This window comes from Bacillus sp. GBSW19 (genome assembly GCF_002998655.1).
Lineage (GTDB): Bacteria > Bacillota > Bacilli > Bacillales > Bacillaceae > Bacillus.
Genome location: NZ_PVRF01000001.1, coordinates 172,782 through 288,124, shown reverse-complemented (window position 1 = coordinate 288,124; position 115,343 = coordinate 172,782). Strand labels below are relative to the sequence as shown.

Below are 115,343 nucleotides of genomic sequence, written 5' to 3'. Positions count from 1 at the left end.
TGCCATGTCAACGTCACGAATACGAGATTCAGCAGCCGTTAAGTTTTCACCAGAAGCACCAAGGTTGTTGATTGTGTGCTCTAGACGGTTTTGAACTGCACCAAGTTTAGAACGTTGTGCAGAAACTTGTTTAATAGCTCCATCAACGATTGCTAACTGATCATCAAATCCACCATCGTCATCAGCTGCAATTGTTTCAAATTTAGATACATCGATATCTTTAACAGACTTACCTGTCTCAACTGCACCATCGTTGTCTGTAACGCCTAAAGCAGCAGCGCTCATATCTTGAATGTTTACCTTAATTTGTTGTGTAGCATTTGCACCAATTTGGAATACTAAAGCATCGCCATCAGTTGCTGGTGTACCTGTACTTGGATCATCTGGATCTGTCGGCGGAACTTCTGGTGTGCCTACTCCATTAAACGTACCATTTAATAATTTTTTTCCGTTAAACTCAGTACGATTAGAAATACCATCGACCTCTTCAACAAGCGCTGTGATCTCATCTTTAATTGCAGCTAAGTCTTCACCTTGCTGTGTACCAGTATTTCCAGCTTGAACGACTAGTTCACGAACACGTTGAAGGATGGAGTGAGTTTCAGTCAATGCACCTTCAGCTGTTTGGATAAGAGAGATACCGTCTTGGGCGTTTTTAGAAGCCATTTCTAATCCGCGGATTTGTCCACGCATTTTTTCAGAGATTGCTAGACCTGCTGCGTCATCTCCTGCACGGTTAATTTTAAGACCAGAAGATAGTTTCTCCATGTTCTTTTGGCTCGCACCGTTGTTTGCTGATAAACGGTTTAATGTGTTAAGTGCTGCGATATTGTGGTTAATTCTCATTTCCTATTACCTCCGTGTAATTTTTTTTAGAGAGCTTATCTGTAAAGTCCATTTGGATGAGAAGCTCTTCCTTAGAATTTTCGATTTCTAAGGCATGTGTATAGTAGTAACGCAGAGCACCTTTTGGCTCTCTTACTTTACTACCGTATGTAACATCAGTTATGGCAATATTCATGAAACCTCCTTCTATTCATTCAAAATGATTAGTCTTGTCACTTTTACGAGACTAGATACCCGCCATAACAATGAGTATTATGTTACCTACTATAGACTGAACTTCCATATATTTTAGTTTGTGGAAATTGTTAATTTCACAAATTAGACACATTTAACAAGAAGAAATATCTCGTCCATGTTGTCATATTGGCTTATGTTAAGCTTGTGAAAAAACCACATTGATGTATAATACAATTAATGTATGATACATGAATTGTAGGAGGTTGACCTTTTGAAAAGAGAAGATGCCTTAAAACTAAGAACAGATATTAAGAAAATGATTATATTAACTGGGGTTTTCGAATCTCAAAATTTGCCGAATGGACCATTTGAAAAACCTCTACCAACTTCTCAAATGATGGCGTTAGAGGAACTAGAGGTGGAAAGATTAACTGTTTGGCAACTATCCAATAAACTTAGACTAGATACTTCAACTGTAAGTAGATTGGTAGATAAGTTAGTAAAAAAGGGACTTGTTTATCGTGAAGTAAATGAAAAAAATAGAAGAGAACTTTTTCTGCACCTCACAGAAAAGGGTCACATTACTGTTAATCGCTTAAGAGAACAATCCCTTACATTTTATCAACGTATCCTCAATAATTTATCAGAATCAGAACAAAAAATAGTTGTGGATGGTTTTGAATTATTTATTGATTCTATTTCTAAGTCTTTTGATTAGAGTGAGGTAAATCATAACCTTTGGAGGATAAAATGAGTTTGGATTTTGAACGTCCTATTATTGAACTAAAAGAGAAATTTGATGAATTAAAGAAAATGATGAAAGAAAATAATGTAGATTTATCGTCAGAAATTCATTTATTAGAAAAACGTTTAAATAAAATGCAAGATGAAATTTATTCTAATCTTACAGCTTTTCAACGAGTTCAAATTGCAAGGCTACGTAACCGGCCCACGACATTGGATTATATACCTTTATTGTTTACAAACTTTTTCGAACTTCATGGTGATCGATTATATGGTGATGATAAAGCAATGATAGGTGGTATTGCAAAATTTAAAGGAATGCCCGTTACGGTTATTGGTCATCAAAGAGGTAGAAGTACAAAGGAAAATATAGAAAGAAATTTTGGAATGGCTCATCCAGAAGGATATAGAAAAGCGCTAAGACTGATGAAACAAGCTGATAAATTTAATCGCCCTATTATTACATTTATTGATACAATAGGCGCCTATCCAGGGAAAGGGTCTGAAGAACGTGGAATTTCTGAAGCGATAGCTCGAAATCTATTTGAAATGGCTACGCTTAAAGTGCCAATTGTTTGTATTGTAATTGGAGAGGCATCAAGTGGTGGAGCTCTTGGCATTAGTGTCGGTAACCATATCCATATGTTAGAGTATTCATGGTACTCGGTAATTTCGCCAGAAGGAGCAGCATCTATCCTATGGAAAGACGCTAAGTATGCTCCAGAAGCTGCTGAACATATGAAAATTTCAGCAAAAGATTTAAAACAGTTAGGAATGATTGATGAAATCATTCCTGAAATGAAAGGTGGAGCACAAAATGATATCAAATCACAGGCACAAATGATTGAATCTGTGATCGAATCATCTCTAAAAAAATTGACACCATTATCCTCAGAAGAGCTTATCCAACAGCGATATGAAAAGTATAGACAAATAGAAAATATTTAAAGTCCGTATTACATTTAGGAGGGTTCTTACAAGATAGTTCTAAATATTTTGTAAGTAACCTCTTAAACTGAATATGCTGATACTATTAAAAGATGTGTGATCGGTATGAAAAAGGATTTCTTCCATCAATACTTTTTCTGAAGGTCCTCAAATAATTCCTCATAAAAAAACAGACCCTGCATGGTCTGTTTTCATTTTGCCTATATGTTTTGAGATTCTCCATCTCTCAGTCGCCGAGCCATATCTAAAGCAAAATAAGTCAAAATGCCATCGCATCCGGCGCGTTTGAACGACATTAATGATTCTTCAATTACAACATTTGCATCAAGCCAACCATTCTGAATAGCTGCCATCAACATTGAATATTCTCCACTGAAGAAAGAATTTTGTCCATTCCTTACCTAATTTCCATAAAAAACTTAATATTATATTTATTATCACATCCAAGGATTTACAAAGCACCGAAAAGAAACTGAAAAAAGCTCCTGTAAAGGAGCCTTGTGATAGTTATCGATTTAATATGGAACTTGTTTATAAAAGTACATCATTGAAAATTATTTATAATTGTACTTAATGCTTTCTTTAGTACAACCTTATCATCATTTGACAAGTTTTGAAGCGCTGTCTCGTTCAGTTCAATTGTTGCTGCTTCAACTTGATCTCTAATGACTAAAGATTTTTGAGTAGCCTCTACTAAAATATTTCTTCGATTGTTTGGATCTATTGTGCGTTCAATTAAGTCAGCTTTTTGCATTTTATCTAAAATTCCAGAAACTGTTGAGGCTTCTAAATATACAAGTTCTCCAATTTGTTTAGGAGATAACTGACCCTCTCTCCACAGACAGTTCAACACACCATATTGAGCGGGTGTCAAATCACATTCCTCTAAAAGTTTACTAAAGTACTTGAACACTTTATTTTGACTAACACTTAGTAAAAAATTTATGCACTCTAATAATTCCATTTTATCTCCCCCACATTGACTTTACCTATAATATCATGGTAGTTTTTTAATTGAAATACTTTTGCACCAGAAATATTTTGTTGTAATATATTTTTAGAGAGGAAGATAAACAATGGATTCATTTAAAGCGATTCTAGTTACAGAAAAAAATGATCAAGTTAGTTATGATCTTCAAAATGTAAGTGTTAATGATTTATCTGAAGGAGAAATATTAATTAAAGTAGCATATTCTTCAATCAATTATAAAGATATGCTGGCTGTTCAAAAAAATGGAGGTGTTATTCGTAACTATCCAATGATTCCTGGAATTGATCTAAGTGGGACTATCGTTCATACAACAGATAATCGTTTCGTAGAGGGTCAACAAGTGATTGTCACAGGTTTCGCTATGGGCATGAGCCACACTGGAGGTTTTTCTGAATATGCTAGAGTACCTGCGGATTGGATTGTTCCTTTGCCAAATAACTTGACTTTAAAAGAAGCAATGATTTTTGGAACAGCAGGCTTTACCGCAGCTCTTTCTATCATGGCTTTACAGGAAAATGGTATGAGTACGAAAAATCAACCTAATATACTCGTTACAGGGTCAACTGGTGGAGTTGGTAGCATTGCTATACAATTATTATCTAAAATTGGGTACAACAATATTTTTGCTTTAGTGCGTAAAGATCATCAAGTTGATATAGCAAAATCTTTAGGAGCAGCTGATGTCATTTTTGCAAACGAGTTAGGAGAGCTAAAAAAACCATTAAACAAGCAAAAATTTGACTTCGTCTTAGATACCGTAGGAGGAGATGTGGCTTCTGTGATCATTCCTCAAATTTCTTATGGTGGAAGCATGAGCATGTGCGGGAATGCAGGCGGAATTAAATTAACAACAACTGTGTTACCTTTTATTCTAAGAGGAATCAACCTTCTAGGGATCGATTCTGTAAATGTACCAATCAATAAACGCAAAGTCATTTGGAACGAGATAGCAAACGAATGGAATATCTCCCAAACGACCCTAGTCAATGAGATTACTCTCAATACGTTACCTGAAAAAATTGAAGCCATTAAAAATGGTCAACATTTAGGAAGAACCATTATTAAATATTAAGATAAACGAACTTTATTTATTTAAATTACACCAGACAAATATTGAATGTATTGATGCAGATACCCCATCCCAAACAGGTGGGGTACATCTATTCAAAAAAGAGCGGGACATGCTAGTGCTAAAATACCCTCAGATATTTATAATCATGTCACAAACAAATTAGAATTTAACACCGCAGAACACTTTAATCGTTTTAACCTAAAAAAACAACCTGCAAAAAACAAAAAAACCCTTGCTAGGCAAGGGTTTAAACGATGATTCCGACTGGGCTCGAACCAGCGACCTCTACCCTGTCAAGGTAGCGCTCTCCCAGCTGAGCTACGGAATCGGGTTATGTATCAGTTCTGGGCTTTCTGTTACTGACAGTCTCTATTATATAACCATCATGATTCGTCGTCAATGGTTTTATTCAAAAAAGGTCAAAAAGCCGGTAACCGGACCGGCTTTTTTCTCTCCTTTATGATTGGTTCACAAGAACTGGCTTAAGTTGATCGAGTGCTTGTTTGAAGTCGCGTTTGAGGTCTTCTCCGTTTTCGACCCCTACACTTAATCGAAGCAGGCCATCTGTAATCCCTCTTTTTTCTCTTTCTTCTTTTGGCATAGCGGCATGTGACATTTTGGCTGGGTATGACAGAATGGATTCGACGGCGCCAAGGCTGACGGCGAATACTGGTAATGTGACAGCATCCACCAATTCTTTGACAGCTGCTTGGTTTTCTAATTCAAATGAAAGAACAGCTCCTGCTCCGCTTGCTTGCTTTCGCTGAATGTCCGCCCCTGGATGGTCATCTAAGCCTGGATAGTACACTTTTTTCACCGCAGGATGCTCTTTGAGAAATGAGGCCAGTTCGAAGGCCGTTTGGCTTGCTTTTTCTAATCTGACCTGAAGGGTTTTTAACCCTCTTAACACAAGCCAGCAATCCTGCACGCCAAGCACCGCACCGAAGGAGTTTTGCAGCGAATAGAGTTCTTCTCCCAGCTTCTCGTCTTTCACGACAGCTAAGCCTGACAGTACATCACTGTGACCGCTCAAAAATTTCGTTGCGCTGTGCAGGACTACGTCAACGCCAAGGTCCAGCGGACGCTGAAGAGCAGGCGTTAAAAATGTATTATCTAAGAATGTCAGACAGTCATGTTCTTTGGCAAGCTGGACGACGCTCCCAATATCCGTAATACCTAGAGTCGGGTTTGACGGTGTTTCCATGTAAATGACTTTTGTATTCGATTGAATGCCTCTTTTGACTTCATTCAAATCGGTCATGTCCACAAAGGTATGCTCGATGCCAAATCGCGAAAGAACTTGGGTGATCATTCGAAATGTACCACCGTACACATCTCTTGTGACAAGGACATGATCGCCCTTTGATAATAGAAGAAAAGCAGTTGAGATGGCTGCCATGCCTGATGCAAAAGCAAGCCCTCTTGTTCCTCCTTCTAGCGCCGCAATCGTATCCTCTAATGCTTGACGTGTAGGAGTCCCCGATCTTGAGTAGTCATATTGACCAAATTCATCGAAGCTGCTTTGATGGAATGTGGATGCATGCTGAATTGGCACACTGACTGCACCTGTTGAACGATCTGTTTTAAACGCATTATGAACGAGTTGGGTTTCGAGTGTCCAATCGTGTGTGGTCATTTGGCGTGTACCTCCTCTTTCACTTGTGATAGTGCCTGTTTCAGGTCTGCTTTCAGGTCATCTACGTGCTCAATGCCAACGGAGAAACGGAGCAGTTTGTTACAAACGCCATTTGCAATGCGAATCTCCTCTGGGATATCCATATGCGTTTGCGTTGCAGGATACGTAATAAAGCTTTCGATTCCGCCAAGACTTTCAGCAAAACAGATCGTTTTCAGCTGCTTCAAAAATGGATTGACCCAGTCCTCCTTGGCTACACGGAATGACAGCATTCCTCCCTTGCCTGGGTAAAGGACATCTTGAATTTCTGGCTGTTTCTTTAAAAACTCTGCCAGCTCCTTCGCATTTGCCTCGTGCTGGCGCATTCTAAGAGCCAGTGTTTTCATTCCTCTCATTAAAAGCCATGAGTCAAACGGAGATAAAACGGCTCCAATTGCGTTTTGATGCTGGAACATGTCTTCAGACAGCTGCTCTCCTTTTGTCACCACAAGACCGGCAAGGACGTCATTGTGTCCGCCTAAATATTTGGTTGCACTATGGATGACAATGTCCGCTCCAAGTGTAATCGGCTTTTGCAAAACGGGTGTGTAAAAGGTGTTATCGACAATGACCAAAGCGCCATATTCTTTTGCAATCTTCGCTATTTTTTGAATATCTGCTTCCTGCATCAATGGATTTGTCGGCGTTTCAATAAAGACCGCTTTTGTGTTTGGCGTGATTTTAGAACGTAAACAGTCTTCATCTGAAAAATCATCGTAAAGAAAACGTAAGCCGTACTTTTTCCATTCGTTTTCAAACAAACGGTATGTACCGCCATATAGGTCTGATGAGACGATGAGTTCATCTCCGCTTTCAAATAATGCCATGATCGTTTGGATCGCAGCCATTCCCGAACTGAAGGCAAAGCCGGCCGTCCCTTCTTCGAGTGAAGCAATCGCATCCTCTACAAGCTGCCTTGTTGGGTTTTTCGTTCGAATGTAATCAAATCCGGTTGATTCCCCTATGCCTCTATGTCTGTATGCTGTTGAAAGATAAACGGGGGGGCTGACCGTGCCAGTCGCCTCTTCGCTGCGGTTTCCAATTTGCGCTAATGTCGTTTCCACATGTTCTGTCATTTGACACCATCCTAAGTAAAAATCTGATTTCAAAACAGAAAACCCCTTCTTCATAAGAAGAAGGGGTTTTAATCGCTTCCTCTTATCTTCCAAGCAAAAAAGCTGCTTGCTGGATTTAGCACCTTGGTACATCACATGAAGTGATGCATACCGGTTGCTGAGGTTTCAAAGGGCCAGTCCCTCCACCTCTCACGATAAGAATGTGTTGTCTGTCTGTTCTAATTCTTAATACTGTAACGCATTAAATCTTATTTTTCAAGAGGAATCGGACCAATTAATTAAAATTTTCTGTATTTTATAACAGATTCGATGTCAACTGAATGGATTGCATGTTAGCATATAGGAACAACGCTGTTTTTCATGTTACAATGAATGGAAACGTTTCACTTTGTGATGAAATTGGTTAGCTGGAGGAATGGATTATGGTGAAGAAAACAGGCATTATTCAAGAAGAAACCTTACATTCAAAAGAACTTGGGGCGGATATGACCCTTTTGATCTATTTGCCAGTCAATTACTCCCCCCTTTATACATATCATGTCATCATTGCCCAAGATGGTCATGATTATTTCCGCTTAGGCAAAATAGGCAGACAGGCGGAAGAATTGATGCAAAACAAAGAAATGGAACACTCGATTATCATTGGTGTCCCTTATGAAAATGTCTCGGAAAGACGGAATACGTATCATCCAGATGGCACAAAGTTTGAAGCGTATAAACGCTTTTTAGCAAATGAACTTGTCCCTTATATTGATACGCACTATCCAACCTATCAAATTGGCTCAGGACGCACGTTTATTGGTGATTCGCTAGGTGCTACGATTTCCCTTATGACAGCGATTGATTATCCTTCTTTATTTGGCGGGCTGATTTTGCAGTCTCCTTACGTTGATGATTCAGTCCTAGAAGCCGTTAAACAGTCGACAGCCCTTTCCCCTTATGCCATTATCCATCAAATTGGGCTGGAAGAAACGGCTGTGAAAACGACAGATGGCCAAGTGCTTGATTTTATTCAGCCGAATGAAGATTTAAAGGCGCTTCTTGAACAGTCAGGTGCGGATTATTTATTTGAGACATTCGAAGGGGATCATAAATGGACGTTTTGGCAGCCGCTCATTGCGCCTTCGTTAAAAAAAATGCTCCCATATTCGTTAATCAACTGAATTTTGTTATAATAAACAATAATAAATACTTTCTTATTCAGGAGGGAACATGATGAAATACGGAGTTGTTATATTTCCATCAAAAAAATTGCAAGATATTGCGAACTCTTACCGGAAGCGTTATGATCCGAACTATGCACTTATACCGCCTCATTTAACATTAAGAACACCTTTTGAATTAACGGATCTAGAAGCGGCTGAGGTCGTCTCAACGTTAAGAGAGTATGCAAAAAATGCTTCTCCTATTACGTTACGTATTAAAAAATTCAGTTCATTCGCTCCTGTAAACAACGTCATTTATATGAAAGTAGAACCGAACGAGGAAATCATGGCGCTCAATGAAAGGTTGTACGCAGATCCACTTGCTGGCACACCTGAATATGCTTTTGTTCCGCATGTGACAGTAGCTCAAAAACTATCAGATGATGAGCATTCAGACGTACTTGGTACATTAAAGCTGAGAAAGATTGACCATGAAGAAACCGTGGATCGCTTCCACCTTTTATATCAGTTAGAGAACGGATCTTGGACCGTCTATGAAACATTTATTTTAGGAGAAGAGGGTTAAAGACATTTGAAAACAGTCATCGCAACAGCACAAACACAACGAGAAGATGCATACTACGTTCGAAAAGAAGTGTTCGTAAAAGAACAAGAAGTCCCGTTAGAGATTGAAATAGATGAACTAGAGGACGAGGCCATTCATTTTGTCATTTATAATGATGAAATGAAGCCTCAAGCAGCCGCTAGACTGCGGATCATTGAAGGGCCAAAGGCAAAGCTGGAACGAATTTGTGTGTTAAAAGAGGCGCGCGCTTTCGGCCTTGGCCACAAACTATTAGAAGCGCTGGAAACAGAAGCCATTGCTAATGGAGCGAAGGAAGCGGTTATGCACGCACAAGTCCAAGCTCTTCCTTTCTACGAAAAGAAAGGCTACAAAGCCGTTTCTGAACCGTTTGAAGAAGCAGGGATCACACATGTCAAAATGACAAAAACACTATCTGTTTGACCAAAAGAAAAAGCCAGAGCATCCATGATGCCCTGGCTTTTCTTTATCATCGTTCGTCAAGGGAAGAAAGCGTAATCATTTATATATACGCATTAATATGAACGCCTTTGCCTTCTTCCATAAACATATCTCGTACAAAACGTTCCCGCTTTTTTTGCTGTACTTTCGTTTCTGCTTCTGTCACTAAGTCCTCTTTTTTCTCCAGCTCTCTGTATACCTTGTCATGAAAGGTGCGAGTAACCTTTGTTACTTTCGCGTAGTCTTCTTTATCCTGAGGAGCAGGACGATTGATATATTGAAAATACAGATCCGGCTGAATCGGGGCTATATATCCCATCAAGAACGCCTCCTTTGCTTCTCTTCTACTCTACTATTCCCTAATTATGACTGTTTGAAACACGTCTCATTTGATATGATTAGATGTGTTTCTTTTTAAGATTGATTAACTATTGGAGGACTAGCTTTGAAATGCGCACGACGACATGATCGAACGATCTCATTACATACGTATTCGAGAGAACATTATCAATTCCTCCATGACGAGGGAAAAAAAGGGCACTTATCCTGCCCATATTGCGGACAACCAGTCTTTTTCAGATTAAATATACATGAAGAACCTGCCTTTATTCATAAACATATGACGCAGCAAGAGATGTGTGAACAAGCAGAAGAACAAGAAGATCAGAAAAAAAATGCAGAGCAAGAGGAAAGTGCTTCCTATAAAGAACTTGGGGGCTTCCGTTTTCCAACAGGTAAACAGATCATCTCGCAAACGAATGAATCATATGACTGGCAGGAACCAAGGTCGATTCAATTTAGCGATGCGTTACATTTAGAAGAGAATGAACAAGCACATACCATCGAGCTCTTTCCGCATATTACCTTTAGCACACCGCAGCTTCAAGCTGTCACACATAAAGAAGGTCCAATGCTGGTGCTGGCTGGCGCTGGCAGCGGAAAAACAAGAGTCTTGACAGCTAGAGCGGCATATCTCATGTCACATCATCATATTCCTGCTCACCATATCTTACTCGTGACTTTCACCACAAAAGCTAGCAGTGAAATGAAAGAAAGACTGCGCAAGCAATACCAGCTTCACCCATCACAAGCAAGTCAAGTGGTGACAGGCACCTTCCACAGTCTTTTTTATAAAATGCTGCTTCATGACGATGCAAGCAAATGGAACGGCCAGCACCTGATCAAGTTTGACTGGCAGAAGGAACAGTACATTCGGAAAGCCATCATAAATGAAGGACTTGATGAAAAAGACTACCCTACCGATCAAGTACTGCAATCGATCGGCTTTTGGAAAAATGCTTTTTTACCAGGCGAGCTTCCTGTTTTGAAGGATGAAAAGGAAAAACACATGTGGACGATCTATCAATCTTATGAACAGCAAAAACGAGACAATCAGCAATTTGACTTTGATGACATGGCAATCGCCTGCTTGCACATGCTGACAGAACAGCCTGAACTGCTGAAACGATATCAAGAACGGTTCAAGTATATTTTAGTGGATGAATTTCAGGATATTAATCCAGTTCAATATCAATTGATTCAGCTTTTAGCTGGAGAATCTGAGCAGCTATTTTGTGTAGGTGATGATGATCAAGCCATTTATGCCTTTAGGGGCAGCCATCCTGCTTTCATTCTTGAATTTAAACGGGACTATCCTTCGGCTCAAATCGTCCATTTACATGCGAATTACCGGTCGCATCATACGATTGTCGCAAGTGCGGATGCCATTATTAAGAAAAATCAACATCGTTATGAAAAAACGTTAAAAGCCGTCCGTGCGGAGACAATCCCGCCTACGCTCTTTTATCCATATGACGAGGAAGAGGAAGCGACCATGATCGTGGCAGATATTCAGGAGAAAATTAAAAACGGCGCAAAGCCGAATGATATCTGCGTACTCTTTCGCACCAATACAGGAGGCCGCGCGATTTATGAGCGTCTGCATCAATCCGCGATTCCGTATGAGACGGAGGCTGGTGTCAAAGCCTTCTACAGCAGACGAATTGTTCGGGTTCTTCTCGCCTTTCTCTCTTTAAGTCAGGATGCCGATGATGTGGCTGCTATGAAACAGCTGCTTCCGGTTTTCTTTTTAAAGCAGCAGTCCTTGAACACGATGAAGGCACTGACCATCACGGAAGATTGTTCAATGGTAGACGCACTCGGAAAACTAACAGATATTCAGCCGTTTCAACGGAAAAAGCTGCAATCCATTGTTCCTCTGTTCCGCACGTTACGAACGTTAAAGCCGTCTGACGCTGTGACGTTTATTGAACAAAAGATGGGACTTGGTGATTACTTAAAAAAACGAGTGAACGATACGAATGTGCTTGAAAAAGGGGCGGATGATGTACGAGATGTAAAAACCGCCGCCAAACGCTTTGAAACGATTGAAGCCTTTCTCGCACATGCCGAACATATGAAATCTGCCGAAAAGGAAAAAACAGACGAAACGGGTGTTCAGCTCATGACGATTCACCGCGCAAAGGGACTTGAATTCCAAACGGTGTACATCACTTGCGTGGTCGACGGAGCACTGCCTCATGATTTCTCACTCGATGAACTAAGAAACGGTGATGAAGAAGCCCTAGAAGAAGAACGCCGTTTATTATACGTGGCCATGACAAGAGCTGAACAATCTCTTTATCTATCTGTTCCATCATTTAGGCGAGGAAAAACCGCTCATCGCTCGCGCTTTTTGTATCCCCTACTAAAGAAAAACCGAGAATTATTCACAGAAAAACAACAGGCCCCCCTTTAAGCGGAGAGCCTGTTGTTTATTTTTTGTTGTTCATCATTTTAGCGATTGTATTGAAATCAAGCTTTTCTTTTCCACTTGTAATCGATTGAACGATTTTGTCTTCCATTTCTTTAGGTACACGCTTATTCGCAAGCTGCGCTACTTTTTTAATGACGCCTCGAACCGTTGCTTCATCTTTAAAGTTGGCATTTTGCAAAGAACCTGCAAGCTTAAAAACATCATTCATATTCACACCCGTTTTATTTTCAACGCTTTTAAAGAATTTATTATCCATTCATTTGCCTCCTCTTTGTGGAGTAATCACCTTACTATATGAAAATAGGCGAGATATGTGCCTATCCTAAAGCCTTGTTTGCCCAAAGAGAAAGGAAAGCAAAAGGCTCCCCCATTGCTTCCCTCACCTTCTTACTGTTTAGTTAAAGAAAGAAGCACCAACGATGATTAGAAGGATGAACAACACGACGACAAGAACAAATGTTGATCCATATCCGCCGCCATAACCTCCGCCGTAGCCGCCGCAAGAACCGCCACCGTAACCGTAACAACTCATATATAAGCACCTCCTCTTCTCCCTTACAAAATATGAAAAATACTACAAATGGTTTGGACGATCACATAAAAAAGTGCGGAATTTTTATTTCTGCTGTTTAAAGACGTAATCTGCCTCTCCATGACGCATCATGAATGCTTCTGTTTCTTTCGCAAAAGCATCCATCTTCTCGCCAAATACCTTTAAGTGCTGCTCAAGATCATTCGCTTTATCCGCTAGATCCATTTCACCCTTTTCGTGCGCTTGTTCTTTTCCATCATGAGGTTTAGTGAACAAGGAGCCGATTAATTGTTCGAATGCATCCATTCTGGTCACCCCTTCTCTCTTACATATGCATCACTCAAAAAAAGGGCAACAAAAAAACCGGATAAATCCGGCTTTTGTTTTTTGTTCTATTGAGGTTTCTTTTTCTTTCCACAGCCGCAATCTGCTTTTTTGATTTTCTTCGTATAAACAGATTGTTGATTTGACTGCGCTGGATAACCTTGAAGCATATGTGACGGTGTTTCAGTTGGTTTCATCGCAACCCTTCCTTTCCTATTCCATGATAGTATATGCATTTTTTGAAAGCGTGTCTGATCAGTATGCCTGTTTATTTCACCAGCTTTGAGACGATCGCTTCAATAATGCCTGCTGCCGCGGCAATTGCTAATAGTAAATTAAGCCACATGCTGATGACAGGAAATAGTATGTATATCAGAAGTAAAGCAGCAGTGCACCACATGCCAGTACACCAATAACAGCTTAACAGCTCTCCTACCCAAGACCGCAGCCCTTTACCTTTAATGATGATATATGTCTCCACTTCACCTTGTTCATTGACCTCTTCCTGTTCTTCATGAAATAAACGGCGGAAAGGAGCAGTAATGGTATCAAACACAATCAGCCTCGTCAGTCTAAAGGATGCGAGGGCAAACACGACAAATGACAAAGCACCACTCAGGAGCCTCCACCTCCTTTTTTCTTCTTTTTTGCGTCCTTTCTTTATATATGCAAAAAGAAAGACCGCCATGATGAATCGAGCGGAAATAAAATTGGGTTGTACTTTTTCACGCTTTCCGATTCCACCTTGAGCCTCTGCTGCATTAAATAATGTATAGATAAGAAAGGAGTGAAAGTATTGTCTATTGAAGAAAGTGCTGATTTATTATACACACAACTGTTAAACGAATTAATCAGCAATTATGATGATTTCATTGAGATCAAAGATTCCGAAAATGTCACAATTCATAAAACAGATGTAACAGCTGCACTCTCCCTTCAAGCGACCGTAACGACAATCATTACTCTTTTAATTCAACTTCTTGTACCAGACGATGAATTGGCTGCAGACATCACAGATCAGCTTTTATCCACACAACAAGTGACAGTCCAAAAGAAAACTGTGATTCAAATCATCAACTGCTATAACATTACGATTACATTATCAGATGCATCCATTATGAACTCCGTCCAAATTCTCACTCAAACATTGAATGTACTCTTAGTTGAAGCCGGCATTCTTTGACCCTTTCTTTTCTAACATGACGTATGAAAGAGGTGAAATCATCGTGGCTGAAGAGAACGAAAAAAAGGAGTTTCAAATCAATACTGATGTTGATCCATTAACGAGTCTTCTTGTAAGTGATGTGTTAAACAAAAACAATATCACAGATGATCAGAAAGCAAATATCTCAGATGATCAAAGAAGAATGATTTTGAAATTAGTGGAGGACTTGCAAAAGAAAGCAAATGATTTCGTAGAACAGCAGCAGGAGAAAAAAAGGCAGGCTGAGGCAGCAAAACATCCGGAAGAAGTACAGCCTGAACCAAAAGTACGTCCAAAACGAAATTCACTTCGAGATCGTATTCAGCAGCGCCGTGATGCGCAGCGTAATAACGATTAAATAAAAATGGGTTGCCTGCTAGGGTAAATGCCCGAGACAAAACCACGCATTCCAGCATTTAATAAAGTAAACGGAAGGAGGAATAGAAATGGATTCTAAACCATATTCTTGGGTCGCTCTAGATCGTAACTGTACACACCACGGACACCACGGACACCACGGACACCACGGCGATTACAACTATGAAAGAAAAGCAGTTTGTGATGGCCACTATTATGATGATGAAGATGTCTTACAAGAATTTGATCAAGTAAGCTTCACAAAGCAGACATCTGAGGAAGTCATTATCGTCAGAGACTCTTGTGACATTAACGTCTCTTCTGTTGATGCACAGGTTGCAGCATCTATCCAAGTAGCTGTTCAAACAGCGATCATCACCATTACAAATATCTCAATCGCAGACGGTGATCTGGCTGACCGCGTCACACAAGATCTTTTACAAGCCGCTACTCACAAACAAACAAACCGCCAGAAACTTGTCATCGAAAATTCAAGAAACGTTACAGTATCGACAATCGATGCGGATATCTCGATCGCGATTCAAACACTTACTCAAACACTTGTTGCGACAATCGTTGCAATTGGTATCCTCTAATGTCCAAAAGCAGAGCGAAAAGCTCTGCTTTTCCTTTTATAAAAATACAACAAATATAAATAGTCATTTACCCACACCAACTAGAGGGCGCATACATATGTTGTTAAGGACTAAAGTCAAATACCTTGTTAAAGGAGCTGAAATCCATGAGCTGCGGAAAACACCATGGCCGACATGATGAAAACTGTGTATGCGATGCGGTTGAAAAGATTTTAGCAGAGCAGGAAGCTGTAGAAGATAAATGTCCTACGAGCTGCTACAGTAATTTATTAAGCCCGACAGTTTCTGGAAAAGATACAATTCCGTTTTTAATTTTTGATAAAAAGGGCGGATTGTTTTCTACTTTCGGAAACATTGGAGGATTTGTTGACGATTGCCAATGCTTCGAATCCATTTTCTTCCGGGTTGAAAAATTACACGACTGCTGTGCTACGTTATCTGTATTAAGACCTGTTGATGTACACGGACATACGCTAAGCGTGTGTCACCCTTGTGACCCTGACTTCTTTGGTCTAGAAAAAACGGACTTTTGTATTGAGGTTGATCTAAACTGCTTCTGCGCGATCCAATGTTTAAACCCAGAGCTTGTCGACAGAGTCATGCCATCGAAAGATAAAAAGCATCATCACCACGGCTAAACCAATCGTCCGTTGACCTAACTTGTCATGAGTCAAAGCATCCCCTTCCTTACGAATGACAGCCAATCATGCGGAGCAGTCAGCATAAGAGCTGCCGCTTCCGCATTGATTGAAAGTAGATGTATCAACTGGCAAAACAAAAAAGCTTGTAGATGATGACAGTGCTCAAACACTCAAACAAATTTCCTAGTATAGGAGGGTTGAATATGAGCCGCAAACATTCATGGAGCTGTGTAGCAGAGGCTGTTGAAAATATTAACGACTTACAAAGTGCCGTCGAAGAAGATTGCCCGACCAGCTGTTACAGCAATCTCCTTTCTACATCCCATTCATTAGGTGACACTGTCCCGTTTGTTCTCTTTACATCCAAATCAAAACCATTCGTCGCATTCGGAAACGTCGGAGAAGTAGATGCAGGTCCTTGCTTCAGCACTGCATTTTTCAGAGTCGAACACATCTGTGATCACTGCGCAACACTCAGCTTGCTTATTGCATTTGACAAAGACCGTCATATTTTAGATTTTACAGATAAAGATTCCTTATGTGATGTGTTCCGATTAGAAAAATCGAAGTATTGCATTGAAGTAGATCTTGACTGCTTCTGCGCAATCGAGTGCTTAAATCCACGACTCATCAACCGTAACTGCTAACAAAAAAAGTCCCTCTATGGGACTTTTTTTATTCGTTAAAAGCCAAGCGGATGAATCGAGGAAATTTCATCTATTGCTAATTCAACTGGATTTCCCCCGCCCGCTGTTCGAATGACCACTAGATCTTCTTTTCGATCCATGATAATTCCTCTATATGTTTTACCATCAGCTTCAATCAGGCAAAGGGCTCTTGGCATATTATGAGGCAGGCTTGTGAGAAAATCGACTTTTTCGTCAATACTCATCTGACTTAAAGGCTTTTTCACTCGTTTTCTTCTAGGTTCTTCTTTTGTTTCATGAAATACACCTTCTGGCGGCTTTTCCTCTTCTCGCTGGGGTTTTCGTTCTTGTATAAGTTCTGGTTCTTGTGTGATGTCTTGTTCTTGTGTAAGCTCTGGTTCTTGTGTGATGTCTTGTTCTTGTGTAAGCTCTGCTTCTTGCGTGATGTCTTGTTCTTGTGTAAATTCTGCTTCTTGTGTGATGTCTTGTTCTTGTGCAAGTTCTGCTTCTTGTGTGATGTCTTGTTCTTGCTGAAGTTCAGGCGGCCCGACTTCTTTTTTCTTCTCTATTTCTTGAGCCACGGGTTCCTCGTGCGTACTTTCTTCGATCACGTCTTTTGCACTCTGATGACTTTCTTGCGGTTTTTCTGATTTCTTTCGCTTTCTCACGATATTTTGCATGGCCGGCATTGATTCATCATAGCTCGGCTGAACAATATACATAAGCGGCTTCTGGTTCTCATCACCTTTATTTGACATACTAATCCCTCCCGAATGATTCATTCCTTATATATATGAGCGGATGTCTCAAATCAGAAGAAAAATAAAAAAACAGCATACCCATCTTTGGTATGCTGCAATTCAATGATTCGTTTAGCGGGCAATGATATGGAAGCCAGAATCAACATGCAGATTCTCACCTGTCATGCCGCGTGATAGATCACTGAATAAGAATAGAGCTGTATCGCCAACTTCTTCAGGAGTCGTTGTACGGCGAAGCGGTGCACGCTCTTCAATATCCTTCAGGATTGTATTAAAGCCGCTGATGCCTTTTGCAGACAGCGTACGAATTGGACCAGCAGAAATACTGTTCACACGGATACCTTCTGCGCCTAAATCAGCTGCTAAATATTTCACACTTGCTTCAAGTGCTGCTTTCGCTACACCCATTACGTTGTAGTTAGATACCACACGCTCTCCGCCTAAGTATGTAAGCGTGACAATGCTTCCACCTTCTGTCATCAATGGACGTGCTGCTTTTGCTACAGCTGTTAATGAGTATGCACTAATGTTGTGCGCCAAAAGGAAACCTTCACGGTTCGTGTTTAAGTATTCACCGACAAGTTCTTCCTTGTTTGCAAATGCAATCGCATGCGCAACGCCATGAATGACTTGTACTTTTTCTTTAATTGTAGCGAAACATTTTTCGATTTCTTCGTCACTTGTCACGTCACATGGAAGAATGATTGAATCATCACGCTCAAGTGTGCTTGCAAGTTCTTTTACAGATTCAGCAAGACGATCTCCAACATAAGTAAAAATCAAACGAGCTCCAGCTTCGTGAAGTGAGCGGGCAATTCCCCAAGCGATGCTTCGTTTATTGGCAACACCCATCACCACGATATTACGGCCTTCTAAAGAAAAGTTCATATGTAATAAAGCCTCCTATTTTTTCAAGACATAGTATTAGTACCTGATCATAATATTATCACAGATCATGAGAGAATGACAATTTCCGCTGAAAGAAAGTTTCTTTTTCATCAAAAAACCGCCCTCGCAAGTGAAGACGGTTCGATTCTCTTATCGTTTGAGCCTGTTTTGCTGATAAGCAAAATGGTTGGTAGGTCCATGTCCAGCTCCAATATTCAAAGGGAATTTGATGGCTTCATGGACAAAGGTTTCTGCTGTTTCAAAGGCCTCTCTCATGGAGTACCCTTTCGCAATTTCAGCTGTTAATGCCGCTGCAAACGTGCAGCCTGTGCCATGTGTATGCGGGGTATCAATATGTTCGTTTGTGACTTCTATAAAGCCTTTTCCATCATACAACAGGTCTGTTATCATACCGCCAGAGGGGCCGTGTCCCCCTTTGATCACGACATGTTTCGTACCAAGCTCATATAGACGTTCCGCTGCTAGATAGCGATCCTCTTTTGTCTGAATGCGCATGCCTGTCAGCACTTCTGCCTCAGGAAGATTCGGCGTTACGGCATAGCTGACAGGCAGCAAGTGTGTTTTCAACGCAGAGACCGCATCTTCATTTAATAAAGAGGCCCCTCCCTTTGCGATCATGACTGGATCGACAATCAGCTTCATCTCATATTGAACCGTTTTTTCAGCAACCGTATTGATCATTTCGGCACTCCACAGCATTCCTGTTTTGACGGCATCTGGCAGCAAGTCTTCTGCGACTGCATCTATTTGACTTTTTAACGCCTCGATTGAAAGAGGGTATATACCGTGAACGCCAAGTGTGTTTTGTGCTGTAATCGCTGTGATCGCAGACATTCCGTACACACCGAGCTCCTGAAAGGTTTTCAAATCAGCTTGAATGCCTGCTCCACCGCCCGGATCAGAACCCGCGATTGTGAATGCTTTTTTGATCGTCATTTCATCACACCTCTCATTAGCCAATCCATTGATGATAAATGGTTCTTGCTTTGGCCATATCATTTGTACCATGTACAAGTGCTCTGCCATCTTTAAATAAAACAAGCTTATATTCATCCTTTTGACAAGAAAGTAAATACGGATTTTCAAGCACATCCATTCCTGCTTTCTTTAAGCGAATAGCCACTTCGTGTAATGGCGGCGGGATTTCAGCAGCACTGCGGATTTGTACCGTATTGCGGCCGCATAGTACATCTGCCTTCGCTCTCTTGTCATAGGAGAGAAAAGGATATGTCTTCAGCCCACAGCTTGGACATTGCTTCTTCTTTAAGGAACTGGCTGATCGGATGTCAGATCGTTCATTGGTCCATAAATCAAAGGATCTTAAAATTGGCGTCACTTGATGGCCTGTTAAATATTTAAGGGCATCTGCCACTTGATATGCCGCCACCTGCTGCACCACTGGACTAATGATACCGGCTGTATCACAGGTCATGCCTTGTGCGGGTAAATGTTCAAGCAGGCAGTGTAAACATGGCGTCTCACCAGGAATCACAGTGAATTGAATACCATAGCTGGCTACACAGGCTCCGTAAAGGAACGGAATTTGATGTTTGACAGCAGCATCATTTGCAATCATCCTCACCTCAAAATTATCCGCTGCATCCACGATAATCGAAGCCCCGCTGACAAGTTCATCAATATGTTGAGCGGTCACATCGATGACAATTCCTTTGACATGTACGTCACTGTTCACCTGCTTGAGTCTTTTTTCAGCCGCCACAGCCTTTGGCAGCCGATCATGCACATCTTGCTCCGTGTAAAGCTGCTGTCGCTGAAGGTTGCTCCATTCAATATAATCTCGATCCAAAATGGTGACAGATCCAACGCCAGCACGAACGAGCATTTCAGCACTGGCTGTTCCAAGTGCCCCTGCACCAATAATGACAGCCTTTGAGTCTTTTAACCGCTTTTGCCCCTCTGTGCCGATTGGCTGAAAGAGCTCTTGGCGCGAATAACGTGTGCTCAAAATGCCGGCATTCCTTCCTGCGGACTGCTTGCTGTCCCATAGTTTTTCAAAGGAATCCGTCCTGCCTCGAAGCCTAGTCTTCCTGATTCAATCGCCAGCTTCATGGCTTTTGCCATTTTCACAGGGTCCTTTGCACCAGACACAGCTGTGTTCAGTAATACAGCGTCAGCCCCTAGCTCCATCGCATAAGCTGCATCCTTTGGAGAGCCTACACCAGCATCAATAATCACCGGCACCTTCGCCTGCTCAATAATAAATGAGAGATTCAGAGGGTTTAGTAAGCCTTGCCCTGAACCAATCGGAGAAGCACCCGGCATGATGGCATGGACACCGAGCTCTTCTAATTTTCTCGCCAGTACCACATCATCAGATGTATATGGCAGCACGATAAACCCTTCTTCCAATAGCCTTTCAGATGCTTTTAACGTTTCGACTGGATCTGGCAGAAGAGACCTTGAGCAGCCAATGACTTCTACCTTGATCATGTCACACAGTCCAGAAGCCTTCGCTAAACGAGCAATACGAACTGCCTCTTCCGCAGTACTTGCACCAGCTGTATTCGGAAGCAGCGTATATTTTGATAAATCAAGCTGCTCCAAAAAATTAGGCTGAGATGCTTCGAAAATGTTCATTCTTCTCACAGCAAAGGTTAAAATTTCTGCTTCTGATACGTTCACGGCTTCTTTTTGAACTTCAAATGATGGATACTTCCCTGTACCAAGTAATAATCTTGATGTGAATGTTTTTCCGCCAATGTGCAGCATGTTGTCATCCTCCTCCTACAAAGTGAACGATTTCAATCGTGTCATTAGATTGAATTTTTACTTGTTGAAACGCTTCTTTGTCAATAATTTCTTGGTTCTTTTCCACGATCACTACTCTATTTTCAAGCTGATAGGCTGATAGCAGATCATAGATCGTTCCATTCTCTTGATCGAAATCAACGATTCTGCCATTCAATTGAATTTTCATACAAACAGTGCCTCCTTTCGGCCAATACGAAACGCGTGAAGCCATTCCTTTTTGACCGGTTCACCCAATATCAGGTCGCGAATGATCTCTCCAGTAATCGGGGCAAGTAAAATGCCATTTCTGTAATGCCCTGCAGCAAAAAGAATACGCTGATCTTCTGGGTGTCTTCCAATGTAGGGATGCCGGTCGCTTGTCGCCGGGCGAAGACCAGCCCAGCACTGATCAATCGGCATCTCCTTGATCGAAGGCATAAGCTGAGACGCCTTTTGAATCACAGCTTCGATGCCGCCAAGCGTTGGAACAGCCTGCCATTCGTTTGGCTTCATCGTTGCACCAACGACCAGTTTGCCGCTATCTCGTTGAACGATATAACAATGATCATGGTAAATGGTGTGCGCGAGTGCTGGACCATTATTCCATACAGACACACACTCCCCTTTTACTGGATAAAGAGAATGAGTTAATCCAAGCTCTTCAAAAAAACGGCCAGACCATACACCACTCGCTACAGTCAGATCATCACATGTGAATGTTCCCTTCGTTGTTCTAATCGCTAACGCTTCTTTCTCCCGCTTCACTTCGATCACGGGTGTACATTCTTTCACATCTGCCCCGAACCTTACCGCCGCTTGCCAAAATGCCCGGCATACCGCATAAGGTTCGACATGAACATCCTCTTTAATCAAACCTGCTCCTAAGATGTTATCTGCCATTTGAGGCATGCATTTTTTTACGCTGCTTGCGTCCAGCCAATCAAATGTAGACAAATACTGCATCCGGCAAAGTGCTTGTTTCTCTTCTTCTGTAAAGGCTACCTTCATGATACCGCCCGCTGATGTCCGAATATCAATGCCAGATTCATGCTGTAGATCGACTTTTAACTTCTCGTACAATGCCTGGCTTGCTCTGCCTGCTTGGAAAAAAATATTCTCATGCCCCTCTCCTTCAGCATGTGCACCGAGCATCCCAGCAGCCGCACTTGTCGTTTGCTTCCCTACCTCATTCGCCTCAAGTAAGACGACCTGCTTTCCTGCTTTTGCAAGGTGATAGGCAATGGACATTCCTATGATTCCACCACCAATGATTGCAACGTCATAATGCTTCTTCATAAGGATGCCCCTTTACCTGTTTAGAAAATGCTTGTGCCATCATGCGCGGCTGATGATGAGTAAAAATCCCAGACATGACAGCAATCCCTTTCACATTCGCGTGTTTCAATTCTGGAATGCGGTCAGGTGTCAATCCACCGATCGCCACCACTGGAATAGACAGTGAAGATGTCAGTTCTTTCACAAGCTGTACGCCTCTTGCCTGAAGTCCTGGTTTACAAGTGGTGTCATATACGTGCCCAAACATGACATACTCTGCTCCATTTTTCTCCGCTGCTTTCGCTTCTTCTATCGAATGAACAGAGACACCCGCATGAAGGTGAGGGAATTTTTGCCGCAGCTCTTTTGGCGAAAAGCTATGGCCTGGGAGATGTACCCGGTGAATATTGGTGAGCAGTGCAACGTCTACTCTGTCGTTGATGATGAGCTTCTCTTTCGGTACACCTTCTAAAAAGAGTCTTTTCACGAGATCAACAAGCTCACTTGCTGTTTTAGACCGTTCCCGGATATGAATAAAATCCACTTCAGGTGCGATGGCTTTTATTTGTTTGATCAGTTCATCCACAGGAAGCGAATCATTTGTCACTGCGTGGAGTTCCATTTGCACCAACCCCATCTAAGCATGCTGTTTGCCATGTTTCTTTTTGATACGCCATTTCCCAGAAATGGTACTCGTAATAGCTTGAAATCACAAAATTTTCTTTCATATTGGCCCGTACTTGTTCTGACGCTTTTTCGGCTAGTTCATCAAAGCGGTTGACCTGTTCAAAGACGAGCTCCTTAAACCAATCCCCTCCATATGTCAAAATCCATTCCTGATAAATCGGATGGTCAGGTGTTGTTTGTTTCAGCTTTTCACCCACCTCATAATATAGCCAGTAGCACGGCAATAATGCGGCTAAAATCTCTTCAAATCGCCCGCTTTTCACAGATCGGTACATATGAGAGGTATACGCATAAGCAGTCGGAGAAGGCTTAAAGTTCTCGATGGCTTCATCTGAAATCTGCAAAAGCTCTGTGAACTTTCTATGCAGCGACAGCTCTGCTTCATACGTACCCTGCGCATGATACGCCATTCTGCCCGTCGTATGTAAGTCCTCACTAATCGCTGCGCCATATGCTTGCACCTTTGCAAAATGAGTTAAATAATATGAATCCTGCATCACATAATACGTGAAACGATCGAGTGAAAGCGTGCCATCTCCAATCCCTTTGACAAATGGGTGTGTGAAGCTTCCATTCCACCATGTTGCTGCTGCTTCTTTACATTCAGTTGAAAACGTCATGTTTCTCTCCTCCTGTTTTTCCATATAAAAAAGCCACTTTCCGCGTGGAAAGTGGCTTGGAATTTGTAAAAAGCATAGTCAAAAACCGCACCACTTCCCTACGCAGGTATGAACCTGTTCAGGTAATGAGGGTCTAAAAGTCGACACTTTTATCTCAGCCCTTTTAAAGGACTCCCCTAGTGGATCAAATATATGATGTTGTACTTCTATCTTAATCAGGAATTGTTCATTGGTCAAGGGTTCATTCTTACTCTAATTGGGCTCTTAGTCCTGCCACATACTCACGAGAGCCTGACACAAGCACACGGTCGCCGCTTCTAAGCGTGGTATCTCCATGTGGTACTAAGCTGTCTACCCCTCTGAAAATACGGACAAAGACCAAATCACCGGTAAACGGAAATTCCCTCAGCATGACATTGTGATAACGATGATTGTTCATTTGAATTTGATACAAAGAAGTATCCTCATTTGTTAATAATCGAATCGCATCCGGTGCTTCAATCAAGGCTCTTAGCACCGTTTTAGATGATAGGAAATTAGAAAACGTATCAATGCCTGCTTCCTTCAATGTCAGCTCTGTCTCAGCTTTGTTGACACTAGCAATGACTTGTTTCGCTCCTTCTTCCTTTGCAAATAAAGCAATTTCCTTATTTTTCGTCTCACTGCCTGTTGCGACGACGAGGACATCCTCCTGGCCAACGCCTGCCTTTCGCAGCGTCTCATCGTCGTACTCTTCAATCGATTCGACTTCAAAGATGGAGTCAGCAAGCAGCGCTTCTTTATTTTCTTGAAAGACATGTAAAATCCGAATATCATATTCATCCTGATGTAAATCAAGTGTGACAGGTAAGGTCAGCTGATTTGCACCAATAAAGGTCACACGTTTTTTATGGCTCGCAGCTTGTTCTTTTTTAAACAGCGCTTTAAACCAAACAGGCGTTAAAATACTCGTGAGTACCGCGACTAGAATCAGCGCTCCAGACATTTTATGGTCAATGACTCCGAGCCGCTCCCCTATCGTCGCAGCTGCAATGACGAGTGATAACGTCGATGTTAATAAAAAGCCAGAACCGATCACTTTTTTCATGTCATACCATTTTTTCAAATAAAGAATCGGGATGAGCTTACTAACCAGTAATGCAATAAACAGCAGCGGGATCATGATCATAATGGTTGGGTCCTTGAACAGTGCCCATATATTTAAATCCACTCCGACCATCACAAAGAAGATGGGGATCAAAAATCCGTAGCCAAATGAATCCAGCTGCTGGACAAGCTCTTTATTCGGCGAAAGAAGGGACACAAGTACGCCCGCTAAAAACGCCCCAAGAATATTTTCAGCACCGAGTGATTCAGATAAGGCAACTAAGACTATAATGAGAGTAAAGATCGCCCTTGTCCCAATTTGCACGGTCCCTTTTGACATGGACTGAAAAATCGACTTTGTCTTAAATACGCGGCCAAATAAATAAAGCAGAATGCCCGCAGCAAATAATAAGAGCAGAAGCCACATATTCCCTGTACCATCGCCATAAATGGAGGAAAACACAGCAAGTAAAATCATCGTCACCAAATCAGCAATGACGGCGACAAGCAAGATGATTTGACCGATATTCGTCTGCATTAACTTTTCCTCTTTTAAGGTGGGAACCACTACCCCTAATGAGATGGTCGATATAATGAGCGTCATTAAAAAGGCATTTTGGATAAACCCTGCAAGGACAAACGCATAGGACAGGATAAAAGAAATACTAAATACGCCAACAAAAATAATCGTGGCTGCCTTAAACGTATTTGGTTCTTTTAGACCATTTGGCAGTTCTCGTGCTTTCTTCTTTGACTCAAAAGAAGAAAAATCTATTTCAAGTCCACTTAAAAACATCAGAAAAATAAAACCGAGCATGGATAACGTGTCTAACCATGCATCATGTTCAACTACCAGTTGAAGACCGCTTTTTCCAATGATGAGCCCCATGATGATTTCAGCAACAACGACCGGAATGGTCAGCTTAAATCGGTGCAATAAAAGTGGGGTGAAAAAGGCGACAATAATAACGACAACGAGTGATGAAACAGATGTATGCTCCATTGGCTAAAGCCTCCTAACATTGATGTTTAATCTTTTAAGTTTTACGTTAAAGCATTGATTCTAACAATTGCCTAAATGAAAAGAAAGCCATTCGTTATATGTTCTAAAATTCAAACTTCTTTAACCCCGATGAATGGATGAGAAAGATCAGGAGGAAATCTTATGAAATTTGATATCATTGGAGATATCCACGGCTGCTACGAAGAGCTGCTTACCCTCATACACAAACTAGGATACGAACTCAAACATGGATTACCCGTCCATCCTGATAAGAGAACGCTAGCCCTTGTCGGTGATTTAACAGATCGAGGCCCTCAGTCAGTAGATGTGATGCGATTTGTCATTCATGCCTACGCACACGGCGCGATCCGCTACGTACCTGGCAACCATTGCTTTAAGCTTTATCGCTATTTGAAAGGAAATCCCGTGAAATTACTTCATGGCATCGAAACCACAGTGAACGAAATAAAAAAGCTGCCCCTTCATGAACAAACCAAATTGTCACATGAATTTAAGCAGCTATTTGAGAAGGCTCCGCTTTACGATGTACTCATTCCTGATGAACTGATTATTGCTCACGCAGCGATGAAGGAAAAGGACATTGGAAGAAAACCGAACAAACAGGTGCGATCCTATCTATTATTTGGCGCGGTCACAGGAGAAACATGGCCAGATGGACGACCTGTGCGGAAGGATTGGGCAAAGGAATATCGCGGAAAACCGTGGATTGTATACGGACATACACCAGTGAAAGAACCCCGCTTCGTTGGCAGAACCGTCAATATTGATACAGGCTGCGTATTTGGCCACCGGCTGTCTGCCCTCACATATCCTGAGCTTGAAACGGTCTCTGTTCCTTCCTCTATGCCTTATGACGATTCAAGGTTTCAGCATTTCACATCATAAAAAAACCCGGTCCTGCGCTTGCAGGTAGCCGGGTTTCTCTATTTAAAGCAGCAATGATTTCATGTCTTCAGGAAGCGGAGCCGAGAATGTCAATTCCTCCCCAGTCATCGGATGAGGAAAGACAAGAGTCTCACTATGCAGTGCCTGACGGTCCATCCGCTCACTCGTTCCGCCATATAGCGTATCTCCGATGAGCGGGTGACCAAGATACTTCATATGAACACGAATTTGATGTGTTCTCCCAGTTTCAAGTGATAGAGCCACATCTGACATGTTCAACTCAGCGTCCACCGCTCGCACTGTAAAATGCGTCACTGCTTCCTGTCCAGTATCATCGACCATTCGCTCGATGATACTATCTCCTTTTCGGGCAATTTTTGCACGAATGGTTCCATACTTTTCCGAGATCATGCCATGTGTAAACGCTCTGTATGTTCGTTTGACCGCTCCACTTTTTTGCGCTTTTGATAAAAGGCTGTGGGCAAAGCGATGCTTGGCCACGAGCATGACGCCCGATGTATCACGATCAAGGCGGTTCACCAAATGAACCGTCAGCCGAACAGACTGCTCTGCATAATGGTGCAGCAATCCATTCGCAATACTGTGCTCTGGGTGTTCCCGAGAAGGAATGGACGGGATATATGGCTTTTTATTCAGCACAAGGACATGCTCATCCTCAAATAAAATATCAAGCGGAATCGGAGCAGGCTTCAGCCCTTCACTCACTTTTTCCTCTGGGAATAAAATGGTGAGCCTGTCTCCGTTATGCAGCTTGTATCTCACAGTCACATGCTCTCCATTAATGAGGAGATCACCGCCATCAAATTTAATATCCGCCAGCATTCTTTTTGAAATGCCAAGATCTATTAAATAATTCTTTAAAAGCAGCCCTTCTTCTTTGGCTGTCACGGTTTTATTTAGCGTAAAGTATTCCAGCGAGAACGACCTCTTTCTTATTCTCCTTTTCCGATAAAGGAATCTTGCACCCTTTTCCAAAACGGAAATGGTCTAAATCGGGCAAAACGGACATTCTCGTCGGCTACCCGGCATTGAATGGATTTGACGTCCTTATGAAGCAGCGTCAAATGATCAATGGTTACTTGAAAATCAACATCATTCATCGGTTTAATGACACAAGTATGGTGGTCTGGCAAAATAAGCGGTGAACCGACCGTTCGAAACACTCTGTTGTTGATTGAAGCCATTTCTGCCAGCTGAATGGCTCTAATGGAAGGATGAATAATGGCGCCTCCAAGTGCTTTATTATAGGCTGTACTGCCAGACGGTGTAGACAGACAAAGACCGTCACCTCTGAATGTTTCAAACAGCTGACCCCTAATTTCAACATCTGCCACAAGCGTCCCTTCCATACTTTTAATGGTACATTCATTCATCGCTAAATATTTCTCTTCTCTGCCGCCGTCGTTGTATCTGACAATGACTTCTAAGATCGGATATTCCACAATGTGATAAGGCGTTTTCGCAATAGCTAAGACGAGTTTTTCAATTTCACTTGGCACCCAGTCAGCATAAAAACCAAGATGACCTGTATGAACACCGACAAAAGCTGTTTCATTCAGACGGTCGCTATAACGGTGAAACGCATAAAGAAGGGTGCCGTCTCCACCAACCGTAATGACAAGATCCGGTTCCTCTTCGTTGAGTTCCATCCCGAAATCCAATAAGTAGGTCTGAATTTTATTTTTGAGTGTGTCAGATACAGAATTCCCTTTCGAAGAAACTGCAAATTTCATGAATTCTTCTCCTTTTCCACCTTGCTGCTATGAGAGGGCAGCATCATATTTGATCAAGCTCAGGCTCAGCTATCGTTTTTCTTTTTCCGGGAAAATGCCACTTGTGCTTCTTGAATTTCCCCTCTAATTTCAGACATCTCATCATCAAGCAGAGATGCTGCCTCAGAAGCTCTTTGAAGGCGCAGCTTGACTTTCTCCGGGATATTCCCGCTATATTTATAATTCAGAGAATGCTCAATGGTCGCCCAAAAGTTCATCGCAAGTGTACGAATTTGGATTTCGACGAGGAGCTGCTTCTCTCCGTTGATCGTTTGCAGCGGATATAACACAACAAGGTGGTATGAACGGTATCCGCTTTCTTTATGTTCTGCAATATAGTCGCGTTTATCAACAACCACAAAGTCTTTTCGTGACTGGAGCATTTTTTTCACGACTTGTATGTCTTCTACAAACTGGCACATAATGCGAAGCCCAGCAATATCCTGCATCGTTTCGATTTCATGCATCGGGATGTTTTTACGCTTTGCCTTTTCTAATATGCTGGCAACAGGTTTCACTCGGCCTGTGACAAATTCTACTGGTGAATGGTCATCCTCAAATTCATACAGCTTTCGAATGCCCTTTAGTTTCACTTTTAATTCTTCGACTGCTTGTTTATACGGTGCGAGGAATTGATCCCATTGTTTTTTGTCCATGAAACTTCCCCCAATTCCATATACCTAATTATTTCAGAGGAATGTGCTCTTCACTTTCTCTTCCATATCTCCGTAATTGGCATTGTCTTTAATATTGTCGATTAAATAATGTAATTCTTGATGAAGCTGAATGAGTTCTAACGAATGTTCTCCCGCTGCCAAATAGACAGGGATGTCAAGATTCATTGCTTCTTTTATTGGAGCCCATGTATGTTCCCCTAAGATAAGATACGAAAAGGACTCCTCGTTTTCAAGTATGTAAACGAACGCAAAGTGATCAGAATCAACAAGCATTTGTCCTGATGCTTTTGCTTTTTGGATTTGCTCTTCTGACGTGGTCGTCAAAATTAGCCTGTCTTCTTTTAAAGTTGCTTCTGTGATTTCAATTCGGTTTTGCATCATGATCTCCTTTACAACAAAGTACAGCTTTATTTTATCATATCAAGTTCAATATTGATAAACCGAACTTTTTGAGAAAATCCTATTTTCTTCTTATAAATGATCCTTTCACATGATTCTCCATTTATTTTGGCACATGTGGAAAGAGAAATAAGAGATAAAAACAGCCTTTTACATGATGAACACACTTCATGTACAATAATCATATTTCCTCTAAATGAAAGGTTGATGTCAAAATGGCACAGGAAATTGAAATAGAGCTAAAGCAATTGTTAATGAAAGAAGAATTTGAACAGCTGAAACAACATTTTCAATTGAAGGATTCGGATTTTCACACACAAACCAACTATTACTTTGATACACCTCAATTTGATATAAAATCTCAATTCGCTGCACTAAGAATGAGAGAAAAAGACGGTCAGTGGGTTCTCACGTTAAAGGAACCACACGAAATAGGCTTGCTCGAAACCCACCAAACGATCGCTCCTCCTTCAAGCCTTGACGATTTTCAGCTGCCAGAAGGTGAAGTAGCTGACAGGTTAGACCATCTGAACATTCAAAAGGATCAAATTGTGTATTTTGGTTCACTTGAAACATCAAGAGCTGAAAAAAAGATCAAAGAAGGCTTAATTGTTTTGGATCACAGCCGATATTTAACAGTAGAGGACTATGAACTTGAATTTGAAGTGAGCGACCTGGAAATCGGACAAGCCGCATTCTCCGCATTGCTCCAAAAATTCCAAATCCCTGTACGAAACACGAAAAACAAAGTCGTACGTTTTTATGAAGAGAAAATGAAAACACAGAATAGATGAATTCCTTGAAGGAGGAACATGATGAACGTCAATCAACTTCAATCCTTTATGCAGCTTCAAGCGCTTAAAACGTTACAATCAGACCCTGGACAAACACAAATACCGGCCGGCCAAGAATCGAATGCACAAGCTTCATTTCAGTCGCTGCTGCAAGATTTTTTAGGCGGCGGATCAGAATTATCACGCCTGCCGCTTTCTATTTCTGCGTTTATGGGAACGGACCCATCAACGGCTCCGAACACGCAATACGCGCGTACAAACCCATACTTGTCTGCTATCGCTGGCAGTGAGCAGCTTCAATCTCCATCTTCATATGCGAATGACGCTCAATTGAATACAGCGAACGGCATTGGGAATGTCTTAAACAACAGCTACACGCCGCCGCTTCAAAAGGCTGTTTCAAACGGCTCATCATCAAAAGAAATTAATCAAATCGTGTCACAAATGGCTCAAAAGCATGGCGTTCCAGAGAAGCTGATTCATGCGGTCATCAAGCAAGAATCCGGCTATCGTACGAATGCGGTCAGTCATGCAGGAGCACTTGGCCTCATGCAGCTTATGCCATCTACTGCTAAGTCACTTGGTGTGAATAATGCCTTTGATGCGGCCCAAAACATCGAAGGCGGTACGAAGTATATAAAACAAATGCTTCAGAAATATAATGGAAATGTCTCACTCGCCTTAGCTGCTTATAATGCAGGCTCAGGAAATGTTGATAAATACGGTGGCATTCCACCATTTAAAGAAACACAAAATTATGTAAAGAAAATCACAGCACAATATTTCGCTTAAACCGAAGAGAATAACCTCTTCGGTTTTTTGTATGTCGCTTTTCACCCTTTTTTGACTGAATGTGTTATGATATGGTCAATTGATCACGGAACCCGCCTCTCCCCTTATTTCCAATAGACCAAAGCGGTTTGTTTGTGGAATTGAGTTGAGGTTGTTAAAATAAGTATACAAGAATAGAAACAATAAAATAGAACAAACTGAATATCACTTTTGAAATAAATGAATTCACAATAGGGCGCTTCATCCTATTAACTACGAGTAAAAGGAGTAGTCAACATGGTACAATCGTTTAACGCACCTTACGAAGCGGTTGGAGAGGAACTTCTATCGCAACTTGTTGATACTTTTTATGAAAATGTAAAGTGTCATCCTTTGCTTCATCCTATTTTCCCGGATGACTTAAAAGAAACAGCAAGAAAACAAAAACAGTTTTTAACTCAATATTTAGGCGGACCCCCGCTTTATACAGAGGAGCATGGCCACCCTATGCTGCGGGCGAGACATCTCCCTTTTCCGATTACTGAGGAGCGGGCTGACGCATGGCTTGAATGCATGGAGGATGCGATGGATCAAGTAGGATTAACCGGCGATATTCGTGACTTTTTATTTGAGCGGCTTTCTCTAACGGCTCGTCATATGGTCAATCAAACACCTGAAAAGGATGGACGATCTTGAGCTGCAATACGCACGATCAATATTTCTCACACTGTCACGGACATCCTCAAAAGCCGATTGAAATCTATGTATTCATTGACCCTCTAAGTCCAGACTGCTGGTTATTAGAGCCATCCATTAAAAAATTGAAAATGAAGTACGGCCGTTTTTTCACTTTACGAACGGTGACAAGTTCTAGTATTAATGCATTGAATCGAAAACGAAAAAAGCATTTACTGACCGAAGCATGGGGGAAATTTGCTACCAAAACTCAGACCAAAAAAGAACAAATGCTGTCCGAACAAATTGTGACTTCACCCTACCTCGCCTCGCTTGCATTAAAAGCGGCTGAGCTTCAAGGCAGAAAATGCGGAATGAAGTTTCTGCGTCTCATTCAAGAATCACTTTTTTGCCATCAGCAAGATGTGACAAGTGAACATGTGCTGCTAGAAAATGCAAAAAGTGCTGGACTGGACATCGAGGAATTCCAGCGCGATATTCATTCTCAAAGTGCTGTTAAAGCACTACAATGTGATATGAAAATTGCAGCTGAAATGGACGTATCTGAGCTTCCGACCTTTGCCTTTTTTAATACAGTAAACGGGGATGAAGGATTAAAAATTTCAGGTGCGTACTCTTATGATGTATACGAGGAAATCCTTTTTGAAATGATTGGTGAAAAACCAACACCTTCAGAACGGCCTCCAATTGAATGGTTTATTGCTTACTTTCAATTTGCATCTGCAAAAGAGATTGCTGTCGTTTATGACCTGACACTTGAAGAAGTTGAACGAGAAATGAAAAAGCTGGCTTTCGCTAAAAAGGTAGAACGTGTACAAGTACATCAAGAAATGTTTTGGCGCTATAAAGTAGATGATCATCATTCAGATCTTGATCTCTACCGCTGTGAGAATGAACATGGGTGCTGACCCATGTTTTTTCTTTACCCTAAAAAGGAACACCCGTTCTATTTTTAAGCACGAAGAAACCGCGCCGGGATAAGCGCGGTTTCACTATGTCTTAACGACAACAAAGGGGATGGGAGAAATTTTTCACGGTCAAACAAAGGGGTAATGTTTGTATGTGATTAATTTCACATCTGTAGTATATCAAATTTTGTCGACTTATGACAACAGATATACTATATGTTCATATTTTTGTCACAAAACATAAGAGGGTTGTCACTTTCATATAGTGAAAGTAACGAAAAAATGGAGGGATCTGCATGCGCAGCACAACCATTGGACTTGTTTCCATTGGCTTATGTTTCTTTTTAAATATATTAGGCTTAATGAAAATGCTTCCTCTTTATCTAACATCCCCACTCTTATTTGCTTCTATTCTTTTTACACTTTATCGAATGAACCACCGGAAGACCTTTAAGGGATTTAAAGGTTGATGATAAGGAACGGCCTCTACATGCGAAGAGGTCTTTTTTTATGAGAAAAAAACTCCTGTCAAAAGATGAGTTTGCACTCACACGTCTGACAGAAGTCTTTTCATCACTCACCCGTTTTAGAGATGAGCTCTTCCATTTCTTTCAGCTTTTCTTCGAACAATTGACATGCTGCTTTGATTGGTTCTTTGGAAGCCATATCAACACCTGCTTTTTTCAACACATTAATTGGATAATCAGAGCTTCCTGCTTTAAGGAAGTCTGTATAGCGCTCCACCGCAGGTTTTCCTTCTTCTAATATTTGCTTGCTTAATGCCTGTGCAGCACTATAGCCTGTTGCATATTGATATACATAATAGTTGTAATAGAAGTGAGGAATTCTCGTCCATTCTAATCCGATTTCTTTATCCACAACCATGCCGTCTCCAAAATACTTCTTATTCAGGTCGTAATAAAGGTTCGTCATAAATTCCGGCGTTAAAGCCTCTCCTTCTTGCGCTTTCACATGAATAAGATGCTCAAACTCAGCAAACATCGTCTGTCTGAATACCGTTCCTCTGAATCCTTCTAACAAGTGATTTAACACATACAAACGCTGCTTTTTATCATCTAGATGATTCAGCAGGTATTCGCCAAGTAACGCTTCGTTTGTCGTAGAAGCCACTTCAGCTACAAAGATACTATAGTTTCCATACGGATATGGCTGATGCTTTCTTGTATAGTAGCTGTGGACAGAGTGCCCAAATTCATGAGCCAGTGTAAATAAATTATCAATATTATTTTGCCAGTTCATGAGGATATATGGATTTGTACCATAGCTTCCAGATGAATACGCACCGCTGCGTTTCCCTTTATTCTCATAAACGTCTACCCAGCGATTGCTCAGTCCCTCTTTTAACACGGACACATATTCTTCTCCTAATGGCGCTAACCCTTTTAGCATATAATCTTTTGCTTCATCGTAGGTTAGCTTCATACCAGCATCTTTTACAAGTGGTGTATACAAGTCATAATTGTGCACTTCATCAAGCTTTAATACCTTTTTACGCAATTCAATATAACGGTGTAATAACGGTAAATATTGATGAACTGTATCAATCAGATTGTCATATACTTCTTCTGGAATACTGTTCCGAGATAGTGCCGCTTCTCTTGCTGAGTTATAATTTCGTACTTTTGCATAAAAATTATCCTTTTTAATCGAACCGCTCAGTGTCGAAGCAAGCGTGTTTTTATACTGATCATACGTTTTATACACAGCTTTAAAGGCATTCTTTCTCACTTCACGGTCATCACTGTTTAAAAATGTGATAAAGTTGCCGTGGGTAATCTTCTTTTCTTCCCCATTTTCATCCTTTACAGAAGGGAACGAAATATCAGCATTGTTAAACATACTAAAAGTAGTAGATGAAGTTGAGAGTGGTTCAGAGGCCTCAGCTAATAAAGCTTCTTGCTCCTCACTTAAAATATGTGGACGCTCTTTATTAATTTCTTCGAGAGCATGGGAATACAGTTTTAATTCTTCTTTTTCCAGAATAAACTGCTGCAATTTATCTTCTTGAATCGATAAAATCTCTGGAACAATATAAGCAGAAGTACTAGAGAGCTGTGTAAATAAATTCGATGCTTTATCATTCAGCGCTTGAAATGATGAGTTAGTTGTATCCTCATCGTATTTCATGTGCGCATATGTATAAAGCTTACCAAGCTTTTCAGAAAGCTGATCCTGAAAGGTTAGGGCTTCATACAGTACATCAGCAGAATGGGCCAGCTTGCCTTTAAATTGGGCTAGCTTAGGAATTTCTTTTTTGACAGCTTCGAATTCCTTGTTCCATGCATCAACGCTTTCGAAAATATCTTCAAGACGCCATTTGTTTTCTTCTTTTACTTCGCTTCTGTCTGGTAAATGGTTATTTTTGCTTTGTGAAGTCATATGAATCCCCCTTGCATAAGTTGTGTTGAACCAACCTTTCGGAAAGTGAAAGAAATTGGTGTTGTATTTATCTTCTTTGTTTTGAACTATATTTGTCAAATCATATGCAGAAAAAAATACCAAACAGACTAAAAAAATGAGAAAAAAGCGTTTCTTTCTATTCAATCGCAGCACCACCTTTTTCTTATCATGATCAAAGTGGGCATGAAACATGCTAACGAAATAAGGAAGCATCTCGTTTGAACGCTTCATCTACTGTTCGTATCGGCATTTGATTCGACGCTACTTCATAATTACCCTTTTTCGTCATGTGTAAAAACCCTTGTCTGACAAGCGCCTTAACATATGCAGTGATGACCTCTTGTATTTCTTCTATTGAAACATCACCGTATCGGAGCTTTACTTCTTTCATCTGGACACACCGCTTGATTTCTTTCATCAGCAGTTGAACCGTTACTGGACTGCTTCCTTTTTTCCTCATCATCCAATCATACAGACACCCCTGCCAGACATAAACAGGACTTGTAAAAATATACGTTTCTTTCAGCGGGATAAATAATTCAGTTGGCAGAAAAGGGAAAGCCATTTGATGATGCTCATAGAAAATGTCTCTCAACCGCTTGCTTTCATTTGATAAAATGCGGGGAGGCCGCTGCCTAAATTGCTGTATACATCTAAGCCATTGCTTGTAGACTGGACGCTTGCTTGAAGGCGGAGATAGGAGCGCCGAAAGTTCGCGGTATGCTGTTGGCGGTCTGACAGTCATGGCGGCACATATTTTCGTTGGTTGAAATACGAGAAGTTGAGCAAGATGGATGAATCTATTCTGGAGCGGACAGTAAAAAATCAGACTCCCTTTCTGTGATTCCCTTAACATTCCCCAATGAATGGAGGAGAAGGAAAAGAGCTGGGCAGATATTCGCTTTAAACGATTTGCCCCTATTACCCATATAGGGATGAGCCCCGCTTCACGGAGCCCTGCTGTTCTTTTGCGCAGCTCTTGCCGTGAAATATTTGAGCATTGATATTCGATTGCATAACTTGTTCCTCCAATAGAGACGGCCACGTCAGGACGCTGATGAACCTTTGACACATACTTTTCAAGCACCGGTTTATGTCCCAGCCGCTGAAGCCAATTCATGATGACTTCTTTCCCCGCCTGATGATAAGCCGTTTCGCTTGAGGCTAGTGGACATGCTGTCAGCTGTTTATGTGCAAAATGATACACACGTTGTTCACCAAGCTTTAATTGCACCTCTTCCCTGCAATCAGGACAATAAAATTTGCACGTCTTCCTTACATGCTCCAGCCGGTTTTTAGATAAATGATGTGTAATTCGAATAAGCTTTCCATTATCCATGATCGCTGTATTCATTCTGCTCGCCCCTTACTCTTTGATGACCGTATTATAGCTTGTTCGTCTATTAAGAAGCGAATAGGCAAATTGAACTTTTATCATATCAAAACATGATTTTACTGATGTTTTCCTGAGGAAAATGAAAAAACCCCCTGATAAAAAGGGGGAAAATACAATCTTTATAGTAATGGTGATAATAATCTTGCTGTGGATTCAAACAGTCTGACCCTTAACGGTCTCTTTGCAAATTCTTCTGGGACAATTTCATGCGACTGCTCTAAATCACCTAAGAAGTCGTTCACGAGCTTCTCTGTGCTTTTCGTTTTATATAGGAAGGCATTCACTTCAAAATTCAAATGAAAGCTTCTCATATCCATGTTGGCCGTTCCTATCGAAGCCAGCTCACTGTCCACAATGATAAATTTACTATGCATAAAGCCTTGATCATACTCATACACCTTTGCTCCTGCTTCTAAAAGCTCTGGGAAGTATGAACGGGACGCATGGAAGACGATCCGTTTATCTGGATTCTTCGGAGCAATAATCCGTACGTCTACTCCGCTTAATGCAGCAATTTTTAATGCAGACAAAATATCATCATCCGGCACAAAATACGGTGAAGCGATCCAAATAGACTTTTTGGCAGAGATAATCATGGAGAAAAAGAGATTTTTAATGACCTCCCACTGTTTATCAGGACCGCCAGCAATCATTTGTACGCCTTCTGTTGTGCTCTCAAGGTGGCTGAAATCTTTGAAGTAGTCCACACCTGCGCATCTCTCATTCGTCATATAGTACCAATCCTGCATGAAAATCTGCTGCAGGTCACGAACAGCTTCCCCCTTAATCATCAAATGCGTGTCACGCCAAAATCCATATTGTCTGCTTCTGCCCAAATATTCGTCTCCAATGTTCAGCCCGCCGACAAATCCAACTTCTCCATCAATCACGACAATTTTTCGGTGATTTCGAAAATTGATTTTATTATTTAACAGGGGTAGTCTCACAGGTAAAAATGGAACGATCTGAACGCCGGCCTTTTCGAGATCAGCAATATATTGACGAGAGAGCTTTAAGCTTCCTACATCGTCATATAAAAAGCGGACAATCACGCCATTTTTCGCTTTATCAATGAGAATATCTTTTAATTCTTGTCCAAGGTCATCGTGGCGGAGAATATAATATTCTAAATGAATGTGATGTGTCGCCTTTTTGATTTCTTCAAAAATATGAGAGAATGTTTCTTCTCCATTCGTCAGGACTTTAGAGGACGTGCGATACGTAATAGGGGTATGTCCGAGTCTGTGGGCCAGCTTAAATAAGAGCTGCTGATGATCACCCATATGCGTCATTTTCTCAATCGCTTCTCTATGAATATGCTCATCTTCCTGGATTAACTGTTCATCTAGAATGGCTTTCTTTTCAAACAGCCTGCGTTTTTTGATATTGCGTCCAAAGAAAATATAGAACAAAAAGCCGAATAACGGAAAGCTGCCAAGCAGGACAAGCCACGTTATTGTTTGAGATGGATTCCGGTTCTCCAAGAATATGACAAACCCGATGAAGATAATCGATAAAGTGAAGAGAACACTGACAGAACTTAATACACTTACCGCTAAATCACCAGCAATTAATTGAATGACTAAATAAGCACCTATCGTAATGATAAGAAAAAATAGAACTTTGACTAAATTTCTCATTTCATTTTCTCCTTGCCGATCTCTTTATTTACCTATTCATTCAGATAAAAAAGCCGATTCCTCTATAGAAATCGACTTTTGTTGGTTACGAGAAGTGCTGTTGAATCGTTTCAAGGGCATTTCCTTCGATAATCAGCTGACCGTATTCTTTCAGTCTGTAAATGCTGACCACTGATTCATGAGCATATTCAAGCAAAATGCTGAGCTTATTCTCCACTTGCTCATCTGACAAATCCTCGTGGAAGTCAACATATAGATAATAACGGTTTTCAAACGAATATAAACTTGTGGTAAAATCCTGCATATTTAATTGAGAAAGTGCAATCAAATCTTCAAAGTCATCCATTTTCAACACAAATTGAAGTTGAAGTTTTTTGTCCTTCTCATTATGGTCTTCTTGATCCTGCTCTTCTTTTTGAAAATCATCAAGCAGTGCGTCTAGACTTTCTTCATCTGTTTGATCTTTTTTATCTTCTGGAATCGGCAATTCGAGCTTTTGTCCATCTTTAGAAAGTTGGGCTTTCGTCACGACAATTTCAAGACCTTTGTCAAGTGCCTGCACTTGAATCCAAAGAGGTCCCTCAACTGCAAATTCTTCTTCTTCGTGCACTTCGTCCATTACTTCCCAAAACAGCTCTTCACTGCGTTCACGATTATACCAAATTTCTTCACGGTCAAATCCGCGGTCTTCAATATCACCGTAGGAAATATAAAATTTCACTGTATGTTCATTAATTCTTTCGATTTCCATTTTGCCAACCTTCCCTTCTATATAAGATGTTGAAGGGACATACAAGCTCCCAATTAATAGTACTTTACTACACTTTACCCGTTCCGTCTACATGTTAACCTTTTAAAGAATTGAGGTATTGCTTCGTACTGTCTATTTTATGATAAAACATGAATAAAAGAAATAAAAACGCATTTTTTGCAGAGAAAACTTACAGAAACATATATTTGAATTGTCCTCATATATTGGTTGTACGAGCTCTATTAGACATGAGGTGAAATGGATGGAAACAGAGTGGATCATATCCTTACTGATGATTATTGGCATAGATCTGATTTTAGGCGGAGATAACGCGTTGATCATTGCGATGGCTAGCCGCAGCTTATCAAATGACAAACGCAATAAAGCCATATGGATCGGTACACTTTTGGCAGTGCTGATGAGAATTACGATGACAGGTGCCGCAGTTTATTTATTGACCATCCCTTATTTGCAATTTATCGGCGGGCTTTTTCTCCTTTATATAGGATACAATTTGTTAATTGAACAAAAGAAAGAATCGATTCGCATTAAAAGCAGCGGCTCCCTTTGGCGTGCGGTTCAGACCATTGTGATTGCAGATCTCTTTATGTCACTTGATAATGTGATTGCAGTTGCAGGTGCGGCAAAAGGCAACATGCTGCTGACCGCTTTCGGCCTTATGATTTCAGTACCGATTATTATTTGGGGAAGTAAGCTAATTCATGCCGCTTTAACCAAATTCCCGTTTCTTTTATACGGAGGAAGTGCTCTTTTGGCTTTTACTGGCGGTGAAATGATTGTTCGTGATGTGAAATTGAATGAATTTATGGCTCAGCATGCGACTCTTGAATTCATGCTCCCGTTTTTAACGGTTGTAATGGTCATTTTAGCCAGCTTATTTTACGAACAAACAGCTGAAAACAAATAAAAAAAGCTGCCAAATGATCGGCAGCTTTTCGTTTTTCAATTAGTTAGCAAGTCGCTGAGCTTCTCTTAGTTGGAATGTACGAACCGTTCTTGGAAGGAAACGTCTAATTTCATCTTCATTGTAGCCAACTTGTAGTCTTTTTTCATCCAAGATGATTGGACGTCTTAAAAGACCTGGATGCTCATTGATCAGTTTATACAATTGTTGAAGAGGCATTGTCTCAACATTCACATTTAGCTTTTGGAATACTTTTGAACGTGTTGAGATAATTTCATCTGTACCGTCTTCAGTCATTCGAAGAATTTCTTTGATTTCATCGATTGAAAGAGGCTCAGAAAAGATGTTTCTCTCTTGATACGGGATATTGTGCTCTTCTAACCACGCTCTTGCTTTTCTACATGATGTACAGCTTGGTGATGTGTATAATGTTACCATAAATCTTCACTCCTCAATTTGTAGAATGAATATTGATCTGTATTCTTAAATTAAAATTGTTCTAAATAAGTAATCTTTATAGTGATTATACTATAAAAAAGTAAGTGTGAACAGATTTTCTTGCAATTTTTGTGACAAAAACTAGACAATTTCATTCATTTTGTGGTGCCGTTTGATGTCTGAACATTCTCATTTAGTCGAGATGATCGAAAATATTTTTTTGTTTTCTATTTTCAATGACCTTCAATACATCATCAACATCCTCATACGACTGCCCATACCATTCTTCATCTTTATACGTATGGATTCGTTCATAGGTCTTCCTCATAGCCTCCATCATTTCTTCCTCATTATCTGTAAGAGGCGACCAATAAAGGATTTCCATGCGGTTCACTTCATTTGTTGCAAGTGACCTGCGTTTATAACCGATTGATTCTGCGTGCTTGAAGTGCTCTCTTTGGTAAAACTTTAGGCGTTTTGCAGTATCTGCATCATCTTCATCTACAGGCTCGACCTCAAGCAAGATCGGTTTCTTTTTTTCCTTCAGCTTATGAATGAGCTTTGATCCGAGGCCTTCACCTCTTGCATCTCTGGAAACAAATAAATAATCAATAAAGATGAAAGAATCAAATTCGGCGTACATCATCACATGATGAGGTCCTTCCTCCTTATGATAAACATCACTTCTTTCCTTTAATAAAGCTTCCATATGCTCTTTTGACTTCATTTCTTCTATCGGGAAGTATTCACTGAGCTTTTCATACCAATTCATGGATCCGCTCCTTATGATATCGTTAAGAACCACTTCCTTAGATATTCCCGATTTCCTATTATTTAAACGCCTGTACTAGTAAGACGCAGCAAAGTCTTCACTAGTTTCACTTTTTTTCAAACAACAGAAAAAAGTTTTATATCGAACGGTCTATGAGTAGTTGAAAACAAACAAAGAGGATAAGTGTCATCGCTATTTGAAACATAATGAAATAAAGATACTTCATGCGCCGTGCTTCTTGCTTCTGATTGCTTGTCTTTCGGTTAAGCATATATTCCACCGAAAAAGACACAATGCCAATGAGCACCATAAACACGAGCATCCACTGTCCCCCATTTGGTTTCCTCAAAAAAGACGTTGAAAAAAGCATGAATACAATTAGAAAGTGAAATAATGAGTAGCGAAACGTCTTCCATATGGACATCTGATTTCCTCCTAGAACCTGCTTGTTGTTATCTAGAAATTACCATCATCTTATTTTTTTGTAAAATAAAAAAAGAAGCACTGACAGCAGCGCTTCTTTCTTCTTATGATTGTTTAGCTTGAAGCTCTTTGAATTCTTCCTCTGTGCAGCTCACAAAGTGACCTGGCTTCACTTCACGGAACTCGGTGTTCGTTCCTTTGTGAACAGATGGATCATACTTTATTCGTTTGCGGTTACGCTCATAATCTGGATCTGGGAGCGGAATCGCAGATAGTAATGATTTTGTATATGGATGAAGCGGATTTTCGTATAATTCATTCGCTGGTGCCAGCTCAACCAATTTTCCGAAATACATCACGCCAATACGATCGCTGATGTATTTTACCATAGACAGGTCATGGGCAATGAATAAGTACGTTAATCCTTTTTCTTCTTGAAGTTCTTTCATTAAGTTGACGACCTGTGCTTGGATCGACACATCTAATGCAGAGATTGGTTCATCGGCGATGATGAAATCTGGTTCAACTGCTAATGCACGGGCAATTCCGATACGCTGCCTTTGACCACCTGAGAATTCATGCGGGTATCTGTTTGCATGCTCTTTGTTCAAGCCAACAGTTTCAAGTAATTGGTACACACGCTCTTTACGTGCTTGCTTTGTTTTTGCTAGGCCATGAATGTCGATGCCTTCTGCAATGATATCAAGGACTGTCATTCTAGGGTTGAGTGAGGCATATGGATCTTGGAAGATCATCTGCATTTGACGGTTGAACTCAAGCATTTTTTGTCTTGATTTCTTCCCGTGTACACTTTCCCCTTTATAAAGAACCTCACCATCTGTCGCATCATAAAGTCTAATGATGGAGCGGCCCGTAGTGGATTTACCACAACCAGACTCCCCTACAAGGCCAAGTGTTTCACCTTTATAAATATCAAATGAAACTCCGTCAACTGCTTTCACAGTCCCTCTTGCTGTATGGAAATGTTGCTTCAAATTTTTGATTTCTAACAGTTTTTCTGCCATGCTATTCACCCTCTTTTACTAATACAGGTTTTTCGTAGCTACCTTCTAGTTCACGCATTCTCGCCTTTACAGAAGCAGGCGGTTCAACTTTAGGTGCATTTGGATGAAGTAGCCATGATTTCACATAATGCGTATCTGATACTTTGAACATTGGCGGTTCTTGTTCAAAGTCAATTTTCATTGCATAATCGCTTCGGAGTGCAAATGCATCTCCTTTCGGCGGGTTTGTCAGATCTGGCGGTGTTCCTGGGATTGCAGTCAGCTTCCCTTCATCTCCGCCATCTGTGTCAAGGCTCGGCATTGATGCTAAAAGTCCCCACGTATATGGATGTTTTGGATTGTAGAAAATTTCATCAACAGTCCCTGTCTCCACAATCTGTCCTGCATACATAACGGCTACACGATCAGCGACGTTGGCGACAACACCTAGATCATGCGTAATAAAGATAATAGATGTTTCAACCTTTTGCTGAATTTCTTTCATTAATTCTAAAATTTGCGCCTGAATCGTTACATCTAGTGCTGTCGTCGGCTCATCGGCAATCAATAGCTTTGGATCTGCTGCGAGCGCCATCGCGATGACAACCCTTTGTCTCATCCCGCCACTAAATTCGTGCGGGTATTGCTTGATTCTTTTTTCAGGCATTGCAATTCCAACAAGCTCCAGTAATTCAATGGCTCTTTTTTCAGCCGCTTCTTTTGAAATTTGTTCGTGCTTGAACAGTACTTCTGTAATTTGCTTCCCGACTTTCATCGTTGGATTCAAAGAAGTCATCGGATCCTGGAAGATCATTGAGATGTCTTTTCCTCGAATGGTTTGCATTTGTTTTTCTGTTTTCTTGACGATATCTTGCCCATCAAACAGGATCTGTCCGCGCTTGAAATAACCCGGCGGCATCGGTATTAATCTCATGATGGCCTGTGATGTCACACTTTTACCAGAGCCAGATTCACCTACAATAGCAAGTGTCTCGCCTTTATTTAAGTGAAAGTTCACACCACGAATGGCTTGAACCTCTCCACCATATGTTTTAAATGAGATTGCAAGGTCTTTCACCTCTAGAATACGTTCACGTTCCATCCTAATCACTCCTTATTTACGCAACTTCGGATCTAAAGCGTCTCTTAGTCCGTCTCCAACCACGTTAAAACCAAACATTGTTATACAGATAAATGCGGCTGGGAACCATAATCTCCAAGGATAGTACGTCATGGCCGGAATTCCGTCAGACGCCATTGTTCCCCAGCTCGCTAATGGAGCCGGTACACCAAGTCCTAGATAGCTTAAGAATGCCTCCGTGAAAATAGCTGAAGGAATGGTGAGTGTCATTGTGACAAGAATTGGTCCCATTGAGTTTGGAATTAAGTGTTTAAATAAAAGTCTAGATGTTTTCGCACCTAATGTTTGTGCAGCAAGAACGTACTCTTGACTCTTTAATTGTAGAACCTGTCCCCGAACGATACGTGCCATGTTTATCCAGCCTACGACTGTCATGGCGAGGATAATTGTTAATAATCCTTTTGGCAGAACAACCATCATTAAGATAACCATTAATAGTGTTGGAATTGCCCATAAAACGTCTGCGATACGCATCATGACTTCATCTGTACGGCCGCCTTTGAACGCAGCAATACTTCCCCAGATAATACCGATGATCACGTCAAGGACCGCTGCAGCAAGACCGATGAAGATCGAAATTCTTGCCCCGACCCATGTACGGACAAACATGTCACGTCCTAAATCATCTGTACCGAACCAGTGCTCTTTTGAAGGTGGCTGGTCTGCATTCAGTAAATCGGTCGTCGAGTAATCATATTTAGAAAAAATCGGAACAAAGATGGCCAGCATCACAATAATAAAAATGATTGAAAGACCAACCATTGCAAGTTTATTTGCACGGAAGCGAAGCATAGCATCCTTCCATAAAGATAGACTAGGTTTAGAAATTTTTTCAGATTCTGCTGCGTCAGCTGTCGCAGGAACAAATAAATCTTTTCTCATCTCTTCCATGTGTTAGACCCCTTTCTTCGCCTTCGTCAGTTTAATTCTAGGATCGATAATACCGTAGAGGACGTCAACGACTAGAATACTGATTAATAGAATAATACTGTAGAAGACTGTGACACCCATGATGACGGTGTAATCACGGTTTGTAATACTTGTGACAAAGTGAGAGCCTAATCCAGGAATACCGAAAATCTTCTCCACGACAAAACTACCTGTTAACACTGAAGCAGCCATTGGTCCCATATATGTAATGACAGGTAACAATGCGTTTCGAATTGCGTGTTTAATCGTCACAGCTGATTTCGTTAATCCTTTCGCTCTAGCCGTTCTAATGTAATCACTGTTTAGAACTTCAAGCATACTTGACCGTGCAAGTCTAGCGATAAATGCCATAGGCATGAAGGAAAGTGCAATAGAAGGTAGTACGGTGCTGGCCCAAGACTCCCATCCTGCAACTGGGAAAATCGCTAAAACGCTTGCCTCAGATGCAAATACATATTGTAGCAGCGCAGCTAAAATGAAACTTGGAACTGAAATTCCAAAGATCGTTAAAATGGCAATCGTATAGTCCTGCCACTTGTTATGATAGAGCGCTGCAAGGACCCCAAACAATACACCAAATGCTAATGCGAGGAGAATTGCCTCAATTCCGAGGGTAAAGGAAACGGGGAATCCAGAACTGATTAAGTCATTTACAGTTTGTCCTTTATATTTAAATGAGGGACCAAAATCTAATTTTGCAACTGAACCTAAGTAGTTTACATATTGAACAAATAAGGGCTTGTCCAACCCGTAGTGCTCGTTTAGGTTTGCTTCAATTTCAGCAGGAAGTTTCTTCTCACCAGAGAATGGACCACCCGGTGCTGCCTGCATGAGAAAGAAAGTTGCAGTTACAATAACAAACAGTGTGATTAAAATATATATTAATCGCTTACCGATATATTTAAGCAACGGAATTGCACCTCCATGATTTTACAACATTTTCTCTAATCAGCAAGAAAGGTATATGGAGAGACATCCTCCATATACCTTAAGATCCTTGCCGTAGATCTCTTACACTATAATTCTTACTTTTCGAAATGTGCCCATTTGTATTGAACATCACCTAGTCCAGATACAACCACACCTTTTAGTTTTGGATCTTGTACCCAAAGCTGAGTGTAGAAGTAAATTGGTGCTATAGGCATATCGTTGATGATGATTTCTTCTGCTTTTTTCAGCATTTCTTCACGTTTCGTTTTATCTGTTTCTTTCGCAGAATCATTCAACAATTGTTTGTACTCTTTGCTTTCCCATCCAGTGTCGTTGTTTCCACCGTCTTTATCTTTGTAAAGCTCAAGGAAGTTCACTGGATCGTTGAAGTCACCTAACCAGCCCATACGTCCGATTTGGTAATCTCCGCTGTGGATCTTGTCGATGTATACGTTCCACTCAGAGTTATCAAGTTCAACTTTCACGCCTAAGTCTTTCTTCCACATTTCTTGAATTGCTTGTGCAATCTTTTGGTGGCCTTCATCTGTGTTGTAAGAAAGTTTCAATGCTGGAAGATCAGAAACTGACTTATAACCTAATTCTTTCACACCTTTTTCAAGAAATTCTTTCGCAGTTGCTACATCGTGATCTTTGAAGTAGCCAGTTTTGTTATCAGTGAATCCTTCCATTGTTGGAGGAACGATTGCCATAGCTGGCACTTGCTCACCTTGCGTAATTTTGTCAACGATCGCTTGACGGTTGATTGAGTATGCAAGGGCCTTACGGATGTTTGCATTGTTTAAAGGTTTTACTTCTGTGTTGAATTTGTAGTTATAGATACCTGCGATCGTTTGGATTTTAAGACCGCCTTCTTTTTTCAATGTTTTTAAAGACTCAGTTGGAAGGCTTCCAGTTGGTGAACCAGCCCAGTCAAGCTCGCCTTTTTTGAACATGCTAAGCTCAGTGTTTGTATCTTTGATCATAGACATGTTGATCTTTTTCAATTTCACAGTATCTTTATCCCAGTATTCATTGTTCTTTTCAAGCGTGATAGAACCGCCATGTTTCCATTTAGAAAGAACGAATGGTCCGTTAGATACGTAGTTTTCACCAGCATTTGTGAACCAGTTTTTATTCTTTTCAGCCACTTTTTTGTTGACTGGCATATACGTATAGAATGCAGTTAGTTCAGTAAAGAACGGTGTTGGGTTCTCTAGCTCAACTACAAGCGTTTTGTCGTCTTTAGCTTTAATGCCAACATCAGCAACTTTCGCTTTCCCTTTGTTCGCTGCTTCAGCACCTTTAATATAGTAAAGCTGGTAAGCATATTGAGATTCATTTTTAGGATCTAATGCCCATTTCCAAGCATATTCGAAATCTTTAGCTGTGACAGGGTCACCATTAGACCATTTTGCATCACGAAGTGTGAATGTGTATGTTTTACCATCAGCACTTGTTTTGATATCAGAAGCCATTGCATTTTCTGGCTTACCTTCAGCGTTAATTCTTGTTAATCCCTCAAAAGTCTGACGGATGACACTTCCTGAAGTTGAATCATTTGCCAATCCCGGATGTAGAGAAAAAGGCTCAGTGGAGATATTCACATTTAATGTTGTTTTAGCCTCTCCAGAACTGCTCGTGCTGTCGCCTGATTTGTTTCCGCTGAAACCACAAGCGCTTAATACAAGTGTGAAAATAAGCATTAAAGTAACAACAGACCAACGCTTTTTCAACTGTATTCCCCCTTATAATATGTTTTAGTTCAAAGGTCTCGATAGAAGATGAGATTCAGATTTAAGAAATAGCGTAAAAAAGTCCCTAAATAGCTTACTTTCTATTTCTTTTGTTTTTTCTGAATTTTCACTATGTAAAGAGCCTAGCACAAACGTGTGAACAAATTAATTATAATGAATAGAATAATTTATTGCAATATCAATTTCATATATTTTAAAAAAACGTAAATGGGGATAAAGAGGGATTTTTATAAACTAAAGTCTCAATCACTTCAACAAATTAAAGCGTAAATTGATTAAAATAATTTAACAAATTCAGCAGGAATAATGTTTTATACATATAATTAATCATCCTTTTTTAAAAAATTCTGACAGATAGTTGGTTTTTTATCTAAAATTTTAAGTGTCAAACGGCATGATGAGAAGGTCACATGAGGGCTTCGTGACTTTTTTATGGTCATCCTTTATAATAGATAGACATACTGTTGCGATGAAAAAGAAGAGTACATATATTCACCATTTACAGAGAGTCTGCGGCTGGTGGGAGCAGATAATGGCATGTATGGAATGGGCTTTGGAGCAGCTAACCGAACACTTTTAGAAGTAAGTAGGCTTAGACGGAGCAGTCTCCGATATCAACGTCTTGAGTGATTTCTTTGTGAAATAACAAGGGTGGTACCACGGTTCATTCGTCCCTTTTCTGTTGAAAAGTGACGGGTGGGCCTTTTTATATTGAAGAAAAGAGGTTTTAGTATGACAAAGAAGACAATTTTTTCTGGCATTCAGCCGAGCGGTTCTGTGACTTTAGGGAACTATATTGGAGCAATGAAGCAATTTGTCGATTTGCAGCATGATTATCATGGCTATTTTTGTGTAGTCGATCAACATGCGATTACGGTGAGTCAGGACCGGCTAGCTCTTCGCCAAAATATTAGAAGCTTAGCAGCTCTTTATTTGGCAGTTGGACTTGATCCAGAGAAGGCGACATTGTTTATCCAATCAGAGGTACCTGCTCACGCCCAGGCAGGATGGATGCTGCAATGTGTTGCTTATATTGGGGAATTAGAAAGAATGACCCAATTTAAGGACAAATCCGCTGGTAAGGAAGCGGTTGTTTCAGGCCTATTAACGTATCCTCCATTAATGGCTGGCGATATCTTATTATATGGTACTGATTTAGTCCCTGTTGGAGAAGATCAAAAGCAGCATCTTGAATTGACTAGAACGCTTGCTGAACGTTTTAATCGAAAATACAATGACATCTTCACTGTACCTGAAGTGAAAATTCCAAAAGAAGGCGCTCGGATTATGTCTTTAACAGATCCAACGAAAAAGATGAGCAAATCCGATCCGAACCAAAAATCCTTCATTACCTTATTAGATGAACCAAAGCAGCTTGAAAAGAAAATTAAAAGTGCTGTGACGGATTCTGAAGGCATCGTCAAGTATGACAAAGAGAACAAGCCTGGTATTGCCAACTTGCTGACGATTTATTCTGTATTAGGCAACGTATCGATTGCAGAGCTTGAGCAAAAGTATGAAGGCAAAGGGTATGGTGAATTTAAGGGAGATCTTGCGAACGTAGTCGTTGATGCTTTAAAACCAATACAAGATCGGTACTATGAACTCATTGAGTCAGACGAGCTTGACCGCATTCTTGACGAAGGTGCTGAAAAAGCAAACCGCGCAGCAAACAAAATGCTGAAAAAAATGGAGAATGCGATGGGTCTTGGCAGAAAACGCAAATAAAAAAAGCTTGCAGCACATCACGCTGCAAGCTTTTTCTAATTCACTTTTGATTCGTTTTCCATTTCCCAAAGCTTTTCAAAAAACGGCTGTCCCTTAATCATTTTTTCACAAAATGCTAAATGATTCTCTGACCATCCATCAATGGTTTCATTGTAAAGCATGTTCCAAATCTCTTCGAATGACATTCGTTTGATTTGATTGTACATGCGCGGGTTCCATTCCGTATACCAATACGCAATTTCTGCTCTGTTTTGAAGACCTTTTAATTGATCGAGCGCCATAAACATTAGCTGCTTCAACTGTCTTTCTTTTCTCGTTAATCCGCTGATGTGCTGCGGCGGCAAAGACAAAATATGATACTCCTTCGCCGACTCAAGACTATCCAGAGAAAATTCATATTCCTCAGCCTTCACATCTTTCACCATCTCATACACCAATTGCTCCTGCCTTGGGATTAAGCGGCTTTTCCTCACAGGAATGGAATACCCAATCGTATCCACAGCAATAATCCGGATACCGTCCGTGACCACAAAGCAATATTCTAGTTTACGCCGTTCATGATTTTTTCGAATATATGATTTCTCAAAGACAGATTCTAGCAGCGTCTTCGGCAGTTCTGAAAGATCATTCTCTATGTAATCAAACAAAGGACTCTGCACCTTGAGTAAAGGCACTTGATCTAACAGCTCCACACTGTCCTCCTTACGCCACTCATGAAAATGACACACATTGTAGCCATTTTCTTCCCCTTCAAACCAATTCACCCATACGTCATGAAGAAATAACATAACCAATCCCTCACTTTTTAAAAACTGTTGTCCACAGTATGGGCAAGGGATAGAGAAATTATTCCAACTTTATCAAAACTTCAAGCGGAGCGAATGATGGCGTGCATTTTTTTATTTTATAAAGAAAACAAAGTGCGTGTCGCAGAGTCCCTTTCATCTTGTCATAAAAAATGAGGCATTACTTTAGCTTTTTAGGATCAAGCGCATCTCTCAGCCCATCTCCTAAGAAATTAAAGCATAAAACGGTCAGCAATATCAGTAAACCTGGGAAGAGCGGATACCACCACGCTTGCACCATAATCGAGAAGTTTTGTGCATCTTGCAGCATGTTGCCCCAGCTTGCTGTTGGCGGCTGTATGCCAAACCCTAGATAGCTCAGCGTTGATTCGGCTAAAATGACGGAACCTACTTTAAGTGTAGCTGACACGATAATAGGACCGATACAGTTCGGTAAAATATGCGAAAAGATGATGACATGGTTTTTCGTTCCAATGGTTCTCGCCGCAAGTACGAATTCTCTTGTTCGTAGTGATAAGAATTCACTGCGGATCAGTCTCGCGGTTGTGGTCCAGCCGGTCAAAGCAAAGATTAATATCAATTTATCAATGCCCGGTTTGAAAATGGTGACAAGCGTGATCAATAGAAAAATGTCAGGAATCGACAATACCACATCAACAAATCTCATTAAGATAGAATCAACAAATCCTTTGAAATACCCTGCTACCGCTCCAACGACGGTGCCAATGGTGATCGCCCCGACCACTGAGACGAAGCCAACTAGCAGAGAGACCCTCGCTCCATAAAGCACCCTTGAGAAAATATCTCGGCCAAACTTGTCAGTTCCCATCAAATGCTCAGCACTTGGCGGCTGGAGCCGCTTCAATAAATCTTGCTGCTCTGGTGCATAAGGGGCAATCACTGGAGCGAAAATGGCTGAAAAGATAATGACCAATAAGATCACGGAGCCGGCAACCGCCAGTTTATTTTTGAAAAATTTCTCACAAAATAAACGCAGCATCGTCTCTGGCTTTGGCGGAAGACCCTCTTTTAATTTGAGATCAACAGGAGGTGTTCCCATATTAGGCTGTGCCAATTGTGCTTCAGCTCCCTTCTAATATTCAATACGCGGATCAACGATCGCATATAGAATATCCGCTATTAAATTTCCAACCACCACGAGCACTGCGGAAATAACAGTCATCGCCATAATGACCGGATAATCTCTCGAAAAGGCAGAATCGATGAACAGCTTTCCAAGCCCTGGCCAAGTGAAAATTTGTTCCACCACGACTGCGCCGCCAATAAAGGATGGAACCATCAATCCGAAAATCGTAATGACAGGCATAAGACCGTTTCTTAACCCGTGCTTGAAAATGACTTTGTTTTCTCGAAAGCCTTTCGCTCTTGCGGTGCGAATATAATCCTGCCTCATGACATCAAGCATACTCGACCTTGTGTACCGGGTGAGCCCTGCCATATCAGCAGTTGCTAAAACAAAGGCTGGTAAAATGATGTGATGGAGCCGGTCAAACACATTAAAATCGGCATTTAAGGTAGAAACACCGCCTGTCGGGAACCATCCTAGATTCACAGATAAAACCATAATCAGAATGAGTCCAAACCAAAAGTTCGGAATAGCCAGTCCGATAAAAGATGTAACCGTAATGCCATAGTCAAGCTTTGTATATGGACGTTTTGCTGAAAGAACACCAAATGGGATGGCGATAATCAGTGCGACTAATGTAGAAAAGATCATGAGGATGAGGGTATTTGGCAGCCGGGCAAAAATCAAATCAGCCACGGGCGTTCCCTTTTTAACAATGGAAGTGCCAAAGTCACCTTGAAGCATATTGCCAAGCCATTTCATATATTGCACATATTCAGGATCGTTCAAGCCGTACTTATCAATAAAGGCTTCCCGGTCTGCGGCACTAATGGTCGGGTCCATCATGAGTGACATTGGATCGCCTGGTGCTGCTTTCATAATGGCGAAGGACAAAATAGTAATCCCAAATAAGATGGGAATGGAAAGCAGTGTCCTTCTAATGATATATGTAACCATATGCACAACTCCTTTTTCATCGGATCGCCATACTGTGATGAAAAAGGGCTAAAATAGTCTTTATTTTAGCCCTCTGTCTTCATTGCAGCGTGATATGAGAACCCTTAAAATCTAACTGGTGCTTGGTGAATGAAATCATCGTGAGCACCAGCGCGCCGGACTGACGCCGAATAGAAGGGTTTGTCTTCACGCTGAAAGGGGAGACCCCCCCTCTTCACTAACAGCCTACTGTTCAATCCACCATTTCTCGATTTTGTAATACTCATCTTTCGGGTGGTAAGAGTAGCCTTGGAGATTAGATGGCATCGCGCGATGTGAGTTGGCATAATAAAGGAACGTATATGGCTGATCTTCTGCGATCAGTTCATAAATTTTTTCATATGCCTTTGAATATTCTTTTCGATCGCTTAAGTTCTTAGCATCCACTAACAGCTTATCGACCTCTTCATTTTTATACCAGATGTTATTCAAGCCTTTTTCTGACTGGCTTGAGTGGAAGATGCTGAATTGATCAGGGAATGTGGCAAGGCTCCAGCCGAGCAGCAGCGCATCGTAATCCCACTTAGGCGGTGTCGTCTGCTCAATGAGTGCACTGAATTCCACAATTTGCGGCTTCGCTTCAACACCAATTTCTTTGAGCTGCTGCTGGACAACGACAGCGATGTCTTCACGGACTTTGTTTCCTTGGTTGGTCTTTATGACAAAGGAGAATTTTTTGCCGTTCTTATCAAGATAGCCATCTCCATCTGTATCCTCCCAGCCCTCTTCTTTCAGTATCTTTTTCGCTTTTTCTTGATCAAACTCAAATACTGGAACACGATCATTCTTCGGATAGTTCCATGACAGCGGACTTTCTGGAATGTTGGCTACTTTGCCGTCTCCGTCTAACACTTGATCGACAATCGTTTGACGATCAATGGCATGTGTCAGCGCTTGGCGGACCTTTTTACTTTTAAAGAGATCATTTTTCTGGTTCCAGCCAATGTATGAATAATTGAGCCCTAGATCAGATTCAATTTTAATGTTGCTGACTTTTTCAGCTGTTTGCAGCTCTGCTCCCGGTACAGCAAAGAAATCAATATCGCCTGCTGACAGCTGGGCAATCGCTGCATTCTGATCAGGAATGGTTTTAATCGTGACGGTATCAAGGTATGGACGTCCATCCCAATAATCGTCAAAGGCTTCTAGTTTAACGTAGTCTCCTTCTTTCCACTCGGCAAATTTAAATGGACCTGAACCAATTGGATTTTTTCGGTTAAATTCATTTTCACCGAGATCCTTTACAGGCACATCACCTAAAATATGCTTAGGCAAAATGCCATAGCTTCCTAATGTGACATTATAGAAATAGGGATCTTTTTTATTGAGCTTGAATTCGATTGAGTAATCCCCTGTCTTTTTAACGGAATCTAATACTTCAAAGCCTGATCCGCGCTCTCCATTGTAGTCCTTATTGATCGGAATGCTGTATGTAAACACAACATCATCAGCCGTCAGTTCTTCACCATCATGAAACTTTACGCCTTTTTTAATGGTCACATCAAACTGCTTGCCGTCATCAGATTCTTTAATATCCTCTGCCAGCGATAGCTGAGGGTTCAGCTTTCCGTCCGTTTGAAGTAAGAAGCTGTAGATTCTTTCCTCAATATCAGAGCTTGCCACGTCTGTTGAATACAGCGAGTTAAATAACGTAGGCTCTGCAATTGAACCGATGACAAGGTCTCCGCCTTGTACAGGTTTTCCAGTTGATTTCTTTTCACTGTCTCCAGATGTTTTATTTCCACTAGAGCAAGCCGCAAGCATGAGTGTAAAGATCAGCAGTAAACTGACCAAAATGGGTTTTCTATTTCTACCTTTCATATACAATTCCCCCTATCCTTTTTTAGAAATGACGACAGATGCCGCTTCATCCCCCCTCTCAAAGATGAGATCTTCCAAGCTGATTAAGCGTCGTAGAGGTGGCAGGCAACGAAGTGGTTTGTTTTTAATTCCTGAAATGCTGGTATTTTTTCTTTACAGATTTCCTTCGCATGCGGGCATCTTGTGTGAAATACGCAGCCTTTTGGCGGATTCGCAGGACTTGGCAGATCGCCTTGAAGCATGATACGTTCTCTTTTAATCTGACCCTTTTTACGGGTAACAGGAACAGAAGAAAGCAGTGCCTGTGTATATGGATGGAGCGGTTCATCATACAGGCTGTGCTTATCGGCAAGCTCCATCATTTTGCCCAGATACATCACGCCGACTCTATCACTAATGTGCCTGACCACACTTAAATCGTGAGAGATAAATAGATATGTCAGGTCAAATTCCTCCTGAAGCTCCTCCATCAGATTAATCACCTGCGCCTGAATGGATACATCAAGTGCTGATACCGGCTCATCTGCGATGATCATTTCGGGATTCATGGCAAGCGCACGAGCGATGCCGATTCGCTGCCTCTGCCCGCCAGAAAATTCGTGAGGGTAGCGATTTGCAAAGCTTGGATGAAGGCCCACCTTTGATAAAAGCTGTTCTACTTTTTCATTTCTTTCTTTTAAGGAATATAAGTGATGTGTTTTGTAGGGTTCTTTGATGATGCTTCGAAGTGTTTTTCTAGGGTTGAGTGATGCAAAGGGATCTTGAAAAACCATTTGGATGTTTTTTCGTGTTGATTGTCTTAGCTTTGATTCTGATACGCGGGAGATATCTTGCCCTTTAAAAAAGATTTGACCGTCAGTTGGCTGATATAAGCGAATCATTGTCCGGCCTAGTGTAGATTTACCGCACCCTGACTCCCCAACAATGCCTAACGTTTCACCTTTATAAATCTTCAAGTCTATGCCGTCAACAGCTTTGACTGCACCGACTTTCTTCTGAAAGACGCCCGCTTTAATCGGAAAATGTTTTCGGATCTGTTTCAGTTCAAGGATGGTTTCTTTCTCTGTTAGATCTGTTGGCTGTGGTTGATTTTGAGCAAGGGTCATGTATGGTCTGCCTCCTCATATAAGAAGCATCTGACGCTTCTGCCATTCTCAAATGTCCTCAGCTTAGGCAGCTCTCCTAGGCAGCGCTCCTTCACTTGCGGGCATCTAGGAGCAAAGCGGCAGCCGGCTGGAAGCTGATCTGGCGCAGGGACATTCCCTTTTATCGCCCTTAACGGCTGTATGTCTCCGTCAATGACAGGAATCGATTCAAGCAGCCCTTCTGTGTAAGGATGAAGCGGTTGATCAAATAATTCTTCGGCGGTCCCATTTTCAACAACCTGTCCGCAGTACATGACAATGACTCGATCTGCCACTTCAGACACGACACCTAGATCATGAGTAATGAGAAGAATAGATGTACCAAATGTCGTGCATAAATCTTTCATCAATGTGAGCACCTGGGCTTGAATCGTTACATCTAGGGCAGTTGTCGGTTCATCTGCAATGAGAAGCTTCGGATCGCAGCTTAGCGCAATGGCAATCATCACTCTTTGCCGCATGCCGCCTGATAAACGGTGCGGGTAATCTTTGATGATTTGTTCCGGTCTGGAAAAACCAACAATCTTCAGCAGATCAATCGCTTTTTTCGTCGCTTCTTTTTTTGAAAGTTTTTTGTGATAGATGAGGATTTCTGTTATTTGTTCCCCGATGGTTAGGACGGGATTAAGTGAGGTCATGGGTTCCTGAAAGATCATAGATACATCATTACCACGAATGCTGCATAATTCCTTTTCACCATATGTAACTAGGTCCTTTCCATCAAGCTTGATGGAACCGTCCATAATTTTTCCACCAGTGCCGTTTATCAACCCCATAATGGATAAGGACGTAATGCTTTTACCAGATCCAGACTCACCGACTAACGCGACAGTTTCTCCTCTGTTGATGCTGAAATCAACGCCATCAACAGCAGGTATCGGTTCTTTTTTTCGAAAAAAATATGTTTTTAAGTTTTGCACTTCGAGCAGCTTGGTCATTCATTCGCCCCTTTCTCCATAGACAATAGAAATGAATAAAAAATTCTGTCTTTTTTGAATAAAAAGAATTATCAAAATTTATATTTGTATATTATTACATTGTTATGACAAAATCAAGAAGAATTTAGTAAATTTGTAATATGTCTCTTTTTATGTGAATCATTCACTTTATGAGTCTACCGCCTTTAAAAAAGTTTCGGACGGCTCTGCAATCATAGACTCCTCGCTGATTCGGTGCTCACTGAAATACTTTTTCACAATATAAAACCCGGTGGCGTAACCAAGCATTTTGGGGTAGTTCCCTTTTCCATAAAGGAGGTTCTGTATCAGTCTTTCGTCGTCCTGCACTTTTTGATCAAGATGACTGGATACCCATTTCTTATACAAGTGCTGAAGCTGCGTTTCGTCATAGAGAGTGGTCCATTTGGCTGTATAGCTTTCTCCGTATCTATGATACACAGCATATTCAGCGAGCCCCTCCATCATGATTGTATCAAGGAATGTAAAATCTTTTTCTTCTTTCGTGAGAAAATGCAACCTGCATACATGGTGATATTCATGAGTCAGCAATGTACCGATACGTTCTTTCGGAGTATTTGGCGACAAAAAGAGAAAGACCTTGTCGTCAAATGCCATGCCGGATTGATAAAAAAATTGTTCTCTAATTTCTTTGCTGCTCTCATTGACTGGCAAAATAAAGACAGGAATGTCAGGGCCTTTCCACTGCTTTTGCAGCGTTTGGTATTCTTTCATGACGAGCTGGAAGTACCCTTTTTCTTTGAGCTTGTCGATCATGTCTTTGCATGATCTAAAAGACCGAATCATTCCGTGATGCTGCAGGTGGGAGAGAATAGAGGACCATTCTTTTTCCTCTGCCCCTTTAAAATAAGGAATAAAGCGCGATGCCAGCTCCTGAAATGATGATGATTGATGAATGAGATATTGTGTATTGACTAGACCCATACCGCTAAACACCTCCATTTTCATCATATGCAAAAAAGCGGCGATCTGTTTATAGATCGCCGCCTTCTTAGGAAATATTACGCTTCGTATTTTTTAAAGATAATTGTCGCATTATGTCCGCCAAAGCCAAGTGAGTTACTTAGAGCCACTTGTACTTCTTTTGAACGTGCTTCATTTGCCACATAATCTAGATCACATTCTTCATCCGGTGTTTCAAGGTTAATGGTTGGAGGAATGACGCTGTCTTTAATCGCAAGAACAGAGAAAATAGCTTCTACTCCGCCTGCTGCGCCAAGTAAGTGACCTGTCATTGATTTTGTCGAACTGATGGCAAGCTGATTCGCATGCTCTCCGAACACTTCTTTAATGGCCATTGTTTCAAATTTATCATTGTAAGGTGTGCTTGTTCCGTGGGCATTGATATAATCAATTTCTTCCACAGACAAACCAGCATCTCGAATCGCTTCTTTCATTGCGCGGACGCCGCCTTCTCCGTTTGGAGCCGGCGCTGTAATATGATACGCATCTCCAGTTGAACCATATCCAACAATTTCTGCATAAATTGTCGCACCGCGTTTTAACGCATGCTCGAGTTCTTCAAGAACGACAATCCCTGCACCCTCTCCCATAACAAATCCGTCACGGTTTTTGTCAAATGGACGGCTTGCTGTCTCTGGATCAGGATTTGTCGAAAGAGCTTTGTTCGCACAGAAACCAGCAAATGACATTTTTGTTAACGGCGCTTCTGTTCCGCCTGTGATCATCGCATCTGCATCTCCGCGCTGAATGACTTTAAATGCATCACCAATTGAGTTTGTCCCTGTTGCACATGCTGTCACTGTACAAGAGTTAACCCCTTTTGCGCCAAGTGCAATTGAAATTTGGCCTGTTGCCATATCTGGAATCATCATTGGAACGAAGAATGGGCTTACGCGTCTTGCTCCTTTATTTGAATACACTTCAAACTGCTCTTCAAATGTTTCAAGTCCGCCAATACCAGACCCAACCCATACACCAACACGCGGTGCGATTTCATCTGTGATTTCAAGACGTGAATCTTCTAGCGCCTTTTGAGCAGCAACGACTGCATATTGCGTGAAGCGTGCCATTTTTCGTGCTTCTTTTTTCTCCATGTAATCTTCAATGTTAAAATCTTTTAGTTCTGCTGCTACTTTTGCGGTATATTCACTTGAATCGACACGTGTAATTGGTCCAACTCCTGATACACCTGCTACAGCATTTTTCCATGTTGACTCTACATCGTTGCCAAGAGGTGTCAAAGCACCTAATCCTGTAACAACTACTCGTTTTTTATCCATTAATTTGTGCACCTCACTCTTTTATCGGCCCCATCGCATAGCGATTGCGCCCCACGTTAATCCGCCACCAAAACCAACCATTACAATCACATCGCCGTCATGAATTTTTCCGGCTTCGATTTCTTCACATAGTGAAATTGGAATAGATGCTGCTGATGTGTTTCCATATTTATGGACTGTCTTCGACATTTTTTCAACTGGCAGCTCTAGGCGTTCGCGGGCTGCTTCCATAATGCGAATATTTGCTTGATGCGGAATCAAGAAGTCAACGTCTTCTTTTGATAGTCCAGCTTTTTCGATGACGTTTACGCTTGACTCGCCCATTTGTCTTACAGCAAATTTAAATACTTCTCGTCCATTCATGATTGTATGATCTTTTTCATCTAAGTACAAGTGCTTCCCGCCTCTTCCATCGGCTCCAAGCTCAAATGAGAGAATTCCTTTCCCTTCGCTGACCTCTCCTAACACAGCAGCACCTGCTCCATCTCCAAACAGAACAGCTGTATTGCGGTCATCCCAGTCGGTAATGCGAGAAAGCTTTTCAACGCCAACGACGAGCACGTGCTTGAAAGTTCCTGATTCGATAAATTGTTTTCCAGTAACAAGCCCATACATAAAGCCAGCACACGCAGCGCTAATATCCATTGCACATGCTTTATGTGCACCGAGCTGCTCTTGAATCATACAAGCGACTGTCGGAAATGCTTGATCTGGCGTGACTGTCGCCACAAGAATCATATCGATATCTTCTGCAGCCACATCTGCGTCAGCTAATGCTTTTTTTGCAGCAGCAAGCGCCATATGAGATGTATTGACATCATCAGAAGCAATTCTTCTTTCTTCTATACCTGTTCTAGTACGAATCCATTCGTCAGAAGTTTCAACCATTTTTTCTAAATCAAGATTTGTTAACACTTTTTCAGGTATATAGCGGCCAAGGCCAATAATTCCAGCATTCATTGAATAAGACTCCTTTTACTCATACGAGCATGTGATATTGTGATCTTATATTAGTATCTGGTACTAATTTTACCTTATTTTTTTCTCCTTGGCAATACAAACGTCTAACCTTTCCTCTCACTTTTTTCATAGATTATTGATATACCGATAGTAGAAAGGAGCATGTGATATGGCGCAAAAAGATATTTTTTCGGCTATGATGTTTGGCCAGCCGCTTGAAAAGGAGAAAAGCAAGACAGAAGCAAAGGAGGAACGTGAGGAGACATCTCCAAGTGAAGACTCAATTGATTACATGCATGTCATGAATCAAATTGGGAACATTATGAACTCCATCGATGAACTGAAGCCTGTGTTTAAAGATGTTGGCCCTATGATTAGTGCCTTCAAGAAAAAATTATCATAAAAAAAGCCACTATTCTGTGGCTTTTTCTGATTCTGCATCTGCTTTCCCAAGCTCATATGCCTCTTGCATGACAGATGTAAACAATGATAAAAGCGGCTGAAGAGCTTCGGGCTCAAGCTGAATACCCGCTTTATCTAATTCTTCTTTTGCCTGCGGAAAATACTTCATGGCAATTTGTAAAAACTCCATCGATTTTTCGTGCTGCATCGTCGTATCCTCACTTTTCATTTGGCAGTTTGCCAGTTTTTTTGTAAGTCGCAATATCACTTTCAATATCTTTCACAAAAGCACGGTCAATGGTGGAACTAAATTTCCCCATTTCGATCACTCCTTCTTTAAAATCAAAGGAGTAGTCACCTTGTTCGTTTAGCTTGCCTTCATTAAATTTCTTCGCAATAATAGTGTACGCTTTATCCACATGCTGGACTGTGCTTGTTAAGACGGTATGACTGCCGAGGTTGGATTGATCAGTGACATATCCGATCGCTGATAAATTATCGGCTTTGATTTGTTCAATGACAGGGATATTATAACCATCGCCTGCTGGATATACAACATCTACGCCCTGCTTTTTCAATTTTTGATAGAGCTCCACGGCTTTGTCAGCATCATCCCAGTTTTCGACAAACTCGGCAAGCACTTGTACATGTTCATCTTGATATTTTGCACCTTTGATAAAGCCATCTACTTCGCTTTGCCAATCATATGTAGCAAGAATACCAATCTTTTTTGATTTTGACATATGTGCTGCTGTCATGCCTCCGAAAAAGCCCATCGCTTCACCTTTAAACGTCACATTCGCGACATTATCCGCCTGAGGCTTGTTTCCATTTACCGTGATAAATTGTGTTTTCGGATAATCTTCACTAATTAAGTTGAAAATTTCGCTGTATTCATTACCATGGCCAATAATCAAATTGACTCCTTTTTTGTGAAATTCTTCAATGGCATCAACGATTTTCTCTTTGTCGACCATTCCTTCCTTATAATAAACATCTACACCAAATGTTGATTGAATATTTAATAAGCCTTTATAACCTTTCGTTCCCCAAACTTGATCATTAATTGTATCGGGGACGAGTAAACCCACCTTCTCAATCTGTCCTTTTAAAGGTGCCTGTGAGCAGGCAGATAATAGGAGAAGGAACGAAAAGATCATGACAAGCCGCTGATACTTCATGCCATGTTCAACTCCCTTTGCCACATGCAGGCATGAACCTGTATGTTAAATATAGGTTTATTTTATACTGAAAAAAGATAAGATGGAAGATCATTCTTGCTTTTTGTCGAAAAATGTTGAGTTTTGTCTTTTCCATTCTACCATCATTTCTTCTGCTTGTTTGTCATCCGTTTGTCTTTCTACCTTCAATTCATGTGTTTCCTGTCTTTGTTCAGTGCCCGATGCCCACTTGAACAAATCCCTTGCCACATCTTCTACAAAAAATGCTTCATCACGCTTAGTTCTTTCTTTATTAAGTGCCCATGGTCCGAACATGCGAGGGAGAATAACAGCCGGCACATTCTGATTGGACGATTCGTCTTCGGTTTTTTCGTAAAGAACCCGGTACATGCCATGCTTCGCTTTCATGTCTTTGTGTCGTTTATCTGATTCCTCTGATTGAATAAAGATGAGGTCATACGTGTCTTTTCCATCCTGAAGGTCAATGACACGGAAGAGATCATTTCTGCCGAGCCACATCATTCGCTCTTCTAATAACATCTTTTGCTCTTCTGTATGATCATGAGGACATGTGATATCCACTTGAATGCCCTCTTTCATCATATATTCACACAGCGCTAGACCAAAAAATTCATCTGCCCCTATGATCAGTCCTGTTTCCATGTTCATGTCCCCTTTTTTAGCTTATCGAATAAAAAGAAGAGCCCTTTCCATGAAGGGCTGTTATCATCCTATTCATCACAATTCTCTTTCATGCGATTTATAAAACTTGTGAATGGATTGAAAGATTCTTCTCGGATGATCAAACATATGCAAGGTGAGATCGATCTGACAATGCTCTGGATTCTTCATATGCTGATCTATAAAAGGCTTTGCATGCAGTTCATATGCATACGGTGCGCCGTTTAGTCTTTGCCATATGTGAATCGGTACATGAGCAGAATGAACAGGGCAAGCAGGGAGCGGGTACGTTTCCGCTTCCTTTTCAGAGCAGCCGTAGCTTTTCGCTAATTCTTTGATCAGCTGTTTATAAAAGAATTTGTGTTCCTTTTCTCTTTCTCGTTGTGCATAGAGATGCAGACATGGATTCACGAGCGCAATGGACCTTAGCACTTCTGGCATCTCTTCAGCAAGGCTCATGGCAACGAGTGCGCCCATCCCCTCTGCCAGCACATGAATTTCCCGGTTTAATATTTCTTGTTTTAATGTGTGATGAACGAGCTGCTTTGCACTAAAAACAGCATCTTCGCATCCCCAGTGATTCCCATGAAGATGACTATTAAACAATGTATATCCTTCATCCTTTAAGGCAGTTAAAAGCTGGTTTCTTCCATAGTGCTGAAGCCAGAATGATGTATTTTCCTGCACAAAGTGATTTCGGTCACCGAGGATAAGAATGCCAAAGCCATTTGGTTTTTGAGGAAGGTGAATGACGTTCCACTGGGAACCAAGCTGGAAAAACCGTTCGCTTACACCCATATGGCCAGCCTCCTTTCAGTGATTCTGCTTTCTATGATATGAACAACAACTCTTGTAGGAATAAGGAAATCCCCTAAAGAGAGAAGAATTCTTTTTATTTTTATAGCAGAAGGTCTTAAAATGGTCACATAAAGGCTAAAACAGTCTTTTCCCCTCACTCGTATCTATGGTATGATAATCAATAGATTGTTACATAAAGGACGGTGGGATTATGCATTATATTATCACCCTCATTTGGACTTTTCTGCTGACACATATGGCTGGTTACATCGTTGCCTCGATGAATGGCGCTGCTTATGACTTTACTTTGACTTCTATTCTTGCAGTGGTGTTTACGGTTATTTTATTCATCTTTGCTGAAGTAAGTCCAATGAAAGAAACGGAAAGTTCAACAAAACACTCTTAATACGTAAGACTTGATTGCTGAGGAAGAGCTAAAATGATGTTGATTTTAGCTCTTTTTCTTTTTGATTGAAAAGCGGTACGCTAAAACCCCCTGCAGCCACAGGGGGTTTTTTTATCGATTACACCTCGACGGTTTCGGACTTCTGTTTGTCTGCTGTCAAATGGCTTTTCGCAAGCCCTGTAAACAGGAAGATCGCGATACCAGATAAAATTTCAAGGACCCCACCGCCAGCAATGACAGGTCCTGCTCCAAACCTTTCTGCCAGAACACCTGATACGACAGCTGCAAGCGGGAGAAAAACATTTGATGAAGCATTGATCACGGCGTATACTTGCGGCTGATCGTCTTGGTCGACAGACGTTTGAATAATGACCATTTCCGGTACATTGATCGCACTAACGGCGGCACCGAATATAAAGGATGCAAGTAGAACGACCGGCAGCCATGTACTCATCCCTGTGATAAAGAACGCAGCTCCTTCAATCATACCAGCGACAATAAAGAACAAACCAAATCTCTTAATTTTCACTTTCGCTAGAGCAAAGCCCATCATAAACGCGCCGACTGCGGCAACACCTCTTAAAATGGAATACACCATGGAATCGCTTTGCAGTGCTTCTGCTACGTATACAGCAGATAGTGCCTGCCACGGTGCTGCGGCGACATTCATTAAAATACAATACAGCGTCAGTGCAAATAAAATGTGATGATTTTTAACGACGAGAAAACCTCTTTTTAAGTTATACAAATATGTATTCTTTGCTTGTTTAATGCCTGCTGCTTTTTCTTCATCGGTTTTCTTTAGTTTGACGCCGATAATAAACAGGCCGGATATGATGAATAAGGCAGTGGTGATGAGCAGGGTATCTGCAGGTCCGATTAATTTGACCAAGAGACCAGCCACCATGACTGCTGCAAGTGCGACAATCTCAAAAGAAGATTGCAGGATGGCATTTGCTTTTTGAATCAGATGCTTCGGAACAATCTGCGGTAAAATGGCCACAGAGGCTGGATTATATGCTGCACCTGTTGCCGATTGAATAACCATTAATGAGATCAATAACCATAAAGGCAATAGATGCGAAAAATGCAGAAGCGGAATAATGAGTACAATTGTTGCTCGAACGACGTCTGAAGCGAACATCCATTTAGACAAATGGTGCTTTTTCATAAGAGGTCCTAGTATTGGGGCTAACAAAGATGAAGGAAGAACGGTTACTGCTAGGAGAAGTCCTGTACCGAGTGCTCCATCCCCTCTCAAAATCAATAGCCAAAGGACGGATGTAAAAGCAAAACTTTCTCCTGTGTTTTTAATCAGTCTTGATATGAATAATGAGGTGAAGCGTTTATTCCAAACACTTTCACTGAGATTCGTCTTTTCCATCACACAAATCCTTTCAACAATATATTCCAATTACATATTTTACCTTAAATTTTCTTTTTTTTATACTGTTTTTTGAAAATTGGAACTTAATTGATTTTTATTATAAAGAAAAAAGAGGCATGACACATGCCTCTAAAGACTTATTCCTTCTGACTCTTAGTCAATTGCTTATGGCTTTCTTTGGTAGGTCCAAACACGATTATGGTTCGAGTTATCCGGAAAGACGTCGCCTGCTTGAAGCTTAATCTTTAAAGGATCTTTCACCATACTGCCGGTTTCACCGATCTCGATATACACACCATTATTCGGTGCTTTATTCCCTGATTTAAATTGATGCTTCTGACCCATTCCCATCCTCCTTTCTCGATGATGTTATTATGTCCCGTCACTTGCCTCTCCAATCCTTTATGCAAAAAGTCCCTGCTCCTACGAGTCAGGGACACTTTTCATTTAATTGGTTTGTTGATACATGAGCTCTTTGATTAACGCTTTTTGTACATGCAAACGGTTTTCTGCCTGCTGAAAAACTTTTGAGTGCGGCCCGTCAATAATGTCTGCTGTCACTTCTTCTCCGCGGTGTGCCGGGAGACAATGAAGGAAAATATAATCCTTTGCTGCATAACTCATTAGTTCGTCATTGACTTGATATTCTTTAAATTCAGCAAGACGTTTCTCTGTTTCTTCTTCCTGCCCCATGCTTGTAAACACATCGGAATAAATGACATCTGCATCTTGAACAGCAGCGACAGGGTCTGTCGTAACGATGACTTCTGCGCCTGATTGTTTTGCAAACTCACGTGCCGTGTCTGTTACTTCTTGGAGCGGTTCATAGCCTTCTGGTGATGCAACAGCAATGTCACAGCCTAGCTGCGCACAGCCAACCATCAAGGAGTGAGCCACGTTATTTCCGTCACCAATATAGGCTACTTTGATTCCTTTTAATGTTCCTTTTACTTCTTTGATTGTCAATAAATCAGCAAGTGCCTGACATGGATGGGAGTAGTCAGTCAGTCCATTGATGACAGGAATAGACGCGTATTGTGCTAGCTCCTCGACCTTCTCATGTTCAAAGGTCCGAATCATAATGCCATCTACATAGCCAGACAGCACTTGTGCCGTATCACTGATCGTTTCTCCTCTGCCAATTTGCAAATCATTTGAGCTGAGGAAGAGCGCATGTCCTCCTAGCTGCGTCATTCCCGCTTCAAACGATACACGGGTTCTAGTTGACGATTTTTCAAAGATCATCGCTAACGTTTTCCCTTTGAATAAATCCTGATAGGGATTTTGTTTCATTTCTTCCGCTTTTTCAATTAAATAAGCAATGTCATTGATTGAGAAATCTTTTAACGATAAAAAGTCTTTTCCGTATAATGCCGGTTGCACGTCGACTTGACTCATGCCGTCACTTCCTTTTTATATAATTCTTTGAGCGATACTGGTGATACATCTCCATTTTTCCCTTGCAGGAATGCTTGAGCTGTTTCATCTTCGGTTAGAACTTGGACGCCATGTGTGAGTGCTTTTACACGCTGCTCTTTTGCCTCTTCATCTTCCCCTAAATGGATATGAAGCGACTTATCTTCGTTTTGCAGCCAAGTTTCAAAGCTGTCCGTCCAGACGTCAAAGCCTGCATGTTTCGCTTTATCTACCAATTGTTCACTGCCTTTTATAAAGAGGCTGCCTTTCTGATGCCAGATTGACGCAAACACTTTTTTCAAAGCGCTTTCGGCGTTCTTGCCTACACACATTCCTTCTCCTGTCGCTTTCATTTCAGGTGTCAGCTTTAAGTCAATATCTTGAATGGCATGTGATGAGAAGACTGGGAATTTGACCGCTGTTCCCCCTTTGTTTTTCGTTGCAGGGTTCAGTTCTTCAAGCGTCGCACCCGCTAATAATTGAGTCGCAAGCGGAATCATGTCAATGCCCATTACTTTGCTGACGACTGGAACCGTCCGGCTTGCCCGCGGATTTACCTCTAGTACAAGCGCCTGATCCCCTTTGATCACAAATTGGATATTCATAATGCCCTTAAACGCTAATTTCTTCGCTATTTGTTCGGACGCAGTATGCACCTGCTGTTTGATGTCTTCGCTGATGGAGACACTTGGTAAAATGGCAAAGCTGTCACCTGAATGGACGCCCGCTTTCTCTATATGCTCCACGATCGTTGGAATGAAGGTCGTTTTTCCGTCAGAAATCAGATCCACTTCAACTTCTTTTCCAGTGACATACTCATCAATTAAGATCGGGTACGGCAAATGATCTGGCTGATCAAGCAATGATGTCAAATGTGCTTCTGACTGGACAACGATCATCCCCATTCCGCCAATGACATACGATGGGCGAATTAACACAGGGTAACCAATGATTCTGGCATGTGCGAGTGCTTCTTCTTTTGAGTCAGCCGTATTTCCTTCTGCATGAGGAAGATTCAGTTCATCAAGAAGCTGATAGAACAAATCACGATCTTCGAGCGCATCTAGCGTGTCAAAGGATGTACCTAACAACGTGACACCGGCTTTTTCTAAGCCTTCTGCTACATTGATGGCAGTCTGTCCGCCAAATTGGACGATGACGAAATCAATTTTTTCTGCTTCGACAACGTTTAAGATGTGCTCTAATGTAATGGGTTCAAAATATAAACGATCTGCGATCTCATAATCCGTACTGACCGTCTCTGGATTGTTGTTCATCATGATGGTTTCAAAGCCAAGCTTTTGCAGGGTAAGAACGCCATGAACTGCACTATAGTCAAACTCGACTCCCTGCCCAATTCGAATCGGACCAGAGCCAATGATGAGTGCACGTTGCTTTGTTTTCTCCTGATGCTCTCCATCACTTTTGCCAAAGTATGTGGAATAGAAGTAGTTCGTTTTTGCATCAAATTCTGCCGCACATGTGTCGACAATTTTAAATGAAGCCGTAATGTCATATTCTTGACGAAGCTGTCTAATGGCCTCTTCACTGTGGCCTGTAAGAAGAGCAATCGTTTCATCCAGGAAGCCCTTTTCCTTTACCTTTTTCAAGGTGTCTTTTGAGAGCGTTCCCTCATGGTTCTTCAATTCCTGTTCGAGAATGATCATATTCTTGAACACATGTAAGAAGAATAGATCAATTTTCGTCGCTTGATGAATCGTTTCGACCGTTTCTTGTCTTGAAAGAAGCTCCATGACAGCGAAGAAACGTCGATCGTCTGGTGTTTTGATAAGTTCAAATAGTTGTTCAGTCGATTGGTCTTTCAATTCTGGCAGATGGAAGCCCTTTGTTTTGATTTCAAGGGAGGCGACGGCTTTTTGAATGGCTGACTCTAAATTACGGTCAATCGCCATGACTTCGCCAGTCGCCTTCATTTTTGTTCCTAATTGACGATCTGCCTGTTTAAATTTATCAAACGGCCAGCGTGGGAATTTCACGACGACATAATCGAGTGCCGGCTCGAAACTAGCATAAGTTGTGCCTGTGAGCGGGTTTTTGAGTTCGTCTAGCGTGTAGCCTACCGCAAGCTTTGCCGCCATTTTAGCAATTGGATAGCCTGTTGCTTTAGAGGCAAGAGCAGATGAACGGCTGACCCGTGGATTCACCTCAATGACAAAGTATTCTTTACTGAGTGGATCAAGGGCGAATTGGATGTTGCATCCGCCGACTACATCCAGTGCTGAAATGATTTTCAGGCTCGCTGAACGAAGCATTTGATAATCCTGGTCTGTTAATGTTTGGGAAGGTGCAACGACAATCGAGTCTCCTGTATGCACACCAACTGGATCGATATTTTCCATATTACAAACCGTAATACACGTATTTTGACGGTCTCTCATGACCTCATATTCGACTTCTTTAAAGCCAGCGATGCTTTTTTCAACTAAACACTGATGAATCGGGCTCGCTAAAAGGGCTCCTTCAATGAGCGGTTTAAACGCTTCTTCTGTTAAAGCAATTCCGCCGCCCTTTCCGCCAAGTGTGTATGCTGGTCTTAGGATGACTGGGAAGCCTACTTCTTTTGCAAATTGAAGGGCATCTTTCGCATTATCCACAATTTCACTATCTGGCACAGGTTCGTTCAACTGCTTCATGAGAGCACGGAATTTCTCTCGATCTTCACCGTTTTCAATTGTTTCAACTGACGTTCCGAGCAGGGTTACCCCATGCTTCTTCAGCACACCGGCTTTTTCTAGCTCGACAGCAAGGTTTAAAGCGGTCTGTCCGCCAAGGTTGGCTAAAAGACCATCTGGTTTTTCCTTTTCGATGATTCTTGTCACTGAATCAACTGAAAGCGGTTCAAAATAGATTTCATCAGCAAATGATTCGTCTGTCATAATGGTTGCTGGGTTGTTATTCACTAAAATGACTTTGTAGCCCTCTTCTTTTAAGGCCATACATCCTTGTGTTCCTGAGTAATCAAATTCTGCTGCCTGACCAATGATGATTGGACCAGACCCGATGACTAGAATGGTTTGTATGCTTTGATCTTTAGGCATGTGCAACTTCTCTCCTTGCTTGTTTCACTTTCTCAATAAAATCATCGAATACCCATTCACTTTCAGCAGGACCTGGGTGTGCTTCTGGATGAAATTGAACTGACATAATTAGCTTCTCTTTATGAATGAAACCTTCTACAGATCCATCATTGACATGAAGGAATTTCACGTCCACTTCTTTGTCATTCATGCTTTTTTCATTCACCACATAGCTGTGATTCTGACTTGTCATGAAAACACGTTTGGATTCTGTATCTTGTACAGGGTGATTCGCCCCGCGGTGGCCAAATGGAAGCTTATACGTATCCCCGCCAAGTGCGAGAGCGATTAATTGATGACCTAAGCAGATTCCAAGTGTCGGGAAGGTCATCATGATGTCATGAATGATTTTTAAATATGGCTTCATTGTTTTGGGATCACCAGGTCCATTTGACAGCAGAATCGCATCTGGCTTGATCTCAAACACCTTTTCCAGCTGTTTGTACGGAATGACGGTTACTTTACAGCCGCGCGCTTCAAGCGAATCTGCAATTGATTTTTTAAAGCCAAAATCAATGAGCGCTACATGTTCCTCGCCGCTGCCTTGTGTGTAGATCTCGTCCTCTGTCACCTGTGCGACCACATTGTCTTGTTTCATGACCGGCGGTGTTTCGTTTTCGTCTACACTGATCACAGCGTTCATCGTCCCATTAGCCCGGATGTTTTGCACGACTGCACGTGTATCTGTATGCGTCAGAAGCGGAATGTTCCACTTCTGTAAATAATCTTTTAAGCTAACCGCTGCAAGATGATGAGAGAAATTATCAGCTGCTTCATACACAACGACAGCTTTCACTTGTGGTTTTTTGCTCTCAAAGTCTTCATGATTAATACCGTAATTTCCGATGAGTGGATATGTGAAAACAATGATTTGTCCCTTATAAGAAGGATCTGTGAGCACCTCTTGGTAACCTGTCATCCCTGTAAAGAAAACCACTTCACCTGTCATGCCAGCTTCTCCTGTCAGATCTCCTTCAAAAGAGGCTCCATCTTCTAAATTTAAATAACCTTTCATGCTTGTGTCACCCCAAATTGAATAATTAGTAATATAAATGCATTTTTATGCGTTTTGGTGTAAAAAAATTTATACCGTCACTGCTTCATTTGCTAAAACCTGAGTAATCGCTTCTATTGCATGATCTATTTCTGCTTTTTCTACATTCAGCGGAGGTAATAACCGAATCACATTTGGACCAGCTGGAAGTACCAGCAACCCTTGTTCTCTAAGAGCTGTGATATAATCACCGACTGGCTGATGACATTCAATCCCTGCCATCAATCCTTTTCCGCGTACTTCTTTTACAATATTCAGTTGTTTCAGATCTTGCAGCTTTTCTAACAGATAAGCGCCTTTTTCTTTGACTTCTGAAAGAAACTCTTCTTTGAAAATGACATCGAGTGTTGCATTCACTGCGGCCATGGCAAGCATGTTGCCACCAAAGGTTGTTCCGTGTGAACCTGGTGAGAATGCATCTCCTAAAGCCTTTTTCCCTATGACCGCACCGACTGGGAAGCCGTTTCCTAAGCCTTTAGCAGAAGAGATAATATCAGGATCAAGTCCCGTTTGTTCGTATGCAAACGCTGTTCCTGTACGTCCAATACCCGTTTGAATTTCGTCTACGACCAGCAGTGCTTCATGCTTTTGGCAAAACGCTTGAACGGCTTCTAGAAATTCTGCTGTCGCTGGATTTACTCCACCTTCTCCTTGCACAACCTCAAGCATCACCGCTGCCACATCATCGACTTCACTCGTGGCAATAGCGTCTGGGTCATTAAACGGTACATAATGAAAGCCTTCCAGCATAGGGCCAAAGCCAGTTTTAATTTTATCTTGACCTGTAGCAGCCATACCAGCATACGTGCGCCCATGAAAAGAGTGCAAAAATGTCACGATATTTGTTTTCCCTGTTGCTTTACGCGCTAATTTGATCGCACCTTCATTTGCCTCAGCTCCGCTATTGCAGAAAAACACGAGGTCTCCTGAACTGTTTGCCGCAAGCTTTTCTGCTGCTTTTTCCTGCAGTCCATTTTCAAATAGATTCGATACATGCCAGACGTGATCAAGCTGCTTCTTGATGGCTTGATTGACCTTTGGGTGATTGTGGCCTAGATTTGTAACCGCAATGCCTTGTATAAAGTCTAAGTATTTTTTTTCATTTGTATCGACTGCCCAAGAACCTGCTGCCTCTTTAATTTCAACATTCCACCGTCCATACGTTTGAAAGAGATGACTCACAGGACCGCCTCCTTTTGTTTCACAATTCTTGTTCCTTTAAAGGTTTCCCCTGTAAAGATACTGCCTTTGCCATTCACGATCATGACTTCATCCACATCTCCTGATAAAGCACTCAAAGCGGATTGCACTTTTGGAATCATTCCCCCGGAAATAATGCCTTCATCAATGAGTGAAAGGGCTTCTTGTTCGGTGACGACATCTAAAAGCTCACCATTTTTTAAAATGCCTTCTACATCTGTGACAAACATGAGCTTATCAGCTTTCATGGCTCCTGCGACAGCTGATGCTGCTAAATCAGCGTTTACGTTTAACGTTTGGCATTCTTCTGTCATAGACAGCGGTGCAATCACAGGAATAAATTGTTTTTCCATTAATGCTTCTGCCATCTCTGGATGGACTTCTTTGATTTCACCAACGTATCCGTACACGTCTTGATCGAGGAAATCCGCGACAAGCATCTGCCCATCTTTCCCAGACACGCCGACAGATGAGATATCATGCTTTGCGAGCTCTGACACAAAGTATTTATTGACCGTTCCCGAGAGGACCATTTCGGCTACCTCTAACACAGGCTTCGTTGTTTTGCGCTGCCCGTCAACAAATTCTGTTTTCACTTCTAATTTTTGCAGCATGCTAGTGATTTCAGGACCTCCACCATGGACGATAGCCAGCTTAAATCCAGCAGCTTGAAGTGAGCGGACATTTTCATAAAAGGTATCTGAAAGTTCTCGAATGACACTGCCTCCACACTTAAATACGATCGTTTTATCCATGTCTATCTCCTTCATTATGTGCGATAGCTCGCGTTAATTTTCACATAATCATAGGTAAGGTCACAGCCCCATGCTGCTGCTTTACCATTTCCCTCATTCATTTGAATCAAAATCGTGATCTCATCCTGCTCTAGATACGCTTTTGCTTCCTCTTCTGAGAATGGCTGCGGTTCATTATGTTTAAACAGACATTGTCCGCCTAAATAAACTTCTACCGCTTGTGGTGTGACGGAAGCTGCACTATGACCAATGGCTCCAACGATTCGCCCCCAGTTGGCGTCGGTGCCGTAGACGGCTGTTTTCACAAGACTTGAACCAACGATTTTCTTCGCTATGATGCCGGCTTCTAAATTATTTTTGGCGCCAGCAACTTGCGCTTCAATTAATTTCGTTGCACCTTCTCCGTCTCTTGCAATCTCTTTGGCAAGATCCTCACAAGCTAGCTTTAATCCTTCTTTGAACAATGGCCATTCTGGATGCTTTTCATTGAGTGCTTCATTTTCTGCCATGCCATTTGCCATTACGAGTACCATATCGTTTGTCGATGTTTCCCCATCGACGGTAATTTGATTAAAGGTCACATCGGTAATGTCACGAAGTGCGTTTTGCAGGGCTTCCTGTTCGACATTTGCATCCGTTGTCACGAAGCCAAGCATCGTTGCCATGTTCGGATGAATCATGCCAGAGCCCTTTGCTGCACCTGCAATCAGAATCTCTTTGCCGTTTATCGTCAGGGTGTATGTTGTATTTTTAATGACTGTATCTGTTGTTAAGATTGCCTCTTCAAAATGACCATTTCCTGCTTTTGCTTCTTTCAGCTGCGAGATGCCTTTTTTGACTTTATCCATATCGAGACACTCTCCAATGACACCAGTAGAAGAAACAGCAATGTAATCAGGTTCTACCCCTAACATATCTGCGCAGGCTGCCTGCATTTCGTATGCGTCCTTCAAACCTTGCTCACCAGTACATGCATTGGCGATGGCACTATTGACAATGACACCTTTTAATTGCCCTGTCTTTTTTAAGCTTTTGTGAGTGACTTGTAGAGGTGCAGCTTGAAAGTGACTTTGTGTATATACCGCTGCACTCGCTGCCGGCACCTCACTGACAATCAGTCCAAGGTCTTTTTTTGAATAGCGTAATCCAATATGAATCCCCTTTGCTTCAAAGCCTTTTGGTGATGATACGTCACCGTCTATTTTTACAATGCCTTTTTCATTCAATTCGATCATGTTTGTTGTCTCCCCTGTTCTTATGGATAGAGAGGTGTCATTGTGAGGCCCGCCTCTTCATCTAAGCCTTTGATGATGTTGAAGTTTTGAACCGCTTGGCCGGCTGCGCCTTTCATGAGATTGTCGATCACAGACACAATCGTGAGTCTGCCTGTACGTTCATCTAAATGAAAGCCAATGTCACAGAAATTACTGCCGTAGACTTCCCTTGTTTGCGGATACACGCCGTGATCTCTCACTCTGACAAAATAGGAATCTTCATAAAAGCCTTTCATATGCTTCATCAATTCCTCTTTTGTGATATCTGATTTCAGCTGTGTATACATCGTCGCCATAATCCCCCTTGTCATCGGGACAAGATGCGTTGAAAATGTGATGTTCGCCGTTTGCGGATTCCATTCTCTTAATATTTGCTCTATTTCAGGTGTATGTTGATGTTCATTTACCTTATAAATTTTGAAATTGTCGTTTAGCTCTGAAAAATGTGTTCCAAGTGAGGCAGATCGTCCTGCACCGGACACGCCTGTTTTTGCATCTATTATGATCATAGATTCATCGATTAGATTCTGTTTCATCAGCGGTGCTAAACCGAGAAGAACTGCGGTAGGAAAGCACCCTGGGTTTGCAATAACTTCAGCCTGCTCAATTGTTTCACGATTTAATTCAGATAATCCGTACACAGCTTGTTGAACAGATGCTTGATCAGCTGCCCTTCGTTTATACCAAGCTTCATAGGTTGCGCCATCTTGAATGCGCAAATCACCTGATAAATCAATAATGGGCACTCCTTGATTCATGAGCTTCGGCGAAAGTTCACTTGATACGCCTGCTGGTGTCGCTAAAAACACAGCATCTGTTTCTCGCACAATGGAAGCTGGATCAATGGCTTTTAATGTTTGATCAGTAATAGTTGTCAGATGCGGATAAGATTGACTGTATAATTGCCCATCACCACTTGATGAATACAATATACATTCCTCCACATGTGGATGATGCTTGAAGATACGAACCAATTCCGCACCACCGTACCCTGTAGCACCTATAATACCTATTTTCAACGTCAATACACCTCTTGATCTTTGTGAAATTATTTAACATTATAACATGTATAAAAATTAATTCAATTGTATATTTAATATTTGTTTTCATTTTTTTTCAACAAAAAATCCGCATATCTTCATGAGACATGCGGATTTATCTTTCGTTTTTGATATAGATGACCATGAGCGCACTGCATAAATATAATATGGAGCTTGCATAAAAAATGAAATGAACGGTAAAGAAATCAGCAAACAGACCGCCAAGCATAATCGCGATGGATGAAAAAAGAGCTGTCCAAAAATGATAGTGGCCAACCTCCTTCATTCTTTTATTACCTGTTGTCAGTTCCGTGACGAGCAGTTTCTCCCCGTGTTTTTGAAAGCCGCCTAACGCACCAAGTGCAAGCTGAATCATATACACTTGCTCCACTTCTGTTATATGCGGAAATAGCAGTAAAAGAAACGCCATACCGAACGAATGAATGATTAAAAAGAGACGCCTGTCAGTAGTTTCGGGTAGTTTCCCTAAGAGTAAATGAATAAACGCTCCGCTTAAACCAAAGAGGCCATAGGCAAGACCAAACTGTGAATAGCTTGAACCAACATTTTTAATAAAAAGAATGTAAAAAGGGAAAATCAAACTGCTGGCGAAAAACAGCAGGCTTTGTGAGTAGACGAACCATTTCATTGCTTTTGCATTCATTGTGTATTGTACCTTTCATAAAAGTAATTGATAAACCTGCCATCTGGATCTGCTTGCTTTTTCTTTTGGAAGAATACATCGGTTTTAGGATACGCCCGCTTCATTTGTGCCTTCGTTTGATAAGGCATGTACGGTAAGTAATAGCTTCCATGGTGCCGCAGCGTGATATCTGTCATTTGCCGGATGATCCGCTCTGCTTCTGCCTTCTCTTCTTTCTCAAAACCACAATTCACTAAAAGAACAAGGGCAAACATATCTTCTTTCGCATATGAGAGATCCGCTTTTTCATTTTTTTGTACGTAGCGTATCGTGATGTTCATTAAATTCAATTCTTCCTGTTGTAAAAAGTCTCTCATTTCATCGATATACGCACGAAAGCGGTCAACTGGGACGAAATATTCCTGAAGCACATCTGTGTCTGACTCATTTTCATATTCTAAAAAAGCAGAATCTGAACGCATCACATTGTTTCTTGTGATCAGCTGATCATTTTGACTTTGGAAATACTTTTTTTGCAAATTCCAGAGCAGATCTTTCCCCATATCAAATCTTCTTGAAAGGCCGAGCATAAATTTCAATGGCATGACGAGCTGATCTTCCTTTAGCTCTCGGTATGGTTCGAGCTCTTGATGAGTTGAGAGGGAATAGTTCGTTACATACATCTCCTTCAAAAAGTTTGTTTTCGCTGTTGAGATTCTTGCGAGATGCATGCGTACTTCTTTATTGTGTTTGACATGCTTTTGAAAATAATCGGTGTATTCACGATAATCAAGAGAGGTTGTCTCCATTTTGTATAATTCATCTCTCGTTAGCGAAAGCTCAACATCTAAAATCACGCCGAACAAACCATATCCGCCAATCACGGCTGTAAACAAATCATCGCCTGGCTTCACTGTAACGATCTCCCCATCTGCCTTTAGCAGCCTAAAGGAACGAACCGTGTCAATGAGTGATCCGTACCGAATGTCACGTCCATGTGCGTTTGCACTGAGAGAACCGCCAATTGTAAAGATATTCTGTGATTGCATGACCTTCACGGCAAGACCGTAGGGGTTCACATATGTTTGTATATCATCCCATGTAGCGCCGCTTTGGACACGGATGGTTTTCTTTTTTTCATCAAATGCTAAAATCTGACGGAATTTGGTCATATCAAGTACGATGCCATTTTCATAATACGTGTGGCCACCCATGCTATGCTGTTTCCCTGCAATGGATATCGGCAGGTTTTTTGCTTTCGCTTCTTTTAATACTTCTTTTAAAGTGTCTATTTCTTTTCCTTGAACGACTTTTTTTATTTTGACAGGCATAAGATGACTGACATCTGTAAAGGCTTCAAGATCTTGGCTTTTGTGTGCTTGCTCCTCACGAATGGTGATTGATGCAAAAAATGCAGCAGCGTATCCCACTAAAAGAACAATCCATAACCATTTTCGTTTCATTATGAGGCTCCGATCTGTTATATTACACCCATTATATCAATACGTTCTCTTACTCCACCTTATTTTTTCATAAAAAAAACCTGGCATGAGTTCAACTCATACCAGGCATTTTCATTTTTGCTTATTGAATACCGAGCGCAATTTTTGCGTATCTTGACATTTTGTCCCGTGTCCAAGGCGGATTCCATACGATGTGAACTTCTGTTTCTTTTACTTCTGGAAGATCACTTAATGCTTTTTTGACTTCATCCACGATAATTGGTGCAAGAGGACAACCCATTGATGTTAAGGTCATCGTGATATCCGCTTTTCCATTCTCATCAAGATCGACATCATAGACAAGTCCAAGGTTGACGATGTCGACATTCAGCTCAGGGTCAATCACCTGTTCTAGGGCGCCTAAAATATTTTCTTTCAATGCTTCATCCATGATATCCACTCCTTTTCCATTAGTATAACGTACTTTTTCCTTTGACTAAACGTTTGTGCTTTTCAGATGTGTCACAAACCAGTCAATCGTTTCAAACATTGCTTGTCTTGAGACCTTATGGCCAGCTTGTCCGTCTGTGATAAAACGAATCAGGTGCGGGTCTTCTTTATATTGGGTTGCTGCTAACTCGTCATAAAGAGCCTTTGCATGCCGGTAAGGGACAACTGGATCGTTTTCTGCATGCCAGAATAACAGTGGTCTTTTGTTTAATCGATCCGTTTGCAGCGTTAAATCATAAAGGCGCAGGGCGTCTAATTGCTGATGAACCTCTTCATCTGTAATATCTTTCATCAACCCTTTGTGCCGCATATCCATGATTTGTGCTTGTAGAAACGTCGTATATTTCGGACTGCCCATCAAGCTGACTGCTGCTTTAATCCAATCATGCTTGGCCAGTGCACCAAAGGTGGTGATGCCGCCCATGGAAGTACCCGCAACACCTATCAGATCGGCTTCAATCAATTGTTTTTCTTGAAAGTATGTTTTGAGTATATCGATTTCACGTATTTCGTTCAGGACAATTTCCCAGAACTTTGATGCCAGTTCCTCTAAGCTGAGGTTTTCTGATCTTACACCATGATAAGCACAGTCAGGCAAAATCACTCTCATGCCTTTTTCCGCCAAATGAAAGGCGAAGTGTAAGTTGTGCTCACGTGCACTTGTAAATCCGTGTATGAAAAATACAAGCGGAAGCGGTTTGTCTTTATTTTCAGCTTTTACGATATGTAAAAATGGAATATCGTGTTCAGTTTGCTCATCAATGGTGATCACAGCCTATGAATCCTCCTTTATCATTCCCGTCTTTGTTTATTTTAACATGTAGACAACAAAGATGTGATAAAGATACACTATAGGTAGAGGCGCCGCACGAACTGCCTCCTATCACTTACAGATCAAAGGAGATTTTATGGAGACTAAACCTTATCTAATCGCACTTGACCTGGATGGCACGTTATTAAAAGATGATAAAACCATCTCTACACACACGCTTGACGTCATTCAAAAAGTGAAAGACAGCGGGCATCATGTCTGTATTTCAACCGGCCGGCCATTTCGTTCCAGCTCTCCTTATTATCAGCAATTACAGCTTGATTCACCCATTGTGAATTTTAATGGAGCGTTTGTCCATCATCCTCTTGATGAAAAATGGGGCAGATTTCATACGTCACTTGATCTCCAAGTCGTTAAACAGCTTGTAGACATTAGTGAGGAGTATAAAGTGCACAATGTGCTAGCTGAAGTGTTAGACGATTTGTATTTCCATTACCATGATGAGAAGCTCATTGATATATTTAATATGAATGCAAATAAAGTCACCGTGGGAGACCTTCGGGACAACCTTGGAGAAAATGTGACGAGCGTGTTAATCCATGCAAAAGAAGAGGACGTCGGAGCCATTCGAAGCTATTTATCAGATGTTCATGCAGAAGTGATTGATCACCGGCGATGGGCTGCTCCGTGGCACGTGATTGAAATCATTAAAACAGGCATGAATAAGGCCGTTGGACTGCAAAAGATCAGTGATTATTACGGCGTTCCCCAGGAGCGGATTGTGGCATTCGGAGATGAAGACAATGATTTAGAAATGCTTGAATTTGCTGGATGCGGCGTGGCAATGGGCAATGGAATCGATGCGGTGAAACGTGTTTCAAATGAAGTCACTGATACGAACGAACAAGATGGGATTGCAAAGTTTCTAACGAATTACTTCTCGCTTTAATTTTTCCATTCATACATAACCGAAGGAAGCGGGCATACTACCGTTAGACAGGTTGTCCTGTCAGCTTGTGTAAAGGGGCGGATTCCGAATGGGTAAAAGAAGCAAATCGAAACGCTTTATACAACAAGGTAAAGATTCAGTCAGTCTGCATGACGCACGTTTTCCTTATCGTTCGACACTTGAAGAAGCGGCGGCGGACAAGGGAAATATGAAGACTGATGCTTCTGGAGGTTCATTGTGAGAAACGAACTTTTTGATCAAGCCAAATCATTTACTGAAGAAGCCCTTACTTCTTCATTTTCATCTGGGTTAGAGCGTCAACAGGCGGTCAAACGAGCCAAAAATGCCGTATCTTCTGCATTTGCCAATTCGACAGATGCAGAAAGAAACCAGCTGCATACCTTCCAAGACTTGCTCGATGATCTCTAACATAAAAAAAGCTGTCCACCATTGGACAGCTTTTTCTGATTCTCATGAAGCAGGAAGCACTTATTTTACTTGGAACGTTTTCTTTTCCGTGATTTGCTTCAGCCCTTCTGCTTTTCCTTTAAATGTGACGACCGCTTCATACATTCCCGGCTTGACACCGTTTGACCACGTATCTTGAAAATCATAGGCTTCGCCTTTCTTCAGTACAAAAGATTGGATGGCCTGTGTGAACATACGGTCTTTCGAATAGCGGTATTGTTCATTTCCGTTTTCGTCATACACACTGAGCTCGAATTTCTGGCTTGTGTTAAAAGTAAATTCAATATCTCGATCTGATTCATTTTTCAGCGACATGTTAAATTGAACCGAAGAACCTTTCTGGACGGGGTCTACTGTGAGTACAACCGTTTTTTCTCCCATTTGACCGGATACCTCCTTGTCTGGTTCATCCTTTTTTTGTTGTCCACAAGCGGCTAAAATCAATAAAACGAGAAGAAGCACCAACCCTTTTTTCATTTGCTACCCACCTTTTAATCTCGTCTGAAAAATCCAAGAATATTGGTTGTTTGCACAATATTTGTAAAGGCTTTTGGATCGACTTCTTTAATAATTTGTTCAAGTTCATACAGCTCATACCTTGTAATGACGATCACCATCATTTCTTTTTGCTCGTTGGTAAAAGCTCCTTTTGCAGGTACAGTCGTAATGCCCCTGACCATTTTTCCATAAATGGCTTCTTTGATTTCATCAGCTTTCTTCGTCACAATCATCGCGGTCAGCTTCTCATGTCTTGTATGGATGGCATCAATGACCCTTGTGGTCACATATAATGTGACAAGGGTATATAATGCTTTCTCCCAACCTTGTAATAATCCTGCTGTAAAGATGATGATTCCATTTAAAATGAAGAAATATGTGCCGACTGGTTTATCCTTCCACTTCGCTAAGATCATGGCAAGGATGTCGAGCCCTCCTGTTGATGCCCCGTATTTGAGGGTGATCCCAATCCCGAGTGCAGATATGACGCCGCCAAACACAGCATTTAGTAATATATCCTGTGAAACACTCGTTTCTGGTAAGATGCCGAGGAAAATGGTCGTCAGTGCAACACTGATGATGCTGTATAACGTAAAGGAACGGCCAACTTTCATCCAGCCTAAAATGCCGACTGGAATATTTAAAATAAATAATAGGATCCCTGTTGATATATAAAATGGCGCATATTGATCCATTAAGCTGGATAACAGCTGGGCTACCCCTGTAAACCCGCTCGCGTATACATCAGCTGGGATTAAGAATAAGTTCAGTCCAATCGCATTGAGCAGTGCACCAATGACGACGACAATGAGTTTTTTTGCTTCTCCAATGAACATATTGTCATTCCTCCACTTACCATTCTCTCTATGGTTTTCCCTAAAATTTAGAATTTGAACACGAAAAGATGATTTCTGTGATATAGTTAGGCTAAAAAGATGTAAAATATGGCTGATATTTTTAGAAAGAAGGGATTTTGATGACTGTTCATATCATAGCAGACAGTGCTGCTGATCTGCCTCTTTCTTATTATGATGAACATAACATGACGCTCATTCCGCTGCGTGTGTTACTTGGCGAGCAGGAATTTGAAGATTTGATCACCATTGAACCAAAACAAGTATTTGATGCGATGAGACAAGGTGCCAGCCCAAAAACGTCACAAGCTTCACCAAACCGAATCAAAGAAGCCTTTGTTTCTGTCGCACAAACCCATACATCTGCAATCTATGTTGCCTTTTCATCAGAGCTTTCCGGTACATACCAAACAGCTGTGATGATGGCAAACGAAGTGAAGGAAGAATACCCTGATTTTGATTTGCGAATCATTGATTCTAAATGTGCTTCACTCGGCTATGGGCTTGCTGTCAAACACGCTCAATCACTTGCCATTGACGGAAATACAATACAAGAAATTGAAACGTCTGTAAAGCATTTTTGCGAATCTTTACAACATATTTTTACTGTAGACGATTTATCGTATTTAGCAAGAGGCGGAAGAATCAGTAAAGCGTCCGCATTTGTTGGCGGTTTATTAAGCATTAAGCCCATTTTACACGTCGAGGATGGAAAGCTCATACCACTTGAGAAAATCCGCGGACGTAAAAAGCTGTTGAAACGCATTATTGAACTGATGAAAGAACGTGGAACGGATTGGCCAAATCAAACTGTGGGCATTAGTCATGGTGATGATCCTGCACTTGCAGAAGACATGAGACAATTGATTGAAGCCGAATTTCATCCAAAAGAAATTGATATTCAGATTGTCGGCGCGGCTGTTGGGTCCCATTCAGGCCCAGGCACGCTTGCCATCTTCTTTACAGGCAAACCCTCATAAAAAGCACCCTTCCCTGACACATCACGGGAAGGGTGCTTTTCTTATGACTTATGAAAGTTTAAACCGATGGACGGTTTCATTTAACCTTGCCGTCATACTCATCAGTTCTTCTACCTGTTTGTTCATTTGATGGAATGATTGCAGCTGTTCATTGGCAGAGGCAGAAATTTCTTCGCTGCCAGCTGCTGTTTCTTCTACAACCGCACTAATATTTTCAATCGAGTTCAGCACTTGTCCGCCAAGCTCTGTTGATTGAACAATTTGGTCATTTAAGACAGCCATTTCTTGTTTAATGTGCTGCGCTTTTGTTTCTATATCTTCAAAGGAGTGTGAGGTTTTGTCCATCGCATCCTGCTGTTGAAGTGAAAGCTTGACTCCTTCTTTGACAGTTTGACTAATGGATTGAATGCCTCTTTCAATATGACTGACCATATCAAAGATTTGTCTTGTAGCGTTAGATGATTCATCGGCAAGCTTACGAATTTCATCTGCAACAACAGCAAAGCCTTTTCCAGCTTCACCTGCTCTTGCCGCTTCAATCGCCGCATTTAGCGAAAGTAAGTTTGTCTGATCCGCAATGTCAGAAACAGTTTTGGCCATGGCCGAGATGCCGCTGGCGTATTGCGTGAATTCTCCTGCTGACTGCTCGATTTGCCTTGTGGCATGTGTATTTTTTTCAATCGCAGTTTTTGTTTCTGTTAACGTGTGCTTTCCACTTTCCACTGCTTCTATGGCATCCTCAGTACTTTGGATGACTGTTTGTGAACGTTCGGAATTTTTACGTCCATGCTGATCCATCTTTTCAATCAAACTGACGCCATGCTGGAGATCCTCTGAAATGGCTTGTGACCCATTTGCCATTTCGTCTGTCGAGACAGATACTTGATTTGCAGATTCCATCAGCTTTTTGTTTTCATCATCTAACTGGATCGAGAATGTCTCTACTTGACTTGAGACATTGCTGATTTCTTTAATCAGACTAATCAGCTGATCTGTCATTTGATTAAAGGATTCATTCAAGCCGCCGATTTCATCCTTGCGCTGAATGTCCATCCGTTCGACAGCAAGGTTGCCTTCTGCGATCTGCTTCGCTCGGTAGGATAGTGATTTGATAGGGGTCACGATGGATCTTGTTAACCCAATATTTAAAAAGACAGCAATGACAATTAGTGTGAGGGCTGCAACGAGTGCACTGGTGATGATCCATTGCACGTTATCAGATGTATTCTCTAGATTTTGTTTATACGCTTCTTCTGCTCTTTTATTCATTGTATGGACGTCGTTTAAAACACCATCAATTCTTGCAGCGACCCGTCTTGCATCTGATGCATTTTTTTCACCAATGGCACCATTCGCTTCCTTGGTCCACGTATCATATTTTGTATTTAACCTTGTTAGTGCATCTTTGTTGATATTACCTGCATGTTTGTTTAACGTTTGCAGCTGTTTTTTTGCTGTAGAAATATCGGTTTGAACTACTTCTAGCTGTTCATCAGAAAGTGTCATGGAGTAATTGGTCATGGCTTGTTCAACACTTTCAAAGCTTGCTTTTGTTTTTTGAACGTTTAATAAGGTTTGAACTTCTGTTTCATTTGATGATTGGATCTTTGTCATACTGACAATGATAAAGGCAATGACGCCAACTGCTAAAAGAAGTGAGACGAGTGAGTTGAGTAAAATTTTGATGCGTAAGCTCATGATGCGTCCCCCTCTTCTTTCAGAAGTTTCTGCTTCAGCTCATTTACTTTTTTGGTCAATGTCTCAGCGTTCTTCAGCACCCGAATTCTTGCCATATCGATTCCGTCATTGCTTAAGTCGTAGACAACATGCCCACTTTTGATCTGATTGTTCTTGACGAGCTGTTCGCTGAATTGATAGACCACTTCATCGACTTTTTTTACCATGGACGAAATTACCGCTTTTTCAGCGGTGTAGTACTGATCACTATCTACACCAATGGCATATTTGCCCTGCGCTTGCGCTTCTTTTAATACACCGACACCTGTATAGCCAGCTGCGGCATATAAAACGTCAGCTTTCTTTTTGATCATGCCTTTAGCTATTTTACTGCCTTTGCCCGCATCACTAAACGTATTAGCATAGGTGGATAAGATCTTGATGTTCGGATTCACTGATTTGGCGCCTTTTTGAAACCCTTTTTCAAAACGATGGATCAAATCCGCATCGACACCGCCAACAAATCCAATGACATCACTTTTCGTTGTCATGGCAGCAAGTGCGCCCGCTAAATAGCTGCCTTGCTCTTCTTTAAACGTCACGGAGGTCACATTTTTCAGCTCAGATACGGCATCGATGAGAAGGAACTGCTTCTTCGGATATTTCTTTGCGACTTTTTCTAAATCTTCTTGCATACTGAAGCCTACTCCGATGACGAGGTCATTGCCATCTTTTACGAGCTCGGTCAGTCCTTTTTCATATGTATCGGTTTCTGCAATTTCTCTATAATCAAATTCAACCCCTAGGTCATCACGTGCTTTTTCTAATCCTTTAAATGATGAATCATTAAATGATTGATCACCAAGACCATCATCTGTGAGCATAACGCCAATATGCTTCGCATTTGATGCCGGTGGTTTCCCTTGCTGATTGCTGCATGCGGCGAGCACCATAAGCAGGGCTGCCACCAGAAGCAATGAAATTTTCACTTTCATCCACACACACACTCCTTTTATCATCCTTACTCCTTTCTTATCGGATTTGAGAGGCGTTGTTTCAATGATTAAGTGAAGGTTTTTCAGCTTTTTTTCATGACTTTTTTCACTGAAAAAACCCATTATTTATAACAAATATAAAAAAAGGGATAAAATCATGATGATTTTATCCCTTTTTCTTCTTTTCAGTGAGATATGAAAACCCTTGAAGTCAGGGTTTGTTTTCACGCTGCTCATTTTTTCTCGTATGTCCAGCCCTCTTTTTGGTAGATTAAGTCATTTTTCATCATATGACCTAATGCTCGTTTAAAGGCTGCCTTGCTCATTTGGAATCGTTCGCGGATGTCTTCTGGATCACTTTTGTCCCCATAAGGCATGGCACCATTTCTCGTTCTCATATAGGTTAAGATTTCTTCTGCATCGACAGATAACGCTTCCTGTTTTCTAGGAAGCAGAGAAACGTTCACGGTTCCATCCTCTTTCACGGCAATGACGCGTCCTGTCACGGTCGATCCTAATCTTGGTTCTTCCTTTCGCTCCGTGCGGTGGATAAACCCTCGCACGCCTGTATCTGTCAGCATAAAAGAGCCTGTCGCAATTAAGCGATAAATGGTTCCAGTGATTTCTTTGTTCATTAAGGTTTCAGGTGCCTCAGTAAACAATTCACTGATCACATCTTCAGTGGCTGGCTTTGCGAACATTCTGCCGTAGCTTGTGACTTTCAGCATACAGTAGAGTTTGTCTCCTTTTTTTGGCCATGCTTCCTCAAAAGGCGGGAGGTGTTCTGTTGCAACAAGTGCATCCTTTGACAGCCCGACATCGACAAATGCGCCCATGTCTTCTACCACGTCTACGACTTCTACCCAGCCATATGTATGCGCATTGATTGTAGGTATTTTCATCGTGGCAGCCAGTCTTTCTTCATGATCTACATATAAGTAGACCTCTACTTCATCTCGGTCACCAATATCCTCTGTCATCTCACTGCGGTGCAAGAGGACCGAATCTTCACCATCTGTCAAAAAGTAGCCGTATTCCATCTCGTTCTCTATTTGCAAGGTCAGTTGCTCACCTGGTCTCATGTTCTCTTCCTTCCTATCTGCCCATAAAAGAGCGTTCGTTCATCTTTTGATTCACTTTATTCTACTATACTTCTCCTCACATGAACATCTCTAGTTCTGTTAGCTAAAGTGGACAAACTGGACACGATTTATACCGCTGCCGGCTGAACTCTTTGACTCGTCTCTTCGATAAAGTTTCTTCTTCTCCTATTTGCATGATAAAATAGACGCAATATCTATACATGGAGGTCATGTGTTATGGCAAAAGAAAGCTCATTTGACATTGTATCGAAGGTTGAACTGCCAGAGGTGCAAAACGCTGTTCAAGCAGCGCTGAAAGAAATTAAAAACCGTTATGATTTTAAAGGAAGTAAAAGTGATATTTCTCTTGAAAAAGAAGAGCTCGTTCTCATCTCTGATGATGACTTTAAGCTGGAGCAGCTAAAAGATGTGCTTGTGACAAAGCTGATCAAACGAGATGTTCCTACCAAAAACATCGACTACGGAAAAACCGAGCATGCCCTTGGCGGAACAGTACGCCAGCGCGCGAAGCTGATCAGCGGGATTGATCAAGACAACGCCAAAAAGATCAATGCACTCATTAAGCAATCCGGCATCAAAGTGAAGTCACAGTTTCAAGATGACCAAGTGCGTGTAACAGGGAAAAATAAAGATGATTTACAAGAGGTTATTTCTCTTATGCGCAAGGCAGATTTACCGATTGACGTTCAATTTATAAATTTTCGATAAATTTCAAATTTTCCATTGATTATTTCCGATTTTTTCGATACAGTTGATGGAAGTTCAATTCATTGACATGTTCATATCACTTTCTTATCAAGAGAGGCAGAGGGACTGGCCCTGTGAAGCCTCAGCAACCGGTGTAGTAGAAATATATTTTCTATGACCAAGGTGCTAAATCCAGCAAGCAACTGCTTGGAAGATAAGGAGAAGAATTACGATACAGCCAAAAAGTCTTCTTCTTATCAGAAGGCTTTTTTTGTTACATAGAAATAAGGAGGAAACCAATGGGCCTATTACAAGACTTACAAAACCGCGTACTGATTGCTGACGGTGCAATGGGAACACTTTTATACTCTTACGGCATTGACCGCTGCTTTGAAGAATTAAATTTATCGAAAGAAGAGGAAGTAAAGCGCGTGCATGAGGCATATGTGCAGGCTGGTGCTGACATCATCCAAACAAATACGTACGGTGCGAATTATATTAAACTATCCCGCTACGGCTTAGAGGAAGAAACGAAGCGCATCAATACAAAGGCCGTACAAATCGCAAAAGCAGCCGCAGGCTCCGCTTATGTACTCGGAACGATCGGCGGCATTCGAACATTTAACAAAAATGCCTACTCTATTGAAGAAATTAAACGAAGCTTTAGAGAGCAGTTGTACATTCTATTAAATGAACAGCCTGACGGATTATTGCTAGAAACGTACTATGACATGGAAGAAGCGAAGACCGTTCTCCAAATTGCACGCAAAGAAACGACTCTCCCGATTGTCATGAACGTCTCCATGCATGAACAAGGTGTTTTGCAGGATGGAACCCCGCTCAAGGATGGTTTATCTGAATTGTCCTCTCTTGGCGCAGATGTCGTCGGCATCAACTGCAGGCTAGGCCCTTATCATATGATTCAGGCACTCGAAGGCGTACCGATTTTAGAAAATTCCCATTTATCAGTCTATCCTAACAGCAGTCTTCCCTCTCTTGAAGAAGGCAGACTCGTCTATGATACAGATAACGATTATTTTCGAAAAAGTGCACTTGAATTTAGAAATCAAGGCGCACGTATTATCGGTGGCTGCTGCGGAACAACGCCTCAGCATATTCACGCAATGGCTGAAGCGGTCAAGGATTTAGCGCCGATCACTGAAAAAGAAGTGAAAGTATTAAAAGAAGAAATCATTTCGATTCAAGATCAGCGGACTGAACCAGGTCTTGATGAGCTGGCTGCGGAAAAACGGACGATTATTGTAGAACTTGATCCGCCGAAGAAGCTGAACTTCGAAAAATTTCTCGTCGCGGCAAATGAGTTAAAGAATGCAGGCATTGATGCCTTGACATTAGCTGATAATTCTCTTGCGACCCCGCGCATTAGCAATGTGGCTTGCGGCGCATTATTGAAACAGCAGCTTGATATGCGTTCACTTGTCCATATTACGTGCCGTGATCGTAATTTGATTGGGCTTCAATCCCATTTGATGGGTCTCGACACCCTTGGTTTAACTGATATTTTAGCCATTACAGGCGATCCTTCTAAGATTGGAGATTTCCCAGGTGCAACGTCGGTTTATGATTTAACCTCCTTTGATTTGATCCGGCTGATCAAGCAGTTTAACGAAGGTCTTTCTTTCTCAGGGAAGCCGCTTGGTAAAAAGACCAATTTTTCAGTAGCTGGCGCGTTTAACCCGAATGTTCGTCACATTGATAAAGCGGTCAAACGTCTTGAGAAAAAAATCGAATACGGCGCTGATTATTTTATTTCACAGCCTGTTTATTCTGAGGAACAGCTTGTGAAAATTCATGAGGAGAGCCGTCATTTGGATAAACCGATTTATATTGGCATTATGCCGTTAACAAGCAGCCGAAATGCAGAGTTTATTCATCATGAAATTCCAGGCATCAAATTATCTGATTCCATTCGTGACATTATGGCCAAGGCTGGCGAGGATAAGGAAAAGCAGCGAGCAGAAGGCTTAGCGATTGCCCGCTCTTTATTAGATACAGCCTGTGAATTGTTTAATGGCATTTATTTAATTACCCCTTTCCTTCGATCAGATTTAACAGCAGAACTGACCACCTACATTCATCAGAAAGAAAAGGAGTCAAACATCCATGTCAACTATCACTGAACAGCTAAAGAAACGCATCCTCGTCCTTGATGGTGCAATGGGGACCATGATTCAAAATGCCAATCTCACAGCAGAAGACTTTGGCGGAGAAGAGTATGAGGGCTGTAACGAGTATTTGAATGTAACAGCCCCTCACATCATCTCTACGATTCATAGGGAATACCTTGAAGCAAGTGCCGATCTCATTGAAACAAATACATTCGGGGCTACAAAGCTCGTCCTTGATGAATACGGGCTTGGCCACCTTGCCTATGAACTCAATGTACGGGCAGCCCAGCTGGCAAAGGACGAAGCTGACCGTTACTCCACGCCGGAGCAGCCTCGATTTGTTGTAGGCGCAATGGGACCCACAACAAAAACATTATCTGTGACAGGCGGCACAACCTTCGGTGAGCTCGTTGCCAACTATGAGGAGCAGGCCCGCGCCCTGATTGATGGCAAATGTGATGCGCTTCTTTTAGAAACAAGCCAAGACATGCTGAATGTAAAAGCTGGATTCAAAGGCATTCAGGAAGCCTTTCAGCAGGCAGGCATTCAATTACCACTCATGGTATCAGGTACAATTGAACCAATGGGAACCACCCTTGCTGGTCAGGATATTGAAGCCTTTTATATCTCTCTTGAACATATGAAACCAATTAGTGTCGGCCTTAACTGTGCGACTGGTCCTGAATTTATGACAGACCATATCCGCACGCTCTCCTCCATCGCCAAGTCAGCGGTTAGCTGCTATCCAAATGCTGGTCTTCCAGATGAAGAAGGTCAATATCACGAATCCCCTGTTTCTCTTGCTAAAAAAATCGCCGCTTTTGCGAAGGAAGGCTGGTTAAATATTGTTGGCGGCTGCTGCGGAACAACACCTGCACATATTCAAGCTTTGTCAGATGAAGTACGCACGATTCAGCCGCGTCACATCGCGCATGAATCGTCTCAGCATACCGTATCAGGAATTGAGCCCCTTATGTATGAGGAATCAATGCGTCCTCTTTTTGTAGGAGAACGGACCAATGTTATTGGTTCACGCAAGTTCAAACGACTCGTTGCGGAACAAAAATTTGAAGAAGCGTCAGAAATTGCTCGCGCACAGGTAAAAAACGGCGCTCACGTGATTGATGTGTGTCTCGCTGATCCAGACCGTGACGAGGCAGCTGACATGGAAGGCTTTTTACAAGAGGCCATGAAAAAAGTCAAAGCCCCTTTTGTCATTGATTCAACAGATAAACACGTGATTGAAAAGGCGCTCACGTATTCCCAAGGGAAAGCCATCATCAATTCCATTAACCTTGAGGATGGCGAAGAACGGTTTGAAGAAATTCTCCCTCTTGTGAAGCTGTACGGCGGTGCACTTGTTGTCGGCACGATCGATGAAACAGGGATGGCCGTAACAGCAGAACGAAAGCTCGAGATTGCCGTACGTTCTCATGATCTATTAACGAAGAAATATGGAATTCCCGCAAGTGACATCATTTTTGATCCACTTGTCTTTCCAGTAGGCACTGGAGATGAGCAGTATATTGGGGCTGCCGAAGAAACGATCAAAGGCATCAAAATGATCAAGGAAAATCTGCCTGAGTGCCTGACGATTTTAGGCATCAGCAACGTGTCTTTCGGACTCCCGCCTCTTGGCAGAGAAATCTTGAATGCCGTCTACTTGTATCACTGCGTCCAAGCAGGACTTGACTACGCCATTGTGAATACGGAAAAGCTTGAACGCTTCGCTTCCATTCCAAAGGAAGAAATCAAGCTGGCTGAAACGCTGCTCTATGAAACAAATGATCAAACACTTGCTGAATTCACCCAATTTTACCGAGGCAAAAAGAAAACGGAGAAAAAACCAAAGGTCTCCTTATCACTTGATGAAAGGCTGGCACTCTACGTCGTCGAAGGAACAAAAGAAGGACTTATCGATGATTTATCCCTTGCTCTAGAGCAATTTGAATCACCACTTCATATCATCAATGGTCCGTTAATGCAGGGAATGGCTGAGGTTGGACGTCTTTTTAATCAAAACGAGCTGATTGTGGCGGAAGTGCTTCAATCGGCAGAGGTGATGAAGGCATCTGTATCGTATCTCGAGCAATATATGGAAAAGCAGCATGCAAGCGGGAAAGGTAAGATTCTACTTGCAACTGTAAAAGGAGATGTCCATGATATCGGGAAAAACCTTGTCGACATCATTTTGAGCAATAATGGCTTTCAAGTGGTCGACCTCGGCATCAAGGTGACACCTCAAACATTGATCGAAGCTGTGCAAAAGGAAAAACCAGATATGATTGGATTATCAGGATTGCTTGTGAAATCAGCTCAGCAAATGGTACTCACCGCTCAGGATTTACAAAAAGCGAATATTTCCGTTCCCATTTTGGTCGGCGGCGCTGCACTTTCTCGGAAATTTACGAAAATGAAGATTTCGCCTCATTATGACGGACCGGTTCTTTATGCAAAAGATGCCATGGACGGCTTATCTTTAGCCAATGAGTTAAAAGCGAATCCTCTTCAGTTTCAAACAAAGTCCGGAGAAGAGCCAGCGGCTCCTTTTAAAGAGAAAGAAGCAAAGCAGCCACAAGCTGTCATTGAATTACTAGAAAAACGTGCGGCACTCCCGCAGGCATCTATTTTTACGCCAGAGACTACGGCACGTCATTATGTGCGGGACATCGATTTGCATCACATTATGCCTTATGTGAATGAACAAATGCTCATTGGTCACCACCTCGGATTAAAAGGAAAGGTCAAAACATTGTTAGCTAACCAGCATCCAAAAGCATTGGAATTAAAGCAGCTTGTCACAGACCTTCTAAACGAAGGCAGAGAGAAAAACTGGTTTGCGCCTGCATTTGTGTATCAATTTTTCCCTGCCAGTTCAAACGGAAATGATCTGCGTATTTATGATCCCGCAGCGCCTGACCGCATCATTGAAACGTTCCAATTCCCAAGACAGGAGAAGCTTCCGTACCGCTCTATTTCTGATTATGTGCGGAAAAGCGGCGAAAACGAGAAAGATTATATTGCCTTATTTGCCGTCACAGCTGGTGCGCGTATACGTGAAGTTGCGCAGCAATTTAAGCAAGAAGGAGATTATTTAAAAATGCATGCGGTCCAAGCTCTGGCGCTTGAGCTTGCAGAAGGATTAGCCGAAAGAACCCACCAAGTGATTCGTGACAAATGGGGCTTCCCTGACCCAGTCGATTTCACAATGGAAAAACGATTTCAGGCAAAATATCAAGGGCAGCGCTATTCCTTTGGTTATCCCGCTTGTCCAAATCTTGAAGACCAAGAAAAGCTGTTCAAACTGCTTCAGCCTGAAAAAATTGGCATCCATCTGACAGAAGGGTTCATGATGGAACCTGAAGCATCTGTTTCAGCAATCGTCGTTTCTCATCCTGAAGCTCGATATTTTAATGTTCATTAATGCAGGGCCTCCGGAATTGGAGGTTCTTTTTTGATTGTAAACACCAATTTTTACACTATGCTTCTTATGGTACGATACATATAAATGAATTCAGCTAAGAAGGAGTTGCGTGTCATGACAAACGTTGTTCAACGAGCATTAACAATTGATGACATACCAGATCTCATCGCATTGTCTAAAGAGGTAGAATGGCCTGATTACAATGCGGAAGAACTCACATCTCTTTTAACAAATGGATATTTCACAGGTTTTTCAACAACGGACGGACAAGTCATCTCATGTGCGGGACTTTTCCAATATGATCAATTGGCGTCAATTGGGGCAGTCATTGTATCTGAGACACATCGCGGATTAGGTCTTGCACGGAAAATGATTGACACCCTGATAGGTCAAAGTGATCAAAGCATTCCTGTCGTTTTAACTGCTACTGTCCAAGGGCGGCCTGTTTACGAAAAAATCGGGTTTCACACGGCTGGTTACATTCATACTTACAAAGCGCAAAAACCGAACCCAGAGGCGCTTCGTGTGTCAGATGACATTCACCTGTCTCCTGCCGATGAAACGCACCTTCCGTCCATTGAAGCACTTGATGAAAAAGGCGCAGGTACAAATCGAACAAGCTTTTTAAAAAACCGGATGAACCGGGCAGCACGGCGTATCATTGCAAAGAATGAACATCACGAAACAACTGGCTTTGCATTTGGCGTTCAAACACCTGCCAATTTAATGATTGGACCGCTTGCAGCAATTGATGAACTTACAGCTCTTTCGCTCATCCATTCGCTCATCTCGTCTTATTCGGGTGCGATTCGTTTAGATATGCAGGAGGAAACAGCTGAGCGCCTGCACGCAACACTTGTTGAAGCAGGTTTTACGAAAACAAACAAAGCGCATTTTATGATGATTCGCGGAAAAGAAAAGCAGAACGATCCCGCACTTCTTTATTTCCTTGCCTCTCAAGCATTTTCGTAAAAAATAAAAGCTGTAGACAGTTGATGTCTACAGCTTTTCTATTACTTCTCACAGGCGGACGAAAGAACATGAGCGAGTGCATTTTTGACCTTCCCATGCTCTGACGCATGCGGGCGGTCATCTCCATCTCCGTACCCATAATCAATCATTCGATTACGATTTAAGCACAGCTTTGTCAGCTTCGGCTGGAATAGATCAAATAGTTCAAAACGGTCCTTCAGCTGCGGGAATTGTTTTTGATAATGCTGAATTTCTTCTGCAAGCAAGCGCCAAAGAGTCGTTTCATCTAACAATTGATGATTGTCTAACACATTTGATACGTAACGCAGGTTACAAATAAACAGTCCTGTAAAGATAAACTGCACTAACCCTTCCGGCGGCTCACTCCGCAGCACTTCTTTTAAATCTTCTTCTAATGAAGCCAATTCAGGCAGCGGCTGATCACTAATATTCACATCATCAACGAAATCTTTGATCGCCAAACGATGCGGCTGATGATCTTTTAACACAAGAATCGTATTTTGTCCGTGCGGTGAAAAGACGGTGCCGTATTGATACATAAAGTGCAGCAGCGGCGGCATCACCACATGGAAAAATTTCGCCATCCATTCCTTTGCTGAGAGACCAGATTTTTCAATCAGCTGTTTCACATATGGCTCACCTTCATGATCCTCATAAGTGAGTGCTGCAAGTGTAACAGGGCTCTCTCCTTCATCTAAATACGTATAAATGCTTTCTCTAAAAATCACACCGAGCATCTCAAGATATTGATACGGCGCACCAGGCAGTTTGCTGTAGTAAGGATGATCGACATTGATACTTGCGTTCTCACCAGGTAAAATCACGCGGCAGACATCCGATAAAAATGAGTCTTGATCCGCAATCCCTTTAATATGCGCTGTAATACGAGGGGCAATGACTGTCCGTTCTGACGGAAGTCCCCGGTACACGAGTGTATTTAAAATACTCATTGGCAGTTTAATATGATGCTTGCCTTTATTTGAGATGTTTGTAAAGGTTCTGATGGACTGCTGCGGGATATATTGATCCAGTCCCTCTCCTACATACACAATCCGGCGCAAGGCCAAATCTTCCGGGAAATGCTGAATAATCATATGCGTCCACTGCCACTTATGAACAGGCATCAAATAATAATCAGCTGCATTCAATCCTTCATCCTTTAACACGCGGTGAAATTGACGGATCGTGACTTCATCTAATTCTTTGGCGATCACCTGCTCATAATTTTCATGATCGACCGCATGGAATGTCGCAAGGTCCCGGTGAACAGCAATCCAAGACAGCTGCACACTTTCTTGCCTTTCAGGTGCATAGGCTAGGTAGTCATCGTAACTGAACCCAATTCGTCCTTTGTTATACACAATCCAAGGATGGCCTGTCATCTCTCCTTCAATCCAAGCGTAATCTGTATCTGTCAGTTCATCCGCACGAAGTGCTTTTTTCGACAGCAAATGTACATCTGCTAACAGGGTATGATGAAGCTCTTTGATAAGATGGCCTGTTGTATCAGAAGACATTGGAATGAGCGGCTGAATGTCTAGTAAAAACACAATCGCACTGACATCCTTTGACCATTTTCCGTGTTGACAGCACTCGATTGATTCAGCGATTGTATCAAAACTATCAAACAAACGAGGTTTTGCGAGATAGCGATATTTCTTATGTTCATGAATGATTAATTCATACTGAGCGATGCCATCCTTACGATCTAGCTGCACGGGATGAAGCATGTCCTCATACATGTATTCAGACAGCATTTTTGCCACCATTCGCTGATTTGCCTTTTTCCAAGCAGCAGGATTCACCGCTTTTTTCAATTCATCTTGTACACTCATCGCTTCATCCTCCTTAACCTTTGATTTCTTCAAATGTGTTGACGTTCTTGTGTGTACCAAATGTCTGGAAGACGTGCTTTTGATAAAGTGGATACACGGTTTGACGAGCAAGTTCATTGATAATTACACTGTTTCGGTAAGCACCAAGCCCTAAATCCGGAGCGCCAACCCCATGTGTATGAAGCTCAGCATTTTGCACAAAAATATCATTTTCACCCATTGTATTTGTTTTTAAACGATATTCACGTTCGACCTGGAATCGTCCTTGATCGTCCCATTGAATATGATGAGAAATTGGGTTGATAAACGGCGGCAGTACCGATTGATAGCCAGTCGCCAGCACAACAATATCGGTCTCATGGGTAAAGGTGTCCTCTTTGACCCATTGCATGCATGAAAGGGACAAGCCGTCCGCTGTTTCCTCAATCAAGTTGACCTCTGTCATTGCTTGAAGCACTGTGTTCAACTGCTCTCCGCAGGCAGAACGTTCATAAAGCAAATGGTAAATATCACGGATCATTGCAGAGCTGATGCCTTTATACAGCAAGTCTTGCTGCTTTAACAAAGCATCCTTTTTTGTTTGGGGAAGCTCATAAAAGAAATCAATATAATCTGGAGAGAAATATTCAAGACCAAGGTTTGAATATTCCATTGGGAAAAATCCTTTAGAGCGTGTGAACCAGTGAATATCCTTTGCCTCATCATCTGATAAAATATCATAAAACACTTCTGCCGCACTTTGGCCAGAGCCGATAACTGTCACAGATTTCCCTTTAAAACAGCCTTCTTTCTTTCGTTTTAAATAGTCAGCAGAGTGAAAAACTTTCTCTCCTAAAGCTGGCTGGAGCGATGCTGGTATCGCCGGCTGTGTACCAATTCCTAAGACGAGATGCTTACTTTCAAATACCTCTACGGTTTGATCATTCACATGACGGACATGCACTTCATATCGCTTTTCTCCTGCTTTCTCAATCAATGAGACAGATTCGACGTTCATGCCAAATCGGCAAGAGTCTAACTGATCTGCGACCCAGCGGCAATAATGACTATATTCCTTGCGCGGGATATGAAAATCCTCTAGAAAGTAAAATGAATACAAACGGTTTTGCTCCTGCAAATAGTTAAGAAAGCTATATTTGTTTTTCACATCTGCCATGCTGACAAGGTCCGCTAAAAAGGGGACTTGCAGTGTCGTCCCTTCAATGAGCATACCTGGGTGCCAATGAAAGGCTTCACTTCTTTCAAAAAACAAAGCGTCGATTTCATTTACCTCTTCAGATAATGCGGCCAGTCCCAGGTTAAACGGACCAATGCCGATTCCAATTACATCCACTACATTATTTTGCTTGTTGAACCGCGTCATGGTTATACTTCCTTTCGAATCGTTCTCGATCACAAAACATCAAAAGACCTGTTTTATCGGGTAAATTGACTGGTTTTACACGTTCAAATCCGCATTTTTCAAATACATGGATCATTTTTTCATTGCGAATATCCGGCTCAGCGACGATTTTTTCTGTTCGTTTGTTCTGCTCAAATTGAAAGGCTGTCATTGCCTGAAGCAGCGGGGCCGCAAATCCTTTTCCCACATAATCCGGCTCCCCTATTAATAGATGGATTCCTTGATCATGCGGAGAAGGCTGATAGTAGGATTCAATGACGTCACCTTTGACGTTGTATGCCTCAAAATAACTCATTGGCGTCCCATCAATTGTTCCTAAATAAAGAGTTTGATGCGGATCATGAATCGCCTGATAAAAATGCTTTTCAAAAGCAGGAAACGGAATATTCAAATGCCAAAATGGGTGAACATACTCTTCTTGCATCCACTTGTGGACAAGCCGGACATCCCTTTCATATTCAGCGCGAATAAACCTAATACGATGCCTCATCCAATCAGCGCCTCCTTATGTAAAAAGAGCGGATTCAAGACAGCTGTGTAACGAGACTGTGTTTCCAGAGATCCTGTCAGCTCATCCATATCTTCAAACCGTGTCAGCAAATTCGCTTTTGAAGGCAGTTCCTTTGAGCGGAGAAGGCTGTTTGTCAGTTCAGATGCCCCGTATGTTTCCTCATGAGCGAGCAATGTGTCTCTCACGAGTGCCAGCAAGTCTTCTTCCTTTGCCAGTCCTTCTGTGCCAAAGCCGTTAATGAGACCAAATAAATGATTAAAGAAGAAATAATAACGCAGTCTCTCAACAGCTACATCATCTGCACAAATGGTTTCACTTCTCACGCTCAAGTTTTGGACAAGGTTTGCGAGTTTATCCTTTTTCGATTCACTATAATAGTAGCCTTGGTTGTCACGATAATAGAAGGTGTCCGGGTAACCAGCCTTCATTTGCACAACAGCATTTTGCTGATGGGCTTCCAGTGCAAGACCATATGTTTCAAACAGCCAAAGCATCGGTTCTAACGAAATGGTTAAATATTGCTTAAACCAATCTTGACTCACAGCATCTGTTGATCGGCCTTCTGCGTCTGCAAGGTCATGAATGATCCCTGCTAATCGCGATTTTCCACCATACGCATGATCCTGACATAATCCAGCAATTAAGCTTGCCCCTTTTTCACGATGCAAAAATGGGTTTTGACGAATGACTACTTCAAAGCCAGATTCCGCCTCTTCTCCTTGAATGGATAAATAGGCAGGATCTTCAATGACCCGGAATCCAGAGAATTTATCGTATAAAGAAATGCCTAATTCTGTTTTTAAAATGCGAGACATCTCAACTCCGCGATCCAGTTCCTTTTGTTTATTGACACGTAAGGAGTTTGTAATTTTCACAGGAACAGAGAATTTGAGCATGTAAGCAGAATCTTTTTGATAGACAGTTCTAAAGGATGAAGTCGCTGTGTATTCAGACCCCAGCGGTCCTAAATAAGTCAGTTTCCCTTCCTCTATATAACGCTGGACGAACGCTTTCTCCATGACCACTTTGACTTGCAGCGGGTGAATCGGAATGAGCACATATTCTCCGTTTTCTGTTAACGTATTCAGTCTCTCTGTTTCTTCTGGTACCTGGCGCAAGAGCTCTTCTAACATGAGGCTTGCCGCAGACTGTGCAATAGACGAATCCTGAAGCACAATCGAATGGTGCGCTTTAAAGTAATGAAGCTGGAAAGCCCCTTTCAGCTCAGGAGAATAGACCGCTTCTTCCTCCTCCGTCATCCCTTGTCTGCTTTTTGGAGTGGGATGCGTTAAATGTCCAAGAAGAAGTGACTGCTCAGCCTCGATATACTCAAAATCGGCTTCAGAAAGAGCTGCTCGATCACTTTCTCGCTCCTTTAAGAATCGTTCAATATTTCGGCAGCTTAAAATGATGCGAAGCATGAATTCATCCTCTGCATCTGTGCGGCCATATTCAATGAGAAGCTCCTTTGAACATAGAGCAACAAGTGTCGTGTAATCGGCGATTGCGCCCTCTTGTTCACTGCCTTGCGGACGGAAGCGAATCGGAAAATCAAAGAGATGGCGGCCAACAGATGAAACATATCGGATCGGAATCACAAGCTCTAGATCTTGCTTTGCTAGTTTTGCGATGAATACAAGCGAGCCATCTGCTCTCGTCTCTTTTTTTGCAGATCGATCGATTCCTGTTTCGCGTAAAAAACAGTTTAAAAAGCTTTGCATAGTTGCATTTTCAGCCATTTGTTTATATTGACTCAACGTAGTACCCTCCCGGATTGAATATGAGCGATCCCGATATCAACGATGTCAGAAAGGATTTCCTCAATATGTGTGATTGTCGTTCTCGGATTTAACAAAGTGAATTTTAAGCATGTTCGGCCATCAACCACTGTTTTCGCAATGACAGCAGTTCCCGTTTTGAACAATGTCCGATGAATGATTTTATTGATGTCATCTGTTCGGTGCTCATCCTTAAATCGGAACACAATCGCATTGATTTCTGGCTCAGGATTGATTACTTCAAGGTGATCATTTCTCTCAATAAGCGCGGCCACATCCTTCGTAAAATGAATGGTATGGTCAATGATGTCACCAAATCCTTCTTCTCCAATTAGACGAAGAGAGAGAAGTAACTTCAGAGCATCAAACCGGCGCGTCGTTTGGATAGATTTATTGACGAGATGTAGAATACCATCTAGTTCATCTTCCTTTGGATTAAGATAATCTGCATGATAATCGATCAAACCAAAATGTCTTTTATCCTTCAGCAAAAATGCCCCGCAAGAAATCGGCTGATAAAATTGCTTATGAAAGTCGATCGTGATTGAATCAGCAAGCTCCATACCGGCTAATTTACTTCGGTAGGTTTCGCTTAATACAAGTGCTCCGCCGTAGGCAGCATCTGCGTGAATCCACAGACCGTCTGGTTTGACGATGTCATACACATCTCGAACCGGGTCAATACTTCCAAAATCAGTTGTCCCGCAAGTCGCTACTACCGCAAAAGGAAGCAGGTTCTGATCCTTTAATTCGACCATCTTCTTTTTCAAATCATTGAGGTCCATTCGGTGATGCTCATCCGTCTCGACCAGTACAACAGCCTGCTCCCCTAAACCGAGCTGGGATGCAGATTTTTTCACCGTAAAATGAGCATTTTTAGAGCAAAGAATTCTCATGCGGTGAGCTTCACTTGGTAAGCCTTTCTGCTGAACATTCCACTGCCATGTGTTTTCACAAAAGGCATCTCTCGCCAGAAGCAGCCCCATATAGTTAGATTGGGTTCCACCGCTTGTAAATGTCCCATCTGCTAAGCCGCCATAAGAAAACTTTGCACATAGCCACTTGAGGATTTCCTCCTCAACCAAAGAAGCAATACCGCTTTGATCAAAGGAATCCATTGATTGGTTAAAGGAACTCACCATCACCTCTGCGGCAAGTGCAGGAATGAGCGGCGGACAATGCAGATGTGCCAAGCATTTAGGATGCGATACATCAATCAAATGCGGCAAAAGATGTTCTTTTATATCTTGAAAGACAGATTCAATTGATTCTCCAGACGGTTGAAATCGGAATAACGATTCGACACTAGCCGCTAATTTCCCAGGCAATATTCCGCTGTATGGTCCTGTGTCTTTTTGCCATTGCTCCAGTAAGCTGTCGATAGATGTATGAAGAGCCGCTTGGAAGGACTCTCTTCCAAGCTGGCTTTGATTCATAAATAATGAATCTACAGAAGCTTTAGTTGATTGCATTGTACACGGCCTCTTTAAAAATAGCGATGACTTTTTCAAGCTGTTCTTCTGTCATAATGAGTGGCGGCAGGAATCGAATCACACTTCCGAAACGGCCTCCTGTCTCCACAATTAAGCCTTTATCGAAGCAATTCTTTTGAATAAGACTGGCCAGCTCTGGATTCGCTGGATAGCTTCCGTCCACATCCTGTTTCTCATTTGGATTGACTACTTCAACGCCAATCATTAAACCTCTTCCTCGAACATCACCGAGAGCAGGTACTTGTTTTTGGATGTCTTTTAGGTGAGCCTGCATACGATCTCCTAACCGTTCTACATGATCAAGCAGATTGGTTTCTTTGATAAATTTAAGCGTAGCGGTTCCAGCAGCCATCGCCATTTGATTCCCTCTAAATGTCCCGATGTGTGCACCTGGATTCCATTGATCTAAATCTTGATCATAAATCACAACTGAAAGCGGCAGGCTACCACCAATGGCTTTTGACAGCACAATAACGTCAGGTACAATTCCTGCATGTTCAAAGGCGAACATCTTACCTGTTCGGCCGATGCCTGATTGAACCTCATCAATAATGAGCGGAATCCCTTTTTCTTTTGTGATTCTTCTCATTTCTTTCATCCATTCAATCGATGCTGGAATGGAGCCTCCCTCGCCCTGCACTGCTTCAAAGATCATACCTGCTGGCGGAAGAATACCACTTTCAGGATCATTTAATACACGCTCAATATACGAACTTGAAATGCGGTGCGAATCCTTCCCACCAATTCCAAATGGGCAGCGATATTCATATGGGTAAGGCATAAAATGAACATCAGGTATTAACCCTTGCACTCTTTCTTTTGGAGATAAATTCCCACTTAATGACATCGTGGCATGTGTCGCACCGTGATACGCACCATGGAATGATAGAATGCTTCGATTCCCTGTCGCTGTTTTGACTAATTTAATTGCTGCTTCTATGGCATCACCACCAGTTGGTCCACAAAATTGAATTTTGGCTCTCTTTGCAAACTCTTCTGGCAAGTGAGAAAAAATTTCATTCACAAACTCTTCTTTAATTTCTGAGGTTATGTCCAACGTATGCAACGGTCTTTTTTCATGAAGCATACGTTCAATAGCTTCTATCACAACTGGATGATTGTGACCAAGTGCAAGTGTTCCTGCGCCTGCCAGGCAGTCATAAAACTCTCTGCCATCCGCATCTGTCACGATCATACCCTCGGCTTTTTGCATGGCTAATGGGAACCGTCTCGGGTAAGACCTTGCATTCGATTCTCTTTGACTTTGCTGCTCTAAAAATTGCTGATTTTTAGAAACGGTTTTGATGGACATAATAAAACACTCCTCCAATTGATAAAGATTATCATTTTCATTTACTAGCCTAGAGGATGTGAGATATGAAAGTCAATTGTATTCAAAAAGATGATTCGAAAAGCATATGAATGCTATATTCTCTTTTTAGCGAGTAATTTCGTGTCATTTTGACAAACCTCTACTGCTATAAGGTAAATAAACGCGTGAGACGGAATGATGTAGAAAAAAATTACAAATCATTCTTCCTGGTTCTTTTGTTCTATTCATGACAAAGCACTTATTTTATACAGGTAAGTGGATGAAAGTGATGTAGAAAAAGAAAGAAAGAAACGTCATTCTATATTGATATAAATGGTTATAATGGTATAATTTCTCTGAAACAAAAGGGATTGGAGAGGGATCTGATGATTGTAACAAAGCATGATCTTCACCACTATTTAGCTCAGGACAAGAAAGCATTAGCCATTAAGCGCAAAAGACCTAAGTGGTTTGGGGATGATATATGGAAATATCAAAGGATTTTACGAAAATATGAATACTATTCTAATAGCGGCGCTACACTTCGCAAATGGTTTTATCGCTATTTACATAAAAAGAAAGGCATGCAGCTTGGCTTTGATATTCCGATTGGTGTCTTCGGCCCTGGCCTTAGAATCAATCATACGGGTCTCTTAATTGTGAACAAGCATGCAAAAATTGGGGCATTTTGTGATATTCATCAAGGGGTGAATATTGGTCAGAACCATCATGAAAAGGATGTGCCAACCATTGGGGATCATGTATGGATTGGCCCTGGTGCTAAGCTGTTTGGGGACATCTATATTGCAAATCATATTTCAATCGGAGCAAATGCTGTTGTAAACCGTTCTTTTCACGAGGAGAAGATTGTTATTGCAGGTGTGCCTGCGAAAAAGGTAAAAGAAAAAAGCCCTTCTTCATGAAGGACTCACCTGATAAAAAAGAATGATACCGATCAAAACAGAGATGAGCAGCATGAGATAAAACAAGATCGTTAAAATGAGAATGGTCCAGCCAAGTCCCTTCCTCTCTGTCTTGATCAAATAAATACCGAGAACGATGGTACTAAATAGGACACCTAAAATGGCCCACAGCCATTTGTCTTTATCATGCTTTGGCGCATCAAACCATAAATAAATGGCAACAGCAAGTGAAACGAATAACCCCGTAATTCTCACGTTCAAACTCCTCCTTATGTAAATTACATGTTCTCTATTATGCTTTTTAGCCCCCCTTCTTCTTCAGTTTATTCAAACATTCGATCCTTTTGTCCTAAAACGATTCATCATTGTTAAGTAGCATGTCGCGGGAGGCTTTTCCATTCCTCTCTCAGCATCCCATAGCGCATCGAATCATAATATTCTCCTTGATAGTAACGGACCTTTCGCAGTCTCCCCTCAAGGACAAATCCGCATTTCTCTGCGCACCGCATCATCCGTTCATTTCCCGACCATGTGGTAAGACCAATTCGAGGGATATCAATGTGTGTAAATAACTCATCAGTCCATAGACTTAACGCCTTTGTCCCAACGCCACCGCTCCAAAAGCGCGAGTCATAAATGAGAATGCCGCATTCAAGCCACCGTGTACGTTCATTCTCCCAATAATATGACACGGTGCCTTTGATTTCGCCGTCTATTTCAATGCCATATAGCTTTGGCGGAATGGATGTGTCCTGTAAGTATCGTTTTTTAAATGCAGCAAGCGGGATTTCGTGTTCATAAAAATATGGGGCATTCCACTTTCGATAGGACTGATCTGGTGCTTTGAATTTTAAATGCCATACCATCTCTAAATCGGCTTCGTTTAATGCTTGTATGCTCACATGCTCTTCCTTTTCCCTTTTCATCTGTTCACGTTCCTTTACTTTGTCGTTCTTTTTGCTAGATGACGGTACTCGATAGGCGTCATGCCTTCGTTTTGCCGAAACAGTTTAGAAAAATAAGTAGGGTCGTCAATGCCTACGTGATCAGCAATAGCTGCGATTTTATCATTCGTTGAGGCAAGCATGCTTTTGGCTTTTTCGACCTTGAGACGATTGATGTATTGGTTTGGCGTCAGTCCATATACCGTCTGCATGCACCTTGTCATGTAATCAGGATGATAATGCAGCTTCTCTGCAAGCTCTTCCATTTGTAGTTTCTTCATAAAGTGACGCTCAAGATAATGAACCACTTCTGAGGCGACATTCTCCTTTGCACTTGGAATATGAAATGCTTCTTTTTGTAAATGAATGAGCATTTCCTCAAACTGAAGCTGCTTTTTCAGCGGCAGTTCAGACGCGTCATCATTTAGTGCACGCATTGCTGAAAGATGTTTTTCGAACACATTTCTTCCTTTCACTTTTCCTATACGAGGCAGGCTAAATTCATATGTTGCCGGCTTTTCAAAGGTGGCTTGATTTTGTTTCATATCAAACCAGTGTTCTCTCAGCCGATTCGTCAACTCAAATGGATCAATTGAAAAATGCAGCCACTCATAGTGAGTTTCTTCTTCGCATGGCAGGTGTCCCCCATGAGACAAGCCAGGTGAGAGAATGATATATCCTCCTTCTTTTACGTGATGAGCCTCTCTGTCTTCTGTGATCCATAGTTCCCCCTTTGTGACATAAAGAAGATCAAACACAGTGAAGGTTCTAGAGATATGTCTTTCTCCTTGATGAAATACACCTTTGCCTGAAGCAATATAAACCGGGAACGGCGGTACAGTAAATGTAATAAATCGATTCATATTCATCCCCTTATGAAGTCGGATTTCTCCAATAAGTTTCGGTTTCATCTCTTCTTATTATAGTCGATGCAAGGTACACTATAAATCGGATTTATACGAAAGGAGGTTGATTGATGAAACCTCAATCACTGCCAATTCAAAAGGTTCAAGCTAGGGGTAAGAAAACCCACCCTTCATTATTTGCATTAACTTGGCCTATTTTTATTGAAATCTCTTTATATATGCTCATGGGAAGCGCGGATACCTTCATGCTCAGCCAATATTCCGATAATAGTGTTGCCGCAGTTGGTGTAAGCAACCAGCTCCTGAATTTATTGATTGTCATGTTCAGTTTCATTACAACTGGAACGACGATTGTGATTGCCCAGCTTTTAGGAGCTAGCCGCAGACAGGAAGCGACTCAAGTCGCCTATGTCTCACTAGGAACCAACTTCTTGATTAGCTTTGTCATTAGTCTTCTCATGTTTGTATTAGCTGTTCCCATTTTACACCTGATGGGCCTATCAAGTGAGCTCATGCCAGATGCGGCGGTATTTTTACAAATTGTCGGACTGCTTTCTTTTATTCAAGCGCTCATTATGACGTATAGTGCTATTTTAAAAAGCTACGGATATACAAGAGATACGATGTATGTCACCATCGGAATGAACTTGCTAAACGTTGCTGGTAACTATCTGGTCATTTTCGGTCCGTTTGGCTTCCCCGTATTAGGTGTGATGGGGGTCGCTTTTTCTACCTCACTTGCTCGGTTGATCGGATTAATGGCAATGATCCTCATTGTACGCCGCCGAATTGGATTACGCTTTTCACTGAAGAAGATGTTTCACATCCAGCGGACACATTTAAAAAAGCTTCTGAAAATCGGGATTCCTTCTGCTGGAGAGCAGCTTTCTTATAACGGCTCTCAAATGATCATTACACTGTTTATTACGTTTATGGGGACGCAGGCATTAGCAGCAAAGGTCTATACTCAAAATTTAATGATGTTCATTATGCTATTTGGTGCAGCCATTAGCCAAGGGACACAAATTTTAATCGGGCGCCATATTGGGGCGAAGGAATTCGATGCTGCCTATCACAGATGCATGAAAAGCTTATACTGGGCCATTGGCATCTCCCTTCTTTCTTCCACTGCTTTATCTTTATCATCGACGCATTTGCTTGCTTTCTTCACTAGCAACAGCGAGATCATTCAAATCGCCGCCACACTCCTCCTATTGACAATTATTTTGGAGCCGGGCCGTTCTTTTAATATGGTCATTATTAATTCCTTGCGGGCTGCTGGTGACGCGAAGTTTCCAGTGTATATGGCGATGATTTCAATGTGGGGCATCGGGCTTCCGATCGCTTACTTTTTAGGCATTCAGCTTGAGATGGGTCTCATTGGAGTTTGGATTTCTTTTATCGTGGATGAATGGGTAAGAGGCATCTTTATGTATAGGCGGTGGCGTTCAAGGGTATGGACAGAGTATCGCTTTTCTTCCACATAAAAAGGACTGCGGGTGCAGTCCTTTTTTACGTAATATCTTCTAAAATAAGTGCTTTTTCCTGATTTGAAATAAATAATCGCTGTGTAAACACGCGGTATTCATTTTCTCTTGTTTTATCTAAAATGGCTTTATAAAAGTGAGCAGCTGCTTTCACTGATATACGTGAATAAAGCGGGAATTCATGAAGATGGTCAAAAAACTCCTCGTAGTATGCCTCTGCCTCAAAAGCAATGTACTCCCATACGTGCTGAAATGCTTGATTGACAATGCCTTCTTGCAATTCTTGCTCTGTATATCCGAATTGATCCATGACTTGCTTTGGCAAATAAATGCGGTCTCTTTCAGCCTTATCCTCGCCGATGTCACGAAGGATATTGGTCAGCTGCATGCCAATCCCTAATGAAATCGCTGCTTCTTTCAGCTGTTCTTTTTTACGCGGTGCAATAATGGGAAGCAACATAAGCCCAACGGTACTAGCCACATGGTAGGAATAGATGAGCAGTTCATCTAACGTTTCATACCGATGCTGCTCTAAATCCATCTCTTGACCTTGGAGCAAGTCACGGAACGGGGCTTCATCCATACGAAACTCTTGAAATGTATGTTCTAGCGCCACCCACATCGGATCATTCCGATCTACCTCACCATGTAAAAATCGATCAAACGTCTCTCGAAAGGATGCAAGCTCCTCTTTTGGCGAGGGGGACTCATCTACAATATCATCTGCTCTCCGGCAAAAGGAATACACAGCCCAGACGGCCTGTCTTTTCTTTTTAGGCAGCATGGAAAAGGCACGGTAAAACGTTTTAGAATGGGTTTGAATCGTCTCCTCACATAATTTCAATGCTGTTTGTACATCAACCACTTAGCTTCACTTCCTTTCTGTCATTCAAATCTTTTAACAGCACAGAAGCCATCAGCTTCGCACTTTGCATCACGATCGGCACTCCGCCCCCAGGATGGATGGAAGCACCTACTGCATAAAGATTGCCCGTCTCAGCTACCTTCACTTGCGGGCGGAACACACCTGATTGAAACAAGTTAGGCGCAAGTCCAAAGCTGCCGCCTTCAAACAATCCTTCTCGCAAGGAATCATTTGGTGTTCTGATTTTTTCCCAGACAATCGACTCTCGCAATCTTGGAAAGCCTCTTTTCTCAAGACGATCCACCATTTTCTCTACAAAATCTGTCTCCTCTTCCCAGTTGATATGATCTCCTGAGGGAACGGGAATCAGCATATATAAAACACTACAGCCTGCCGGGGCAAGAGATGGATCAATGATCGATGGATTAAACGTATAAAACGACGGATCTTGAGGGATCGTCTTCGTTTGAAAAACCTCTTTCATATGCTGATCAAAGTGTTCTCCCATAAAAAATTGGTGAACAGGCGCATCATGGTACATCTTGTTTAACCCTAGATACACCATCACACAGCCAGAAGACGGCACGTATTTACGCCGATCTTGTTCGTCTAAACCAAGCTGTTTTAACGCAGCTGGATAATCTCCGTTGATCACAAATGCATCAGCTGCTATACGGTCGTCACTGACTTTTGCTCTAACCACGCGTTTCCCCTCAAACTCTAGCTCCGTGACTTCTTCATTTTTTCTTACATGCACACCCATTTTTATGAGCTGCCTCTCCAGTATATCTACTAAGCTCGCATAGCCGCCTTTTAAATAGTAGATTCCATGTGCGTGCTCACTATATGAAACGAGCGAATAAATAGCAGATGCTTCATACGGGTTCCCTCCGACATAGAGGGTTTGCAGTGCGTATGCATCTCGCAGGCGTTCGTCTGAGAAATACTTTTTCAGAGCACTTTGAACCGTTCGATACGCCTTTAATTTCATTAAAATCTTCATGTTTGCTTTTGTAAAAAATGTACGTTTTTCATGAAATGATTTCTCTAGAAAGGCTTGCTGCCCTTCTTGAAAACGGTCTGTCATTTCTTCCATAAACCTTAGAAATCCTTGATCTTCCTTTGGAAATACACGTCTGATTTCCTCTAGCTGACGAAATGCATCAGAGTACTTCGTGTAGGAGGTTCCATCTTGATATTGAATCGTATACAGCGGATCAAGCTGCAAAAGATCAAGAGATGCTTCGTCCATTCCAACCTCATGTAAAATACCTTTTAACATATCAGGAAGTAGGACAATGGTCGGACCTTCATCTACTTTATATCCTTTCTCACGTACAAAAGCAAGTCTTCCGCCAAGTCGCTCATTTTTTTCGACAAGCGTGACATCATGTCCAGCTTTTTTTAAATAAAGTGCTGAGATCATCCCGCCAATCCCGCCACCTGCAATCAATATATGTTTTTTCATGAGGCACTCCCCTTTTCTTGGTGCGGCAATGTTTTGTGCGTATGTTTCTCTTTTGAAAGAATCGCATTTGTCGTGATACGTGCTGATTCTAAAATGGTCGGCAGCCCGCTTCCTGGGTGCGTCCCTCCTCCTACGAGCCAGCAATGGTCCAATTCATCAAATTCATTGTGCGGCCTTAGGACCATCATCTGCGTCAGCTGGTGGCCAAGGTTAAATGTAGCTCCTTCGTATACGTAAAGGTCTTCCTCCCATTGCTTCGGTGTGATCATCCGTTCGACTTCTATATGCTGTCTCACATTCTTAAAACCGGTTTTTCGCTCAAGTGTGTCCAGCACAAGTTCTCTAAATTCATCTTGATGCGCTTCCCAGTCAATACCGCTTTGATTGTTGGCAACAGGTGCCAGCACATAAAGAGCTGACTTTCCTTTTGGCGCAAGCGAGTCATCTGTGACACTTGCATTTTGAATATAAATAGAAGGATCATCTGGCAGCTCATACGTTTTCGTTATGCCTTTGACAAATTGAGCATAATCATCGGAAAATACGATGGTATGATGCGGCTCCTCATACATGGTATCTAATCCTAAATAAAGCATAAAGGTGGAGCATGAGAATTTTTTCTTTTTTAATTTTTTCTCGCTATATTTCTTTAAAAGTCCTGGCTCTACAAGCTTTGTCATCACATGTGCAAAGTCTCCATTTACGACAACCTCATCTGCCTGTATTTCTTCCCCAGATTCTAAGCGAATGCCTTTTACTTTCCTGCCTTCCGTCAGCAATTTTTCGACGCCAGCTGACAGATGAATCGTCGCTCCAGCTTCAACCGCTGCTTTTGCCATCGCTTCTGACAGCTGATTGACCCCGCCCTTCGGATGGAAAACTCCTGTGTCATGTTCCATAAACGATAGAATGGAGAAAGCACCAGGGCACTCCCACGGTGACATGCCTAAATACTTTGATTGAAATGTAAACGCATATTTCACTGATTCATTTGAGAAATAATCTGACAGCACATCATATAAACTCTTATTCAATGAAAGCTGCGGAAGTGCTTTGAGCACCTTTGGACGCAAATAGTGATGAAAACGATCCATTTTACTTTGTAAAATAGGTGTAAGCTGATCCATTTTGCGCTTTGTATCGTTCATAAATCGTAAATACCCTTCGCCCTCACCAGGTGCAAAGGCTTCTAACCGTCTATACATTTCATCACGATCTCGAATCATATCTAGCTGATCGTCTTGAAAAATCAATCTATACATTTCTTTTAATTCGATCACATCAATATAGTCATAAAGATTTTTACCAGCAAAGGTGAACAGCTCCTCTGCAATATGAATCATGCTGAGAAAGGTAGGACCCGTATCAAACGTGAAATCACCGAGTTGAAACTTAGAGTTACGTCCGCCAACAAAGGGCTGTTTTTCGTATACCTGAACATCATGTCCTTTGCTTTGAAGCATCATAGCTGCCGCAAGTCCCCCTGGTCCTGCTCCGATCACAATGATTTTCATTATCCTTTTTCCTCCAAATTAATTCACTTTAAGTTAATTATACAAATTAGAAAGATTAGATCAACTTTTGATGTGCTCTATTCGTCTCATGCTATGTATTAAAAAAGCCGACTTCCCTTCAACAAATGTAAGAAAGCCGACCCTTTATTACGCTTCTATATCAATTCGATACGTTTCAAACCAATGATGAATCTGCGCCAGATGAGCGATTAACTGCGGGCCCTTCATGAGCTGGCCATACCAAGGCACTTGAAAGGAGGCTCCTTCCGTTTCAATCAGCTGGTTTAATTGATGTGGATCTAGAAATTCGTGAAGGACAGAATCTTTTTGCGCAAGGCAATCTGTTAACATCTCTTTCACAGCCTGGGTATAGGCTGGATGATGTGTTTTCGGATAAGGACTCTTCTTGCGATAAAGCACTTCATTCGGTAAAATTCCCTCTAACGCTTTTCGTAAAACCCCTTTTTCACGATTTCCATGCATTTTCATTTCCCAAGGAATATTCCATACATATTCGACAAGGCGATGATCTGCAAATGGCACACGTACCTCAAGACTTGCCCCCATACTCATTCGGTCTTTTCGATCAAGCAGCGTTGTCATAAACCAGACCATATTTAAGTAAAAAAGTTCTCTCCGGGCTTTATCCACTCCAGTTTCTCCATCTAAAAGAGGCGTTTCAGCCACGGTTTCTTCATATTTGCTTTGTGCATATTCTCTTAGTGACAGCTTCTTTTGCCACGAATCTTGTAAGAGCTGCGTTCTGGCTTCCGTCGATCTCATCCAAGGAAAACCATTCGTTTCATTTGCCGCATGGAACCAAGGATAACCTCCAAAAATTTCATCCGCACATTCACCTGACAAACCGACAACAAAGTCCTTTTTAATTTCTCGACAGAACCAAAGCAAAGAAGAATCAATATCTGCCATACCCGGTAAGTCTCGGACCTCAACCGCTTCCTTCAAATAAGCAGCCAGCTCCTTTTGTCCAATGACGCAGCTGTGATGATTCGTTTGAAACGCCTTGGTCATGCGGTCAATCCATGGACCGTCAGCATTCGGCTGGAATTGACTTGCTTCAAAGAATTGATCATTTCCTTCGTAGTCAACCGAATACGTATGAAGCGGTGCTTTCCCTATTTTCTCAAAGTGCTTAGCGGCAATGGCGGTAATGGCACTCGAATCGACGCCACCCGATAAAAATGTACAAACAGGCACATCAGAAACGAGCTGTCTTGTGACGGCATCTGTAAAGAGATGCTTGACGTGCTGTGCGGTGTCATCAAGTGAGTCCGTATGCACCTTGCTTTTGACATTCCAGTATCTCCACACACGCAGTCCGTCTTTTGAAAAAGTCAAAGCATGAGCAGGTCTCAGCTCTTTTACCCCTTTAAACACTCCTTGCCCTGGTGTTCTAGACGGTCCTAAACCAAAGATCTCCGATAATCCTTCATGATCGACTTTTGCTTTCATATCAGGGTGAGCAAGTAGCGCTTTGATTTCCGAACCAAATAAAAAGGAATGATGACGTTCTGTATAGAAAAATGGCTTGACGCCGAGCCGGTCTCTCCCTGCAAATAATAATTCACGCTCACTATCCCAGATCACAAATGCAAAAATACCATTAAAATGGGTCACACACTCTTCCTTCCATTCTGTGTAGGCGTGAAGAAGAACCTCTGTATCAGAATGCCCAAGAAAGCGGTGGCCCCTTTTTAACAATTCTTTTCTTATATCTTCTGTGTTATAGAGCTCTCCATTGTATACAACGGTATAAGCATGGTTTTGATGTGTATATGTCATCGGCTGTTTTCCGCCTTCTACATCTACAACCGCTAACCTTTTATGCCCAAATAGAACGTGCTCACTTTTCCACGTATTTGTATCGTCTGGCCCTCTTTTAGATAATGTATCTGTCATTTGATTGATTACATGATCCTGTTGGATGAGCTGCTTTTTAAAGTCTGCCCAGCCTGTTATTCCACACATCATCATCAGCTCCCATCCGTTTTTCCTCAAGTGTTCTCATTCAGCCTTTCTTAGTTTATGCATCGTCTCCTTGATAGTTGATTTGTCCTTTTTTTCTCGGGCGTATAGGACAAGCATGATTTGGTAAGAAAAGAAAGAGGAAAGGAGCTTTTGCAAATGGAAAAACGAATGAAGCAGCTTGAACGCTGCAGTCGAAGATGGTGCAGCGGGTATTTACTGATTGAAAACGGGTATTGTCTGATTGAAGATGAAGAAGGAGACATCATACTGCCAGAAAGTCTTCAAAGCACGATGATCTGTTTGAAGGAAAATGGCAGGTGGACAAAAGGGGAACTGCTCGGGTCCATGATACTTCATGAAAGTGGGCAGCTAGTAGAAGTACAAGGCGGTGAAGTGATTCAATATACGGCATCACTTGCCAAAGGATGGCTTGACCTCCTGATGTTCGTTCCTGAAAACGTTTTTTATGAAATCATTGCACAGGTAGAGCAGCTTGGTTTTTCCGTCTACGATTGTGTTTTCTCCTCCTTTCATTCTTTTCAACGAGTTTCTTTCTTTCAGTTTTCGACAGATTCACAATCACTTGCCCTTCAATGTCACCATGACTCCGCCGCAGGTCAAATTCGTTTTGAATGGACCACTTCTGACGGTCACCGGTCGGTTTCACAGTTTGATGGCATATAAAAAGGACACTGCTTCGTATAAGCAATGCCCTTTTTATGTTAAAAGATATGGAAACCGATCGGCAGACGTAAACCGAGAAGAATGGTCACAATGGCGAATACGATAAAACCAATCAATACACCAGTCACCGATTTTCCTTTTTTCTTGCGTACAAGAACCATTTCCATGAAGCCGATCACAAGGATACCGAGAATCATTTTACCGATATACTCGCCACCGAAACCTGGAATTTTCATTCCTGTGCGAACATACAGCTCTACGCCTGTTGCGATAATGATCAAGTACAATAGTCTGACAATCATGTGCACAATTTTAGCACCTTTGTCATTTTTACCTGCTAGAGCAAAGGCAACGAAGAATAAAATAATCCCTAGCACCCATGCTGTAATATGTAAATGCGTTCCCATCTGTTATTTCCCCCTTTATCAGAACAATTACCTTCTCATCGTACCACGAAATAAGTCGAACACAAAGCGACAATCCTGTGTCATCGCACTCTTTATTTGACGCGATTCGATAGCGTTCCAATCGGCTCAATCGTGATGTCAATTCGATCCCCTGAAGCTAAGAACTTAGGCGGTTCAAAGCCTTTGCCAACCCCAGAAGGTGTTCCCGTTGCAATGATGTCACCAGCTTCTAGTGTCATCCCTTTTGAAAGAGTAGAAACAATATTCTCGATGGAGAAAATCATTAATTCTGTACTGGCAGACTGGCGAACCTCTCCGTTTACCTTTGTTTCCACATGGAGCGCACCATGATCCTCGACCACTGACTTATGCACAATATAAGGTCCTATCGGGCAGGTTGTATCTAAGCTTTTACCTATGAAAAATTGTTTGTGTTTTTTCTGCAAATCTCTTGCCGTTACGTCATTTAAAATGGTGTAACCGAATAGATAATCACGGACCTCTTCAGGTGCAATATTCTTCCCTGATTTGCCCATCACGATCGCAAGCTCCCCTTCATAGTCCAGCTCACTGGTCACATCTTCATGAAGGAGAATATCCGCTTCATGTCCAACGACTGAAGTAGGTGCCTTTGTAAAGATCATCACATCTTTAGGAATATCCGCTGCACTTCCCATCTCCATGACATGATCTTGATAATTCTTTCCAACACACATGATGTTTTTAGCTGGCTTTGGAATCGGCGCATGGAGTTTCACTTCCGAAAGCGGATATACATAAGAACCGCGGTCTTCTTCTTTTTTCTCAGCCCAGTCAAGGAGCTGTTTGACATGCTCAACAAACTTGTCCCCCATATTAATACATTCAGCTAAAGAGTTTGGCAGTGTCTCAAGCTCAAATAATTTGGCTTCTGCCTTTTTGACGTCCATGACCCATTCATCATCAATCACTACCCCAATAAACATTCTGCTATGTATCTCACCTGTAAAAAACTTCATGTCTTCCCCTCACAATCTTCATTTCGCTAAGTGATGATGTCTCATTTTATTTCTCTATGAAATAAAAAAAACCCTTTTTTATCATACTCTCTTTTAAAAAGGGTTTCAAAAAAGATGATCTGATGTTTAGCGGTAGCGGCGATACTCCCACATGTTCCCTTGGTCCCATTTGCGATCAACATTTCCTCTGCTGTGGGAATGATGCTTTTTCTTTCCACATCTTTTGCAAGAGCGGCTGCGTTTATGGTGATGAGAACGTTTAGATCGATGGCAGCTTCTATGGTGATGAGATCGTTTAGATCGATGGCTGCGATGTGACTTGCGGCAGCTTTTCTTATGATGGGATCTGTGTTTGCTGCGGCATGATTTTTTCGGTTCACTCTTTTTACTTCTGCAAGATTTCTTGCTTTTGCACGATTTTTTGCTTTTGCATGGTTTCTCACTTTTCACGCTTTTCTTTGAACAGCGACTTTTTTTCGAACGATAGCTCTTGCAGCTTTTTTTACTGCGGTGTGATTTACGGCATCCGCCTCCACCAAAGAACCAATGACGGCGTTTTGAATGGCGAGAACGTGCTGACTTGTGCGATCGTTTCGATTCTGGTTCACGATCTAAGTGATGATCACGTCCTTCACTTCGAAGTGAATCCACTGCATGTTCAATATGTGAATGATCAAATGTGCTCACGAACGATTCCCCTCCCAGTCTATACTTTGACAAAACAAACAGATCAAGCTGTTTATCTTCTCTGCTTTATGTTACGAGACTTGGTAGACAAGTGTTCTTGGCGGATGCCCCTTTCTTTTAAAACTCCATGAATACCTAACAAACGGGTACAGGACATTCCTTCATTTTCATATCGTAAAGAAGAGCATAGGAGGATGATTAACGCATGACCACAGAACCTTTAAAGCAAATGGATATTTGGATTCATCCAAAGGACCTGATTGAATTAAGAAAAGACATATGGAACGACGAACCTGTTGAAGCCATTTTGAAAACCGGCCAGATCAAATCACATATTTATGCTTCATACCGCGGGTCTCACATTAGAAAGCTGAAAAAAAAGTCCTATCAAATTGAATATCGTAAGCCAAAGCAAAGACAAGGCGAATCTATCTTTCATTTAAATGCAGAGTACAATGACCCTTCGTTTATCCGAAACAGGCTGTCCTTTTATTTCTTCGAGCAGATAGGGGTGCTAAGCCCGGCTGCGTCTCATGTGTTTCTCACTATAAACGGAAGAAAAGAAGGCATTTATTTAAAAATAGAATCTGTTGATGAGCACTTTTTTCAGAAAAGGCAGCTTTCAGGAGGCGGCATTTATTATGCAGTCGATGACGATGCCAACTTCTCCCTTTTGAGTTCGTTTGATAAAAAGCCCAAAAAACACCTCCTCCTCGGGTACGAGAAAAAAACGGGGACTTCTCAACACGATCAGCAGCTGAGTGAATTTATTTACTTTCTCAACACAGCGAAAGATGACATATTTGCAGAAAAAATTGAGCAATACCTAGATGTAACACAGTATTTCCGCTGGCTCATTGGTGTCGTGTGCACACAAAACTTTGACGGCTTTGTCCATAACTACGCTCTTTATGTGAATGAACAAGGAAAATTTCAAGTACTTCCTTGGGATTATGATGCGACATGGGGCCGTGACATTCATGGAGAAGAAATGGCATTTGATTATATTCCAGTAAACGGCTTTAATACTTTAACTGCTAGGTTACTAGATATCCCTTCATTTAAGAGAGCCTATTACACGCTTTTTCAGCATGTACTCAATACTCATTTTTTAGAAGACCGGCTTTGTCCAATCATCGAAAAATGGCATGCTTCTATCGAGAACCGAATTGGAGATGATCCTTATACGAGAGACCGCAAAGACATCCTACAATCAGAACGAGAGGTCATCCGGCAGTATATCAACAAAAGACGACGTTATTTACAGGCTGAAATAAGAAAAGAGATATATGGCACGTAAGGACGCTTTCGAATTTTGTCACTTTATTACTCATATTGACGAAACAGCTTTTTTTATAGAAAAATAGGGTATACTAACCATATCCTTCTATTATATAAAAAATGTGAGAGTTGGCGTCCGTTATGATCAATTATGAAATTGAACAAAAAAGATTACATTTAATTGAGACAGCAAAAAAATTCGGGATGAATGCCGAAGAAACCATCAGGTGCAGTCAAGAGCTTGATACACTCTTAAATAAAGGCATCAAATACACCTCGAATGAATGCTCTAAAAAAGGGTAAACCATACACCTAATTCCTCTCATCAAAAGCTTTCAAAAAGACAATCACACATTAAAAGACCCATCATAAGCTATGGTGAAACGCCCAAAAACAAAGTGCCTTATTTTTATAAAGGATGTGCACCGCTATGCCGGCTATTGTTGGAGCCTTTAAAGTAAATGCCGTCGGAACGAGCGGAGTCGTTCATGTTGGAGACTGTATCACCATTTCTCCAAATAGTCAGGTTAAAACGTTTGCTGGCGCAGGCAGTTTTAACACTGGTGATCAATTGCGCATTAGCAACTATAAAAGTGTGACAAATACGTACGACAGTGATGTCATTGATCAACCGCTTGTTGGTAACTTGTAAGGAGTGAGAATCCGTTGAACTTCTATATTAATCAAGCGATACAAATTAATTATTTGCGTGTAGAGTCTGTCAGTAACTCCTCTGTGCTGCAAATTGGGAGCGCTGGTTCAATTAAAGCTCTTTCTAATCTGTATAACACGGGCAGCTACGTAGAAGCAGCACCTGCCGCAGCAGGTACACAAGGAATTGAAGAATCCCAAGGCGCAATCACAACACCTTTTGTACCGCTTCAGTCACCAACAACTTAAGTTCATCTGCTATCCCCGGAGGTGTATGTCAATGTATGATTATCAAAGCAACGCTTCACAGGT

At 41.7% G+C, this 115,343-nt stretch carries 122 protein-coding genes, 1 tRNA gene, 3 pseudogenes, 3 riboswitches and 1 other annotated feature (2 of these 130 cut by a window edge); of the genes and pseudogenes, 38 read left to right on the top strand and 88 right to left on the bottom strand.

Features of this window, described 5'->3' with window-relative positions:
* Both hag and C6344_RS01540 read right to left on the bottom strand, forming a co-directional pair.
* Positions 1–846, bottom strand: partial view of a flagellin Hag gene (gene hag / locus C6344_RS01545; protein WP_106048790.1) — the 5' portion only. It extends 108 nt beyond the left edge of the window; 846 of the gene's 954 nt are visible here — the first part of the coding sequence; it begins with the start codon at positions 844–846; its stop codon lies beyond the left edge, outside the window.
* Entirely contained in the window at positions 836–1,021 is a 186-nt protein-coding gene (locus C6344_RS01540; RefSeq protein ID WP_060596034.1) for a hypothetical protein, read from the bottom strand. The genes hag and C6344_RS01540 overlap by 11 nt, the downstream gene beginning before the upstream one ends.
* A gap of 273 nt (positions 1,022–1,294) precedes the next feature.
* On the opposite strand from C6344_RS01540, the gene C6344_RS01535 reads away from it, so the two are divergent.
* Both C6344_RS01535 and C6344_RS01530 read left to right on the top strand, forming a co-directional pair.
* Positions 1,295–1,741 (top strand): MarR family winged helix-turn-helix transcriptional regulator, encoded by a 447-nt coding sequence (locus C6344_RS01535; protein ID WP_060596033.1) that lies wholly within the window; start codon positions 1,295–1,297, stop codon positions 1,739–1,741.
* 32 nt (positions 1,742–1,773) lie between these two features.
* Entirely contained in the window at positions 1,774–2,715 is a 942-nt protein-coding gene (locus tag C6344_RS01530) for an acetyl-CoA carboxylase carboxyltransferase subunit alpha (RefSeq protein WP_066031023.1), read from the top strand.
* 200 nt (positions 2,716–2,915) lie between these two features.
* On the opposite strand, the pseudogene C6344_RS01525 reads toward C6344_RS01530, so the two are convergent.
* Both C6344_RS01525 and C6344_RS01520 read right to left on the bottom strand, forming a co-directional pair.
* Positions 2,916–3,077: pseudogene (locus C6344_RS01525) on the bottom strand (porphobilinogen synthase); the annotation flags it as partial.
* 182 nt (positions 3,078–3,259) lie between these two features.
* Complete coding sequence (locus tag C6344_RS01520; RefSeq protein ID WP_060596031.1) at positions 3,260–3,679, bottom strand: MarR family winged helix-turn-helix transcriptional regulator; 420 nt, start codon at positions 3,677–3,679, stop codon at positions 3,260–3,262.
* Positions 3,680–3,791: 112 nt separating this feature from the next.
* Between C6344_RS01520 and C6344_RS01515 the strand changes: the two genes are divergently transcribed.
* Complete coding sequence (locus tag C6344_RS01515) at positions 3,792–4,778, top strand: YhdH/YhfP family quinone oxidoreductase (protein WP_066031024.1); 987 nt, start codon at positions 3,792–3,794, stop codon at positions 4,776–4,778.
* 255 nt (positions 4,779–5,033) lie between these two features.
* Here C6344_RS01515 and C6344_RS01510 read toward each other — a convergent pair.
* The 3 genes from C6344_RS01510 to C6344_RS01500 all read right to left on the bottom strand — a co-directional run bounded on the left by C6344_RS01510 (position 5,034) and on the right by C6344_RS01500 (position 7,529).
* Positions 5,034–5,106, bottom strand: a tRNA-Val gene (locus C6344_RS01510).
* A 129-nt stretch (positions 5,107–5,235) separates the two neighbouring features.
* Positions 5,236–6,414, bottom strand: coding sequence for a cystathionine beta-lyase (metC, locus tag C6344_RS01505; protein WP_066031025.1), 1,179 nt, complete (start codon positions 6,412–6,414; stop codon positions 5,236–5,238).
* Complete coding sequence (locus C6344_RS01500) at positions 6,411–7,529, bottom strand: methionine biosynthesis PLP-dependent protein (protein WP_066031026.1); 1,119 nt, start codon at positions 7,527–7,529, stop codon at positions 6,411–6,413. The genes metC and C6344_RS01500 overlap by 4 nt, the downstream gene beginning before the upstream one ends.
* Before the next feature lie 79 nt (positions 7,530–7,608).
* Positions 7,609–7,730: riboswitch (SAM riboswitch) on the bottom strand.
* 221 nt (positions 7,731–7,951) lie between these two features.
* Between C6344_RS01500 and C6344_RS01495 the strand changes: the two genes are divergently transcribed.
* The 3 genes from C6344_RS01495 to C6344_RS01485 are packed head-to-tail and all read left to right on the top strand — an operon-like array spanning position 7,952 to position 9,701.
* On the top strand, positions 7,952–8,692 hold the full coding sequence (locus C6344_RS01495) for an alpha/beta hydrolase (protein ID WP_106072667.1): 741 nt from the start codon (positions 7,952–7,954) through the stop codon (positions 8,690–8,692).
* A 52-nt stretch (positions 8,693–8,744) separates the two neighbouring features.
* Positions 8,745–9,260 (top strand): YjcG family protein, encoded by a 516-nt coding sequence (locus tag C6344_RS01490; protein ID WP_034663172.1) that lies wholly within the window; start codon positions 8,745–8,747, stop codon positions 9,258–9,260.
* Between the two features lie 6 nt (positions 9,261–9,266).
* Complete coding sequence (locus C6344_RS01485; RefSeq protein ID WP_058014269.1) at positions 9,267–9,701, top strand: GNAT family N-acetyltransferase; 435 nt, start codon at positions 9,267–9,269, stop codon at positions 9,699–9,701.
* A gap of 79 nt (positions 9,702–9,780) precedes the next feature.
* On the opposite strand, the gene C6344_RS01480 is transcribed toward C6344_RS01485, so the two are convergent.
* Positions 9,781–10,038, bottom strand: a complete 258-nt coding sequence (locus C6344_RS01480) for a hypothetical protein (protein WP_034663177.1) — start codon at positions 10,036–10,038, stop codon at positions 9,781–9,783.
* 126 nt (positions 10,039–10,164) lie between these two features.
* Here C6344_RS01480 and C6344_RS01475 point away from each other — a divergent pair, with 126 nt between their 5' ends.
* The gene (locus tag C6344_RS01475) at positions 10,165–12,477 is read left to right on the top strand and encodes a UvrD-helicase domain-containing protein (protein WP_106072666.1); all 2,313 of its coding nucleotides are present in this window, start codon (positions 10,165–10,167) and stop codon (positions 12,475–12,477) included.
* A 16-nt stretch (positions 12,478–12,493) separates the two neighbouring features.
* Here the strand turns inward: C6344_RS01475 and spoVIF are convergent, their stop codons facing one another.
* The 5 genes from spoVIF to C6344_RS01455 all read right to left on the bottom strand — a co-directional run bounded on the left by spoVIF (position 12,494) and on the right by C6344_RS01455 (position 13,970).
* On the bottom strand, positions 12,494–12,751 hold the full coding sequence (gene spoVIF, locus C6344_RS01470; RefSeq protein WP_003212292.1) for a sporulation-specific transcription regulator SpoVIF: 258 nt from the start codon (positions 12,749–12,751) through the stop codon (positions 12,494–12,496).
* Between the two features lie 138 nt (positions 12,752–12,889).
* The gene (locus C6344_RS01465; RefSeq protein WP_003212017.1) at positions 12,890–13,027 is read right to left on the bottom strand and encodes a YjcZ family sporulation protein; all 138 of its coding nucleotides are present in this window, start codon (positions 13,025–13,027) and stop codon (positions 12,890–12,892) included.
* A gap of 84 nt (positions 13,028–13,111) precedes the next feature.
* Entirely contained in the window at positions 13,112–13,333 is a 222-nt protein-coding gene (locus tag C6344_RS01460) for a hypothetical protein (protein ID WP_060596024.1), read from the bottom strand.
* Between the two features lie 86 nt (positions 13,334–13,419).
* On the bottom strand, positions 13,420–13,548 hold the full coding sequence (locus C6344_RS19080; RefSeq protein WP_258182060.1) for a hypothetical protein: 129 nt from the start codon (positions 13,546–13,548) through the stop codon (positions 13,420–13,422).
* Positions 13,549–13,619: 71 nt separating this feature from the next.
* A complete protein-coding gene (locus C6344_RS01455) occupies positions 13,620–13,970 on the bottom strand; it encodes a DUF1360 domain-containing protein (RefSeq protein WP_034620057.1) in 351 nt (116 codons plus the stop codon).
* A gap of 177 nt (positions 13,971–14,147) precedes the next feature.
* Between C6344_RS01455 and C6344_RS01450 the strand changes: the two genes are divergently transcribed.
* The 5 genes from C6344_RS01450 (at position 14,148) to C6344_RS01430 (ending at position 16,796) form a co-directional block, all read left to right on the top strand.
* Positions 14,148–14,534, top strand: coding sequence for a spore coat protein (locus tag C6344_RS01450; RefSeq protein WP_034663185.1), 387 nt, complete (start codon positions 14,148–14,150; stop codon positions 14,532–14,534).
* A 43-nt stretch (positions 14,535–14,577) separates the two neighbouring features.
* Complete coding sequence (locus C6344_RS01445; protein ID WP_066031768.1) at positions 14,578–14,913, top strand: spore coat protein; 336 nt, start codon at positions 14,578–14,580, stop codon at positions 14,911–14,913.
* 88 nt (positions 14,914–15,001) lie between these two features.
* On the top strand, positions 15,002–15,508 hold the full coding sequence (locus C6344_RS01440; protein WP_066031028.1) for a spore coat protein: 507 nt from the start codon (positions 15,002–15,004) through the stop codon (positions 15,506–15,508).
* 146 nt (positions 15,509–15,654) lie between these two features.
* On the top strand, positions 15,655–16,146 hold the full coding sequence (locus tag C6344_RS01435; protein WP_060596022.1) for a CotY/CotZ family spore coat protein: 492 nt from the start codon (positions 15,655–15,657) through the stop codon (positions 16,144–16,146).
* A 206-nt stretch (positions 16,147–16,352) separates the two neighbouring features.
* Positions 16,353–16,796, top strand: coding sequence for a CotY/CotZ family spore coat protein (locus C6344_RS01430; protein WP_034663193.1), 444 nt, complete (start codon positions 16,353–16,355; stop codon positions 16,794–16,796).
* A gap of 35 nt (positions 16,797–16,831) precedes the next feature.
* On the opposite strand, the gene C6344_RS01425 is transcribed toward C6344_RS01430, so the two are convergent.
* The 10 genes from C6344_RS01425 to C6344_RS01380 all read right to left on the bottom strand — a co-directional run bounded on the left by C6344_RS01425 (position 16,832) and on the right by C6344_RS01380 (position 25,888).
* A complete protein-coding gene (locus C6344_RS01425) occupies positions 16,832–17,554 on the bottom strand; it encodes a CotO family spore coat protein (protein ID WP_106071563.1) in 723 nt (240 codons plus the stop codon).
* Positions 17,555–17,668: 114 nt separating this feature from the next.
* The gene (fabI, locus tag C6344_RS01420) at positions 17,669–18,445 is read right to left on the bottom strand and encodes an enoyl-ACP reductase FabI (protein WP_003211867.1); all 777 of its coding nucleotides are present in this window, start codon (positions 18,443–18,445) and stop codon (positions 17,669–17,671) included.
* Positions 18,446–18,595: 150 nt separating this feature from the next.
* A complete protein-coding gene (gene thiD / locus C6344_RS01415; RefSeq protein ID WP_106071564.1) occupies positions 18,596–19,402 on the bottom strand; it encodes a bifunctional hydroxymethylpyrimidine kinase/phosphomethylpyrimidine kinase in 807 nt (268 codons plus the stop codon).
* A 16-nt stretch (positions 19,403–19,418) separates the two neighbouring features.
* Positions 19,419–20,432 (bottom strand): thiazole biosynthesis adenylyltransferase ThiF, encoded by a 1,014-nt coding sequence (locus C6344_RS01410; RefSeq protein ID WP_034663202.1) that lies wholly within the window; start codon positions 20,430–20,432, stop codon positions 19,419–19,421.
* Positions 20,429–21,196 (bottom strand): thiazole synthase, encoded by a 768-nt coding sequence (locus C6344_RS01405; RefSeq protein ID WP_066031031.1) that lies wholly within the window; start codon positions 21,194–21,196, stop codon positions 20,429–20,431. Before C6344_RS01405 ends, C6344_RS01410 begins: the two co-directional genes overlap by 4 nt.
* Before the next feature lie 4 nt (positions 21,197–21,200).
* Positions 21,201–21,404: a sulfur carrier protein ThiS gene (gene thiS, locus C6344_RS01400; protein ID WP_034663206.1), complete on the bottom strand. Its 204-nt coding sequence runs from the start codon at positions 21,402–21,404 to the stop codon at positions 21,201–21,203.
* Positions 21,401–22,513, bottom strand: coding sequence for a glycine oxidase ThiO (thiO, locus tag C6344_RS01395; RefSeq protein WP_060596017.1), 1,113 nt, complete (start codon positions 22,511–22,513; stop codon positions 21,401–21,403). Before thiO ends, thiS begins: the two co-directional genes overlap by 4 nt.
* Positions 22,497–23,114: a thiazole tautomerase TenI gene (gene tenI / locus C6344_RS01390; RefSeq protein WP_060596016.1), complete on the bottom strand. Its 618-nt coding sequence runs from the start codon at positions 23,112–23,114 to the stop codon at positions 22,497–22,499. Before tenI ends, thiO begins: the two co-directional genes overlap by 17 nt.
* The gene (gene tenA, locus C6344_RS01385; RefSeq protein WP_066031032.1) at positions 23,089–23,799 is read right to left on the bottom strand and encodes a thiaminase II; all 711 of its coding nucleotides are present in this window, start codon (positions 23,797–23,799) and stop codon (positions 23,089–23,091) included. The genes tenI and tenA overlap by 26 nt, the downstream gene beginning before the upstream one ends.
* A 78-nt stretch (positions 23,800–23,877) precedes the next feature.
* Positions 23,878–23,987: riboswitch (TPP riboswitch) on the bottom strand.
* Between the two features lie 59 nt (positions 23,988–24,046).
* Complete coding sequence (locus tag C6344_RS01380) at positions 24,047–25,888, bottom strand: monovalent cation:proton antiporter family protein (protein ID WP_066031033.1); 1,842 nt, start codon at positions 25,886–25,888, stop codon at positions 24,047–24,049.
* A 162-nt stretch (positions 25,889–26,050) separates the two neighbouring features.
* Here C6344_RS01380 and prpE point away from each other — a divergent pair, with 162 nt between their 5' ends.
* Positions 26,051–26,794 carry a bis(5'-nucleosyl)-tetraphosphatase PrpE gene (gene prpE, locus C6344_RS01375; protein ID WP_106072665.1) on the top strand — a complete coding sequence of 248 codons (744 nt, stop codon included), beginning with the start codon at positions 26,051–26,053 and terminating at the stop codon, positions 26,792–26,794.
* 42 nt (positions 26,795–26,836) lie between these two features.
* Here prpE and C6344_RS01370 read toward each other — a convergent pair whose 3' ends face one another.
* From C6344_RS01370 to C6344_RS01355, 4 genes are all read right to left on the bottom strand, one after another.
* Positions 26,837–27,730, bottom strand: coding sequence for an RluA family pseudouridine synthase (locus C6344_RS01370; RefSeq protein WP_189313019.1), 894 nt, complete (start codon positions 27,728–27,730; stop codon positions 26,837–26,839).
* Positions 27,731–27,747: 17 nt separating this feature from the next.
* Positions 27,748–28,548, bottom strand: coding sequence for an NAD kinase (locus C6344_RS01365; protein ID WP_060596013.1), 801 nt, complete (start codon positions 28,546–28,548; stop codon positions 27,748–27,750).
* Between the two features lie 65 nt (positions 28,549–28,613).
* Positions 28,614–29,243 (bottom strand): GTP diphosphokinase, encoded by a 630-nt coding sequence (gene yjbM, locus C6344_RS01360; RefSeq protein WP_003211990.1) that lies wholly within the window; start codon positions 29,241–29,243, stop codon positions 28,614–28,616.
* Between the two features lie 33 nt (positions 29,244–29,276).
* Positions 29,277–29,642, bottom strand: a complete 366-nt coding sequence (locus C6344_RS01355) for a UPF0738 family protein (RefSeq protein ID WP_106036697.1) — start codon at positions 29,640–29,642, stop codon at positions 29,277–29,279.
* Positions 29,643–29,878: 236 nt separating this feature from the next.
* Between C6344_RS01355 and C6344_RS01350 the strand changes: the two genes are divergently transcribed.
* From C6344_RS01350 to C6344_RS18930, 5 genes are all read left to right on the top strand, one after another.
* Positions 29,879–30,457 carry a CYTH domain-containing protein gene (locus C6344_RS01350; protein ID WP_106036696.1) on the top strand — a complete coding sequence of 193 codons (579 nt, stop codon included), beginning with the start codon at positions 29,879–29,881 and terminating at the stop codon, positions 30,455–30,457.
* Positions 30,458–30,478: 21 nt separating this feature from the next.
* Entirely contained in the window at positions 30,479–31,249 is a 771-nt protein-coding gene (locus C6344_RS01345; RefSeq protein WP_106036695.1) for a lytic transglycosylase domain-containing protein, read from the top strand.
* Between the two features lie 276 nt (positions 31,250–31,525).
* On the top strand, positions 31,526–31,924 hold the full coding sequence (locus C6344_RS01340) for a globin domain-containing protein (protein ID WP_008355333.1): 399 nt from the start codon (positions 31,526–31,528) through the stop codon (positions 31,922–31,924).
* The gene (locus C6344_RS01335) at positions 31,921–32,832 is read left to right on the top strand and encodes a ClpXP adapter SpxH family protein (protein WP_034663234.1); all 912 of its coding nucleotides are present in this window, start codon (positions 31,921–31,923) and stop codon (positions 32,830–32,832) included. The genes C6344_RS01340 and C6344_RS01335 overlap by 4 nt, the downstream gene beginning before the upstream one ends.
* 296 nt (positions 32,833–33,128) lie before the next feature.
* The gene (locus C6344_RS18930; protein WP_034663238.1) at positions 33,129–33,302 is read left to right on the top strand and encodes a hypothetical protein; all 174 of its coding nucleotides are present in this window, start codon (positions 33,129–33,131) and stop codon (positions 33,300–33,302) included.
* Between the two features lie 103 nt (positions 33,303–33,405).
* On the opposite strand, the gene pepF is transcribed toward C6344_RS18930, so the two are convergent.
* The 5 genes and pseudogenes from pepF to C6344_RS19175 all read right to left on the bottom strand — a co-directional run.
* Positions 33,406–35,232 (bottom strand): oligoendopeptidase F, encoded by a 1,827-nt coding sequence (gene pepF, locus C6344_RS01330; protein WP_282959334.1) that lies wholly within the window; start codon positions 35,230–35,232, stop codon positions 33,406–33,408.
* Between the two features lie 214 nt (positions 35,233–35,446).
* Positions 35,447–36,607: a competence protein CoiA gene (locus C6344_RS01325; protein WP_106072664.1), complete on the bottom strand. Its 1,161-nt coding sequence runs from the start codon at positions 36,605–36,607 to the stop codon at positions 35,447–35,449.
* Between the two features lie 161 nt (positions 36,608–36,768).
* A complete protein-coding gene (gene cls / locus C6344_RS01320; protein WP_088003078.1) occupies positions 36,769–38,289 on the bottom strand; it encodes a cardiolipin synthase in 1,521 nt (506 codons plus the stop codon).
* Between the two features lie 85 nt (positions 38,290–38,374).
* Positions 38,375–39,040, bottom strand: coding sequence for an adaptor protein MecA (gene mecA, locus C6344_RS01315; RefSeq protein ID WP_012009573.1), 666 nt, complete (start codon positions 39,038–39,040; stop codon positions 38,375–38,377).
* A pseudogene (locus C6344_RS19175) lies at positions 39,007–39,127 on the bottom strand (hypothetical protein); the annotation flags it as partial. The gene mecA and the pseudogene C6344_RS19175, both read right to left, overlap by 34 nt.
* A gap of 175 nt (positions 39,128–39,302) precedes the next feature.
* Between C6344_RS19175 and C6344_RS01310 the strand changes: the two are divergent.
* Positions 39,303–39,968 carry a TerC family protein gene (locus tag C6344_RS01310; RefSeq protein ID WP_060596006.1) on the top strand — a complete coding sequence of 222 codons (666 nt, stop codon included), beginning with the start codon at positions 39,303–39,305 and terminating at the stop codon, positions 39,966–39,968.
* Positions 39,969–40,007: 39 nt separating this feature from the next.
* Here C6344_RS01310 and spxA read toward each other — a convergent pair whose 3' ends face one another.
* From spxA to C6344_RS01270, 8 genes are all read right to left on the bottom strand, one after another.
* On the bottom strand, positions 40,008–40,403 hold the full coding sequence (gene spxA, locus C6344_RS01305; RefSeq protein WP_003211421.1) for a transcriptional regulator SpxA: 396 nt from the start codon (positions 40,401–40,403) through the stop codon (positions 40,008–40,010).
* A 193-nt stretch (positions 40,404–40,596) separates the two neighbouring features.
* Complete coding sequence (locus C6344_RS01300) at positions 40,597–41,175, bottom strand: GNAT family N-acetyltransferase (protein WP_060596005.1); 579 nt, start codon at positions 41,173–41,175, stop codon at positions 40,597–40,599.
* A 136-nt stretch (positions 41,176–41,311) separates the two neighbouring features.
* A complete protein-coding gene (locus tag C6344_RS01295) occupies positions 41,312–41,599 on the bottom strand; it encodes a hypothetical protein (RefSeq protein WP_060596004.1) in 288 nt (95 codons plus the stop codon).
* A 103-nt stretch (positions 41,600–41,702) separates the two neighbouring features.
* On the bottom strand, positions 41,703–42,623 hold the full coding sequence (locus C6344_RS01290; RefSeq protein ID WP_034663259.1) for an ABC transporter ATP-binding protein: 921 nt from the start codon (positions 42,621–42,623) through the stop codon (positions 41,703–41,705).
* A 1-nt stretch (position 42,624) separates the two neighbouring features.
* Positions 42,625–43,704: an ABC transporter ATP-binding protein gene (locus C6344_RS01285; RefSeq protein ID WP_034663262.1), complete on the bottom strand. Its 1,080-nt coding sequence runs from the start codon at positions 43,702–43,704 to the stop codon at positions 42,625–42,627.
* 12 nt (positions 43,705–43,716) lie between these two features.
* On the bottom strand, positions 43,717–44,634 hold the full coding sequence (locus C6344_RS01280; protein ID WP_034663265.1) for an ABC transporter permease: 918 nt from the start codon (positions 44,632–44,634) through the stop codon (positions 43,717–43,719).
* A 3-nt stretch (positions 44,635–44,637) separates the two neighbouring features.
* Positions 44,638–45,582: an ABC transporter permease gene (locus C6344_RS01275; protein ID WP_060596003.1), complete on the bottom strand. Its 945-nt coding sequence runs from the start codon at positions 45,580–45,582 to the stop codon at positions 44,638–44,640.
* A 116-nt stretch (positions 45,583–45,698) separates the two neighbouring features.
* The gene (locus C6344_RS01270) at positions 45,699–47,336 is read right to left on the bottom strand and encodes a peptide ABC transporter substrate-binding protein (protein ID WP_034666712.1); all 1,638 of its coding nucleotides are present in this window, start codon (positions 47,334–47,336) and stop codon (positions 45,699–45,701) included.
* Between the two features lie 481 nt (positions 47,337–47,817).
* Positions 47,818–48,036 (top strand) — a binding site (T-box leader).
* A gap of 53 nt (positions 48,037–48,089) precedes the next feature.
* Between C6344_RS01270 and trpS the strand changes: the two genes are divergently transcribed.
* Positions 48,090–49,085, top strand: a complete 996-nt coding sequence (gene trpS, locus C6344_RS01265; RefSeq protein ID WP_060596002.1) for a tryptophan--tRNA ligase — start codon at positions 48,090–48,092, stop codon at positions 49,083–49,085.
* 35 nt (positions 49,086–49,120) lie between these two features.
* On the opposite strand, the gene C6344_RS01260 is transcribed toward trpS, so the two are convergent.
* The 9 genes from C6344_RS01260 to C6344_RS01220 all read right to left on the bottom strand — a co-directional run bounded on the left by C6344_RS01260 (position 49,121) and on the right by C6344_RS01220 (position 59,120).
* Entirely contained in the window at positions 49,121–49,873 is a 753-nt protein-coding gene (locus C6344_RS01260; RefSeq protein WP_060596001.1) for a YjbA family protein, read from the bottom strand.
* Between the two features lie 178 nt (positions 49,874–50,051).
* Complete coding sequence (gene opp4C / locus C6344_RS01255) at positions 50,052–50,951, bottom strand: oligopeptide ABC transporter permease (protein ID WP_081311422.1); 900 nt, start codon at positions 50,949–50,951, stop codon at positions 50,052–50,054.
* 33 nt (positions 50,952–50,984) lie between these two features.
* Entirely contained in the window at positions 50,985–51,935 is a 951-nt protein-coding gene (locus tag C6344_RS01250; protein ID WP_060595999.1) for an ABC transporter permease, read from the bottom strand.
* 225 nt (positions 51,936–52,160) lie between these two features.
* Positions 52,161–53,795 carry a peptide-binding protein gene (locus tag C6344_RS01245; protein ID WP_060595998.1) on the bottom strand — a complete coding sequence of 545 codons (1,635 nt, stop codon included), beginning with the start codon at positions 53,793–53,795 and terminating at the stop codon, positions 52,161–52,163.
* 83 nt (positions 53,796–53,878) lie between these two features.
* A complete protein-coding gene (locus C6344_RS01240; RefSeq protein WP_066031039.1) occupies positions 53,879–54,901 on the bottom strand; it encodes an ABC transporter ATP-binding protein in 1,023 nt (340 codons plus the stop codon).
* A complete protein-coding gene (locus C6344_RS01235) occupies positions 54,898–55,878 on the bottom strand; it encodes an ABC transporter ATP-binding protein (protein ID WP_106036693.1) in 981 nt (326 codons plus the stop codon). Before C6344_RS01235 ends, C6344_RS01240 begins: the two co-directional genes overlap by 4 nt.
* Before the next feature lie 168 nt (positions 55,879–56,046).
* Positions 56,047–56,841 (bottom strand): DUF2268 domain-containing putative Zn-dependent protease, encoded by a 795-nt coding sequence (locus C6344_RS01230; RefSeq protein ID WP_106072663.1) that lies wholly within the window; start codon positions 56,839–56,841, stop codon positions 56,047–56,049.
* A 77-nt stretch (positions 56,842–56,918) separates the two neighbouring features.
* Positions 56,919–58,160 (bottom strand): beta-ketoacyl-ACP synthase II, encoded by a 1,242-nt coding sequence (gene fabF / locus C6344_RS01225; RefSeq protein ID WP_060595995.1) that lies wholly within the window; start codon positions 58,158–58,160, stop codon positions 56,919–56,921.
* Positions 58,161–58,181: 21 nt separating this feature from the next.
* A complete protein-coding gene (locus tag C6344_RS01220; RefSeq protein ID WP_012009552.1) occupies positions 58,182–59,120 on the bottom strand; it encodes a beta-ketoacyl-ACP synthase III in 939 nt (312 codons plus the stop codon).
* 169 nt (positions 59,121–59,289) lie between these two features.
* Between C6344_RS01220 and C6344_RS01215 the strand changes: the two genes are divergently transcribed.
* A complete protein-coding gene (locus C6344_RS01215; RefSeq protein ID WP_034663296.1) occupies positions 59,290–59,523 on the top strand; it encodes a hypothetical protein in 234 nt (77 codons plus the stop codon).
* Between the two features lie 9 nt (positions 59,524–59,532).
* Here C6344_RS01215 and C6344_RS01210 read toward each other — a convergent pair whose 3' ends face one another.
* The 4 genes from C6344_RS01210 to C6344_RS01195 form a co-directional block, all read right to left on the bottom strand.
* Positions 59,533–59,730: a ComZ family protein gene (locus C6344_RS01210; protein ID WP_003211983.1), complete on the bottom strand. Its 198-nt coding sequence runs from the start codon at positions 59,728–59,730 to the stop codon at positions 59,533–59,535.
* 10 nt (positions 59,731–59,740) lie between these two features.
* On the bottom strand, positions 59,741–60,703 hold the full coding sequence (locus C6344_RS01205; RefSeq protein ID WP_034663299.1) for a BMP family ABC transporter substrate-binding protein: 963 nt from the start codon (positions 60,701–60,703) through the stop codon (positions 59,741–59,743).
* 90 nt (positions 60,704–60,793) lie between these two features.
* A complete protein-coding gene (locus tag C6344_RS01200) occupies positions 60,794–61,366 on the bottom strand; it encodes a nad binding enzyme (RefSeq protein ID WP_106048728.1) in 573 nt (190 codons plus the stop codon).
* Between the two features lie 75 nt (positions 61,367–61,441).
* Positions 61,442–62,182, bottom strand: coding sequence for an alpha/beta fold hydrolase (locus C6344_RS01195; RefSeq protein WP_060595993.1), 741 nt, complete (start codon positions 62,180–62,182; stop codon positions 61,442–61,444).
* A gap of 211 nt (positions 62,183–62,393) precedes the next feature.
* Here C6344_RS01195 and C6344_RS01190 point away from each other — a divergent pair, with 211 nt between their 5' ends.
* On the top strand, positions 62,394–62,588 hold the full coding sequence (locus tag C6344_RS01190) for a YjzD family protein (RefSeq protein WP_003211779.1): 195 nt from the start codon (positions 62,394–62,396) through the stop codon (positions 62,586–62,588).
* A gap of 118 nt (positions 62,589–62,706) precedes the next feature.
* Here the strand turns inward: C6344_RS01190 and C6344_RS01185 are convergent, their stop codons facing one another.
* From C6344_RS01185 to C6344_RS01125, 13 genes are all read right to left on the bottom strand, one after another.
* Positions 62,707–63,972 (bottom strand): MFS transporter, encoded by a 1,266-nt coding sequence (locus tag C6344_RS01185; RefSeq protein ID WP_034663308.1) that lies wholly within the window; start codon positions 63,970–63,972, stop codon positions 62,707–62,709.
* Between the two features lie 168 nt (positions 63,973–64,140).
* Positions 64,141–64,320 carry a YjzC family protein gene (locus C6344_RS01180; RefSeq protein ID WP_034663316.1) on the bottom strand — a complete coding sequence of 60 codons (180 nt, stop codon included), beginning with the start codon at positions 64,318–64,320 and terminating at the stop codon, positions 64,141–64,143.
* A gap of 102 nt (positions 64,321–64,422) precedes the next feature.
* Entirely contained in the window at positions 64,423–65,373 is a 951-nt protein-coding gene (gene argF / locus C6344_RS01175; protein WP_060595992.1) for an ornithine carbamoyltransferase, read from the bottom strand.
* Positions 65,370–68,450 (bottom strand): carbamoyl-phosphate synthase (glutamine-hydrolyzing) large subunit, encoded by a 3,081-nt coding sequence (carB, locus tag C6344_RS01170; protein ID WP_060595991.1) that lies wholly within the window; start codon positions 68,448–68,450, stop codon positions 65,370–65,372. Before carB ends, argF begins: the two co-directional genes overlap by 4 nt.
* Positions 68,443–69,504, bottom strand: coding sequence for a carbamoyl phosphate synthase small subunit (locus C6344_RS01165; RefSeq protein ID WP_106048729.1), 1,062 nt, complete (start codon positions 69,502–69,504; stop codon positions 68,443–68,445). The genes carB and C6344_RS01165 overlap by 8 nt, the downstream gene beginning before the upstream one ends.
* A 69-nt stretch (positions 69,505–69,573) precedes the next feature.
* Positions 69,574–70,725, bottom strand: coding sequence for an acetylornithine transaminase (argD, locus tag C6344_RS01160; protein WP_106072662.1), 1,152 nt, complete (start codon positions 70,723–70,725; stop codon positions 69,574–69,576).
* Positions 70,722–71,498 carry an acetylglutamate kinase gene (gene argB / locus C6344_RS01155; protein ID WP_034663330.1) on the bottom strand — a complete coding sequence of 259 codons (777 nt, stop codon included), beginning with the start codon at positions 71,496–71,498 and terminating at the stop codon, positions 70,722–70,724. Before argB ends, argD begins: the two co-directional genes overlap by 4 nt.
* A gap of 14 nt (positions 71,499–71,512) precedes the next feature.
* Complete coding sequence (gene argJ, locus C6344_RS01150; protein WP_106048731.1) at positions 71,513–72,733, bottom strand: bifunctional ornithine acetyltransferase/N-acetylglutamate synthase; 1,221 nt, start codon at positions 72,731–72,733, stop codon at positions 71,513–71,515.
* A 20-nt stretch (positions 72,734–72,753) separates the two neighbouring features.
* Positions 72,754–73,791 (bottom strand): N-acetyl-gamma-glutamyl-phosphate reductase, encoded by a 1,038-nt coding sequence (gene argC / locus C6344_RS01145; RefSeq protein ID WP_060595988.1) that lies wholly within the window; start codon positions 73,789–73,791, stop codon positions 72,754–72,756.
* A gap of 136 nt (positions 73,792–73,927) precedes the next feature.
* A complete protein-coding gene (locus C6344_RS01140) occupies positions 73,928–74,476 on the bottom strand; it encodes an MFS transporter (protein ID WP_034663338.1) in 549 nt (182 codons plus the stop codon).
* The gene (locus tag C6344_RS01135; protein WP_060595987.1) at positions 74,473–75,918 is read right to left on the bottom strand and encodes an FAD-binding oxidoreductase; all 1,446 of its coding nucleotides are present in this window, start codon (positions 75,916–75,918) and stop codon (positions 74,473–74,475) included. The genes C6344_RS01140 and C6344_RS01135 overlap by 4 nt, the downstream gene beginning before the upstream one ends.
* A 121-nt stretch (positions 75,919–76,039) precedes the next feature.
* The gene (locus tag C6344_RS01130; protein WP_024425066.1) at positions 76,040–76,348 is read right to left on the bottom strand and encodes a metal-sulfur cluster assembly factor; all 309 of its coding nucleotides are present in this window, start codon (positions 76,346–76,348) and stop codon (positions 76,040–76,042) included.
* 45 nt (positions 76,349–76,393) lie between these two features.
* On the bottom strand, positions 76,394–77,179 hold the full coding sequence (locus C6344_RS01125; RefSeq protein WP_106061801.1) for an alpha/beta fold hydrolase: 786 nt from the start codon (positions 77,177–77,179) through the stop codon (positions 76,394–76,396).
* Positions 77,180–77,315: 136 nt separating this feature from the next.
* On the opposite strand from C6344_RS01125, the gene C6344_RS01120 reads away from it, so the two are divergent.
* From C6344_RS01120 to C6344_RS01110, 3 genes are all read left to right on the top strand, one after another.
* Complete coding sequence (locus C6344_RS01120; RefSeq protein WP_012009535.1) at positions 77,316–78,128, top strand: Cof-type HAD-IIB family hydrolase; 813 nt, start codon at positions 77,316–77,318, stop codon at positions 78,126–78,128.
* Between the two features lie 88 nt (positions 78,129–78,216).
* Complete coding sequence (locus C6344_RS01115; RefSeq protein WP_106055886.1) at positions 78,217–78,369, top strand: competence protein; 153 nt, start codon at positions 78,217–78,219, stop codon at positions 78,367–78,369.
* Positions 78,366–78,557, top strand: coding sequence for a DUF3813 domain-containing protein (locus C6344_RS01110; protein ID WP_024425070.1), 192 nt, complete (start codon positions 78,366–78,368; stop codon positions 78,555–78,557). Before C6344_RS01115 ends, C6344_RS01110 begins: the two co-directional genes overlap by 4 nt.
* A gap of 60 nt (positions 78,558–78,617) precedes the next feature.
* Here the strand turns inward: C6344_RS01110 and C6344_RS01105 are convergent, their stop codons facing one another.
* Both C6344_RS01105 and C6344_RS01100 read right to left on the bottom strand, forming a co-directional pair.
* A complete protein-coding gene (locus C6344_RS01105; RefSeq protein WP_060595983.1) occupies positions 78,618–79,073 on the bottom strand; it encodes a BsuPI-related putative proteinase inhibitor in 456 nt (151 codons plus the stop codon).
* A 14-nt stretch (positions 79,074–79,087) separates the two neighbouring features.
* The gene (locus C6344_RS01100; RefSeq protein WP_034663360.1) at positions 79,088–79,930 is read right to left on the bottom strand and encodes a YitT family protein; all 843 of its coding nucleotides are present in this window, start codon (positions 79,928–79,930) and stop codon (positions 79,088–79,090) included.
* A 140-nt stretch (positions 79,931–80,070) separates the two neighbouring features.
* Between C6344_RS01100 and C6344_RS01095 the strand changes: the two genes are divergently transcribed.
* Positions 80,071–80,928, top strand: a complete 858-nt coding sequence (locus tag C6344_RS01095) for a DegV family protein (protein WP_034663363.1) — start codon at positions 80,071–80,073, stop codon at positions 80,926–80,928.
* Positions 80,929–80,976: 48 nt separating this feature from the next.
* Here C6344_RS01095 and C6344_RS01090 read toward each other — a convergent pair whose 3' ends face one another.
* From C6344_RS01090 to C6344_RS01080, 3 genes are all read right to left on the bottom strand, one after another.
* Complete coding sequence (locus C6344_RS01090) at positions 80,977–82,626, bottom strand: methyl-accepting chemotaxis protein (RefSeq protein WP_060595982.1); 1,650 nt, start codon at positions 82,624–82,626, stop codon at positions 80,977–80,979.
* Positions 82,623–83,600 (bottom strand): BMP family lipoprotein, encoded by a 978-nt coding sequence (locus C6344_RS01085; RefSeq protein WP_060595981.1) that lies wholly within the window; start codon positions 83,598–83,600, stop codon positions 82,623–82,625. Before C6344_RS01085 ends, C6344_RS01090 begins: the two co-directional genes overlap by 4 nt.
* A 233-nt stretch (positions 83,601–83,833) precedes the next feature.
* Positions 83,834–84,682, bottom strand: coding sequence for a CvfB family protein (locus C6344_RS01080; protein WP_060595980.1), 849 nt, complete (start codon positions 84,680–84,682; stop codon positions 83,834–83,836).
* A 237-nt stretch (positions 84,683–84,919) separates the two neighbouring features.
* On the opposite strand from C6344_RS01080, the gene C6344_RS01075 reads away from it, so the two are divergent.
* The 4 genes from C6344_RS01075 to C6344_RS01060 all read left to right on the top strand — a co-directional run bounded on the left by C6344_RS01075 (position 84,920) and on the right by C6344_RS01060 (position 91,915).
* Positions 84,920–85,411: a YajQ family cyclic di-GMP-binding protein gene (locus tag C6344_RS01075; RefSeq protein ID WP_034663377.1), complete on the top strand. Its 492-nt coding sequence runs from the start codon at positions 84,920–84,922 to the stop codon at positions 85,409–85,411.
* An 81-nt stretch (positions 85,412–85,492) separates the two neighbouring features.
* Positions 85,493–85,611, top strand: a riboswitch (SAM riboswitch).
* A gap of 78 nt (positions 85,612–85,689) precedes the next feature.
* A complete protein-coding gene (locus C6344_RS01070) occupies positions 85,690–87,531 on the top strand; it encodes a bifunctional homocysteine S-methyltransferase/methylenetetrahydrofolate reductase (protein ID WP_106071572.1) in 1,842 nt (613 codons plus the stop codon).
* Entirely contained in the window at positions 87,515–90,943 is a 3,429-nt protein-coding gene (gene metH, locus C6344_RS01065; protein WP_106072661.1) for a methionine synthase, read from the top strand. Before C6344_RS01070 ends, metH begins: the two co-directional genes overlap by 17 nt.
* 114 nt (positions 90,944–91,057) lie before the next feature.
* The gene (locus tag C6344_RS01060) at positions 91,058–91,915 is read left to right on the top strand and encodes a GNAT family N-acetyltransferase (protein ID WP_106072660.1); all 858 of its coding nucleotides are present in this window, start codon (positions 91,058–91,060) and stop codon (positions 91,913–91,915) included.
* Between the two features lie 41 nt (positions 91,916–91,956).
* On the opposite strand, the gene C6344_RS01055 is transcribed toward C6344_RS01060, so the two are convergent.
* The 6 genes from C6344_RS01055 to C6344_RS01030 are packed head-to-tail and all read right to left on the bottom strand — an operon-like array spanning position 91,957 to position 100,267.
* Positions 91,957–93,771, bottom strand: coding sequence for an IucA/IucC family protein (locus C6344_RS01055; protein ID WP_106072659.1), 1,815 nt, complete (start codon positions 93,769–93,771; stop codon positions 91,957–91,959).
* Positions 93,772–93,784: 13 nt separating this feature from the next.
* Positions 93,785–95,134, bottom strand: coding sequence for a lysine N(6)-hydroxylase/L-ornithine N(5)-oxygenase family protein (locus C6344_RS01050; RefSeq protein WP_060595974.1), 1,350 nt, complete (start codon positions 95,132–95,134; stop codon positions 93,785–93,787).
* The gene (locus C6344_RS01045; protein ID WP_060595973.1) at positions 95,109–95,663 is read right to left on the bottom strand and encodes a GNAT family N-acetyltransferase; all 555 of its coding nucleotides are present in this window, start codon (positions 95,661–95,663) and stop codon (positions 95,109–95,111) included. Before C6344_RS01045 ends, C6344_RS01050 begins: the two co-directional genes overlap by 26 nt.
* Positions 95,660–97,441: an IucA/IucC family protein gene (locus C6344_RS01040; protein ID WP_106031487.1), complete on the bottom strand. Its 1,782-nt coding sequence runs from the start codon at positions 97,439–97,441 to the stop codon at positions 95,660–95,662. The genes C6344_RS01045 and C6344_RS01040 overlap by 4 nt, the downstream gene beginning before the upstream one ends.
* Positions 97,438–98,934 (bottom strand): pyridoxal phosphate-dependent decarboxylase family protein, encoded by a 1,497-nt coding sequence (locus tag C6344_RS01035; RefSeq protein WP_106072658.1) that lies wholly within the window; start codon positions 98,932–98,934, stop codon positions 97,438–97,440. The genes C6344_RS01040 and C6344_RS01035 overlap by 4 nt, the downstream gene beginning before the upstream one ends.
* Entirely contained in the window at positions 98,921–100,267 is a 1,347-nt protein-coding gene (locus C6344_RS01030) for an aspartate aminotransferase family protein (RefSeq protein WP_106072657.1), read from the bottom strand. The genes C6344_RS01035 and C6344_RS01030 overlap by 14 nt, the downstream gene beginning before the upstream one ends.
* Positions 100,268–100,653: 386 nt before the next feature.
* Between C6344_RS01030 and C6344_RS01025 the strand changes: the two genes are divergently transcribed.
* On the top strand, positions 100,654–101,190 hold the full coding sequence (locus C6344_RS01025; protein WP_106072656.1) for a serine O-acetyltransferase: 537 nt from the start codon (positions 100,654–100,656) through the stop codon (positions 101,188–101,190).
* Here the strand turns inward: C6344_RS01025 and C6344_RS01020 are convergent.
* From C6344_RS01020 to C6344_RS01010, 3 genes are all read right to left on the bottom strand, one after another.
* Positions 101,185–101,445 (bottom strand): hypothetical protein, encoded by a 261-nt coding sequence (locus tag C6344_RS01020; protein WP_081311424.1) that lies wholly within the window; start codon positions 101,443–101,445, stop codon positions 101,185–101,187. The genes C6344_RS01025 and C6344_RS01020 overlap by 6 nt on opposite strands.
* Before the next feature lie 113 nt (positions 101,446–101,558).
* Positions 101,559–102,116, bottom strand: a complete 558-nt coding sequence (locus C6344_RS01015) for a GNAT family N-acetyltransferase (RefSeq protein ID WP_106031485.1) — start codon at positions 102,114–102,116, stop codon at positions 101,559–101,561.
* A gap of 14 nt (positions 102,117–102,130) precedes the next feature.
* Complete coding sequence (locus C6344_RS01010) at positions 102,131–102,997, bottom strand: AraC family transcriptional regulator (RefSeq protein WP_106072655.1); 867 nt, start codon at positions 102,995–102,997, stop codon at positions 102,131–102,133.
* 113 nt (positions 102,998–103,110) lie between these two features.
* On the opposite strand from C6344_RS01010, the gene C6344_RS01005 reads away from it, so the two are divergent.
* Complete coding sequence (locus C6344_RS01005; protein ID WP_106072654.1) at positions 103,111–104,487, top strand: MATE family efflux transporter; 1,377 nt, start codon at positions 103,111–103,113, stop codon at positions 104,485–104,487.
* Between the two features lie 25 nt (positions 104,488–104,512).
* On the opposite strand, the gene C6344_RS01000 is transcribed toward C6344_RS01005, so the two are convergent.
* From C6344_RS01000 to asnB, 4 genes are all read right to left on the bottom strand, one after another.
* Entirely contained in the window at positions 104,513–105,352 is an 840-nt protein-coding gene (locus C6344_RS01000) for a phytoene/squalene synthase family protein (protein WP_034663422.1), read from the bottom strand.
* Complete coding sequence (locus C6344_RS00995; RefSeq protein WP_106036682.1) at positions 105,345–106,820, bottom strand: phytoene desaturase family protein; 1,476 nt, start codon at positions 106,818–106,820, stop codon at positions 105,345–105,347. The genes C6344_RS01000 and C6344_RS00995 overlap by 8 nt, the downstream gene beginning before the upstream one ends.
* On the bottom strand, positions 106,817–108,334 hold the full coding sequence (locus C6344_RS00990; protein ID WP_066031060.1) for a phytoene desaturase family protein: 1,518 nt from the start codon (positions 108,332–108,334) through the stop codon (positions 106,817–106,819). The genes C6344_RS00995 and C6344_RS00990 overlap by 4 nt, the downstream gene beginning before the upstream one ends.
* Before the next feature lie 147 nt (positions 108,335–108,481).
* Positions 108,482–110,323: an asparagine synthase (glutamine-hydrolyzing) gene (gene asnB / locus C6344_RS00985; RefSeq protein WP_106072653.1), complete on the bottom strand. Its 1,842-nt coding sequence runs from the start codon at positions 110,321–110,323 to the stop codon at positions 108,482–108,484.
* Between the two features lie 156 nt (positions 110,324–110,479).
* Between asnB and C6344_RS00980 the strand changes: the two genes are divergently transcribed.
* Positions 110,480–111,007: a DUF2777 family protein gene (locus C6344_RS00980; RefSeq protein WP_106072652.1), complete on the top strand. Its 528-nt coding sequence runs from the start codon at positions 110,480–110,482 to the stop codon at positions 111,005–111,007.
* 38 nt (positions 111,008–111,045) lie between these two features.
* Here the strand turns inward: C6344_RS00980 and C6344_RS00975 are convergent, their stop codons facing one another.
* The 4 genes and pseudogenes from C6344_RS00975 to C6344_RS19280 all read right to left on the bottom strand — a co-directional run.
* On the bottom strand, positions 111,046–111,414 hold the full coding sequence (locus C6344_RS00975; protein ID WP_034663442.1) for a YisL family protein: 369 nt from the start codon (positions 111,412–111,414) through the stop codon (positions 111,046–111,048).
* A 92-nt stretch (positions 111,415–111,506) separates the two neighbouring features.
* Positions 111,507–112,412, bottom strand: coding sequence for a fumarylacetoacetate hydrolase family protein (locus C6344_RS00970; RefSeq protein WP_060595961.1), 906 nt, complete (start codon positions 112,410–112,412; stop codon positions 111,507–111,509).
* A 41-nt stretch (positions 112,413–112,453) separates the two neighbouring features.
* A complete protein-coding gene (locus tag C6344_RS19285) occupies positions 112,454–112,792 on the bottom strand; it encodes a hypothetical protein (protein WP_181185448.1) in 339 nt (112 codons plus the stop codon).
* A 232-nt stretch (positions 112,793–113,024) separates the two neighbouring features.
* Positions 113,025–113,099: pseudogene (locus C6344_RS19280) on the bottom strand (CotG/ExsB N-terminal domain-containing protein); the annotation flags it as partial.
* Between the two features lie 205 nt (positions 113,100–113,304).
* Between C6344_RS19280 and C6344_RS00960 the strand changes: the two are divergent.
* The 5 genes from C6344_RS00960 to C6344_RS00940 all read left to right on the top strand — a co-directional run.
* Positions 113,305–114,399 carry a CotH kinase family protein gene (locus C6344_RS00960; protein WP_106072650.1) on the top strand — a complete coding sequence of 365 codons (1,095 nt, stop codon included), beginning with the start codon at positions 113,305–113,307 and terminating at the stop codon, positions 114,397–114,399.
* A 122-nt stretch (positions 114,400–114,521) separates the two neighbouring features.
* On the top strand, positions 114,522–114,683 hold the full coding sequence (locus tag C6344_RS00955; RefSeq protein ID WP_012009503.1) for an aspartyl-phosphate phosphatase Spo0E family protein: 162 nt from the start codon (positions 114,522–114,524) through the stop codon (positions 114,681–114,683).
* A gap of 127 nt (positions 114,684–114,810) precedes the next feature.
* Positions 114,811–115,032 (top strand): spore germination protein, encoded by a 222-nt coding sequence (locus C6344_RS00950; RefSeq protein WP_003211745.1) that lies wholly within the window; start codon positions 114,811–114,813, stop codon positions 115,030–115,032.
* Positions 115,033–115,046: 14 nt separating this feature from the next.
* A complete protein-coding gene (locus tag C6344_RS00945) occupies positions 115,047–115,280 on the top strand; it encodes a spore germination protein GerPB (RefSeq protein WP_060595958.1) in 234 nt (77 codons plus the stop codon).
* A 31-nt stretch (positions 115,281–115,311) separates the two neighbouring features.
* Positions 115,312–115,343, top strand: partial view of a spore germination protein GerPC gene (locus C6344_RS00940; protein ID WP_066031066.1) — the 5' portion only. It continues 583 nt past the right edge of the window; 32 of the gene's 615 nt are visible here — the first part of the coding sequence; the start codon lies at positions 115,312–115,314; its stop codon lies off the right edge, out of view.

Bases quoted from the DNA above. Each gene is read 5' to 3' on its own strand.
- C6344_RS01205 (WP_034663299.1), bottom strand. From the start codon at position 60,703: ATGAAGTATCAGCGGCTTGTCATGATCTTTTCGTTCCTTCTCCTATTA.
- C6344_RS00970 (WP_060595961.1), bottom strand. From the start codon at position 112,412: ATGAAGTTTTTTACAGGTGAGATACATAGCAGAATGTTTATTGGGGTA.
- C6344_RS01295 (WP_060596004.1), bottom strand. From the start codon at position 41,599: ATGTCCATATGGAAGACGTTTCGCTACTCATTATTTCACTTTCTAATT.
- C6344_RS01235 (WP_106036693.1), bottom strand. From the start codon at position 55,878: ATGACCAAGCTGCTCGAAGTGCAAAACTTAAAAACATATTTTTTTCGA.
- fabI (WP_003211867.1), bottom strand. From the start codon at position 18,445: ATGAACTTTTCTTTAGAAGGCCGTAATATCGTGGTGATGGGTGTTGCC.
- C6344_RS01285 (WP_034663262.1), bottom strand. From the start codon at position 43,704: ATGGAACGTGAACGTATTCTAGAGGTGAAAGACCTTGCAATCTCATTT.
- C6344_RS01105 (WP_060595983.1), bottom strand. From the start codon at position 79,073: ATGAAAAAAGGGTTGGTGCTTCTTCTCGTTTTATTGATTTTAGCCGCT.
- C6344_RS01425 (WP_106071563.1), bottom strand. From the start codon at position 17,554: ATGTCAAATAAAGGTGATGAGAACCAGAAGCCGCTTATGTATATTGTT.
- C6344_RS01220 (WP_012009552.1), bottom strand. From the start codon at position 59,120: ATGAATGCTGGAATTATTGGCCTTGGCCGCTATATACCTGAAAAAGTG.
- C6344_RS01500 (WP_066031026.1), bottom strand. From the start codon at position 7,529: ATGACAGAACATGTGGAAACGACATTAGCGCAAATTGGAAACCGCAGC.
- argF (WP_060595992.1), bottom strand. From the start codon at position 65,373: ATGAGTCAAGTCGACGTGCAACCGGCATTATACGGAAAAGACTTTTTA.
- C6344_RS01010 (WP_106072655.1), bottom strand. From the start codon at position 102,997: ATGAATCGATTTATTACATTTACTGTACCGCCGTTCCCGGTTTATATT.
- C6344_RS01355 (WP_106036697.1), bottom strand. From the start codon at position 29,642: ATGCAAAACCGAATTGAAATCACAGAAGCAACTTTAAAAGAAGACAGG.
- C6344_RS01490 (WP_034663172.1), top strand. From the start codon at position 8,745: ATGAAATACGGAGTTGTTATATTTCCATCAAAAAAATTGCAAGATATT.
- C6344_RS01165 (WP_106048729.1), bottom strand. From the start codon at position 69,504: ATGAAAGGTTATTTAAATTTAGAAGATGGAGCCTCTTTTGAAGGAGAT.
- C6344_RS01345 (WP_106036695.1), top strand. From the start codon at position 30,479: ATGAACGTCAATCAACTTCAATCCTTTATGCAGCTTCAAGCGCTTAAA.
- C6344_RS01070 (WP_106071572.1), top strand. From the start codon at position 85,690: ATGGGCCTATTACAAGACTTACAAAACCGCGTACTGATTGCTGACGGT.
- C6344_RS01035 (WP_106072658.1), bottom strand. From the start codon at position 98,934: ATGCAATCAACTAAAGCTTCTGTAGATTCATTATTTATGAATCAAAGC.
- C6344_RS01440 (WP_066031028.1), top strand. From the start codon at position 15,002: ATGGATTCTAAACCATATTCTTGGGTCGCTCTAGATCGTAACTGTACA.
- asnB (WP_106072653.1), bottom strand. From the start codon at position 110,323: ATGTGTGGAATAACAGGCTGGGCAGACTTTAAAAAGCAGCTCATCCAA.
- C6344_RS01340 (WP_008355333.1), top strand. From the start codon at position 31,526: ATGGTACAATCGTTTAACGCACCTTACGAAGCGGTTGGAGAGGAACTT.
- C6344_RS01085 (WP_060595981.1), bottom strand. From the start codon at position 83,600: ATGAAAGTGAAAATTTCATTGCTTCTGGTGGCAGCCCTGCTTATGGTG.
- C6344_RS01540 (WP_060596034.1), bottom strand. From the start codon at position 1,021: ATGAATATTGCCATAACTGATGTTACATACGGTAGTAAAGTAAGAGAG.
- C6344_RS01245 (WP_060595998.1), bottom strand. From the start codon at position 53,795: ATGAAAGGTAGAAATAGAAAACCCATTTTGGTCAGTTTACTGCTGATC.
- C6344_RS01140 (WP_034663338.1), bottom strand. From the start codon at position 74,476: ATGAATGCAAAAGCAATGAAATGGTTCGTCTACTCACAAAGCCTGCTG.
- C6344_RS00980 (WP_106072652.1), top strand. From the start codon at position 110,480: ATGGAAAAACGAATGAAGCAGCTTGAACGCTGCAGTCGAAGATGGTGC.
- C6344_RS01185 (WP_034663308.1), bottom strand. From the start codon at position 63,972: ATGGAAAAGACGAATCTCAGTGAAAGTGTTTGGAATAAACGCTTCACC.
- tenA (WP_066031032.1), bottom strand. From the start codon at position 23,799: ATGACGTTTTCAACTGAATGTAAAGAAGCAGCAGCAACATGGTGGAAT.
- thiD (WP_106071564.1), bottom strand. From the start codon at position 19,402: ATGACGATCAAAAAAGCATTCACAATCGCGGGTTCTGATCCGGGCGGT.
- C6344_RS01135 (WP_060595987.1), bottom strand. From the start codon at position 75,918: ATGAAACGAAAATGGTTATGGATTGTTCTTTTAGTGGGATACGCTGCT.
- C6344_RS01380 (WP_066031033.1), bottom strand. From the start codon at position 25,888: ATGGAGCATACATCTGTTTCATCACTCGTTGTCGTTATTATTGTCGCC.
- C6344_RS01060 (WP_106072660.1), top strand. From the start codon at position 91,058: ATGACAAACGTTGTTCAACGAGCATTAACAATTGATGACATACCAGAT.
- C6344_RS01030 (WP_106072657.1), bottom strand. From the start codon at position 100,267: ATGTCCATCAAAACCGTTTCTAAAAATCAGCAATTTTTAGAGCAGCAA.
- yjbM (WP_003211990.1), bottom strand. From the start codon at position 29,243: ATGGACAAAAAACAATGGGATCAATTCCTCGCACCGTATAAACAAGCA.
- C6344_RS01075 (WP_034663377.1), top strand. From the start codon at position 84,920: ATGGCAAAAGAAAGCTCATTTGACATTGTATCGAAGGTTGAACTGCCA.
- C6344_RS01290 (WP_034663259.1), bottom strand. From the start codon at position 42,623: ATGGCAGAAAAACTGTTAGAAATCAAAAATTTGAAGCAACATTTCCAT.
- C6344_RS01180 (WP_034663316.1), bottom strand. From the start codon at position 64,320: ATGGGTCAGAAGCATCAATTTAAATCAGGGAATAAAGCACCGAATAAT.
- C6344_RS01240 (WP_066031039.1), bottom strand. From the start codon at position 54,901: ATGACCCTTGCTCAAAATCAACCACAGCCAACAGATCTAACAGAGAAA.
- metH (WP_106072661.1), top strand. From the start codon at position 87,515: ATGTCAACTATCACTGAACAGCTAAAGAAACGCATCCTCGTCCTTGAT.
- thiO (WP_060596017.1), bottom strand. From the start codon at position 22,513: ATGAAGAAGCATTATGACGTTGCAATCATTGGTGGTGGAATCATAGGA.
- trpS (WP_060596002.1), top strand. From the start codon at position 48,090: ATGACAAAGAAGACAATTTTTTCTGGCATTCAGCCGAGCGGTTCTGTG.
- fabF (WP_060595995.1), bottom strand. From the start codon at position 58,160: ATGGATAAAAAACGAGTAGTTGTTACAGGATTAGGTGCTTTGACACCT.
- C6344_RS00960 (WP_106072650.1), top strand. From the start codon at position 113,305: ATGACCACAGAACCTTTAAAGCAAATGGATATTTGGATTCATCCAAAG.
- cls (WP_088003078.1), bottom strand. From the start codon at position 38,289: ATGAGAAATTTAGTCAAAGTTCTATTTTTTCTTATCATTACGATAGGT.
- C6344_RS01250 (WP_060595999.1), bottom strand. From the start codon at position 51,935: ATGGTTACATATATCATTAGAAGGACACTGCTTTCCATTCCCATCTTA.
- C6344_RS01280 (WP_034663265.1), bottom strand. From the start codon at position 44,634: ATGGAAGAGATGAGAAAAGATTTATTTGTTCCTGCGACAGCTGACGCA.
- prpE (WP_106072665.1), top strand. From the start codon at position 26,051: ATGAAATTTGATATCATTGGAGATATCCACGGCTGCTACGAAGAGCTG.
- C6344_RS01460 (WP_060596024.1), bottom strand. From the start codon at position 13,333: ATGGATGCATTCGAACAATTAATCGGCTCCTTGTTCACTAAACCTCAT.
- argJ (WP_106048731.1), bottom strand. From the start codon at position 72,733: ATGATCGAATTGAATGAAAAAGGCATTGTAAAAATAGACGGTGACGTA.
- C6344_RS01045 (WP_060595973.1), bottom strand. From the start codon at position 95,663: ATGAGGCATCGTATTAGGTTTATTCGCGCTGAATATGAAAGGGATGTC.
- C6344_RS01095 (WP_034663363.1), top strand. From the start codon at position 80,071: ATGACTGTTCATATCATAGCAGACAGTGCTGCTGATCTGCCTCTTTCT.
- C6344_RS01515 (WP_066031024.1), top strand. From the start codon at position 3,792: ATGGATTCATTTAAAGCGATTCTAGTTACAGAAAAAAATGATCAAGTT.
- C6344_RS01350 (WP_106036696.1), top strand. From the start codon at position 29,879: ATGGCACAGGAAATTGAAATAGAGCTAAAGCAATTGTTAATGAAAGAA.
- C6344_RS01405 (WP_066031031.1), bottom strand. From the start codon at position 21,196: ATGCTGCACATTGGCGGAAAAACATTCACATCAAGATTATTACTTGGT.
- C6344_RS01530 (WP_066031023.1), top strand. From the start codon at position 1,774: ATGAGTTTGGATTTTGAACGTCCTATTATTGAACTAAAAGAGAAATTT.
- C6344_RS00990 (WP_066031060.1), bottom strand. From the start codon at position 108,334: ATGAAAATCATTGTGATCGGAGCAGGACCAGGGGGACTTGCGGCAGCT.
- C6344_RS01325 (WP_106072664.1), bottom strand. From the start codon at position 36,607: ATGAATACAGCGATCATGGATAATGGAAAGCTTATTCGAATTACACAT.
- C6344_RS01430 (WP_034663193.1), top strand. From the start codon at position 16,353: ATGAGCCGCAAACATTCATGGAGCTGTGTAGCAGAGGCTGTTGAAAAT.
- C6344_RS01005 (WP_106072654.1), top strand. From the start codon at position 103,111: ATGAAACCTCAATCACTGCCAATTCAAAAGGTTCAAGCTAGGGGTAAG.
- C6344_RS01090 (WP_060595982.1), bottom strand. From the start codon at position 82,626: ATGAGCTTACGCATCAAAATTTTACTCAACTCACTCGTCTCACTTCTT.
- mecA (WP_012009573.1), bottom strand. From the start codon at position 39,040: ATGGAAATCGAAAGAATTAATGAACATACAGTGAAATTTTATATTTCC.
- C6344_RS01200 (WP_106048728.1), bottom strand. From the start codon at position 61,366: ATGGAAACAGGACTGATCATAGGGGCAGATGAATTTTTTGGTCTAGCG.
- C6344_RS18930 (WP_034663238.1), top strand. From the start codon at position 33,129: ATGCGCAGCACAACCATTGGACTTGTTTCCATTGGCTTATGTTTCTTT.
- C6344_RS01495 (WP_106072667.1), top strand. From the start codon at position 7,952: ATGGTGAAGAAAACAGGCATTATTCAAGAAGAAACCTTACATTCAAAA.
- C6344_RS01300 (WP_060596005.1), bottom strand. From the start codon at position 41,175: ATGAATTGGTATGAAAAGCTCAGTGAATACTTCCCGATAGAAGAAATG.
- C6344_RS01130 (WP_024425066.1), bottom strand. From the start codon at position 76,348: ATGGATGAAGCATTGAAAGAAAATATTTTAGGCGCCCTAGAACAGGTG.
- C6344_RS01015 (WP_106031485.1), bottom strand. From the start codon at position 102,116: ATGAAAAGGGAAAAGGAAGAGCATGTGAGCATACAAGCATTAAACGAA.
- C6344_RS01055 (WP_106072659.1), bottom strand. From the start codon at position 93,771: ATGAGTGTACAAGATGAATTGAAAAAAGCGGTGAATCCTGCTGCTTGG.
- C6344_RS01480 (WP_034663177.1), bottom strand. From the start codon at position 10,038: ATGGGATATATAGCCCCGATTCAGCCGGATCTGTATTTTCAATATATC.
- C6344_RS00975 (WP_034663442.1), bottom strand. From the start codon at position 111,414: ATGGGAACGCATTTACATATTACAGCATGGGTGCTAGGGATTATTTTA.
- C6344_RS01050 (WP_060595974.1), bottom strand. From the start codon at position 95,134: ATGACGCGGTTCAACAAGCAAAATAATGTAGTGGATGTAATTGGAATC.
- C6344_RS01465 (WP_003212017.1), bottom strand. From the start codon at position 13,027: ATGAGTTGTTACGGTTACGGTGGCGGTTCTTGCGGCGGCTACGGCGGA.
- C6344_RS01365 (WP_060596013.1), bottom strand. From the start codon at position 28,548: ATGAAATTTGCAGTTTCTTCGAAAGGGAATTCTGTATCTGACACACTC.
- C6344_RS01230 (WP_106072663.1), bottom strand. From the start codon at position 56,841: ATGGGTCTAGTCAATACACAATATCTCATTCATCAATCATCATCATTT.
- C6344_RS01190 (WP_003211779.1), top strand. From the start codon at position 62,394: ATGCATTATATTATCACCCTCATTTGGACTTTTCTGCTGACACATATG.
- C6344_RS01100 (WP_034663360.1), bottom strand. From the start codon at position 79,930: ATGTTCATTGGAGAAGCAAAAAAACTCATTGTCGTCGTCATTGGTGCA.
- C6344_RS01210 (WP_003211983.1), bottom strand. From the start codon at position 59,730: ATGCAGCACGAAAAATCGATGGAGTTTTTACAAATTGCCATGAAGTAT.
- C6344_RS01260 (WP_060596001.1), bottom strand. From the start codon at position 49,873: ATGTTATTTCTTCATGACGTATGGGTGAATTGGTTTGAAGGGGAAGAA.
- spxA (WP_003211421.1), bottom strand. From the start codon at position 40,403: ATGGTAACATTATACACATCACCAAGCTGTACATCATGTAGAAAAGCA.
- metC (WP_066031025.1), bottom strand. From the start codon at position 6,414: ATGACCACACACGATTGGACACTCGAAACCCAACTCGTTCATAATGCG.
- C6344_RS01520 (WP_060596031.1), bottom strand. From the start codon at position 3,679: ATGGAATTATTAGAGTGCATAAATTTTTTACTAAGTGTTAGTCAAAAT.
- C6344_RS01115 (WP_106055886.1), top strand. From the start codon at position 78,217: ATGGGTAAAAGAAGCAAATCGAAACGCTTTATACAACAAGGTAAAGAT.
- carB (WP_060595991.1), bottom strand. From the start codon at position 68,450: ATGCCTAAAGATCAAAGCATACAAACCATTCTAGTCATCGGGTCTGGT.
- C6344_RS01080 (WP_060595980.1), bottom strand. From the start codon at position 84,682: ATGAGACCAGGTGAGCAACTGACCTTGCAAATAGAGAACGAGATGGAA.
- C6344_RS00950 (WP_003211745.1), top strand. From the start codon at position 114,811: ATGCCGGCTATTGTTGGAGCCTTTAAAGTAAATGCCGTCGGAACGAGC.
- C6344_RS01310 (WP_060596006.1), top strand. From the start codon at position 39,303: ATGGAAACAGAGTGGATCATATCCTTACTGATGATTATTGGCATAGAT.
- opp4C (WP_081311422.1), bottom strand. From the start codon at position 50,951: ATGGGAACACCTCCTGTTGATCTCAAATTAAAAGAGGGTCTTCCGCCA.
- C6344_RS01120 (WP_012009535.1), top strand. From the start codon at position 77,316: ATGGAGACTAAACCTTATCTAATCGCACTTGACCTGGATGGCACGTTA.
- spoVIF (WP_003212292.1), bottom strand. From the start codon at position 12,751: ATGGATAATAAATTCTTTAAAAGCGTTGAAAATAAAACGGGTGTGAAT.
- tenI (WP_060596016.1), bottom strand. From the start codon at position 23,114: ATGGAACTCCACGCAGTGACAAATGATTCGCTTCCTGTGGATGAACTG.
- C6344_RS01025 (WP_106072656.1), top strand. From the start codon at position 100,654: ATGATTGTAACAAAGCATGATCTTCACCACTATTTAGCTCAGGACAAG.
- C6344_RS00995 (WP_106036682.1), bottom strand. From the start codon at position 106,820: ATGAAAAAACATATATTGATTGCAGGTGGCGGGATTGGCGGGATGATC.
- C6344_RS00955 (WP_012009503.1), top strand. From the start codon at position 114,522: ATGATCAATTATGAAATTGAACAAAAAAGATTACATTTAATTGAGACA.
- pepF (WP_282959334.1), bottom strand. From the start codon at position 35,232: ATGACTTCACAAAGCAAAAATAACCATTTACCAGACAGAAGCGAAGTA.
- C6344_RS01215 (WP_034663296.1), top strand. From the start codon at position 59,290: ATGGCGCAAAAAGATATTTTTTCGGCTATGATGTTTGGCCAGCCGCTT.
- C6344_RS19080 (WP_258182060.1), bottom strand. From the start codon at position 13,548: ATGAAACCAACTGAAACACCGTCACATATGCTTCAAGGTTATCCAGCG.
- thiS (WP_034663206.1), bottom strand. From the start codon at position 21,404: ATGAAAATTCAATTGAATGGCAGAATCGTTGATTTCGATCAAGAGAAT.
- C6344_RS01195 (WP_060595993.1), bottom strand. From the start codon at position 62,182: ATGGGTGTAAGCGAACGGTTTTTCCAGCTTGGTTCCCAGTGGAACGTC.
- C6344_RS01435 (WP_060596022.1), top strand. From the start codon at position 15,655: ATGAGCTGCGGAAAACACCATGGCCGACATGATGAAAACTGTGTATGC.
- argB (WP_034663330.1), bottom strand. From the start codon at position 71,498: ATGGATAAAACGATCGTATTTAAGTGTGGAGGCAGTGTCATTCGAGAA.